At 62.5% G+C, this 93,196-nt stretch carries 105 protein-coding genes and 5 tRNA genes (1 of these 110 running past the window's edge); 50 read left to right on the top strand and 60 right to left on the bottom strand.

Annotation, left to right across the window (positions count from 1 at the left end; all coding sequences use genetic code 11):
- Positions 1-270: 270 nt before the first annotated feature.
- The 4 genes from AB0O87_RS06475 to galU form a co-directional block, all read right to left on the bottom strand.
- Positions 271-346: transfer RNA gene (locus AB0O87_RS06475), tRNA-Ala, on the bottom strand.
- Positions 347-398: 52 nt separating this feature from the next.
- A complete protein-coding gene (locus tag AB0O87_RS06470) occupies positions 399-1,253 on the bottom strand; it encodes a hypothetical protein (RefSeq protein ID WP_363512824.1) in 855 nt (284 codons plus the stop codon).
- A gap of 92 nt (positions 1,254-1,345) precedes the next feature.
- Complete coding sequence (locus AB0O87_RS06465) at positions 1,346-1,975, bottom strand: GNAT family protein (protein ID WP_363512821.1); 630 nt, start codon at positions 1,973-1,975, stop codon at positions 1,346-1,348.
- 24 nt (positions 1,976-1,999) lie between these two features.
- The gene (gene galU / locus AB0O87_RS06460; RefSeq protein WP_363512819.1) at positions 2,000-2,887 is read right to left on the bottom strand and encodes a UTP--glucose-1-phosphate uridylyltransferase GalU; all 888 of its coding nucleotides are present in this window, start codon (positions 2,885-2,887) and stop codon (positions 2,000-2,002) included.
- Positions 2,888-2,928: 41 nt separating this feature from the next.
- Here galU and AB0O87_RS06455 point away from each other — a divergent pair, with 41 nt between their 5' ends.
- The 3 genes from AB0O87_RS06455 to mscL are packed head-to-tail and all read left to right on the top strand — an operon-like array spanning position 2,929 to position 4,263.
- On the top strand, positions 2,929-3,516 hold the full coding sequence (locus AB0O87_RS06455) for a 5-formyltetrahydrofolate cyclo-ligase (RefSeq protein WP_363512816.1): 588 nt from the start codon (positions 2,929-2,931) through the stop codon (positions 3,514-3,516).
- Between the two features lie 24 nt (positions 3,517-3,540).
- A complete protein-coding gene (locus AB0O87_RS06450; protein WP_363512813.1) occupies positions 3,541-3,813 on the top strand; it encodes an FmdB family zinc ribbon protein in 273 nt (90 codons plus the stop codon).
- Between the two features lie 27 nt (positions 3,814-3,840).
- Positions 3,841-4,263 carry a large conductance mechanosensitive channel protein MscL gene (gene mscL / locus AB0O87_RS06445; RefSeq protein WP_363512810.1) on the top strand — a complete coding sequence of 141 codons (423 nt, stop codon included), beginning with the start codon at positions 3,841-3,843 and terminating at the stop codon, positions 4,261-4,263.
- Positions 4,264-4,537: 274 nt separating this feature from the next.
- On the opposite strand, the gene AB0O87_RS06440 is transcribed toward mscL, so the two are convergent.
- On the bottom strand, positions 4,538-8,164 hold the full coding sequence (locus AB0O87_RS06440; RefSeq protein ID WP_363512966.1) for an AAA family ATPase: 3,627 nt from the start codon (positions 8,162-8,164) through the stop codon (positions 4,538-4,540).
- Between the two features lie 273 nt (positions 8,165-8,437).
- Between AB0O87_RS06440 and AB0O87_RS06435 the strand changes: the two genes are divergently transcribed.
- The gene (locus tag AB0O87_RS06435) at positions 8,438-8,950 is read left to right on the top strand and encodes a methylated-DNA--[protein]-cysteine S-methyltransferase (RefSeq protein WP_363512807.1); all 513 of its coding nucleotides are present in this window, start codon (positions 8,438-8,440) and stop codon (positions 8,948-8,950) included.
- A gap of 68 nt (positions 8,951-9,018) precedes the next feature.
- On the opposite strand, the gene AB0O87_RS06430 is transcribed toward AB0O87_RS06435, so the two are convergent.
- Positions 9,019-10,656: a cation acetate symporter gene (locus AB0O87_RS06430; RefSeq protein ID WP_363512804.1), complete on the bottom strand. Its 1,638-nt coding sequence runs from the start codon at positions 10,654-10,656 to the stop codon at positions 9,019-9,021.
- Positions 10,653-11,000: a DUF485 domain-containing protein gene (locus tag AB0O87_RS06425; protein WP_363512801.1), complete on the bottom strand. Its 348-nt coding sequence runs from the start codon at positions 10,998-11,000 to the stop codon at positions 10,653-10,655. Before AB0O87_RS06425 ends, AB0O87_RS06430 begins: the two co-directional genes overlap by 4 nt.
- Positions 11,001-11,108: 108 nt before the next feature.
- Here AB0O87_RS06425 and AB0O87_RS06420 point away from each other — a divergent pair, with 108 nt between their 5' ends.
- Together AB0O87_RS06420 and AB0O87_RS06415 are read left to right on the top strand one after the other, a co-directional pair.
- Positions 11,109-11,966, top strand: a complete 858-nt coding sequence (locus AB0O87_RS06420; protein ID WP_363512798.1) for a LuxR C-terminal-related transcriptional regulator — start codon at positions 11,109-11,111, stop codon at positions 11,964-11,966.
- A 71-nt stretch (positions 11,967-12,037) separates the two neighbouring features.
- A complete protein-coding gene (locus tag AB0O87_RS06415) occupies positions 12,038-12,376 on the top strand; it encodes an Lsr2 family protein (RefSeq protein WP_363512795.1) in 339 nt (112 codons plus the stop codon).
- Between the two features lie 22 nt (positions 12,377-12,398).
- Here the strand turns inward: AB0O87_RS06415 and AB0O87_RS06410 are convergent, their stop codons facing one another.
- Complete coding sequence (locus AB0O87_RS06410; RefSeq protein WP_363512792.1) at positions 12,399-13,049, bottom strand: MarR family transcriptional regulator; 651 nt, start codon at positions 13,047-13,049, stop codon at positions 12,399-12,401.
- An 89-nt stretch (positions 13,050-13,138) separates the two neighbouring features.
- On the opposite strand from AB0O87_RS06410, the gene idi reads away from it, so the two are divergent.
- From idi to AB0O87_RS06365, 9 genes are all read left to right on the top strand, one after another.
- Positions 13,139-13,660 carry an isopentenyl-diphosphate Delta-isomerase gene (idi, locus tag AB0O87_RS06405; RefSeq protein ID WP_363512789.1) on the top strand — a complete coding sequence of 174 codons (522 nt, stop codon included), beginning with the start codon at positions 13,139-13,141 and terminating at the stop codon, positions 13,658-13,660.
- 3 nt (positions 13,661-13,663) lie between these two features.
- Positions 13,664-14,746: a polyprenyl synthetase family protein gene (locus AB0O87_RS06400; protein ID WP_363512786.1), complete on the top strand. Its 1,083-nt coding sequence runs from the start codon at positions 13,664-13,666 to the stop codon at positions 14,744-14,746.
- Positions 14,743-15,648: a squalene/phytoene synthase family protein gene (locus AB0O87_RS06395; RefSeq protein ID WP_363512783.1), complete on the top strand. Its 906-nt coding sequence runs from the start codon at positions 14,743-14,745 to the stop codon at positions 15,646-15,648. Before AB0O87_RS06400 ends, AB0O87_RS06395 begins: the two co-directional genes overlap by 4 nt.
- Positions 15,648-17,249: a phytoene desaturase family protein gene (gene crtI, locus AB0O87_RS06390; RefSeq protein ID WP_363512780.1), complete on the top strand. Its 1,602-nt coding sequence runs from the start codon at positions 15,648-15,650 to the stop codon at positions 17,247-17,249. The genes AB0O87_RS06395 and crtI overlap by 1 nt, the downstream gene beginning before the upstream one ends.
- Positions 17,249-17,596: a lycopene cyclase domain-containing protein gene (locus tag AB0O87_RS06385; protein WP_363512777.1), complete on the top strand. Its 348-nt coding sequence runs from the start codon at positions 17,249-17,251 to the stop codon at positions 17,594-17,596. The genes crtI and AB0O87_RS06385 overlap by 1 nt, the downstream gene beginning before the upstream one ends.
- The gene (locus AB0O87_RS06380; RefSeq protein ID WP_363512774.1) at positions 17,593-17,940 is read left to right on the top strand and encodes a lycopene cyclase domain-containing protein; all 348 of its coding nucleotides are present in this window, start codon (positions 17,593-17,595) and stop codon (positions 17,938-17,940) included. The genes AB0O87_RS06385 and AB0O87_RS06380 overlap by 4 nt, the downstream gene beginning before the upstream one ends.
- Positions 17,937-18,830, top strand: a complete 894-nt coding sequence (locus AB0O87_RS06375) for a prenyltransferase (RefSeq protein ID WP_363512772.1) — start codon at positions 17,937-17,939, stop codon at positions 18,828-18,830. Before AB0O87_RS06380 ends, AB0O87_RS06375 begins: the two co-directional genes overlap by 4 nt.
- A gap of 31 nt (positions 18,831-18,861) precedes the next feature.
- Positions 18,862-21,048: an MMPL family transporter gene (locus tag AB0O87_RS06370; protein ID WP_363512769.1), complete on the top strand. Its 2,187-nt coding sequence runs from the start codon at positions 18,862-18,864 to the stop codon at positions 21,046-21,048.
- 39 nt (positions 21,049-21,087) lie between these two features.
- Positions 21,088-21,160 (top strand) — tRNA-Arg (locus AB0O87_RS06365).
- Between the two features lie 55 nt (positions 21,161-21,215).
- Here the strand turns inward: AB0O87_RS06365 and AB0O87_RS06360 are convergent.
- The 3 genes from AB0O87_RS06360 to AB0O87_RS06350 form a co-directional block, all read right to left on the bottom strand.
- Positions 21,216-21,713, bottom strand: coding sequence for an HNH endonuclease (locus AB0O87_RS06360; protein ID WP_363512766.1), 498 nt, complete (start codon positions 21,711-21,713; stop codon positions 21,216-21,218).
- A gap of 308 nt (positions 21,714-22,021) precedes the next feature.
- Positions 22,022-22,861 carry a M23 family metallopeptidase gene (locus AB0O87_RS06355; RefSeq protein ID WP_363512763.1) on the bottom strand — a complete coding sequence of 280 codons (840 nt, stop codon included), beginning with the start codon at positions 22,859-22,861 and terminating at the stop codon, positions 22,022-22,024.
- A 284-nt stretch (positions 22,862-23,145) separates the two neighbouring features.
- The gene (locus AB0O87_RS06350) at positions 23,146-23,847 is read right to left on the bottom strand and encodes an iron dependent repressor, metal binding and dimerization domain protein (protein ID WP_363512760.1); all 702 of its coding nucleotides are present in this window, start codon (positions 23,845-23,847) and stop codon (positions 23,146-23,148) included.
- 104 nt (positions 23,848-23,951) lie between these two features.
- Here AB0O87_RS06350 and serC point away from each other — a divergent pair, with 104 nt between their 5' ends.
- Positions 23,952-25,064: a phosphoserine transaminase gene (serC, locus tag AB0O87_RS06345; protein WP_363512757.1), complete on the top strand. Its 1,113-nt coding sequence runs from the start codon at positions 23,952-23,954 to the stop codon at positions 25,062-25,064.
- Positions 25,065-25,074: 10 nt separating this feature from the next.
- Here the strand turns inward: serC and AB0O87_RS06340 are convergent, their stop codons facing one another.
- Together AB0O87_RS06340 and AB0O87_RS06335 are read right to left on the bottom strand one after the other, a co-directional pair.
- Complete coding sequence (locus AB0O87_RS06340; protein WP_363512754.1) at positions 25,075-25,671, bottom strand: DUF3027 domain-containing protein; 597 nt, start codon at positions 25,669-25,671, stop codon at positions 25,075-25,077.
- Positions 25,655-26,035 (bottom strand): cold shock domain-containing protein, encoded by a 381-nt coding sequence (locus tag AB0O87_RS06335; protein ID WP_363512751.1) that lies wholly within the window; start codon positions 26,033-26,035, stop codon positions 25,655-25,657. The genes AB0O87_RS06340 and AB0O87_RS06335 overlap by 17 nt, the downstream gene beginning before the upstream one ends.
- Before the next feature lie 117 nt (positions 26,036-26,152).
- Here AB0O87_RS06335 and AB0O87_RS06330 point away from each other — a divergent pair, with 117 nt between their 5' ends.
- The 6 genes from AB0O87_RS06330 to AB0O87_RS06305 all read left to right on the top strand — a co-directional run bounded on the left by AB0O87_RS06330 (position 26,153) and on the right by AB0O87_RS06305 (position 32,789).
- A complete protein-coding gene (locus tag AB0O87_RS06330) occupies positions 26,153-26,428 on the top strand; it encodes a multidrug ABC transporter ATPase (RefSeq protein WP_363512748.1) in 276 nt (91 codons plus the stop codon).
- Between the two features lie 10 nt (positions 26,429-26,438).
- Positions 26,439-28,148 carry a helicase-associated domain-containing protein gene (locus AB0O87_RS06325; protein ID WP_363512745.1) on the top strand — a complete coding sequence of 570 codons (1,710 nt, stop codon included), beginning with the start codon at positions 26,439-26,441 and terminating at the stop codon, positions 28,146-28,148.
- 36 nt (positions 28,149-28,184) lie between these two features.
- The gene (locus AB0O87_RS06320) at positions 28,185-29,825 is read left to right on the top strand and encodes a DNA repair helicase XPB (protein WP_363512743.1); all 1,641 of its coding nucleotides are present in this window, start codon (positions 28,185-28,187) and stop codon (positions 29,823-29,825) included.
- Between the two features lie 94 nt (positions 29,826-29,919).
- Positions 29,920-30,612, top strand: a complete 693-nt coding sequence (locus tag AB0O87_RS06315) for a response regulator transcription factor (protein ID WP_363512740.1) — start codon at positions 29,920-29,922, stop codon at positions 30,610-30,612.
- A 57-nt stretch (positions 30,613-30,669) separates the two neighbouring features.
- Positions 30,670-32,367 (top strand): HAMP domain-containing sensor histidine kinase, encoded by a 1,698-nt coding sequence (locus AB0O87_RS06310; RefSeq protein WP_363512737.1) that lies wholly within the window; start codon positions 30,670-30,672, stop codon positions 32,365-32,367.
- A 134-nt stretch (positions 32,368-32,501) separates the two neighbouring features.
- Entirely contained in the window at positions 32,502-32,789 is a 288-nt protein-coding gene (locus AB0O87_RS06305; protein ID WP_363512734.1) for a WXG100 family type VII secretion target, read from the top strand.
- A gap of 90 nt (positions 32,790-32,879) precedes the next feature.
- On the opposite strand, the gene groL is transcribed toward AB0O87_RS06305, so the two are convergent.
- The 4 genes from groL to AB0O87_RS06285 form a co-directional block, all read right to left on the bottom strand.
- The gene (gene groL, locus AB0O87_RS06300) at positions 32,880-34,499 is read right to left on the bottom strand and encodes a chaperonin GroEL (protein WP_363512731.1); all 1,620 of its coding nucleotides are present in this window, start codon (positions 34,497-34,499) and stop codon (positions 32,880-32,882) included.
- Between the two features lie 124 nt (positions 34,500-34,623).
- Positions 34,624-35,202, bottom strand: coding sequence for a LytR C-terminal domain-containing protein (locus AB0O87_RS06295; RefSeq protein WP_363512728.1), 579 nt, complete (start codon positions 35,200-35,202; stop codon positions 34,624-34,626).
- Positions 35,203-35,282: 80 nt separating this feature from the next.
- Positions 35,283-35,540, bottom strand: a complete 258-nt coding sequence (locus AB0O87_RS06290) for a DUF3263 domain-containing protein (RefSeq protein ID WP_363512725.1) — start codon at positions 35,538-35,540, stop codon at positions 35,283-35,285.
- A gap of 9 nt (positions 35,541-35,549) precedes the next feature.
- Positions 35,550-36,542, bottom strand: coding sequence for a DUF2332 domain-containing protein (locus AB0O87_RS06285; RefSeq protein WP_363512722.1), 993 nt, complete (start codon positions 36,540-36,542; stop codon positions 35,550-35,552).
- A gap of 71 nt (positions 36,543-36,613) precedes the next feature.
- Here AB0O87_RS06285 and msrB point away from each other — a divergent pair, with 71 nt between their 5' ends.
- On the top strand, positions 36,614-37,018 hold the full coding sequence (gene msrB, locus AB0O87_RS06280; protein ID WP_363512719.1) for a peptide-methionine (R)-S-oxide reductase MsrB: 405 nt from the start codon (positions 36,614-36,616) through the stop codon (positions 37,016-37,018).
- Positions 37,015-37,572, top strand: a complete 558-nt coding sequence (locus tag AB0O87_RS06275; RefSeq protein ID WP_363512716.1) for a nitroreductase family protein — start codon at positions 37,015-37,017, stop codon at positions 37,570-37,572. The genes msrB and AB0O87_RS06275 overlap by 4 nt, the downstream gene beginning before the upstream one ends.
- Before the next feature lie 3 nt (positions 37,573-37,575).
- On the opposite strand, the gene AB0O87_RS06270 is transcribed toward AB0O87_RS06275, so the two are convergent.
- Positions 37,576-38,484, bottom strand: coding sequence for a DMT family transporter (locus AB0O87_RS06270; RefSeq protein WP_363512963.1), 909 nt, complete (start codon positions 38,482-38,484; stop codon positions 37,576-37,578).
- Between the two features lie 100 nt (positions 38,485-38,584).
- Between AB0O87_RS06270 and AB0O87_RS06265 the strand changes: the two genes are divergently transcribed.
- The 3 genes from AB0O87_RS06265 (at position 38,585) to AB0O87_RS06255 (ending at position 41,042) form a co-directional block, all read left to right on the top strand.
- A complete protein-coding gene (locus AB0O87_RS06265; protein WP_363512713.1) occupies positions 38,585-39,211 on the top strand; it encodes an SOS response-associated peptidase family protein in 627 nt (208 codons plus the stop codon).
- 92 nt (positions 39,212-39,303) lie between these two features.
- Entirely contained in the window at positions 39,304-40,218 is a 915-nt protein-coding gene (locus tag AB0O87_RS06260; RefSeq protein WP_363512710.1) for an ABC transporter ATP-binding protein, read from the top strand.
- On the top strand, positions 40,215-41,042 hold the full coding sequence (locus tag AB0O87_RS06255; protein ID WP_363512707.1) for an ABC transporter permease: 828 nt from the start codon (positions 40,215-40,217) through the stop codon (positions 41,040-41,042). Before AB0O87_RS06260 ends, AB0O87_RS06255 begins: the two co-directional genes overlap by 4 nt.
- A gap of 102 nt (positions 41,043-41,144) precedes the next feature.
- Here AB0O87_RS06255 and AB0O87_RS06250 read toward each other — a convergent pair whose 3' ends face one another.
- Positions 41,145-42,098 (bottom strand): aldo/keto reductase, encoded by a 954-nt coding sequence (locus AB0O87_RS06250; RefSeq protein ID WP_363512705.1) that lies wholly within the window; start codon positions 42,096-42,098, stop codon positions 41,145-41,147.
- Between the two features lie 82 nt (positions 42,099-42,180).
- Between AB0O87_RS06250 and AB0O87_RS06245 the strand changes: the two genes are divergently transcribed.
- The 3 genes from AB0O87_RS06245 (at position 42,181) to AB0O87_RS06235 (ending at position 44,128) form a co-directional block, all read left to right on the top strand.
- Entirely contained in the window at positions 42,181-42,504 is a 324-nt protein-coding gene (locus tag AB0O87_RS06245; RefSeq protein ID WP_363512960.1) for a hypothetical protein, read from the top strand.
- A 330-nt stretch (positions 42,505-42,834) separates the two neighbouring features.
- Positions 42,835-43,137, top strand: coding sequence for a hypothetical protein (locus tag AB0O87_RS06240; protein ID WP_363512703.1), 303 nt, complete (start codon positions 42,835-42,837; stop codon positions 43,135-43,137).
- Positions 43,138-43,315: 178 nt separating this feature from the next.
- Positions 43,316-44,128, top strand: coding sequence for a M23 family metallopeptidase (locus AB0O87_RS06235; protein WP_363512701.1), 813 nt, complete (start codon positions 43,316-43,318; stop codon positions 44,126-44,128).
- A gap of 91 nt (positions 44,129-44,219) precedes the next feature.
- Here AB0O87_RS06235 and AB0O87_RS06230 read toward each other — a convergent pair whose 3' ends face one another.
- The 4 genes from AB0O87_RS06230 to AB0O87_RS06215 all read right to left on the bottom strand — a co-directional run bounded on the left by AB0O87_RS06230 (position 44,220) and on the right by AB0O87_RS06215 (position 45,540).
- A complete protein-coding gene (locus tag AB0O87_RS06230; protein ID WP_363512699.1) occupies positions 44,220-44,480 on the bottom strand; it encodes a hypothetical protein in 261 nt (86 codons plus the stop codon).
- A 174-nt stretch (positions 44,481-44,654) separates the two neighbouring features.
- Positions 44,655-44,888 (bottom strand): hypothetical protein, encoded by a 234-nt coding sequence (locus tag AB0O87_RS06225; RefSeq protein ID WP_363512697.1) that lies wholly within the window; start codon positions 44,886-44,888, stop codon positions 44,655-44,657.
- Positions 44,888-45,235, bottom strand: coding sequence for a hypothetical protein (locus AB0O87_RS06220; protein WP_363512972.1), 348 nt, complete (start codon positions 45,233-45,235; stop codon positions 44,888-44,890). The genes AB0O87_RS06225 and AB0O87_RS06220 overlap by 1 nt, the downstream gene beginning before the upstream one ends.
- Complete coding sequence (locus tag AB0O87_RS06215) at positions 45,169-45,540, bottom strand: HNH endonuclease signature motif containing protein (RefSeq protein WP_363512695.1); 372 nt, start codon at positions 45,538-45,540, stop codon at positions 45,169-45,171. Before AB0O87_RS06215 ends, AB0O87_RS06220 begins: the two co-directional genes overlap by 67 nt.
- On the opposite strand from AB0O87_RS06215, the gene AB0O87_RS06210 reads away from it, so the two are divergent.
- Complete coding sequence (locus AB0O87_RS06210; protein ID WP_363512969.1) at positions 45,461-45,763, top strand: hypothetical protein; 303 nt, start codon at positions 45,461-45,463, stop codon at positions 45,761-45,763. The two genes, AB0O87_RS06215 and AB0O87_RS06210, sit on opposite strands and share 80 nt — an antisense overlap.
- A 219-nt stretch (positions 45,764-45,982) precedes the next feature.
- On the opposite strand, the gene AB0O87_RS06205 is transcribed toward AB0O87_RS06210, so the two are convergent.
- From AB0O87_RS06205 to AB0O87_RS06160, 10 genes are all read right to left on the bottom strand, one after another.
- Entirely contained in the window at positions 45,983-46,282 is a 300-nt protein-coding gene (locus AB0O87_RS06205; protein WP_363512693.1) for a hypothetical protein, read from the bottom strand.
- 37 nt (positions 46,283-46,319) lie between these two features.
- The gene (locus tag AB0O87_RS06200; RefSeq protein ID WP_363512691.1) at positions 46,320-47,348 is read right to left on the bottom strand and encodes a RelA/SpoT domain-containing protein; all 1,029 of its coding nucleotides are present in this window, start codon (positions 47,346-47,348) and stop codon (positions 46,320-46,322) included.
- 121 nt (positions 47,349-47,469) lie between these two features.
- Complete coding sequence (locus AB0O87_RS06195) at positions 47,470-47,682, bottom strand: hypothetical protein (RefSeq protein WP_105675547.1); 213 nt, start codon at positions 47,680-47,682, stop codon at positions 47,470-47,472.
- Positions 47,679-48,620, bottom strand: coding sequence for a hypothetical protein (locus AB0O87_RS06190; protein ID WP_363512689.1), 942 nt, complete (start codon positions 48,618-48,620; stop codon positions 47,679-47,681). Before AB0O87_RS06190 ends, AB0O87_RS06195 begins: the two co-directional genes overlap by 4 nt.
- Entirely contained in the window at positions 48,613-48,903 is a 291-nt protein-coding gene (locus AB0O87_RS06185) for a hypothetical protein (protein ID WP_363512687.1), read from the bottom strand. Before AB0O87_RS06185 ends, AB0O87_RS06190 begins: the two co-directional genes overlap by 8 nt.
- Positions 48,900-49,073, bottom strand: coding sequence for a hypothetical protein (locus tag AB0O87_RS06180; RefSeq protein WP_363512685.1), 174 nt, complete (start codon positions 49,071-49,073; stop codon positions 48,900-48,902). The genes AB0O87_RS06185 and AB0O87_RS06180 overlap by 4 nt, the downstream gene beginning before the upstream one ends.
- Positions 49,060-49,584: a hypothetical protein gene (locus AB0O87_RS06175; RefSeq protein WP_363512683.1), complete on the bottom strand. Its 525-nt coding sequence runs from the start codon at positions 49,582-49,584 to the stop codon at positions 49,060-49,062. Before AB0O87_RS06175 ends, AB0O87_RS06180 begins: the two co-directional genes overlap by 14 nt.
- A complete protein-coding gene (locus tag AB0O87_RS06170; protein WP_363512682.1) occupies positions 49,548-50,009 on the bottom strand; it encodes a hypothetical protein in 462 nt (153 codons plus the stop codon). Before AB0O87_RS06170 ends, AB0O87_RS06175 begins: the two co-directional genes overlap by 37 nt.
- On the bottom strand, positions 50,006-50,416 hold the full coding sequence (locus AB0O87_RS06165) for a hypothetical protein (RefSeq protein ID WP_363512680.1): 411 nt from the start codon (positions 50,414-50,416) through the stop codon (positions 50,006-50,008). The genes AB0O87_RS06170 and AB0O87_RS06165 overlap by 4 nt, the downstream gene beginning before the upstream one ends.
- Positions 50,413-50,616, bottom strand: a complete 204-nt coding sequence (locus AB0O87_RS06160; RefSeq protein ID WP_363512678.1) for a hypothetical protein — start codon at positions 50,614-50,616, stop codon at positions 50,413-50,415. Before AB0O87_RS06160 ends, AB0O87_RS06165 begins: the two co-directional genes overlap by 4 nt.
- Positions 50,617-50,841: 225 nt before the next feature.
- On the opposite strand from AB0O87_RS06160, the gene AB0O87_RS06155 reads away from it, so the two are divergent.
- Together AB0O87_RS06155 and AB0O87_RS06150 are read left to right on the top strand one after the other, a co-directional pair.
- A complete protein-coding gene (locus AB0O87_RS06155) occupies positions 50,842-51,045 on the top strand; it encodes a hypothetical protein (protein WP_363512677.1) in 204 nt (67 codons plus the stop codon).
- A gap of 30 nt (positions 51,046-51,075) precedes the next feature.
- Entirely contained in the window at positions 51,076-51,531 is a 456-nt protein-coding gene (locus tag AB0O87_RS06150; protein WP_363512675.1) for a hypothetical protein, read from the top strand.
- A 236-nt stretch (positions 51,532-51,767) separates the two neighbouring features.
- Here the strand turns inward: AB0O87_RS06150 and AB0O87_RS06145 are convergent.
- Positions 51,768-51,840 (bottom strand) — tRNA-Thr (locus tag AB0O87_RS06145).
- A gap of 41 nt (positions 51,841-51,881) precedes the next feature.
- Entirely contained in the window at positions 51,882-52,826 is a 945-nt protein-coding gene (locus tag AB0O87_RS06140; protein ID WP_363512673.1) for a thioredoxin domain-containing protein, read from the bottom strand.
- Positions 52,827-53,056: 230 nt separating this feature from the next.
- Between AB0O87_RS06140 and ugpC the strand changes: the two genes are divergently transcribed.
- A complete protein-coding gene (ugpC, locus tag AB0O87_RS06135) occupies positions 53,057-54,160 on the top strand; it encodes a sn-glycerol-3-phosphate ABC transporter ATP-binding protein UgpC (protein WP_363512671.1) in 1,104 nt (367 codons plus the stop codon).
- A 95-nt stretch (positions 54,161-54,255) separates the two neighbouring features.
- Positions 54,256-55,557, top strand: a complete 1,302-nt coding sequence (locus tag AB0O87_RS06130; protein WP_363512670.1) for a DUF4032 domain-containing protein — start codon at positions 54,256-54,258, stop codon at positions 55,555-55,557.
- Between the two features lie 12 nt (positions 55,558-55,569).
- Here AB0O87_RS06130 and AB0O87_RS06125 read toward each other — a convergent pair whose 3' ends face one another.
- The 5 genes from AB0O87_RS06125 to AB0O87_RS06105 form a co-directional block, all read right to left on the bottom strand.
- Positions 55,570-56,211 (bottom strand): NAD(P)H-binding protein, encoded by a 642-nt coding sequence (locus AB0O87_RS06125; RefSeq protein ID WP_363512669.1) that lies wholly within the window; start codon positions 56,209-56,211, stop codon positions 55,570-55,572.
- 9 nt (positions 56,212-56,220) lie between these two features.
- Positions 56,221-57,228 carry a 23S rRNA (guanosine(2251)-2'-O)-methyltransferase RlmB gene (rlmB, locus tag AB0O87_RS06120; RefSeq protein WP_363512668.1) on the bottom strand — a complete coding sequence of 336 codons (1,008 nt, stop codon included), beginning with the start codon at positions 57,226-57,228 and terminating at the stop codon, positions 56,221-56,223.
- Positions 57,221-58,624, bottom strand: coding sequence for a cysteine--tRNA ligase (gene cysS / locus AB0O87_RS06115; RefSeq protein ID WP_363512666.1), 1,404 nt, complete (start codon positions 58,622-58,624; stop codon positions 57,221-57,223). Before cysS ends, rlmB begins: the two co-directional genes overlap by 8 nt.
- 45 nt (positions 58,625-58,669) lie before the next feature.
- Complete coding sequence (ispD, locus tag AB0O87_RS06110) at positions 58,670-59,884, bottom strand: 2-C-methyl-D-erythritol 4-phosphate cytidylyltransferase (protein ID WP_363512664.1); 1,215 nt, start codon at positions 59,882-59,884, stop codon at positions 58,670-58,672.
- A gap of 70 nt (positions 59,885-59,954) precedes the next feature.
- A complete protein-coding gene (locus tag AB0O87_RS06105; RefSeq protein WP_363512662.1) occupies positions 59,955-60,437 on the bottom strand; it encodes a CarD family transcriptional regulator in 483 nt (160 codons plus the stop codon).
- A 136-nt stretch (positions 60,438-60,573) separates the two neighbouring features.
- On the opposite strand from AB0O87_RS06105, the gene AB0O87_RS06100 reads away from it, so the two are divergent.
- A complete protein-coding gene (locus AB0O87_RS06100; RefSeq protein WP_363512660.1) occupies positions 60,574-61,050 on the top strand; it encodes a DNA modification methylase in 477 nt (158 codons plus the stop codon).
- Positions 61,051-61,118: 68 nt separating this feature from the next.
- Here the strand turns inward: AB0O87_RS06100 and AB0O87_RS06095 are convergent, their stop codons facing one another.
- A complete protein-coding gene (locus tag AB0O87_RS06095; RefSeq protein WP_363512658.1) occupies positions 61,119-61,802 on the bottom strand; it encodes a response regulator transcription factor in 684 nt (227 codons plus the stop codon).
- Positions 61,799-63,022, bottom strand: a complete 1,224-nt coding sequence (locus AB0O87_RS06090) for an ATP-binding protein (RefSeq protein ID WP_363512656.1) — start codon at positions 63,020-63,022, stop codon at positions 61,799-61,801. Before AB0O87_RS06090 ends, AB0O87_RS06095 begins: the two co-directional genes overlap by 4 nt.
- A gap of 219 nt (positions 63,023-63,241) precedes the next feature.
- On the opposite strand from AB0O87_RS06090, the gene phoU reads away from it, so the two are divergent.
- On the top strand, positions 63,242-64,012 hold the full coding sequence (phoU, locus tag AB0O87_RS06085; RefSeq protein WP_363512654.1) for a phosphate signaling complex protein PhoU: 771 nt from the start codon (positions 63,242-63,244) through the stop codon (positions 64,010-64,012).
- 75 nt (positions 64,013-64,087) lie between these two features.
- Here the strand turns inward: phoU and AB0O87_RS06080 are convergent, their stop codons facing one another.
- Positions 64,088-64,837, bottom strand: coding sequence for a phosphoglyceromutase (locus AB0O87_RS06080; RefSeq protein ID WP_363512652.1), 750 nt, complete (start codon positions 64,835-64,837; stop codon positions 64,088-64,090).
- Between the two features lie 58 nt (positions 64,838-64,895).
- On the opposite strand from AB0O87_RS06080, the gene AB0O87_RS06075 reads away from it, so the two are divergent.
- Positions 64,896-65,738, top strand: a complete 843-nt coding sequence (locus AB0O87_RS06075) for a class I SAM-dependent methyltransferase (protein ID WP_363512650.1) — start codon at positions 64,896-64,898, stop codon at positions 65,736-65,738.
- Here AB0O87_RS06075 and AB0O87_RS06070 read toward each other — a convergent pair.
- The 3 genes from AB0O87_RS06070 to AB0O87_RS06060 form a co-directional block, all read right to left on the bottom strand.
- Positions 65,725-66,855 (bottom strand): folate-binding protein, encoded by a 1,131-nt coding sequence (locus AB0O87_RS06070; RefSeq protein WP_363512648.1) that lies wholly within the window; start codon positions 66,853-66,855, stop codon positions 65,725-65,727. The two genes, AB0O87_RS06075 and AB0O87_RS06070, sit on opposite strands and share 14 nt — an antisense overlap.
- 1 nt (position 66,856) lies before the next feature.
- Complete coding sequence (locus tag AB0O87_RS06065) at positions 66,857-67,459, bottom strand: FABP family protein (protein ID WP_363512957.1); 603 nt, start codon at positions 67,457-67,459, stop codon at positions 66,857-66,859.
- Positions 67,460-67,609: 150 nt separating this feature from the next.
- Positions 67,610-67,900, bottom strand: a complete 291-nt coding sequence (locus tag AB0O87_RS06060) for a hypothetical protein (protein WP_363512647.1) — start codon at positions 67,898-67,900, stop codon at positions 67,610-67,612.
- Positions 67,901-67,972: 72 nt separating this feature from the next.
- Here AB0O87_RS06060 and AB0O87_RS06055 point away from each other — a divergent pair, with 72 nt between their 5' ends.
- From AB0O87_RS06055 to AB0O87_RS06020, 8 genes are all read left to right on the top strand, one after another.
- The gene (locus tag AB0O87_RS06055; RefSeq protein WP_363512645.1) at positions 67,973-68,656 is read left to right on the top strand and encodes a response regulator transcription factor; all 684 of its coding nucleotides are present in this window, start codon (positions 67,973-67,975) and stop codon (positions 68,654-68,656) included.
- Between the two features lie 51 nt (positions 68,657-68,707).
- The gene (locus AB0O87_RS06050) at positions 68,708-70,873 is read left to right on the top strand and encodes an RNA degradosome polyphosphate kinase (protein WP_363512643.1); all 2,166 of its coding nucleotides are present in this window, start codon (positions 68,708-68,710) and stop codon (positions 70,871-70,873) included.
- On the top strand, positions 70,870-71,859 hold the full coding sequence (locus AB0O87_RS06045) for an NUDIX domain-containing protein (protein WP_363512641.1): 990 nt from the start codon (positions 70,870-70,872) through the stop codon (positions 71,857-71,859). The genes AB0O87_RS06050 and AB0O87_RS06045 overlap by 4 nt, the downstream gene beginning before the upstream one ends.
- A gap of 223 nt (positions 71,860-72,082) precedes the next feature.
- On the top strand, positions 72,083-73,183 hold the full coding sequence (locus tag AB0O87_RS06040) for an extracellular solute-binding protein (RefSeq protein WP_363512640.1): 1,101 nt from the start codon (positions 72,083-72,085) through the stop codon (positions 73,181-73,183).
- Positions 73,184-73,287: 104 nt separating this feature from the next.
- The gene (gene pstC, locus AB0O87_RS06035; protein WP_363512638.1) at positions 73,288-74,265 is read left to right on the top strand and encodes a phosphate ABC transporter permease subunit PstC; all 978 of its coding nucleotides are present in this window, start codon (positions 73,288-73,290) and stop codon (positions 74,263-74,265) included.
- Position 74,266: 1 nt separating this feature from the next.
- Complete coding sequence (pstA, locus tag AB0O87_RS06030; RefSeq protein WP_363512637.1) at positions 74,267-75,358, top strand: phosphate ABC transporter permease PstA; 1,092 nt, start codon at positions 74,267-74,269, stop codon at positions 75,356-75,358.
- A 30-nt stretch (positions 75,359-75,388) separates the two neighbouring features.
- Complete coding sequence (gene pstB / locus AB0O87_RS06025) at positions 75,389-76,168, top strand: phosphate ABC transporter ATP-binding protein PstB (RefSeq protein WP_363512635.1); 780 nt, start codon at positions 75,389-75,391, stop codon at positions 76,166-76,168.
- Between the two features lie 211 nt (positions 76,169-76,379).
- Positions 76,380-77,231, top strand: a complete 852-nt coding sequence (locus AB0O87_RS06020) for a type IV toxin-antitoxin system AbiEi family antitoxin domain-containing protein (protein ID WP_363512633.1) — start codon at positions 76,380-76,382, stop codon at positions 77,229-77,231.
- Positions 77,232-77,356: 125 nt separating this feature from the next.
- Here the strand turns inward: AB0O87_RS06020 and AB0O87_RS06015 are convergent, their stop codons facing one another.
- The 4 genes from AB0O87_RS06015 to sigK form a co-directional block, all read right to left on the bottom strand.
- A complete protein-coding gene (locus tag AB0O87_RS06015; protein ID WP_363512631.1) occupies positions 77,357-78,241 on the bottom strand; it encodes an aminodeoxychorismate lyase in 885 nt (294 codons plus the stop codon).
- Between the two features lie 160 nt (positions 78,242-78,401).
- Positions 78,402-79,031 carry a DNA-directed RNA polymerase subunit beta gene (locus AB0O87_RS06010; protein ID WP_363512629.1) on the bottom strand — a complete coding sequence of 210 codons (630 nt, stop codon included), beginning with the start codon at positions 79,029-79,031 and terminating at the stop codon, positions 78,402-78,404.
- A 29-nt stretch (positions 79,032-79,060) separates the two neighbouring features.
- Entirely contained in the window at positions 79,061-79,819 is a 759-nt protein-coding gene (locus tag AB0O87_RS06005; protein ID WP_363512627.1) for an anti-sigma factor, read from the bottom strand.
- Positions 79,816-80,415 carry an ECF RNA polymerase sigma factor SigK gene (sigK, locus tag AB0O87_RS06000; RefSeq protein WP_363512954.1) on the bottom strand — a complete coding sequence of 200 codons (600 nt, stop codon included), beginning with the start codon at positions 80,413-80,415 and terminating at the stop codon, positions 79,816-79,818. Before sigK ends, AB0O87_RS06005 begins: the two co-directional genes overlap by 4 nt.
- A gap of 194 nt (positions 80,416-80,609) precedes the next feature.
- Between sigK and AB0O87_RS05995 the strand changes: the two genes are divergently transcribed.
- The 3 genes from AB0O87_RS05995 to AB0O87_RS05985 all read left to right on the top strand — a co-directional run bounded on the left by AB0O87_RS05995 (position 80,610) and on the right by AB0O87_RS05985 (position 82,015).
- A complete protein-coding gene (locus AB0O87_RS05995; RefSeq protein ID WP_363512626.1) occupies positions 80,610-81,263 on the top strand; it encodes a fasciclin domain-containing protein in 654 nt (217 codons plus the stop codon).
- A 136-nt stretch (positions 81,264-81,399) separates the two neighbouring features.
- Positions 81,400-81,475: transfer RNA gene (locus AB0O87_RS05990), tRNA-Lys, on the top strand.
- A 171-nt stretch (positions 81,476-81,646) separates the two neighbouring features.
- Complete coding sequence (locus AB0O87_RS05985) at positions 81,647-82,015, top strand: nuclear transport factor 2 family protein (protein ID WP_363512624.1); 369 nt, start codon at positions 81,647-81,649, stop codon at positions 82,013-82,015.
- Between the two features lie 153 nt (positions 82,016-82,168).
- On the opposite strand, the gene AB0O87_RS05980 is transcribed toward AB0O87_RS05985, so the two are convergent.
- Positions 82,169-82,633, bottom strand: coding sequence for a hypothetical protein (locus tag AB0O87_RS05980; protein ID WP_363512622.1), 465 nt, complete (start codon positions 82,631-82,633; stop codon positions 82,169-82,171).
- Between the two features lie 129 nt (positions 82,634-82,762).
- On the opposite strand from AB0O87_RS05980, the gene AB0O87_RS05975 reads away from it, so the two are divergent.
- Complete coding sequence (locus AB0O87_RS05975) at positions 82,763-83,308, top strand: type 1 glutamine amidotransferase domain-containing protein (protein ID WP_363512620.1); 546 nt, start codon at positions 82,763-82,765, stop codon at positions 83,306-83,308.
- A 59-nt stretch (positions 83,309-83,367) separates the two neighbouring features.
- Here AB0O87_RS05975 and AB0O87_RS05970 read toward each other — a convergent pair whose 3' ends face one another.
- The 9 genes from AB0O87_RS05970 to AB0O87_RS05930 form a co-directional block, all read right to left on the bottom strand.
- Positions 83,368-83,901 (bottom strand): DUF1697 domain-containing protein, encoded by a 534-nt coding sequence (locus AB0O87_RS05970; protein ID WP_363512618.1) that lies wholly within the window; start codon positions 83,899-83,901, stop codon positions 83,368-83,370.
- Positions 83,898-84,479: an isochorismatase family protein gene (locus AB0O87_RS05965; RefSeq protein ID WP_363512616.1), complete on the bottom strand. Its 582-nt coding sequence runs from the start codon at positions 84,477-84,479 to the stop codon at positions 83,898-83,900. Before AB0O87_RS05965 ends, AB0O87_RS05970 begins: the two co-directional genes overlap by 4 nt.
- A gap of 93 nt (positions 84,480-84,572) precedes the next feature.
- The gene (locus AB0O87_RS05960) at positions 84,573-86,369 is read right to left on the bottom strand and encodes an alkyl sulfatase dimerization domain-containing protein (RefSeq protein ID WP_363512614.1); all 1,797 of its coding nucleotides are present in this window, start codon (positions 86,367-86,369) and stop codon (positions 84,573-84,575) included.
- Positions 86,370-86,504: 135 nt separating this feature from the next.
- A tRNA-Thr gene (locus AB0O87_RS05955) sits at positions 86,505-86,580 on the bottom strand.
- 69 nt (positions 86,581-86,649) lie between these two features.
- Positions 86,650-88,191 (bottom strand): alpha/beta hydrolase, encoded by a 1,542-nt coding sequence (locus tag AB0O87_RS05950; RefSeq protein ID WP_363512951.1) that lies wholly within the window; start codon positions 88,189-88,191, stop codon positions 86,650-86,652.
- Positions 88,192-88,199: 8 nt separating this feature from the next.
- Positions 88,200-89,357, bottom strand: a complete 1,158-nt coding sequence (locus AB0O87_RS05945; RefSeq protein WP_363512612.1) for a DNA polymerase III subunit delta' — start codon at positions 89,355-89,357, stop codon at positions 88,200-88,202.
- 54 nt (positions 89,358-89,411) lie between these two features.
- Positions 89,412-90,041 carry a dTMP kinase gene (gene tmk / locus AB0O87_RS05940; protein ID WP_363512610.1) on the bottom strand — a complete coding sequence of 210 codons (630 nt, stop codon included), beginning with the start codon at positions 90,039-90,041 and terminating at the stop codon, positions 89,412-89,414.
- Positions 90,038-92,911 carry a type I DNA topoisomerase gene (gene topA / locus AB0O87_RS05935; RefSeq protein WP_363512608.1) on the bottom strand — a complete coding sequence of 958 codons (2,874 nt, stop codon included), beginning with the start codon at positions 92,909-92,911 and terminating at the stop codon, positions 90,038-90,040. Before topA ends, tmk begins: the two co-directional genes overlap by 4 nt.
- Positions 92,912-92,988: 77 nt before the next feature.
- Positions 92,989-93,196: the 3' portion of an Rv3654c family TadE-like protein gene (locus AB0O87_RS05930; RefSeq protein WP_363512606.1), read on the bottom strand. The gene runs 122 nt beyond the window's last position; 208 of the gene's 330 nt are visible here — the last part of the coding sequence; its start codon lies off the right edge, out of view; it ends in the stop codon at positions 92,989-92,991.

The following is a 93,196-nucleotide window of genomic DNA, read 5'->3' as shown; positions in this document are numbered from 1 at the left end:
GACAGCAACAGAAGAGGTGGAATCCCAACCCTAGACGCAAACGTCCGAACTCTCAAATGAGAGAAGATTGGGAGTGGTTCTCCGCTTGAGGGGGGGTGAAGCTCTCGGCTCCTCCGCTTCCCTGTGGGGCGAACAAGTAATAAGTTACGCGGATCCAGGGGTTCCGGCAAATCAGGGCGTACCGCCGGGCGTGTCGCCCTGCGGTGGGTTCTGATCCCACGAAAAAAGCCACCGGTAATCCGGTGGCTTTTTGAGGAGTTCAACTCCTGGTGGTGGACCTAAGGGGATTCGAACCCCTGACCTCCTCGATGCGAACGAGGCGCGCTACCAACTGCGCCATAGGCCCTTACGTTTTCTACGTTATCACGCTGGATGCGGGGCATTCTCGCGTGTGCGCCTCAACCCGCCGCACGCCTGGAAAGCAACTCACGCACGTGAGCCTCAATCTCATCGTCGTCCACGATCCCCATCCGCGCATAGGGCGAAACCGTCGCTGCCGGCGCAGGGATCGGGGTGGGCGCCGGTGGCGCCATCTGCTCCGCACGTTCACGCAGCGCTTCGATTCGTGCGGCCTTTCGGCGCTGCTCCTGTGCTTCCACCTGAGCCTGAGCAGCGTGAGCACGAGACCCATCCACTGTGACCAACGGCTCGGGGAGCCGGCGCGGGGTCCACGTGGCTGGCCCCTGGTCGTGGAGTTCCGCCGTAGCGCGCGGTGCGGCGTGCACACTCTGCACCTTGGCCTGCCTCCCTGCCCGCGCTGCCACGGTAGACATCCGCTGCAGAGTGATGCCGGCGGCGACCGCCATAACGCCACCGATCCACAGCAACACTGACGAGCCGGCGGCAAACAGCTGCCAAGCACCTAGCGCCGCAACCGTCAGACCAAGAAGGAGAGTCGACGTGGCAACGATGCGCACGCGCCGCCGTGCTCGCGCTCGACGGATGACGGGGTCTGCCCGCGTTGCCGCGAGCTCTTCGCGTAGCGCCTCCAACTCAGCGGCTGCGCGCTCAGACTGCACGCGCTTAGCGAGTTTCTGCTGGGCCAGCGCGGTGCGAGTGTTCAACTCGAACTGCACCTCTCCGGGCGTCTCACTCGTCTCAGCGAGAACGCGGAGCGCCTGACTGAGGCGAACGGCGTTGCGCTCGGCCGCATTGTATTGAAAGCGACCGCGCCAGGACGGGAGCAGATAGAGCATCCAGAGAGCGGCCGCGACAAGCACGATCACTCCCCCGCTCAGTACTGGTCCGTCCATAATCCCCACGCTACGGGTTCACTGAGGACTGCGATGCGCAGGAGGGCGCGTGTCGCACCGACTTTGTCGCAATTGCCAGCGCACGCGCACTTCTACTGCGCGATGCTGTCGGATGGCGGCACGGTTGCCGCATCCGGCGGCACCTGCCCATTTAGCCAGCGTGCAAGCACGCCTTGCGGAACATCCTCTTTGGTCAGCGCGAAGGCGTAGTGATCTCGCCAGTCACCATCGATATGGATGTAACGGCGTCGAAGGCCTTCGTAACGGAACCCCAGCTTTTGCACCACTCGAAGACTGGCGGCATTCTCCGGGCGGATGCAGATCTCCATCCGGTGGAGGCCGTACTCCGTAAAACACGCATCCGTCGCAAGTGCGACGGCCACCGGAGTGATCCCGCGTCCCGCGAACTTCTCACTCACCCAATAGCCGATGGTTGCCGAGCATAGTGAGCCGCGCGCGACTCCCCAGACATTCAGCTGGCCTGCGATCTCGCCGTCGTACTCCATAACGAAGGGATAGCCTGCACCTTCGCGATACTGCTGCAACAGACGCCGAATACTGAGGCGCATGTCGAACGACACCCCGCCGCGCGGCACTGTCGCCTCCCAGGGCTGAAGCCACGAGCGGTTCGCGAGAAGGTCATGTTGCAACCGTCGCGCGTCTTTGGTGCGGACAAGCCGCAGCTCAATGGGTCCGTGTCGCATTCCTGCAGCGAGATCCATGCCGCACCGACGCCAGCGGAGCGCCTAGAGGCGTTCCGCGAACTCCTTGAGCCACGGACGCAGCTCAGGGCCGAGGTCTTCTCTGTCAGAGGCGAGCTGCACAATTGCCTTGATGTAGTCCACACGGTCTCCCGTGTCATAGCGGCGGCCACCGAAGATCACTCCGACGACTCCTGGGCCGTCCGAAGCAGTGGCTAGCTCCTGAAGCGCATCAGTGAGCTGAATCTCGCCACCCTTACCTGGCTCGGTGCGCTCGAGAATGTCAAAGATAGACGCCGGCAAAACATACCGACCGATGATCGCGAGGTTGGAGGGAGCATCCTCGGTTGCGGGCTTTTCCACCAGCCCAGTGACCTGGACCGAATCGGAGCCTTCGATCTGCTCAACAGCGGCAGCGCCGTACATGTGGATGTTGGCCGGGTCGACCTCCATCAGCGCAATCACGGCAGCGCCAGAGCGCTCGTGCTCGGCGATCATGTCGGTGAGCAGCGGGTCACGCTCGTCGATGAGGTCGTCGCCAAGGAGCACGGCGAACGAACTGTCGCCGACATGCGTGCGAGCGCGCAACACGGCGTGGCCGAGGCCCTTCGGCTCACCCTGACGAACGAAGTGGATGTCTGCAATGTCGCTCGACTTCATCACGCGCTCGAGACGGCCGGTGTCGCCCTTCTCCATCAGCTTCACCTCGAGCTCTGGGACGGAGTCGAAGTGGTTGGAGATCGCGTTCTTGTTGCGGCCGATGATGACGAGGATGTCATCGATCCCTGCATCAGCTGCCTCTTCAACGACGTACTGAATTGCTGGCTTGTCGACAACAGGCAGCATCTCTTTGGGCATTGCCTTGGTCGCGGGAAGAAAGCGCGTTCCGAGTCCAGCGGCTGGAATGACAGCTTTGATCTTGTGGTGAGCCATTCTCCCAGCCTAGCGGTGCGCATCGTTCTAGACTCGAAGCCATGTCGAACGAAGTCGAACATGCAAAACGGGCGCTTCGTGCCGAGCTTCGTGAGCGACGTCAGCTTCTCTCCGATTCGCAGCGCGAATCGGCGTCCATCGCGATCGGAGAACGCCTCGACGCCCTGGTCGACGAACACGGTGCACGCTCGATTTCGTGCTTCCTTTCTACGACGACCGAGCCAGGCACCCGCGAGTTCGTCACGCGTGCAGTCCGCCGCGGTATCCGAGTGCTTCTGCCGATTACTCGCGCCGATGGATTGCTGGACTGGGCAGTCGCAACGGATGACGGCACCTTCACTGATGGTTTATATGGCCTGCCTGAACCCACAGGAGAGGTTCTCGGTCCGATCGCCGTGAACGATGTCGACCTGATGATCGTTCCAGCCGCCGCCGTTGATCGCTCCGGGATGCGGATGGGCTGGGGACGCGGATACTTCGACAAGACGATCGGTTCCATGCAGAAATGCCCGCCTGTGTATGCAGTCATCTATGATTCCGAAGTACTCGACGAACTTCCGCGAGAGGTGCACGATCAGCCGGTGAACGGCATCGTCACCCCTTCGCACACCCTCACCCTGTCGCCTTGACGACGCCGACCCGCAAGGACTCCGATGCCTACCTACGCCTATGCCTGCACATCATGCGAGCACAAGTTCGACGCTGTGCAGACCTTCGCCGACGACGCCCTGACGGTCTGCCCTGAATGTGGCGGTTCGCTGCGCAAGCAGTACGGCTCAATCGGTGTGACCTTCAACGGCTCTGGTTTCTACCGCACGGACTCGCGCGCTAAATCCGGCGGATCCACCGAGACTTCGACATCATCAAAGACAGAGTCGACGACGAGCGCCAAACCGGCCGCTGCATCCACTCCAGCCTCGAGCTGACACCGAGAAAAAGATTTGGGAGTTTCTATGCTCAAGGGGTTTAAAGACTTCATTCTGCGCGGCAACGTTATCGACCTGGCCGTCGCCGTGGTCATCGGCGCTGCTTTCACCGCGATCGTCAACGCCGTGGTGTCCAGCCTGATCACGCCGTTCATTTCACTCTTCTTCAAAGCAGACTCCGTCGGTGGCTTCGGTCCGGTGGTGACCAACATCTACGGCGATGAAGTGACGTTCCCGATCGGGGACTTGATCTCAGCAATCATCAGCTTCCTTGCGGTGGCCCTCGTCGTCTACTTCGTCTTCGTCTTGCCGACGAACACCTTCAAGGAGCGCGTCGAAGCACGCAAGGGCACCCCGGCCGAGGAGCCGGAAGAGGAGCCAGCAGCCGCAACCGAGGCCGAGCTTTTGGTCGAGATTCGCGACCTGTTGAAGAGTCAGCGCGACGCCTAACACCTCAGCTAAAAGAAACGCACGGTTCCTCCTCGGAGGGGCCGTGCGTTTCTTGTTGACTCAACATTTCATGTTGGCTCAGTAGTGCGGGGGCACGTCTTGAAAGAGCCTGTCGTCGTTCGGCCCCTTCTCCCCCTGCGGACGTGCAGCAGGCGGGGGTGTCACTGCACCGGTTTCCGGCTCAGGGTCACTCCCCGGCGCTGGCGTCAAAACCGCACGACGCGATCCAGGGACCCGCGTCACCTGTTGTCGCGGTTCCGCTGAGTCAGATCGATCAGTCATTCTGCGTGTCGATGATGTCGATCGGCTGTGTGTCGTTCTCGGCACGAGGCGCCGACTCGGAGATACCGAGAACCCCTGCAATCCGGGTGGCCGCCGTGACAGGGTCGCTGTAAAGGTCGAAGGCGTGTACGCGCACGTAATGCCACCCGAGACGACGCAGCACATGCGGTCGCAGACGCAGAGTCTCCCTGAGCGATTCCCCTCGCGCTTCGGGGTCGGACTCGATCACAACGGCCTTGCCACCATACTGGGCGACCAGCGGCAACAAGCCCCGGTAATCCACGTCGACCGATGCGCCTAGTCGTCGCAACTCTCGGGCTAGCGCCAGCGTGAGCGGGTCAGCCAGGTCTTCTAGACGTGCTTCCCTGCTCCGCGCTGCGAGACCACCAAGGATGGACATGAGCGTGGCGGCGCCGTGCTCAAGGCGCCCATCGTCAAAGGCGGACGGGCGGATCGAGGACACCAGGACCATCGAGCGGCGCGCTCGCGTCATTCCGACTGTGAGCAGACGCTCTCCGTCTGGTGTCGAAAGGTCACCGAAGTCGCTGAGGACACGACCGTGCTTAGTGAGGCCGAAACCCAGCGAGAAGATCACACGATCGCGGCTCTCCGCCACGGATTCTTCCAGGGTCAGCACGGCGAACGGCTCAACAGTGTCGCGGCCGACGAAGTCGGCGACGTCGGAACGCCCCGCGAACGCTGACGTGACGGCCGCGCGGACGCGCTCGGCATGACGCGCACTGGCTGTCACCACCATGAGCGATTCCGTAGGTCGATGGATTGCGTGTTCCACCACCAGCGTGACGACCCTTGCCACTTCGGCATCCGGACTTTCGACCGCGCCAGACACCGGGTCAGGAGTGCCAGTGCCGCCCTCCACATAGTCGATGGTGAGGCTACCGCGGCCAAGGTACGAACCGGCCCACGGAAGCGAAACAATCTCGCCGCCGTAGAACGCATCGTTGATCAGCTCGGCGAGGTCCTCGCCCCCTGCGCGATAGCTACGTGTCAGTGTCATCACGGGAAGAAGCTCAGACAAGCGCTCGAACGCCGAGACATCGTCAAAAGGAACCTCCGGCTCCCAAGAGTCTTCCGGGTCAACCGCGATGTCGAAAGGTGTCGGGCGCTGTGTCACAGGATCACCGAACGCCACGATCTGCCGCGCCCTTCGAATCGACGGCGCTGCCTCTGCCAGGTTGATCGCTGCGGCATCGACGAGCAACACCGTGTCGAACTCAACGGAATCCGGAATCTCGGGCACCAAGTAGGGGGACGAGATCCAGACGGGCGCGAGTACATCAACGAGAGTCGGTGCTGCGCTCACGACCTGCGCTGTAGATGTCGACGGCTGCGTCAGTGCCCGGCGGAGGTGCTGGGACTCCGTTGGTTCATCGACGATCGCAATCCGCCACTGGTTCGCGAGCTGCCACGCGAGCAATGGGCCAGCCATTGCGGCGTGGGCTTCGTCAACCAGGCGGAAATCTCGCTCCAGGCGGTCAACCACAGCAGTGTTTGCGCCGAGGAGCGCGCGGTTGTCTTGCAGCGCCCGTTCGAGGAGCGATTGCCACCACGCGAACTCGAGCTCTTCCCCCACCTGCGACTCGGAGACGTGTCGTACCGAAAGGTCAGCGAGCAACGGCTCAAGGCCCAGAAGAGCAAGCCGATCACGCAGTTGCGCTCGCTCAACCAGGTTCTCGAAGACGTCGGATTTCGCGGCGAGCCCTGCGAGCGTGCGCACGAGCCGCTCCACAGGAAGAGAAGAGAGCGGTTCGCGCCGCCCGAGAGCCGTATCAAGCTCAGCAAGCTCTGCTTCCGCGCGTAGCCAAGCCGCATGTACGTCGGCCAGTCCCAGAGGAATCTCCGGAGCAACACCCGTTTCCACAAAACGCTGCCACTGCGTGCGCTGCGTCTGGATGCGCAACAGGGACTCGTGCATCTCGGTGACGTGGACGCCTGGGCGCACATACTCTTTGGCGAGTCGCCGCAGTCGTCGCCTGTTTGCGCCGGAGAGTCCTGGGGCATCTCTGCGCGAGCCGTGTGCTTGGATGAGTTCCCCGAGAGGACGCTCGAACACCGTCGGGCTGAATCGATCGAGGGAGTCGCGAATACCTTGCAAGAGCTCGAGATACTCTCCAAGCTCATCAATGGTCGCGAATGGCCTCATATGGGTCTGCGAGATCAATTCGTAGCCGCGCTCAAGCAAGGCCGGAATGCTGTCTGTGTGCAGTCGTCCTGCCAGATCATGTGCAGACCGCGCCGCTTCGGTGCTCGCAAACGTCACGCCGTACCAGGGCGAGTCGTTGGGCCCGAAACGGAACTCACCCAGTCGAGCGGCATGCGCGAGAGCATCGGCCGCCTCCGAACGATCATTGGCCAGACGGCGCAATGCATCAGGACCGAGCCGCGCTGTGGTCGAGGGCGGCTGCGGAAGCGAGGCAAGCCTCGTGAGTTGACGTGTCGCGTCGAGTACCGACGCGTTCAGGCCAGCTACCGGCGCGCTCAGTGCTTGGCGATAGTCGCGAAGAACGGTGCGCAATCGCACGAGCGCATCGTCAACCTCGCTGACCTTCGGAGCGGTCGCCTTCTCGTTGCGTCCAATCGCCCTGACCAGATCGCGCCGCACGCTGGCTGGCGAAATCGCCAAACTGTCAAGCCCAATGCCGGAGAGCCGATGGCGCACTCCGTCCAAAGTTGAGCGCCGTGCCGAGACAACCAGCACTCGTTTTCCGCCCCGCACCAATTCGCCGAGCGCATTGATCACGGTTTGTGTGCCACCGGTGCCTGGCAACGTCGCCACGGTCAGGGAGTGTCCGGCGGCGATGCGAGCGAGCACCGCCTCTTGCTCATCGTCTGCGTCAAGGAGGAGATTGTCCGATGCCGGAGCACGGTCATCCGGCCCAATATGATGCGGCGTCGCTCGCGGCGCCGTCACTCGCTCCCGATCTCCGACGTGACCGCCAAGAGCATTCAGGAGCTGATGGTCGAAGCTCCCCCCATCGCGGGACATAATCCCCGAGACGTCAGCGAATGTCGAGATGACGAGCCGGGGCTCGACCGAAAATGTGTCGATGGACTGGGTCATCGTACGCAAGCTGTCGATCACCGGCTGCGGCTTGAAAATTCCACCATCGTAGGCGAGCGACGCAAGTGCTGTGGCGTCAAGCGAAAGCCCGAAATGGTCTCGCGCGATGCGGACCAACTCTGGATTGACTTCGAACGCTCCCTGCAGCTTTAGCTCGAAGTCGGAGTGGTGTCGGCGAATGGCCAATGGGCGCAACAAAACAGGGGCGGCGAAGCCGGCTCCCCCGATACGCCAGCGTGCAACCCCGACGGCCAGATGTACAGCCTCGATGCCACGCACCGTGCGCAGTTCAGTATTTTTGGCAGTAATGCGCTCCGCAGCAAGCCGCGCAGTGCGCAGTCCCACCTCGTCGCGATAGAGATTAGAGAGCAGAGTCGATTTGCCGGTGATGAACTGCGGCAAGCTCCCTGGGTGCGCTTTAGAGATATCGATCCCCGACTCGGCACTGTCACGGAAACTCACCAGAGGGGACGGTCCGCCGAGGTCGGCTGCTTCCGCCCTCCATCTTGTCCGTTCGGCTTCGGCCGCATGCGCAATCTCTACGCCGAGTGAAGCGTCGCGTCGGTCGCCGACCGCCGCAGCAGAATCTTCTGCTGCGCTACCCGCAGATTTGTCCTCACGTCGCCACACATTCACACACTAGGCGCGGGATTGCGGGAGATGAGGTATCCCAGGCGGGTTTCCGCTGAATTTGCCGCTGCCACGGCCGCGCACGCACTACTCCTGCCCGCTGGGCCCTGCCATCCTGTTATCCCCTGGCACGGCCAGCGAGAGCGGTGGGGGTGAGGATCGACGGTCAAGATAGTCACCATGACGTTCCGCTACGACTTCGCGCCGACCCCGTTCGGTGACGCGCTCGCGGTGTTCTCAGACGAGGGCATCGTGCAGTTCGACCTCACTGAGTCTGAGGACCCACTTGTTCCGTGGCTGTTGGAGGGTGTCTCCCGACAACTTCACTCAACTCCAGAACATTCACCAGGCTGCGCAGACGAGCTCGCCAACCTTCTCGCCGCTTACTTCGACGGCGACCAGGTGCGCTTCTCAGACCACCTGCGCTTCGACTGGCGGTTGGCGGAAGGCTTTGCGCTCAACGCCCTCCAGACGATCAGCACTATCGAGTGGGGCGAAACGATGAGCTATGGCGAAGTTGCCGTACTCGCCGGCCACCCCGGAGCCGCGCGTGCGGTGGGTACTGCCTGTCGCCTCACGCCATTTTCGATCATCGTGCCGGTGCATCGTGTCGTTCGTTCAGACGGCAGCGCAGGGCACTATGGCGCACACCCCGAGCGGAAACGATTCCTCCTCGACCTCGAAAGTCGTTGAATCGGGGCCTACGTGGACCCGGCGGGTAGGCCGTCGGGTCCACGCAAGAGGCAACAGGATATGGCGCCTCAGTGATCCACCGCCTTCTCCGCACCGAAACCGGTCAACGACCGTACTTCCATCTCGGCAGCGAGCTGAGGCGATTCCTTGCGACTGCTCGTAACGGTGCCAAGCCAGCCGAGCAAGAAGCCAAGCGGAATCGACACAATCCCTGGGTTGCTCAGCGGCCACACCGCGATGTCGATCCCGGGGATCATCGATGTCGGCGAACCGGAGAACACCGGAGAGAGAACGATGAGCAGCATCGCAGAACCGAGGCCGCCGTACATGCTCCACACGGCACCCCTGGTGCTGAACCTTCTCCAGAACAACGAGTAGAGGATTGTCGGGAGGTTCGCCGACGCAGCGACTGCAAAAGCGAGCGCAACCAGGAACGCGATGTTCTGTCCCTGTGCTCCGATGCCACCGAGAATCGCCAAGACACCGATCACGATGACCGTCCTTCTCGCGACACGAACTTCTGCGTCAGGGTCCGCCTTGATCGGCTGCCCATCGGCGTCCTTGCGTCCCTTTTGAATGACATTTGCGTAGATGTCGTGTGCAAACGATGCAGCAGCCGTGATCGTGAGCCCTGCAACGACGGCAAGGATCGTCGCGAACGCCACGGCGGAGATAAGCCCAAGAAGCACGGGACCGCCCAGCCGCAGTGCGAGAAGCGGTGCAGCAGAATTCACGCCGCCTGGGGCTGCTTCGATGACGTCTGCACCCACGAGAGCGCCAGCGCCGTAGCCAAGCACCAGCGTCAGCAGGTAGAAGCCGCCGATCAGCCAGATGGCCCACACGACAGACCGCCGGGCTTCTTTTGCTGTCGGCACCGTGTAGAAGCGCATCAGCACATGGGGCAGCCCTGCGGTGCCGAGGACGAGTGCCATGCCAAGGGAAAGGAAGTCCCAGGGGTTCGCGCCATACTTCAGTCCTGGCGCGAGAATAGCCTCTCCATACTCCGAGTTCGCGACAGCAGCTTCGAGCACCGTGTTGAAGCTGAATCCGTTGATCGCGAGCACCCAGATTGTCATGACGAGAACGCCACCGATCAACAGGAATGCCTTAACAATCTGCACCCAAGTGGTGCCCTTCATTCCGCCGATCAACACGTACATGATCATGAGGATGCCCACGACGGCGATCACGATTGACTGGCCAACTCGACCATCGATCCCGAGCAACAAAGACACCAGCCCTCCGGCACCGGCCATCTGCGCGAGAAGGTAGAAGAAGCAGACAGCGAGTGTCGTGATCGCGGCGGCCATACGCACCGGGCGCTGCTTGAGACGGAAGGACAAGACGTCTGCCATCGTAAATTTGCCGGTGTTGCGCATCAGCTCAGCGACAAGGAGCAACGCAACAAGCCACGCAACCAAGAAACCGATGGAGTAGAGGAAACCGTCGTACCCGTTAATCGCAATGGCTCCACAGATCCCCAAAAAGGAGGCCGCAGAGAGGTAGTCTCCTGCGATCGCGAAGCCGTTCTGCGGTCCAGTGAACGAACGTCCACCCGCGTAGTAGTCTGCGGCGGTCTTGTTGTTTCGACTGGCCCTGATCACGATGAACAACGTGACCGCGACGAACGCGAGAAAGATCGAGATATTGAAGACGGGATTGATTTCTAGCGCGGCTTGATCTGCCGCCATCGGAAGACTATTCATGATGCGGCCTGCGCCTTCTCCAGCTCTTCACGAATTTCGGTTGCCAGCGGGTCGAGCTTTCGATTCGCGAACGAGACGTAGGCCATCGTGATGGTGAAGGTTGTCACAAACTGCCCCAGGCCGAGAATCAAGCCAATGGTGATGTCGCCCCAGACCTTCTGCCCCATAAATTCCGGCGCGAAGGCCGCAAGGATCACGTACGCGAAATACCACAGTAGGAAGAACGCCGCGAGTGGGAACACGAACGATCTCTGCGTGCGTTTCAGCTGCAGAAATCTCGGCGAACGCTCGACGGCTATGTAGTCAATCTCGCCAGAAGATTCTGCGTGCGTCTGGTCGTTCATGGGGCCTCCTTGCCACATGTCATGTACCCGCACGACGAGACCGTGCGAATGGTAGGGTCGACGCTACGAAACGGGGCACGCAGTCGTCACCCCCGGAAGTAGGTAGTCGTGAACTCACCGGTCACCCGCGAGTCTGAGGCGGAGCTCGTCGCCAACGCGGTGCGCGAGCTTGCGCGTCGCACACGCTTCCCCGTCGCATTCGGCGGGCTCGTCGAAGAGGGCGTCGTTAGTGTCACCAGCATCGTCGGCGCCCGCACGAGAGCTCTGGACGGTCTCCGAGTGCGACCAGAGCGTGGACTCGGTGGGCGAGCGATGATGGAGCTGCGCCCTCGGATGACGAGCGACTACGGCTCATCGCAGCAGATCACACACGATTACGATGTCTTCGTTCTCGGTGAAGGACTCCGCACCCTCCTCGCTCTGCCGATCATCGTGCAAGGTCGCTCTCGCGGCGTGCTCTACGCCGGCGGTTGGGACGAAGAACAAGTGGGGGGCGTGACGACCGCCCCCGCAATGCAGGTGGCGCAGTCGGTTGCAGACGAATTGCGCATTCGAGACGAGGTCCAGCGTCGTCTGCAAACGGCATCCACCGAGGCAGCGATGATCCCCGGCCCCCAGCGTGAACAACTACGCGAGAGCTTCGCGGAGTTGCGGAGCATTGCAGCCTCCGTCGCAGACGCTCACGTACGTGCTCGTATCGCGCAGGTTGAGCAGCGACTGATGACACTCGCCGTCGACCCAGAGGCTGCTCACACTGGGCCGGTGTCGAAGATCCATTTATCCCCCCGTGAGACGGATGTTCTTGCGTGCGCCGCCCTCGGATCAACGAATGCAGAAATCGCTGCACAACTCGGTCTCCGCGAAGGAACAGTTAAGGCGTACCTCGGCACAGCGATGTCGAAACTCGATGCGTCGACACGGCATGCGGCCGTTGCCAGAGCTCGGCGCGCTCGTCTCCTGCCTTGACATTAATTCACGCCAATTTGTGAATATTCGAGACTTGTCGCATTTCGCTTATCAAGAGTAAAGTCAGCACCATGGCTAGACGAATTGTGCACCAGCTGGTTGATGACATTGATGGCAGCGTTTTGGAGGTTGGAGAAGGCGAGACACTCCATTTCTCGCTAAACAGCACGGCCTATGAGATTGATCTCAGTTCAGAGCACGCGGAACAACTGCGTAGCGCGCTGGAACCCTTTATTGCCGCAGGCCGCCGGTCCGGCACGGCCGCGCGAAGCTCAACCTCTAAGAAGCGAACAACGCGGAACCCCGAAGTTGCCGCTATTCGCGCATGGGCAAACGAGAACGGGCACCCTCTCTCGGAGCGGGGACGCATCCCGGCGACGGTGCTCGAGGCGTATCACGCTGCCCACTGATGACCACTCAATCGGCGCCGAACTATTTCGGCGCCGATTGTGCCCATGACTCGTCGCGCAACGTTATTTCCTCTGTCATGTCTTTGAGGAACCGGATGACGATTTCTCGTTCATCCGAAGAGAGTCGCGCCGCGGAATAAAAACGCTTCGCTTGCTGACGACCCACTGTCTCCATCGCAGCTTGCCTGGTTGCCGGGGTGATGCTGATGTGCAGCGCCCTGCGGTCTGTCGGGTGCGGCGAACGCAGAATGTGGCCGCCACGTTCGAGCCTGTCCAGCAACTTGGTGGTCGCCGCTGTCGAGACTCCGAGGTGGTGCGCTATACCCCCGGGGGTTGCTCCCAGCTCTCGGTTCGAGCACACGATCAGATAGTGCAACGCCCGCATATCCGTCTCGTTCAACTGCATGTAACGGCGTGATGCTTGCGAGAGCGTCTGTTCCGCTTCTCTGAGGTTCGCGAGTGACTCCATGAGCCGCGCGATTTGTTTGAGATCTTCGGGGGCAACGCCCGCACGGTCGATGAGCGCGCTACGCGGATCGGCCGCTTCCACGTCGTAGATGGCCCCGTGCGCGAGACCATCCGAAGGGCGCGCTGGCCCACCCTCGCCACCTACTCTGAGTGGGAGCGGTTCCTGCGACCCCGCGTGCGGGGTGGTGCCGGGCTCCGAGTGCATGCGATCATGTTACACACGTACAGTTTCATGCTAAGTTGATTACTCACCAGGTTAGAGACATTGGGAAGGTTAGAGGTCAAGAGGATGCCATGGACCACGTGACCCTCCTCGCCGATGACGGAAGCGCCGTCGGCACTATGCCGAAGAGTGAAGTCCACACCACAGACACACCCCTCCACCTGGCCTTTTCTTGCTACGTCTTCGACACTCAAGGTCGCCTCCTCGTTACACGACGTGCGCTGGCAAAGAAGACCTGGCCCGGCGTGTGGACCAATAGCTTCTGCGGCCACCCCCGCCCAGACGAAGTGATGAGCGACGCTGTCAAACGACACGGACTCAGCGAACTCGGCATGCGGCTTTCCGAAATCCGGCTCGCACTTCCCGAGTATCGATACAGGGCCGTTGACGCGAGCGGGATTGTTGAGAACGAGGTGTGCCCTGTGCATGTCGCCGTGCTCGATGGCGATCTAACAGCCAACCCTGACGAGGTATCCGAGTGGGCTTGGGTGGACGTTGAAGCGCTGAGCGCCTCCGTGGAGAACGCACCTTTCGCCTTCAGCCCCTGGTTGGTTGAGCAGTTACCCCTTCTCCGACAGGTCGGCGAGGTCTGAGAGATGAGCGCCACGGCGACCGAAGAAGCACTCGGAACGCAGATCGAGGATGCCCTGCGGCGCCGGTTTGCCGAGCGAAGTGCATCCGCCGAGCGCTATGGCACGGAGTTCGTCGAGCTCTGGCACACCGCGGCTGAGCAAGCTCTCGGCGGCAAGCTCATCCGGCCGCGCTTGCTCATGGACCTGGTGCACGCACTGGCCGCCGGGCCGCTCTCTGAAGACGAAACCATCGCAGCGATTGACGTCGCAGCCCACGTCGAGCTGCTCCACTACGCATTCTTGTTGCACGACGACGTCATCGATGGCGACCTCACCCGCAGGCTGCGACCCAACCTAATCGGTGCGCTGATCGCCGGGCGCCCGGAACACACAGCGGAGTCCACCGCCCATTGGGCGCGGTCCAGCGCGATATTGCTCGGCGACCTCTTGCTTTCATCGGCAGTGCTGGGTTTCGCGCGCGCTGATGTATCTTCCGTCGCGAGGGAGCGACTGCTGACGCTCCTGGACGAAACAATTTTCGAGACGGTGGCAGGAGAGCATGCGGACGTCGCATTGAGCGACGGCATTGTGGAACCTGACCTGCGCACGATCCTGTCGACCAGCGTGTATAAGACATCGACGTACTCTTTCGTGTTGCCCTTGCGAGCGGCAGCCGTGCTTACCGGCGCTTCGGCCGCCGTGGAAGAGAATCTCACCACCATCGGCACGCGCATCGGTCTCGCTTACCAACTCCAAGACGATCTTCTTTCCGTGTTCGGCGCGCCAGAGGAGCATGGCAAAGACGCATTCTCCGACCTGCGCGAAGGGAAAGAGACGGCGATTATTGCCTATGCTCGGATGACGAGCCAGTGGGAAAGCATCGAGCGTCATTTCGCTCGACCAGACATCACCCACGCTGAAGGCTCTTCTGCACGCGAAGCACTGCGCGCATGCGGCGCCGAAGGCTATGTCAGCAGCCTTGTGCGGGAACACCTCGACGCTGTGGCGAGCTCGCTCGTTGAAGCAGAGTCCAGCGACGCTCTTCCGGCCGCTGCAACTCAGGTAATCCGCGCATTGACCTCCCGCGTCGAAGGCCGCACCCGATGAGCACGAATGCAGACGGCTCCTCTGACAACGCTGCTTTGCGCCGGTTTAATGCCACAGCGGACATCGCAACGCGCCAGGTTATTCGCAACTACTCGACCTCTTTCGGTCTCGCTACCAGGCTCTTGGGCGAGCGGCATCGACAGCACGTGCGAAACATCTACGCGATGGTTCGCATCGCAGACGAGATCGTCGATGGCGTGGCCGCAGAGGCTGGCCTTGACTCAGCCGCTCAAGAGGCGGCCCTCGATGCCTACATTGCCGAGACGCATCAGTCCATGCGCCGCGGGTACAGCAGCGACCTGATCTTGCATGCATTCGCGCGCACCGCGCGGGAATGCGGAATCGGTGAAGATCTGACCCTTCCGTTCTTTGATTCGATGCGCGCTGACATCGCTGCTGATGCGACATTCGCCGCATATGACGCCGACGCGCACGCGGCCTATGTCTACGGCTCCGCCGAGGTTGTCGGTCTCATGTGCCTGCAGGTCTTCCTCAGAGGATCTGACCGCACGCCGTCTGACATCGAGACGCTGCGCCAGGGTGCCCGCCAGCTCGGCGCAGCATTCCAGAATGTGAACTTTCTTCGGGACCTTGCTGACGACACCGACCGCCTGCAGCGCGGCTACCTCGGTGGCTCCGCACGTCTGACGGATGCCGATCGAGACGCGTGGGTACAGACCATCCGCACGCAGCTCGCAGATGCCAATGCGGCGATTCCGCTGCTCCCTAAAGACGCCCGCGCCGCTGTGCGCAGCGCGCTGGCGCTCTTCGAAGCGCTCACCTTGCGAGTATCCAAGACGCCCGCAGCTGTGCTCTATCGCCGACGCGTTCGCGTCGCCGATCCCGTAAAAGCGGCGCTCGCAGCGCGAGCGGTCGTCGTCACCACAATGGAGCGAGACTGATGAGCCGAGTTGTAGTAATCGGTGCGGGCGTCGCTGGCCTTGCGACGGCAGGCTTGCTCGCTCGCGACGGCCACGAGGTCGTCGTGCTCGAGAAGAATGGCCGCGTTGGCGGGCGGGCGGGCACTATCGAACGCGATGGATTCCGTTTCGACTCCGGTCCTTCGTGGTACCTCATGCCGGAGGTATTCGACCACTTCTTCGAGATGATGGGCACCACCACCGCCGAACAGATCGAGCTCGTTCGGCTCGACCCCGGTTATCGAGTCTTCCGCTCCCCTGATTCACCCGATTCGGAGAACTCCGCGGTCACGGTTCCCGCCGGCCGGGACGCCGTCACCCGACTCTTTGAAGAGTTGGAGCCTGGATCAGCCAGCACTCTCGACGCCTACTTGGATTCTGCGCACGAGGCGAACACCATGGCGCAGAAGTACTTTCTCTATAACCCATTCACCAAGATGCGCACGCTTTTTGCGCCAGAGGTTGTTCGGGCACTCCCCCGGCTCTTCACGTTGCTGGGCACCCGACTGCAGTCCTTCGCCGCTAGCCGCTTCCGGAACCCTGTGATTCGTCAAATTCTCGGGTACCCCGCGGTCTTCTTGGGCACAGATCCGCGCAGTGCACCTGCGATGTACCACCTGATGAGCGCCCTCGATCTTGACCAGGGCGTCAGCTATCCGCAAGGCGGTTTCTGGCGCGTCATCGAGCGATTCGAGGCACTCGCCGTGAGCGCAGGCGCGCGCATCGTGACGGGTGCAGACGTTACCGGAATACAGACAGAGGACGCCGGAAGCGGCGCAGTGGTGACGGGCGTCGCATGGGTCGATGACTCGGGCGTCACTCATATCGAGAACGCCGACTTTGTCGTTTCCGGGGCTGACTTGCACCACACGGAGACGGCACTTCTTCCCCCGATGCTCCAGACATACCCGGAATCCTGGTGGAGTAAACGCACAAGCGGACCTGGCGGTGTGCTGGTGATGCTCGGAGTTCGAGGCAGCCTGCCGGAGCTCCCGCACCATTCGTTGTTCTTCACAGAGGACTGGGACGCGAACTTCGACGCGATCTTCGGCCCATCCCCGTCTGTTCCAGACCCGGCGTCTATCTACGTCTGTCGCCCAAGCGCGACGGATCCAGACGTGGCGCCAGCCGACCATGAGAATCTGTTTGTTCTCGTGCCTGTGCCCGCCGATGTCACCCTCGGACATGGTGGGGCAGACGGAGCAGGTGACGCGCTGGTCGAGCAAACCGCTGACGCAGCGATCGACCAAATTGCCACCTGGGCGGGCATCCCCGACCTTCGCGAGCGCATCGTCGTACGAGAGACAACGGGCCCTCGCGATTTCCACGATGACTACCGCTCCTGGATGGGAGGGATGCTCGGACCAGCGCACATTCTCTCGCAGAGCGCGATGTTCCGCGCGCAGAACGCCTCCAAGCGTGTGCGCGGGCTTTTCTACGCTGGCGGAACAACGGCCCCTGGTGTGGGTGTCCCCATGTGCCTGATCAGCGCGGAAATCGTCTTGAAGCGCATCCGTGGGGACCACTCCCCCGGACCGCTTGATATCCCTCAGTCGTCTGCATCACATGCGGAGAGCTCTTGATGGGCGCGTTGTACCTCGCGGTTCTGCTCATCTCGCTCGGGTGCATGCTTCTGTTGGATCGACGGTTCGAGCTCTTCTTCTGGCGTGATGCAGTCTCCGCATCGGTGGTCACTGTCGTAGGGCTCATCTTCTTCCTCGTGTGGGACATCGCGGGTATCGCCAATGGAATCTTCCTCAGGGGCGACGCCGCCATTGCCACCGGGGTAGTGCTTGCTCCTGAACTTCCTCTGGAAGAGCCCGTCTTCCTTCTTTTCCTCGTGGTGTGCACGATGATCATCTATACAGGTGCTGTGCGGCTGGTCGCCCAACTGCGGCAGCACCCACGTGCGCAGGAAGGACGATCGTGACCTACCTTCAGCTCGCCGTTGTCTTTCTCCTCATCGCTGCGGTCGGCGGAATCGTCCTGTCGCTCACCGCTCGACGAAGCGGACCATCGCCACTCGCCGTCGTCATCACAGTGGTCGTGCTATTCATCCTCACCGCGGTCTTTGACACAGCGATGATCGCCAGTGGCCTCTTCCACTACGCCGAAGACCCCCTGCTCGGTCTGCACATCGGACTAGCGCCGATCGAAGACTTCGCCTACCCGCTCGCCGGCGCGGTGCTGCTACCTGCACTGTGGACCGCCCTTCGGGCCAGACGGCAACGTCGAGACCTCCAGAGCGCCAACGATCGGGAGACCCACGGATGAACCAGAGCTCCCCACGCACATCATCTCTCGGCCGTGACATCGCGCAGATCATTCTCTCGTCGCGACCCATCAGCTGGATCAATACGGCATTCCCCTTCGCTGCCGCATATCTGCTCAGTACACGTGAGGTCGATCTGACCCTCGTGATTGGTGCGATCTACTTTTTGGTTCCCTACAACTTGGCGATGTACGGAATCAACGACGTCTTCGACTACGCCTCAGATTTGGCGAACCCGCGCAAGGGCGGCATCGAAGGCGCGCTTCTGGCACCTCGCATTCATCGCGCCACAATCTGGACAGCGGTTGCCCTCAACGTCCCGTTCCTCGTCTACCTGGTAATAGTGGGCAACCCGCTGTCATGGTTCTGGCTGGCAGTGAGCGTCTTCGCGGTGATTGCCTACTCTGCCCCCGTTCTTCGGTTCAAGGAGCGGCCGTTCCTTGACTCCATCACCTCCAGCACCCACTTCGTGAGTCCGGCGATAGTTGGCCTTGCGCTGGCTGGTGCTCCGATAACCGCGTCGACGATCGCTACGCTCACGGCGTTCTTCCTCTGGGGGATGGCAGCCCACGCCTTCGGTGCCGTTCAAGACATTGCGCCTGATCGCGAAGCCGGCATTTCCTCCATCGCTACGGTGATCGGTGCGCGAGCAACCGTGCGCCTTGCTCTGTGCCTCTGGCTCGTCGCCGGGGTCGCCATGCTGCTCACACCCTGGCCGGGCCCACTAGCCGCAGCACTGGTCGTCCCGTACCTCATCAATGCGGCTCCGTGGTGGAACGTCACTGACGAATCATCCCCATCAACAAACCGTGCGTGGCGTCGGTTCATCGCTCTGAACTACTTCGCCGGATTCCTCGCGACGATGATCCTCATCTTCGCCTGGATCTCTTAAATTTCCGTTGACCCCCTCCGAGAGGAACCCGATGTCTCGCTCCGCCCCCACTTCGACTCCCCCCATTAGGGAGCGTTCTCGACGCCGCTCCTGGGTGCGTGTCTTCATCCCGGTGGTGCTGATCTTGGCGTGGCTGGTGGGTGCCTCACTCGGCGGCCCGCTTTTCGGAAAAGTCGATGAGGTATCGTCCAACGACCAGACCACCTACCTTCCAGAGTCCGCGGATGCGACTCAAGTGCAAGAGTTGCTCGGAGAGTTCAACGACAGCGAAGCAATTCCTGCGATCGCTGTCTTCACCTCCGATGACGAACTCACGGAGGCGGAGCTGGAGTCCATCTCCGAGGCTGTCGCTGACGCTCCCTCTGTGGAAGGCGTCACAGATGAGGTCTCTCCTGCGATCCCGTCTGACGATGGCAAGGCCGTTCAGGCGTTCATCCCGATCAGCAGCGATGCGGAGCTTGCCGACGCCACGACCGCGCTCGGTGAAGAGCTGCGCGCGGCTGTACCAGACACCATCACGGTCTACATCACCGGCCCTGCGGGATTCACAGCGGATCTCGCTGCCGGGTTCGCCGGCATCGACGGCCTTCTCCTGGGCGTCGCGCTTCTCGCGGTCCTCGTGATCCTGGTGCTGGTGTACCGCTCGTTCCTGCTGCCCCTTGTCGTGCTCTCGACGAGCCTCTTTGCGCTGTGCGTGGCACTTCTCGTGGTGTGGTGGCTCGCGAAGTTCGAGATTCTGTTGCTCAGCGGGCAGACCCAGGGCATCCTGTTCATTCTCGTGATCGGCGCTGCCACCGACTACGCTCTGCTGTTCGTTGCGCGCTTCAGAGAAGAACTCCGTGTGTCCCAAGACAAGGGAACAGCGGTTCTCGCGGCGTGGAAGGGATCCGTCGAGCCGATCGCCGCTTCCGGCGGCACCGTTATCGCCGGGCTGCTGTGCCTGCTGCTCAGCGACCTCAAGTCCAACAGCACCCTCGGCCCTGTAGCCGCGATCGGCATCGTGTTCGCGATGTTGGCAGCTCTTACGCTACTGCCGTCTCTGCTGCTGCTCTTCGGTCGCGCAGTCTTCTGGCCGCGGCGCCCTCGCTTCGAGCCTGAGGTCGTGGCCGAAGAACACGGTATGCGCACCACTGGCCTCTGGGCGCGACTTGCTGGTCTCATCAAGCGTCGCCCCCGGGCGATCTGGATCGTGACGACCTTGGTGCTTCTGGTCGGTGCTGCGGGAATCACGCAGCTGAAGGCCGACGGCATCCCGCAGTCCGACCTGGTACTCGGGGCCTCTGAGGCACGCGATGGCCAGGTGGCTTTGGGCGAGCACTTCCCCGGTGGCTCCGGAAGCCCGGTCTATGTGGTCGTCGCGGAAGACGAGCTCCAGGACGCAGCCGACATCCTGCTTGCGAGCGATGGCATCGACGGCGTCTCGGTGACGGCATCCGATTCCCCGAGTGGATCTGCCCCCGTTACGGAAGACGGAATCACCGCTTTCGGCCCTCCAGGCACCCCTGCGCCTGAGCCCACGACCGTCGACGGCGAAGTACTCCTTCAAGGAACACTCACCGATGCGGCTGACTCGGAGGCTGCAGCCGGCACCGTGCGAGAGCTCCGCAGCGATCTCAGCGATGTGGATGCGCTCGTCGGTGGAGTCACTGCCACCTCGATCGATACCAACGATGCGTCAATTCACGACCGCAACCTGATCATTCCGGTGATTCTCGTCGTGATCCTGCTCATTCTGATGCTGTTGCTGCGCTCTGTTCTCGCGCCGGTGTTGCTGATTCTGACCACAGTGATCTCTTTCGGCACCGCACTGGGGGTTGCCGCCCTCGTTTTCAATGGAATCTTCGACTTCCCCGGAGCTGACCCCGCAGTTCCGCTGTATGGCTTCGTGTTCCTTGTGGCCTTGGGGATCGACTACAACATCTTCTTGATGACACGGGTTCGCGAAGAATCCAAGGCTCACGGCACCAGGGAAGGCATCTTGCGAGGCCTCTCCATCACCGGTGGCGTCATCACGTCTGCTGGCTTGGTACTGGCTGCCACATTCGCGGCACTGTCAGTGATCCCGATCCTGTTCCTGGTGCAGCTTGCGTTCATCGTCGCGTTCGGCGTCTTGCTTGACACCTTCGTCGTCCGCTCCCTGCTCGTCCCCGCGTTGACGTACGACATCGGCAAGGCGATCTGGTGGCCATCGAAGCTCTGGCGACGCGGGCAGGACTGATCACGAGGGCGTGCGCCCTGTCGCCTAGACTGGACGCACGCCCTCGTAGCTCAGGGGATAGAGCAGCCCTCTCCTAAAGGGCAGGTCGCAGGTTCGAATCCTGTCGAGGGCACGAATGCGAGAAGGGTCCACCCTCGGGTGGACCCTTCTCGCATTTGTTTTGCGTTCTAAGCGGCGAGTGCCAAGTACGGATCCCACAGAGGATCGCTGCGCTCGGTACCGCGCACCGTCCACACCGTGCCGTGTGGAGGGCGAGGGGTGAACCGCAGCTGCCAGCGCATCTCCTGGGGTGTGCGGTCACTCTTGACGTTGTTGCAACGGAGGCAGCACGCGACCAGGTTTTCCCAGGAGTTTGCGCCTCCGCGTGAGCGCGGCAGCACATGATCGATGGTGGCCGCAGACTTTCCGCAGTAGCCGCAACGGTGATTATCTCTGCGGAGCACGCCACGGCGGGTGACGGGAACGCGCCGGCTCATGGGTACCCGAACATATCGCGCGAGAACGATGACCGCGGGGCGATCATACGTACCGTGCGTCCCCCAGACGGGATCATCTTCTACTCGTTCGATCACGGTGGCCTTGTGATTCATCACAAGCACCAGCGCGCGTTTGAAAGAAACCACCGCGAGCGGCTCATACCCAGCGTTTAGGACCAGTGTGCGCATTCGTCATCCTCTCGATCCGCCGGGACGGCTTCCCGGCACTCTCGACTCACACGAAGTCGTACGAGGGAAGAGCGATCGCAGGGACGAAAAAAGGCGCTGTCTAAAGACAGCGCCTTTCGCGCACGGTAAGTGCGTGGACTCCTTGCGGGCTATGCAGAAGGACATGACGACCGAGGGCATCCATGGTTCGGATGGTCGGTATTCGTTCCATCAGCCTCTCCCACCAGTACGGCAACGGGATCAGGCTAACCCATCCGAGTGAAGGGATGGCGAAACTCTCGGTGAATGAAGAGAAGCGTGTCTGCGAATCAACCAGCGTTAGCGGAAAGCCAAGAGATCGGCTCTACGAGGCCACCGTTAACCCAAACCTCAAAATGCAGGTGGTTCGCGGTCGAACGACCGGTGCTTCCGACATACCCAAGCAGTTGGCCAGCAGATACAGTCTGTCCGACCGCCACCTGCCGCGAACCATAGAGCATGTGGGGGTAAGTGGTCTGGACTCGCTGGCCGCCGACGACGCTATCGAGCATGACAGCCACACCATACCCGCCGATGTTCTCGGTGGAAACGCGAACGATTCCGGCTGCGGCCGCGTAAATCGGGGTGCCAGCGGCAGCGATCATGTCTGCTCCGTTGTGTCCGCCACCGATCGTGCGACTCACTGTCCAGGAGCCGAGCGGAAGCGGATACCGCACCTCACCAGAGCCAGGCGAAGTAAGCGCGTATCCCGCGGAGTTATACGACGCTGAAGATGACGATGACGTGGATACCGCAGATGCGGCCGCGGCGGTCGCAGCGGCAGCAGCAGCTGCTGCCTCCTCCGCCTTCTTTTTTGCGATCTCTTCTGGCGTGGTGGCGCTGAAAGTACCGCGGCTCAATGGCGCTGCGGTGGCATCGGAAGCGACCACCAGAGACTGAGCATCCACAGCAGCAAGCTGTTGCAATGTCGTAGGCGCTGCCTCAGCAGGCTTCGGCGAAGCGAAAGCAGGAAGAGCGATACCGGCAACGAGCGCCCCCACGGCGCCGAAGATGGCGATGGAGCGAAGTGGCTTTACGATCTTTCGCGCGCCCACTGGCGCCCCTGTGCGGCGGGCCAGCTCTCGATTTTCAGATGTCTTCTTCGCGGGCGATTCGATGTCTGCGGCCAAAACTTGATCCTCCTGGGCCCTCGCGCTTTCGGGTAGCGCTGGCTCGTCGGCACTCTGCTCTCGTGGCACGAATGTAGCTCGGGTGGTTTGTGCATTCTTGCCGTGAAGACGACGAGCCTGGAAGGCAATCTTCGCGGGTTCATCCCCAGCGGGCTTCTTCGCTGGCGACTTGACCGAGGTTACCGGAAGATAACGATCATGTCACCCTGGGAAACTGGCAATCCGCGGGGAAGACAACGTCGACCTTCCTTCCGTGGCCACCACGCCCCCGGTTTCGCGCGGAATCAGGAAGGATCGCCGACCAGAAAGATGTGCGATGCGAGTTCTACCGGAAGCTCGAGTCCGTCTTCTTTGCCGTCCATCTGGATAAGGACGTAGCCCTCACTGAAGCGGAAGTCGCCGTGTGCGCCCGGCATAACGCCGGCGTCACGGAGCTGCTCAAGCAACTCCGGGTCGACCTGAGCCGGCTCGGCCAGGCGACGCACTGTTCCCTCGACGGGTCCGCCTGCGGCATTCAGTCGCTGAACGAGGCCGATGACTCCCTCGTGAAAAGTCCGGGCGGGAATATCACCGAGCTGGTCGAGACCTGGAATCGGGTTGCCGTACGGCGACTCAGTCGGGTGCCCGAGAAGCTCCACGAGACGACGCTCTACTTGTTCGCTCATGACGTGTTCCCAGCGACAGGCCTCTTCATGCACGAACGCCCAGTCGAGCCCGATCACGTCGGAGAGCAGACGCTCAGCAAGACGGTGCTTGCGCATCACATCGACAGCCTTGCGGCGACCGGCGTCTGTGAGCTCCAGCGTGCGGTCTTCTGAGACGACAACGAGGCCATCGCGTTCCATGCGGCCCACCGTCTGCGAGACGGTTGGTCCTGAATGCCCGAGTCGCTCGGAGATGCGCGCGCGCAGTGGCACGATGTTCTCTTCCTCGAGCTCGAGGATGGTGCGGAGGTACATCTCCGTGGTGTCGATCAGATCGGTCATGTGCAGGCCCTCCGCGTCTTCTTAGGTAAGCCTACATTCCCGGAGGGGCATCGTCCCGGCACCTGAGACAAACGAGCCGTCTCGCACCCCCTTAGAATCGACCCATGGCGATCGAGATTCCCCGTGACCTCCTGCCCGCTGACGGCCGCTTCGGATGTGGCCCCTCGAAAGTGCGCCCTGCGCAGGTCGAAGCTCTGGTCGCGTCCGGCGCGACGCTCTTGGGTACCTCGCACCGCCAAGCGCCCGTAAAGAATCTGGTCGGGAGCGTCCGCGAACAGCTCGCTGCGCTCTTCCGCCTCCCAGAGGGCTACGAAATCATCCTCAGTAACGGCGGCTCTACCGCTTTCTGGGACTCCGCTTCTTTCGGTCTCATCGAGCGTCGTAGCCAGAACCTCGTCTTCGGCGAGTTCGGAGGCAAGTTCGCAGCCTCCGCCGGTGCTCCATGGCTGGAGGCACCAGATGTGCGCAAGGCCGAACCAGGCTCTCTGACCACCGCTGAAGCTCTGCCGGGTATCGATGTCTATGCCTGGCCGCACAACGAAACGTCCACCGGAGTCGCCGCCCCCGTCCAGCGTGTCACCGCTGATGGGGCACTGACGGTCATCGACGCCACCAGCGCAGCGGGCGGAATCGACTTCTCAGCGGAGCAAGCAGACGTGTACTACTTCGCTCCGCAGAAGAACCTCGGCTCTGATGGCGGCTTGTGGTTCGCAGCCGTCTCGCCAGCTGCCATCGAACGCATCGAGCGCATCGCGGCGTCCGGGCGCTACATCCCCGAATTCTTGAGCCTGAAGAACGCGGTGGACAACTCGCGACTCAACCAAACGCTGAACACTCCTGCGCTCACGACACTGCACCTTCTCGATAGCCAGCTGCGCTGGATCCTCGACAATGGCGGACTCTCGTGGGCCGCGCAGCGCACAGCGGAATCGTCGTCTGTGCTCTACAACTGGGCCGAAGCTTCAGCGGTCGCGACGCCTTTCGTCACCAACGCGGCGCATCGCTCCCCTGTGGTCGTCACGATCGACTTCGACGACAGCATCGACGCGGCGGCAATCGCCAAGACGCTTCGCACCAATGGCATCGTCGACACTGAGCCGTACCGCAAGCTCGGCCGCAACCAGCTCCGAGTAGCGACGTTCGTGTCCATCGAGCCAGACGACGTGCGCCAGCTGACCCGTTCGATCGACTTCGTGCTGGAGAACCAGGGCGCATAAGCGCCCAGGGTCACTCTTCTTCTTCGGCCTCGTCGGCGTCTGTATCTGAGGCGTCGGCGTCGTCTGAGGCGTCGTCGTCTGAGGCGTCGTCGTCTGAGGCGTCGTCTAGCTCGTCGATGTCGACGCCGTCGAGATCCCCGGCATGCAAGATGTCTGCGTCGCCGTCGTCCAGATCGTCGTCATCGTCGTCGTCGTCGTCTGCATCATCGTCTGCGTCATCATCGTCCGCATCGACGTCGTCATCTGCGTCGTCGTCGGAGTTTGCCGCAGCCGCCTCGGCGAGCTCGACTTGATGTGCGCGGTACTCGGCGAGTCGCTCCGCCCACGGAACCCACTCTGGCGCGAGAAGAGCACCATCGCCTGGGATGAGTTCGACCTCAAGCACCGTGGGCTCTTCACCGTCAACACGTGCAACGGTAACTGTCCAGTACCACCCGGGGTACCCCGCGAGCCGATTTTCGAAACGCAGCGATACGGAGCCGTCTTCTTCTGCAAGGTACCCGGCAGCCGGACCGACGGTTGAGGCGGGCGTGATCTCACTCAACGCCACGAGAGCAAGCTCGTGCGCTTCGATGAGACGAGCGTCAGCTTCAGGCTTCGAGGTCATCAGCTACCTTGCGCAGTACGGCAGCAATCTTGCGGCCGTGTCCGGATGACGGGTAGCGCCCTCGACGCAGGTCGCCGCCAATTCCGTCCAAAAGCTTCACGAGGTCTTCGACAATGATCGCCATGTCGTCTGCCGGCTTGCGCTTTGCTTTTGAGAGGCTGGGCGGTGCCTCAAGCACTCGCACAGACAGCGCCTGCAGGCCGCGCTTACCGTCGGCGACGCCGAACTCCACGCGTGCACCGGCCTTAACTGCGGCCCCAGCGGGCAGAGCAGAGGCGTGCAGGAAGACGTCTTGGCCGTCATCGCTGGCGATGAAGCCGAAACCCTTGTCTTCGTCGTAGAACCTGACCTTGCCGGTGGGCATGGGAGAACCTCGCTGAGATCGATGTACAAAAAAGTTACGCGCTTGTGCGCGTGAGTTCAGCCTACCGGTCACGGGGCAGGCCAGACCGTAGCTCAGGGTGCGAGTAAGCTGAGCCGGATGAGCATGCAGAGTTCTGGGGCAGACGTTCCCATCCGCCGGGTGGATCGGATTTTGGCGTTCACTGCGTTAGGAATTGCTGCCGCTTCCGTTGTCTGCTTCTTCGCGATCATCATCGGCACCGCCACAGGCATGGATCAAGCTGCCTTCGGAGAGGGCGCTTGGCCGATAGTCGCCGCTATCCCGTACTGGGGATTGCCTCTCGCGTTTGTCATGATCATCGTGTTGCTCACGATGAGCTTCATCCGAAAGGGTCGCGCGTCTTCGCGTTCCTGAGGGATCTGCCATGAGTACTCACGCGCGACCGCTCGCTGATTGGCTGGCCGTCGCGAGCGATGATGACCTCCTGCAATTGTTTGTGATGCGAGGCGTGCGAGCGGACGCACCCTGGCAAGACTTCTTCGATGCTGCGGAAGCGCTGCTCGAGCCAGCATCGTTGACCAAGATCCTTCCAACGCTCACCGCTGCGGAGGCAACAGCGCTGCTGGCGGCAGTATCCGGAGACGGCGCAGGAGAGTTACAAGAGCACCTCGCGGGGCTTGCCCTCCTGCGACCAGACGGATCGCCGCACCCTCCTGTGGAGGCCGCGATCGCTGGTCGCTCCGCGTTGCCTCTCCCTCCGGCGGCGCCAGCGCAGCCGGCATCAGAGAGTGCAGCAGCGCATGCCGCAGAGCGAGCGTTCACGACCGTTGCCGTCCTTGCTGACCTTCTCCTCATCGCCAGAGAAAATCCGTTCTCCTTGCTCACAGGCGGCGGGATGAGCGCAGGCGAGAAACGACAGCTCGCCGACGCAGGCCTTCCCATTGAGATCGTCGACACCGTCGCAGACATTGCGATTCTCTCCGGACTCGCCGTTGCTGCCGATCGACGTCTGCGTGCCACCCTGCGCGCTGAGGACTGGCTCCGTGCGTCTGCCGCGAACCGCTGGGCAGCCCTTGCAACGGCCTTTCGCGATGCCCTGCCGCGCGGTATCCGTTCGAAAGACAGCGGATGGATCTCCCCTGAGGTGTGGGACGACGCGCATCCGTGGGATCCTTCGTGGCCGGAGCGCGCGCGGACGCTCCGCGGAACTGCACACCTGCTCGGTTTGATCGCGGAGGACGGATCGGAACCCGGTTGGACGACCGCACTGCGGCGTGGCGGCACGGCAGAAGTCGATGCCCTCGTCGCGATGCTCCCCGCCGAAGTCGATCGCATCTTTCTGCAGAACGACCTCACCGCGATCGCCCCCGGCCCACTTGAGCCAGCGCTGGACGTACGCTTGCGCACGATCGCCGCGCGCGAGTCCGCTGCACAGGCATCGTCCTACCGCTTCACGGCAGAGTCGCTCGCCCATGCATTCGCTACAGGCGAGACGGAGCAATCCATCCTCGACTTTTTGACCTCCGTTACGCTCACGGGCATCCCCCAACCACTGAGTTACCTGATCAAACAAACCGGTCAGCGGCACGGTCTCGTCCGCGTCTTCGCAGATGAGGAGACCGGTCGCACGCGGATCGAAAGCTCCGATACGCACCTCATCGAGGCGATGGCGATTGATCAGTCATTGCGCCCACTGGCATTGACAGCTGCCGACGATGCTCTGACCAGCCGCGTAGGTCGCGACACCGCGTATTGGGCGCTGACCGACGCACGCTACCCCGCGACCCTCGTCGGGCCAGACGGTGCCCCGCTGGTCAGCGCGCGACATCCGGCGCCGCCACAGCCGGCTTCCAAAGACAATGCGGCTGACTTGCTCCCGCTTATCTCTCGACTCCGCTCGCACCAGGGAGTGGACGCAGATGCCGCATGGCTCGATCGTGAACTCGAGGCTGCTGTTCGAACAAAAGCGGTCCTCAGGGTCACCGTCGGGATGCCAGATGGGTCGACCAAAGAGCTTCTTCTCGAAGCGACAGGGATAGGCGGAGGCAGGCTCCGTGGACGCGATCGCGCGGCCGATGTAGAGCGCACTCTTCCGGTGTCGAGTATCCGGGCGGCGGCGGTTGTCACGTCATAGGCCCCTGGCATCATCCGACCGGTAAACTGGTGAGTTATGTCTGATGGCCCCCTGATCGTACAAAGCGATCGCACCGTGCTGCTGGAAGTCGCTCACTCCGACGCGGAGAGCGCCAGGCACGAACTCGCGATCTTCGCCGAGCTGGAGCGAGCACCAGAGCACATCCATACGTACCGGATCACTCGACTCGGTCTGTGGAACGCGCGCGCCGCGGGACACAGCGCTGAAGACATGCTCGAAACACTCGACCGTTGGTCGCGGTTCCCCGTGCCTCCGTCGGTGTCAGTCGACCTGCGCGAGACAGTGAACAGGTACGGACGGCTGGTGATCGAGCGCGACGACGAAGGAACACTGATCCTGCGATCGTCCGATCCTGCGGTGCTTACCCAGGTCGCTCACAACAAGCGTATCCAGCCGCTACTGATCGGCCACCCGACACCTGAGACGTTTGTTGTCGACGCGTGGGCTCGGGGCCAGATCAAGCAAGAGCTTCTGAAGATCGGTTGGCCGGCCGAAGACCTCGCCGGATACACCCCCGGCACACCGCATGACATTGGTCTCGCCGAGGATGGCTGGCATATCCGGCCCTACCAACAAGACGCCGTTGACGCCTTCTCTAAGGATGGCTCTGGTGTTGTGGTGCTTCCCTGTGGCGCAGGCAAGACGATTGTCGGCGCCGGTGCGATGGCTGCCACCAAGACGACGACGTTGATCCTCGTCACAAACACAGTGTCGGCACGTCAGTGGCGAGATGAACTACTCAAGCGGACGAGCCTGACTCCGGAAGAGATCGGCGAGTACTCCGGCCAGGCCAAAGAGGTCAAGCCGGTAACCATTGCGACGTATCAAATCCTCACCGCCAAGCGGAAAGGTGAGTATGCGCATCTGGCGCTGCTCGACGCTTTGGACTGGGGACTCATCGTCTACGACGAAGTTCACCTGTTGCCTGCGCCCGTGTTCAAGCTCACCGCAGATCTGCAAGCTCGGCGACGGATCGGTCTGACAGCCACCCTGGTGCGCGAGGACGGGCGAGAGGGCGACGTCTTCAGCCTGATCGGCCCCAAGCGGTTCGATGCTCCGTGGAAGCAGATTGAAGCGCAGGGGTTCATTTCTCCCGCCGCTTGCTACGAGGTGCGCGTTGATCTTCCTCCGAGCGACCGACTTGAGTACGCCGCCGCGACGGACGACGAACGCTACCGGCTCGCAGCTTCCGCCCCCGCGAAAGTTCAGGCCGTCCGCGATCTCATTGCCAAGCACGAGGGCGAGCGGATCCTTGTAATCGGCCAGTATCTCGACCAGCTCGAGTCGCTTTCCGATGCGTTGAACGCGCCTCAGATCACCGGCGCGACCCCGATCGACGAACGCGAAGAGCTCTACCGTGCATTCCGCGAAGGCGAGATCTCGCTTCTTGTGGTGTCCAAGGTGGCGAACTTCTCGATTGATCTCCCAGAGGCGTCTGTCGCTATCCAGGTATCTGGCTCTTTCGGCTCACGCCAAGAAGAAGCTCAGCGCCTCGGCCGGCTACTGCGTCCGAAGGAGTCTGGTCACACAGCCAGCTTCTACACGCTCGTCGCCCGCGACACGATTGATCAGGACTACGCGCAGAACCGTCAGAGGTTCTTGGCCGAGCAGGGGTATAGCTACACAATTATGGATTCTGACGCGATATCCGCGTAAGACCAACCTTTATTGCCCGCCAAGAAGGGCTCGAGTCTGCGCCGTTCCGCACAATAGTCAGCATCCACATGGCCGGAGTCACCATAATGGGGACATGACTGCTCCGCGCATCCTGGTCGTCGACGACGAACCCAACATCCGCGACCTGCTATCGACGGGTCTCAGCTTCGCCGGATTTCAGGTGAAGACGGTCGCCAACGGCGCCGCCACAATCTCGGCCGTGCTTGAGGAAGAGCCGGACTTGATCATCCTCGACGTCATGCTTCCCGACATGAACGGGTTCAGTGTGACGAAGCGCCTTCGCGGCGCGGGGTTCACTGCCCCCATCCTTTTCCTCACCGCAAAGGATGGCACCGACGACAAGATCGAAGGCCTGAACGCTGGCGGCGATGACTATGTCACGAAGCCCTTCAGCCTCGACGAGATCGTCGCCAGGGCGCAGGCGATCCTCCGCCGCACGATGCAAGCCGACGAAGAGTCGATCATTCGTGCTGGTGAGCTCTCCATGGACCAAGACACTCACGACGTCAACGTGGGCAAAGAACCCATCGAGCTCAGCCCCACGGAGTTCAAGCTCCTGCGTTATCTGATGCTCAATCCGAACCGCGTGCTGTCGAAGGCACAGATTCTCGACCACGTGTGGGAGTACGACTTCAACGGCGATGCAGGCATCGTCGAGAGCTACATCTCGTACTTGCGCCGCAAGATCGACCCGCACACCGAAGAATCGCTGATTCAGACCAAGCGTGGCTTCGGTTACATGCTCAAGGTCGGCAAGACGGCCTGACACCCCTGACCGTCACCAGCTCCGTCGTCTGTCGGAGGCACCCCAGAGGAGGACCGGATGGCGCATAAGCCCGATGCGGTCACAAGCTGGTGGCGGCGGATTAGCCTTCGAGCGAAGGTCACCGGCGTCACCGTCGCCGTTCTGGCCCTGGGGCTCCTTGTCGCCGGTATCGGCACCGTGCCGGTACTGCGCACAGCTCTGGTTGCGAACATCGATACGCAGTTGCCTGCATTGGTGTCGAGCGATCTGGTCGATCGCTATTTCGAGACCAACACAGTAGACGGAGTTACTACCTACATTCCGCGCGACGAGCAGCCGCGGGACTTCTCCTTCGCGATCTACGACGCCTCCGGAGCCTTGATGGCGACCGCGAAGGGTACCTCTGGTGAGGCGCCTATATTCCCCGCCGAGTACTCGCTCGGGAAGGCCACAGTCAACGCCGATCGCATTCCCTTAGAAATGGAGGGACCCGACGGGGAGGTGTTCCACGGAGCTGTCGCCGTTGTGGCCTCAGAGGGCGGCGTCCTACGCATCCAACTTGTCGCGCTACCGCTTTCCCCAGCCGACCGGATCATCGGACAGTACTTCGGCATCTACATCACGATCGCGCTGATCACGATCTTGATTGCAGCACTACTCACTCGCGGCTTGGTCACGCTCACGTTCCGCAGACTCGGTCAGGTTGAATCCACCGCGATGTCTATCGCTGCCGGTGACTTCCGACAGCGTCTGACCGATCTCGAACCGACCACCGAGGTGGGGCGGCTGAACACTGCCATCAACACCATGCTCGACCGTGTGGACGGCTCGCTCGCGCAGCGCGATCGCACCGTGCAGCACATGCGACGCTTTATCGGTGACGCAAGCCACGAGTTGCGCACACCGCTGGTGAGCGTCCGCGGATATGCGGAGCTCTATCGCATGGGCGCGATCAAGGGCGAAGAAGACACCGCACGCGCGATGGAGCGCATTGAGAAGGAAGCCATCAGGATGGGTGTCCTGGTAGAGGACCTCCTCGCCCTCGCTCGGTTGGATGAAGAACGCGAGCCAGAGATCGTGTCGCTCGATCTGCGTCCCATCGCCCGGGATGCGGCACTTGATCTGCGTGCCGCGGCCCCCAACCGGACGGTGACGGTGATCGACCGCACAGCGGAGAGCATATCGACGCCGCCACTTCATGAACCCTCGCGGCCGGAACCCGTCGCGACCCCTCCAGCACCGCGCGGACTCTCTCGCAATGCGCTCGCAAGGCTCCGCCGACGCCCCCGGCAACCAGAGCAAGCAGCTGCCATCGATTTCACCGAGGTTTCCGACCTCCCAGTGCGCACGCCACCCATCGTGTTGGGAGAAGAGAATAAGGTGCGCCAAGTCGTGACGAACCTGCTGGGCAATGCTCGCCGTTTCTCGCCAGAAGATGGCCCCCTTGAGATCGTTGTCGATTCCGATCGCGTTCGCGGCACGGGGAGCATCTCGATCGTCGATCACGGCGAGGGCATCCCGCCGCAGATTCGCGACCAAATCTTCGAACGCTTCTGGCGAGCAGACACTTCGCGAGCACGCGAGACCGGCGGATCAGGATTAGGGCTCGCGATCGTCGCTTCGATCGTGAAGGCACTGCACGGGGGCGTTGACGTGTCGGAGACGCCCGGCGGTGGAGCGACCTTCACCGTCACCTTCCCGTTGGCACCTGCGCGTGCCACTCCTGAGCACCTGCTCGAAGACACCCAGCCACTGGATCGCGTCGACCTGCCTTAGACAGCGCACACGCTTTCCTGCACGGGTCCCGCATGATCCCCGTTGTGCACAGGGCTCGTCACAGCACAGTGTCGCGGGAAACCCGTCTACGACTTCCGGCATAGCGTCAGAACTCCCCGAAAGAAGGAGTTTCAATGTCTGTTTTCACCGTCGACACGGAAGCCGTCAGCGCGGCACACGGAGCAACCCGCGCAACTATCGAACGCTTGCAAAGCGAGTCGGCCACACTGATGTCTCAGCTCCGCCAGCTGCAATCATCATGGGTCGGCACAGCGTCTAACGCTTTCCAAGGGTGCGCAGAGCAGTGGCAGGGGGCACAGCTTCATGTCGAACAGGTGCTCGAGTCCATCGGAACATCGCTCGGCTCCGTCGCCTCGCAATATGCAGATGCCGACCAGTACTCCGCCAGCCTGTTCCGCTGAGTCGTCGCCCGCTGAACACTCGAGCGCCTTGCTCCGCACAATAAAGAACGCCCCCGGCCGAGGCCAGGGGCGTTCTTTATGCGAGTTGGATCAGAAGTCCATGCCGCCAGATGGGTCACCCATCGGAGCAGGGTTCTTCTCCGGCTTGTCAGCAACGACAACCTCGGTGGTGAGGAACAGTGCCGCGATCGATGCCGCGTTCTGCAGCGCAGAGCGCGTTACCTTAGCCGGGTCAATGATGCCTGCACCGAACATGTCGACGTACTCACCCGTTGCAGCGTTGAGGCCTTCACCTGCGGGGAGGTCGGCGACCTTGTTCGCGACAACACCAGGCTCGAGACCGGCGTTCAGCGCGATCTGCTTGAGCGGAGCCTCGATCGCAACGCGAACGATGTTCGCACCCGTGGCCTCGTCACCCGTGAGGGTGAGCGTGTTGAGTGCCTTCGTGCCGGACTGGATCAACGCAACGCCACCGCCGGGGACGATGCCCTCTTCGACTGCTGCCTTCGCGTTACGAACGGCATCCTCGATGCGGTGCTTGCGCTCCTTGAGCTCGACCTCAGTCGCTGCGCCTGCCTTGATGACGGCAACGCCGCCGGCGAGCTTCGCGAGGCGCTCCTGGAGCTTCTCGCGGTCGTAGTCGCTGTCGGTGTTCTCGATCTCGCGACGGATCTGCGTGACGCGGCCTTCGATCTGGTCGGCCTCGCCAGCACCCTCGACGATCGTGGTCTCGTCCTTGGTGACGATGACCTTGCGCGCACGGCCCAGCAGGTCAAGCGTGGCGTTTTCCAGCTTGAGTCCGACCTCTTCGGTGATGACCTGACCACCGGTGAGGATCGCGATGTCCTGCAGCTGCGCCTTGCGACGGTCACCGAAGCCCGGAGCCTTGACGGCAACGGACTTGAAGATGCCCTTGAGCTTGTTGAGCACGAGAGTGGCGAGAGCTTCGCCCTCGACGTCCTCGGCGATGATGACGAGCTCCTTGCCGTCCTGGATCACCTTGTCGACGATGGGCAGGAGGTCCTTGATGTTGGAGACCTTCTGGTTCGCGATAAGGATGTACGGGTCTTCGAAGACCGCTTCCTGGCGCTCGGGGTCCGTCACGAAGTACGGGTTCAGGTAGCCCTTGTCGAAGCGCATGCCCTCGGTGAGCTCAAGCTCGGTGCCGAACGTCTGCGACTCCTCGACGGTGACGACGCCTTCCTTGCCGACCTTGTCGATCGCCTCGGCGATGAGCTCGCCGATAGCAGGGTCTGCTGCAGAGATCGATGCCGTCGCGGCGATCTGCTCCTTGGAGTCGATCTCCTTCGCGTTGGAAAGAAGCTCCTCGGTGATTGCAGCAACGGCCTTTTCGATGCCGCGCTTCAGCGAGATCGGGTCAGCGCCGGCTGCGACGTTGCGCAGTCCTTCGCGGACGAGTGCCTGTGCGAGAACCGTAGCGGTGGTGGTTCCGTCACCTGCGACGTCGTCGGTCTTCTTGGCGACCTCCTTGACGAGCTCCGCGCCGATCTTCTCGTACGGGTCGTCCAGCTCGATCTCCTTGGCGATGGAGACACCGTCGTTCGTGATCGTGGGGGCGCCCCACTTCTTCTCGAGGACGACGTTACGGCCGCGCGGGCCGAGGGTCACCTTGACAGCGTCGGCGAGGATGTTGAGGCCGCGCTCGAGGCCGCGGCGGGCCTCCTCATCGAAAGCAATGATCTTTGCCATGAGTTTTTTCGTCCCTCCTGGACGTAGACGTTGGGTTTAGCACTCAGAGTATGAGAGTGCTAATGCCATTCTGGCACTCGACACCTTCGAGTGCAAGCCGCCAGACCCGCCGCATATCGCAGCGTTAGGAGGCCGGAGCCTCGCTCGGCGTCTCGGATGCCGAGGCAGATCGGTCGAGCCCGATCACTACCGTGAATTGGGTCTGTCCGTCTTCGGTCTGACCGGAGTAATAATCGCTCTGCTGCACCGCAGCACCACCGAGAACGTTCGCCAGACCGATGGCCGCGAGCTCGTCTTCCTCATTCAGGTAAAAAACAGTCGTCGCAGCGAAATCTTGGCTGGAGCTGTCACCGGCGAAGACGTTGTCCGCCGCCCACCCGTCGTTGATTAGCAGGTCCCGCATCTGGGTGTCGAGACCTTCGTCAGGCGTGCCGTTCAAGATCAGTACGGAGATCGTGGTGTCCACCACTCCCGTCTCGACCGGGGTGGGTACAGCACTCGGCGCAGACTCCGGGAAAAGGGAGACGCGCCCCATAACGACAAGGGAGCCGAAAATTCCGGCGATGATGAGCGCAAGCGCGGCGACGAACGACCACAGCAGAACGACCCATCCGTTCATACCGGGTGCTTCGGCGCGATGCGCGCCCACACGACCGGACGAGCGGGGAACGTCATCGAAGCGATCTCGGGAGGGCTTAGACACCCCTCGATGCTAGCGGCACGTTCTGGCAAAGAGCGCCGCACCGCCCAGGCACACTCGCTAAGGGAGTGTGCCACTGCAATTCAGCTCACAAACCCAGGACTGCGCTTCGACCGCCAGCGCGCGCGCGATTCGCGAAGCCGACGCAGTCTTCGAACAAGCATTGGGTCGTATTCCAGCGCCGCTTCCGACTCAATCAAGCGTCCGAGGAGTTGGTAGTACCGTGCCGCGCTCATGCCCAACTGTGCGCGGATGAATTCTTCTTTCGCCCCGCTATGGCGGGGCCAGTCAGCCTCGAGCGCAAGGATCGCGCGGTCGCGCTCCGTCAGATCTCCCAGCATGACTCCAGGCTAGGCCGCGCTTGCCTTCGAAGCCGCTCGCCACTCCCACCAGCGCCCGAGCGGGTCTGCAGCAGCGCGCACATATCCGTCGATCGCAACGACAAATCCAGGCCAATCAGCTTCGACAACACGCGGTTTCCAGACATCGAGAATGCCCGGCGGATCGATGGTGACCCATCGGGCAGGCAGCCGCGAAATCGTCGACACCAAAGCCTCTCTCGCAGTCCTCGGTATGTGCACCAACACCCCTGGCGTGGTGATCACCAACGTCGCATCCTGAGGTGCCAACGCTGCAACCTCGGTAATGCGCTCTAACGCATCCCCGGCGAACAGCTGCGGCGGATCACTCGCCGCGATGTCTAGAGCAGCGGCGATCCGCCCTTCTCGCCCTGACTCCCCCGGCCAGACAAGCCCCTGGAGCCACTGCCTATCCCGTTCATCCGCCGCGTCGAGGGGCGCGAGGTCGATTCCCGCACGCCAGACGACCTCCGGTATGCGTAGATCCGGCATCTGACCAGACACTCGACTCTCTAACAACACGGCAGAGGGCCCCTTCGCCGGGTCAAGTGTGGCGCGAACCGCACCATCTTCTCCCACAAAGCGGTATGAGTAGCGGTCTGGATAAAGACAGAGCCCTGCGGCCGCACCGATTTCTAAGAGTGCGATCGGTCCCTCAATCTCAGAAAACACAGGAAGAAGTGCTGCGAGACGCAAGGGCTCATTCGTCTGCAGCGTTCGTTGCGTGCACTCTGCCACGATCTCTTCGGCGTTACACAACACGAACTCGCGCCACTGTGGGAACGCAGCGAGGGGTGCCCCCAACATTCTTGTTACGGCGAAGACCAGAGGTGGCTGCCTGCGTGTCGCAGGAATCCGCTGCAGAATCTCTCGCAGTGCCTCATCTGCCGCGACGCCCAACGCCCACTCCCCGTAGAGCGCACTTCGGCCAGGAGCTTCATCACGAGCGAACCGCGCGTAGCGTTCCTGAACCTCATCCTTCATGCGTCCATTCTGTCGCCTTGCGCCCGATACATAGCCGTTAGGGAGAGAATGGAGACAACTGAGGAGGACACATGTCGTACAGCGTGGACAAGACCGAAGACGAGTGGCGCAAAGAGCTCGGCGATGAGCAGTATGCCGTACTACGTCAGGCCGCGACCGAGCGTGCGTGGACGGGCGAGCATCTCGACGAGGAGCGCGCAGGTCTCTACACCTGCGGAGCGTGCAACGTAGAGCTCTTTAAGAGCGGAACGAAGTTTGACTCCGGGTGCGGATGGCCGAGCTTCTACGAATCGATCCGCCCCGACGCGGTCGAACTCATCGAAGACAACAGCCTCGGAATGACGCGCACTGAGGTGCGCTGTGCCAACTGCGGCTCACACCTCGGCCACGTTTTTCCCGACGGATTCGGCACACCAACGGGCGACCGCTACTGCATGAACTCGATCGCGCTGAACTTCACGCCTGACGCGCCGTGAGCGCACTCGACGCGATCCGCGCTCGGCAGTCCTGGTCAAAGGTTGCAGACACCGCTCCGACCCACGACGAACTGCTGACTTTTGTGGAAGCGGCTGGCCGCGTCGCGGACCACTCCTCACTTCGCCCCTGGCGGCTGATCGAGTTGCGCGGCGCAGATCGAGAGACGCTTGGCGTGGCAATCGCCAAGGCACAGAGCGACTCCTCACCGTCGACCAAACCGCTGCGGGCTTCGTTGCTCATCGCGGTGGTGGCCAGCTATCAGAAGAGCGACAAGGTTCCTCACTGGGAGCAGGAGGCGGTCGCTTCCGGAGTCGCGCACATGCTCAGCCTGCTCCTTGACGAGGCAGGGTGGGGCGTCATCTGGCGCACCGGGCACTACACGCGTTCCAAGGCCGTGGCGAAAGCCCACGGCCTCGGCAAGAACGAAGAACTCCTCGGCTGGTTGTACGTCGGCGGAAAACCGGAAGGCAAGAAGCCGGGCAAACGCAAAGCAATCGACGCCAGCGCGCTCGTGACTCGCATGCCGATACCGGGCAAGAAGACGAAGAAGTAGCTTTCAGCGCCGACGCCACGGCACGGCGACAACGACCGAGCCCACAGCGACGATCACCATAGTGATCAGTTGCCAGGGTGCTGGTCCAGACTCTGTCGGCCATACGAAGTCGATGACGACCGAAGCAACTAACTGGCCAAGCACAGAACCGAGCCCCATCAACAGCACTCCTGTCTGCGCCACGATGAAGGTGCCAAGCAAAATGTACGCGGCACCCAGGAGGCCTCCGAGATACAGCCACGGCTCGTGCGGCAACGTCTGGGGAACCCCGCGCACTGCAACGCTGACACTCGCGGCCAGCGCGAGAATCAAGGTCCCCGCAATAAAGCTCATCAACGTGGCAGCCAGCGGTGAACGCGCTCGTTGAGCCAGACGCCCGTTGGTGGCCGCCTGCCAGGCAATTCCGATGCCCGCGGCGAAGGGCAACAGCAACATCCAGAGCGGCGCTGATGCGAGCACATCTCCGGAGAGGGAGATCGCGACGGCGGCGAGCGCGAGCGCCCCGCCCATTACGCGCCCAGGAGTCACAGCGACGACCCCAGCCGGACCGAATCCGATGCGGTCGAGCACGAGTCCGTGCAGGCTTTGCCCTGCCACGACTCCGACAGTGAACAAAGAAACACCGAGCACGCCAGCGGTGAGCCCCTGAGTAGACACGGTGAGCGCTCCGCAGGCTCCACCAAGAAGCATCCACACCGGAATCGTGCGCTCTTTGACGCCTAGCCACAGCCGTGCGACGCCCCTGCGGGCTGAGGGAAGGCACAAAATGACGAGGGCGAGCGCGCCAAGACCCACGGCGAAGGAGACGAGGCCTGCGACGATACCGTCGTCGAGGCGCACACCCAGCACTCCATTGATCCTGGCCTGAATAGCGGTCATGGCGCCGATCGCGATCGCGCCGCCGAGTGCCACTGCAGCGGGAAGTCGGCGAGAATCTGACACCAGTAGACCTTATCCGAGCAGCTAACTCTCCTCAGTCGCCGGTGTCGGCGGTGGGAGCTACGCTGGCGGCATGTGCGCGAGTTACGGCCTCGATCCCCGGTTCACAGATGCAGACCTTCTTGCAGCTGCCGATGACGCGGTGCTAGACGGTCTGAGGGCGTGGGCGACGGAGAATGCGGGTGAAACTCTTCGTCCGACCGGAAAGCACCGCCGAAACCTCAATCCGCTTGTCGTTCAGCCAGATGCCGCCCCGCTGCTGGAGCCTGCCTGGTGGGGGTTTCTGGTAGATGGCGAGCCTGCGAAGTTCCCCTCCATCAATACCCGTTCCGAGAGGCTACGTGAACGGCCTGGCGCCGCGCGCAACCGCGCGATCGTGCCGGCGACGAGCTGGTACGAGATGCAGAAGCCGTCCAGACAGTGGAACGAATTCGTGGTCGACGACGGAGCACTGTTCGGTATGGCTGCGGTCACCCAGCAGGGTCGCACTGCGGATGGCAACTGGTTTACGTGCTTTTCGATTGTGATGCGTCCGGCTCCCGCACATCTCGTTGAGCTTCACGATCGTATGCCGCTCCTCGTCCCCGCATCGTTCAGCCGAGACTGGTTGACCGCGCCGGCGGGGAGAGAGATTGTCGACGAGGCCATCCACGTCTCTGAGCAGATGGCGACACGAGTCAGCGCCGCTCCCCGGAAGTGAACATCAACATCCATCGCAAGACGGATATCTCCCCCTGAGATGTGTACTTGGGGAGGACGCGCTTCTTGCCAGCGATCCGTAGCGTTGGTCGCATGATCACAGCAGAAGGCCTCACCAAGAGGTTCGGAGACAAGACAGCGGTTGATGACGTGTCATTCACCGTCGAGCCGGGGACCGTTACGGGCTTCCTCGGACCGAACGGCGCCGGTAAATCCACCACGATGCGGATGATCGTTGGGCTTGACCGCCCGACTTCCGGTCGGGCTACGGTCGCTGGGCGCGAGTACAAGAAGCTCCGCGCACCACTCACCGAAGTCGGGGTGCTGCTTGAGGCAAGGGCTGTGCACACCGGTCGAACGGCCCGCAACCACCTTCGCGCAATGGCGGCAACCCATGGCATCCCCAACTCCCGCGTCGATGAGGTGATCGACCTCGCTGGTATCACCTCCGTAGCTCGCAAGCGCGCCGGTAAGTTCTCACTAGGCATGGGACAGCGTCTCGGCATCGCGTCTGCGCTGCTCGGCAATCCGCACACGCTCATTCTCGACGAGCCGGTAAACGGACTCGACCCGGAAGGCGTGCGCTGGGTGCGTGAATTTGTGCGGTACGCCGCCTCGGAGGGGCGCACCGTTCTGCTCTCCAGCCACCTGATGAGCGAGATGTCTCAGACCGCCGACCACGTTATCGTGATGGGCCGCGGCAAGGTTCTGGCAGACGCTGCGCTCCCCGATCTTGTGCGCGCTTGGACGCGGAACACCGTACGGGTCCGCACGCCTCGAGCCGCCGACCTCGCAGCCGCCGTTGCTGGGCCTGGAGTCGAGGTAGAAAGCTCCGCTCCTGAACTGCTCGACATCGCGGGGATTTCTGCCGACCGCATCAGCGACATCGCGGCCGAGCGCGGCATTCCGTTGCGCGAACTCACCCCGACGACCGGATCACTGGAAGACGCCTACCTCGCACTCACCGGCGACTCTGTTGAGTACCGCAGCACCAAGGAGCACTCATGACGACGACTCAGACCACTGCCCCCGCGCAGCCGCGTGCTGATAGCGGCCAACGACTGACCTTCGTGCGCGCTCTGCGCGGCGAGTGGATCAAGCTCACCACCGTTCGATCCACGTGGTGGTCAATCGGAATCGCTGCGTTCTTGACGGTCGGCATGGCGGCACTCTTCGCGCTCGCGGTCCGCGATCTCGGAGGGGCAGAGGCGGGCTTCGGCCCCATCGAGGCCGTCGTCTCCCCCGTTCAGTTCACGATGTTGCTCGCTGGCATCATCGGCGCGATCTCCGTCACCGGCGAGTACTCCACCGGGATGATCCGTTCGACCCTCGCAGCGAACCCTGTGCGCGGATCGGTACTCGCCGCGAAGGCGGTCGTGCTTGCGGTGTTCTTGTTCCTCGCATCGCTGGTGATCTTCGCGCTCGCTGCCGGAGTTGTGACGCTGATGGTAGCGCCGGATCTGAGCATCGACTGGGCCGATCCGGAAGCATCCATCCTTCCGATCCTGGTGACGTGCCTGTCAATGTCAGTGTTCGCGCTCCTGGGCGTGGCCTTCGGGTTCATTCTGCGCTCCGGTGCCGGAGCGATCGCCGCGACCGTAGGTATCTTGTTTGTTCTGCCGACGGTGTCTGGCTTCCTCACATTCGCTGGTGAGAGCTGGGCCTGGCTGGTCGACCTCTTCAACTACCTGCCGGCCTCCGCTGCATCTAACGCAATCTCGCCGGGTGAGTGGGCAACCCTTGAGCCTTCGGTCGCCTATCTGACCTTGGCATGCTGGGTCGCCGCAGGCCTCCTCGCTGCCTGGGGCGTGCTGCGTACGCGCGACGCGTAGAAGCAGAGCAGCTGGCATCACACTGAAGCCGCAGTGACTCGATCCGAACGGACGAGTCACTGCGGCTTCTGCGTGCACCCGCGAGGGGCAGCTCGAGTCCGACTAGCCCGCAGCCGGGGCCCACTCCGATACGCGATTGAGCAGCGCCACCTCTTCCAACGACAGCTCTAGGCGCGCGCCTTCCAAAAGGTCGGGCACTTGCGCGACAGTGCGTGCGCTCGCGATTGGTGCGACGACGGTTGCTTGCGCCCGCAACCACGCGAGTGCGGTCGAGGCGATCGATGCCCCGTGAGCAGCCCCCACGTCTTCCAGCGCGTCGATGATCTGCAACCCGGCCTCGGTTGCATACTTGGCCGCGCCTGTTGCTCGTGGCGAGTCGTGGTTTTCAGCGCTCGTCGAACGGTACTTCCCCGTCAGGAAGCCGCTTGCCAAGGAGTAGTACGGGATAAGTCCGAGCTCGAATTCGTCGGCGACCGGAATGATGGTGTCTTCGACTTCTTGACGGTGCACGAGGTTGTAGTGGGGCTGCACTGCCACCGGTCGAGGTACACCGAGCCGATCAGCGGCTTCGATCCATTCACGGATGCGAGCCGCCGAGTAGTTAGAGACTGCGACGTGTCGTACGAGTCCGTCTGCGACCAGTTGTCCGAACGCAGCGACGGTCTCCTCCAATGGGACGCTCTCGTCATCGAAATGCGCGTAGTAGAGATCGAGTTCATCGACGCCCAGGCGTTCGAGTGAGGCTTCAGCGGCCTTTCGTACATTCGCCGCTCCGAGGCCGGAGAAATCAGGATGCTGGCTCACCTTGGTCGCGACAACGACGCCAGAGGGCTTACGCGAGGCCAACCACTGGCCGATGATTGTCTCGCTTTCGCCGCCGTTGTTTCCCGGCGCCCAGGCACTGTAGACATCGGCGGTGTCGATGAAATCACCGCCGCCCTCCAAGAAAGCGTCAAGCACTGCAAAAGAAGTTTCACGGTCGGCTGTCCAGCCGAACACATTGCCGCCCAGCGAGAGCGGAAGAACGTCAAGATCACTGGTACCAATACGAGTCATGACGATGACAACAATCAGCGAAGCCCCGCGCATTCCTGAACGCGATCAGCGAGACCATCGCGTCGACGGCTATTGTTCTGGGATGGGAACGATCCAGTACGGCAATGGCGACGAGATCCACATCGAAGACCGCGCACTCGCGCACCTGAAAGTCGTCATCGCGACGAAGCTTCGTCGGAACGAGAGCTTCACCCTCTCCTGGCAGCATCCGGAAGGCGATAGCGACGGGCGCTCAACTATCTGGTTACACCCCTCGATCCCGCTGCGCTTTACGTTCGACGATCCCGAAGCTCCGCAGATCAACGCGCAATGGATTCAGAGCCTCATGCACTCCGCCAGCTCGACGGGCGGGATCAGCCTCGTAGACGAAGTTCTCGACGTACCGGAGCAGACGGGTCAGCCCTGACGCACGCCGCGGATGTTGAGAGTAAACAAAGAAATGCCCCGGAGCGTCTCCCGCCTCGGGACATTTCTGTTGCGAATCTAAGACTTCTTGTGCCGACTACAGGACTCGAACCTGCAACCCCCGTTTGAAAGATGCCCTGTTCATGGGTGTACTTACGTGCACCGTCCGCAGGTTCTCGCGGAATCGGTACAACCACGTACACGCATGTACAGATCCAAAACCACGACTAAACCATGGATCTTCCGCCTTTCCGACGTCGAAGGTCGCGACGTAGAATTGACCCTTCTCGGCCGGAGGGAGGACTCGCCGGCTATGGGTAACCCTGGGTCGATGCTCTCCGAGTTCCGGGACAAGCAGTCACGCGAACGATCGATCCTGGAAGCCGCGAAGCACGGCCACCTGCAGTCGCTCACCGACCGTGAGATGGGCGTGCGCGAGCAGCCGATGACGATCTACCCGCGGCCTAGGCACGTCCGCGCGTGGGTGAGGTTCGGACCTGAGGCGGTGCGCGTTGACGCGAAGCTCGTACGATCAACGCGCCTCGCCGCTGGGATCGAGTTCCGTGCCGGAGACCAGACGTTTCGGTGTTGGGTCTGGGGAAACGCCGTGGCCCTCGCCGACGACGTCTCCTAGGTTGGGCAGGCGGCCCCGCTGTCCGCCGACCTGGTTCTTCCGGTGAAGGCGGGGCCGCTCCTGTCCAGCAAGACCGATCTCGCACAAAGGAGTCGCTCGCATATCACAAGCCTCCTGCCGAGCCTGTAGGCCGAAAAGGGGACAGCGGCCGATGGCGGCCAGTCAATACGGTGTAGGTATGACCCCACCCATACTCCGAGAACCTCCCGGCGAACCACCGGCCGAGAGAGGCATTTCGCGCCGAGGCTTCATGCTCGGCGCGACCGTCGCCCTATCAGCATCTGCCATCGGAGCTGAACTGCTTCAGCCCGCGAGCGCCTCCGCCGCAGTGATCTGGGGCTACCCGTTCGCCCAGCGTTCCGCGCGCTCCCGCGGATTCACCGGCCAGTACCCGAACGGTCACGCTGGCATCGACTACGTTCCGGGCCACGGAACGCCGATCCACGCAGTGGCCTCAGGCACCGTCATCATCAGCGACGTAAGTGGCACTAACGGCGCATACGGCGAAAGCGTCTGGATTCAGCATGCAGACGGCTATCGCAGCATCTACGCGCACATGATCCCGGGAACCCGTGCTCCTCTTGGCAACGTGTCGCGAGGCGACGTCATAGGACAAGTTGGCAACACCGGCAACTCCTACGGCTCTCACCTACACATCGAGATCCACCGCAACGGTGTTGCGCTGGATCCAGACCCATTCATCAACGGCGCACCCCTCGCCGGGACGAACACACCTCCAGAAGCCCCCGCACCAAAGGACATCCTCATGCGCACCATCTACAACATCAACGGCGTCGACAGCGACGAGCCGCACCTGCGTCGGCGCGCTCTCGTCGGCGAGTTCACGTTCCAGCCGCTTAGCTTGGGGGCAGCCCAGCGCGAGTTCAAGTTGTGGGGGGCTCCCGAGAACGTGACGCAGGCAGAGTGGGACGGCTTCCGCGCGCTAGTCAACACGCGGCGCACCACCACCGGGCTGCCGCCCCTGACCTGACCGCGGAGTAGCGAAACCAACTAAAAATGCCCCCGCCCGTCTGCTTGAGACGGGTGGGGGCACCTTCATGCGTGCGAGAGAACAGGAGCCGTCACGCCCGCCGACCGGGATCGGTATCGTAGGTCGGTTGCATAGGGAGGCCGAGGAGCCAGCCGAGTTTCGGCGACACGTAGAGCTCGAACACTCGGGCTAGGAAGTACCAGAGCAGTGACGCCCCGCCCATGAGAGCGAGCGTGACCTGCACTTCGACCTCGGGATCCAGGGGGATGCCGAGGCTGACCAGCCAGCCAATGACGACACCAGCGAGCCAGGGTACGTAGGTTCGGACAAGGGAATCGAACAGGGCTTTCATGAGTTCTCCTTCTTCTGTTTGATCGCGTCGGTCAGTCGACCGATGTCCTTCCGAAGTCCACGCACATCGGCGCGAACTTCGCCGGTCTCGAGTCGCCCGGCTTGGACGTCCTCGTGTGACTGCCGGAGAAGTGGCCTCGGTCGTCAGTCTGTAGAGATTGAGACGCCCCTACCCCTATGCAGGAGCAAAGGTCATCGTTACTCGATCTGTCACGAGTGGCGGCATGTACGCGCTCCACATGCGCGCGAAGTCGTCAGCGAACGGGTCAGCCTGCACAGTGAAGCTCAGATCTCCCTCACGCAGCATCCCGATGTCTGCCCACACCTCGTACGTCACGCCCTCGTGCTTCGCGATGTGAGGGCAGTCGGTGATGGTCGGCACGCCGATGTGATCCCGTGCGTCGATCATCACTCGGCCTTCGACGCGGGCTGCTCGACGGGAGCGACGACCGAGGTGGGCGCCGGCGGCTTCGCTGCGGCCTTGCGTGCAGGCTTGCGCGGGGCCTTCGGTGCGGCTGTCTCCGTGCTCGTGGCAGCCTGCCTGCGGTGCCAGGACGCGCCGTCCTTCGTCACCTCGTAGCGACCGTTCCCGGCGTGCGTGGTGAACGTGGGCTCGTTGACGTTCACCTCGACGGTCTTGCCCTTCAGCGGGCCGTCGGTGATCGCGATCTTGCGCATGTTGTCCATGGTCAGAAGTCCTCGCTGGTCTCGCCCATCGTTGGCTTCGCTTCGCCGGCCTGCTTTGACCGGTTGCATCGCGTGTGCGATGGCTGACAGTTCGTCGGATCGAGGAGCAACTCAGGCTTCCCCATGGCGAGGCACCGCTTCCGGCTGATCTTGTGATCGAGCTCGAAGCTGTTCGATGTGTTGCGTGGACCGTCGCACTCGATGTCCGCCTGACCGCACAGCGCGCACGGGGTGTTGCGCGCCCGCCACTCGGCCTTGAGCGTCGACCGCAGCTCCTTGTACGCACGAGAGTGGATGACGTCTGACACGGTGCCCCTGGTGGAGTCTGTGCCCCGCCGCGCATCACGGCAAGTCGCCCGGTATCGTTCCGGCATGGAGATCGTTCTCACTTGCCTCTACGTCCTCGGAGCTTTGCTCACACTGTTCGGTGCCGCCAGTGTGCTCCGGATCGTGATGAGGTCCGGGACTGGATACGACGCCTTGGACGCGTTCGCGACCCACGGGCTCGGGCGTGGACCCGTGCTCCGAGGGTTCCTCATCGCTGGCGCTGGGATCGTGCTGTCCACCGTCGCGAGCGTGTGGTCCCTCTGGCTCTAGGACTCCAACCTCGACCTCTCGTGCCGGACCGCGCCCTGCCTATAGACAAGCGGAGACCACTCAGAAACGACGAAAGCCCCGCCGGATCGGCAGGACTTTGGTCATAGTTCAGGTGCAAGCACAGCTTAACACACCATGTGGACACGTTTGACATGTTTTGCCGTCAGGTGCGGCACGGCGGCGACGGGGCCGCTGCCGGACCCGCCTCCGCCAGACCTGCTAGCCCGTGTACAGGTCGTTGTAGCGCTGTTCGAGTTCGACGGTGTCCATACTCTGGAAGGTGAACACGCCGCCTCCGGCAGGGGTAGCTACAACCCACTGATCGACATGAACGACGAGCGTGAACCAGATTGGCTCGTCGCCGTTGCCGATCATGTCGGGCTCTCCGCCGTTCGGGAAGAACTGCGGTGCGGTGATGCCGCGGTCCTGAATGAACTGGAGGACCTCAACATCGTTGGAGCCTGTGCGCTGGATAGCGGTTGAGATGGGCGGGTTTGGGATCAGAGAGCGAGTCGTCATGTTGTCAGAGTAGCGGCGGCAACTGACGTCGCAGCGCTCAAACAGCGGCTATCTCTTCCAGCACGAATACGACAAACGCATCGGTGTTGGCGAAGTAGTTCGGATAGGCCGATTGGATCTGCCCCACCCTACTGACCGAGATCAGAACAGCGTCAACGTTGTCATCGTTCACGGCCTCGATCAGAGCAAGATGCCCTTCGGCCTCCGCCTGGGTCTCGAACACAGATACACCGATCTGCCGAATGTTCCGCCAGAGCTTGAGCACCATCGTCTTACGCCGGTCAGACTTGGGGAGAGCGGTGAGGTGAGTGACGACAGCACTGTACCCACCGAGGAGGTGCGTGACGCCGTGTCGGCGTTCCAGCTCGATCAGTTCGGCTCGCAGCTCGGCGACGCTGCCTTCCGCACCGACAACCGGGGGCGTGTCCTCCCGAGCCGCCATGAGTGAGCCGACGACCGCGAAGTAGCGCAGCAAGGCAGGCTCGGCCTCGTTGTACTTCAGGCGGCTCCCGGAGAACAAGTCCATCGTTTCGACGGCAGTTGCCCAAGCATGCTGTAGCTCTGACCGCACCTGAACTTCGATCTTCAGCCCGCGATACGCCATTTTGATCGCGCCGTACTCATAGACCAGGTGCACACCGCGATAACCGGTCTGCTGCGGCTCCGCGATGTAGTCCTTGCTACGTATGATCTTCGTTCGAGGCCTTGCCGACTGGAGCGCTTCGACGATCGCATATACCTCGCCGACGCCCGCGACAATGACTCTGCATCCGCCGAGATCCTGCATCGTCGTGACGTTCATATGCGGTTGACGGGTGAGCTTGTCGAGGATCGTTGGAAGTCGCTTCAGCCGGCGCGCAACCACCGCATCAGGCGCGATCGCAATCGCCTTGTCCCGAACATGCATGGCTACGGACAGCAGCGGATAACCGTGCGCGCTACGATAGTTGCTGAGCTTCGCCCGCGCCTCTTCGATTTCCGCAGCGTCGCTCTCCCCTCGACCGATAACCCCGCCAGCGCGCCTAACCTGCGTGCGAGAATGCTCGGGCACCGCCCAGTTCGTCATGCTTATGAGGGTACAGCCGTCGGCACGTCCTACCCGCCCTGCTCCATTGGCGAGAGTTGCACTCCGAGCCACCAGCATTCGTCGGTCGGGCTAGTTCCCTCTGAGTGAAAATGGCCATTGGTTAATTCCCAATCTGTGCATGCTTGCGTGGGCGGCCGCGACGCGACCGCATCTTTTTCTCGGTGGCGAGGACGTCCGCGGCACGGAATCGGCCGGCGAGCGGCTTCAGGTCACCGGACTCCACCCACCGGCGGATGCGGCGCTCAGCAGATGCGAGCGCCGCATCGCCCTGGATGCGTTTCGCGGCCTCCGTGAGAGTCAGCCAGGTACTCATGCCGCCTCTCCCCTCTTCTGTGCTGCGACGGCGAGAGCTTCGTCTTGCCAGTACCTGCCCATCTGCGGGGTGAGGAGGTTCTGCGTCACCCAGTTGCGTACCGTTCCTGTGGTGCGCTCGACGAGGCGTGCAGCATCCGCGAGGGTCAGCCACCGCGGGTCATGCGGTCGAACCTCGACCGGGACCGGCTCAGCGAACACGGACGCCCACAGACCGCCGTCATCGAGCGAGTTCGCTTCCCATCCGCAGCCGAGCGTCGAGCAGCGATAGCGACTCGGGCGGCGGTTGCGACCAGGCTGGATGTGCACCGCCATGAGGTTGCAGTCCGGGCACGGCGCGTTCGCCCAGCGTGGCTGATCGTCGAGCGAGTAGCGCGAAGCGGCATCCGCGATGCTCCACCGCTCCGGCTCTCCGCGGTGCACGTCGAGCACTCCCTCGCAGAGCGACCCGATCTGATGAGAGTCCTTCGCGAGATGGTCGAGGTCGAGGAGGATCACCTCGGCACACCCGTTGACGTCATCCCAGGCGGATGCTGCGTCGATGCCTGCCTGGAGCCCTTCAGCACGCCACGGGTGCCCCTCGCCGAACTGGACATACAGCGCCCACGCTCGCATCGTGCGGACGATGTCGTCGGAGGCGTCGATCAGATCGGCGGCCACCGGCGCGGGCATCTCAGGGCGGGACGAGTCGACGCGGATGCGGTCGTACGGCGTCGCCTTCGTCGGGTCCGCGATCGAGCGAAGATGGCCGACGAGATCCGCGGCATCCTCGAGGTGACGTCGCAGCGCCCGGTAGCACCGCTCGCAGAGCAGCATCCCATCGCGCGCTTCGATCTGCACGCACCCTCGGCACGATCCATCCTCGCGGCCGAAGTCCGGGCAGGCCGCCCAATGCTCACCCTTCACCGCGCATCCGCAGACGCAGTAGCGCTCAGCCATGTCGAACTCCCTCTGCAGTCCGCCTGGCCGTCGTCATCCCCGAGCGGCGGCCTCCGACGAGCGTGATCGGCTCGCCCGAGAGCGCACGCACCGCGACATCGCGCTGCCACGGCATCAGCTCGATACCGACGCTCTTGGCGAAGGCATCCACGAGGTCGGCGTCCGTCTCTTCCGGCTGGTCGGTGCAGACGCAGTCGACCTCCTCATCCGGGTCACGGGACACTATGAGTGACAGCTTCCCGTGGCACCACTTGCATGTGTCGTGGCCCTCAGAACGGTTCATGATGCTGTCCTCCTTTGAGCTGCGGTCATTGATTCGCGGCGGATCCTGTATGCGGTCTCTCGTGGTGTCTCGTCGGCCTCCGCGAGCAACCGGAGCCGGAAGCTGCGGTCTCTCGTGAACTGGGCCGTGGTCAGGTCGATGAAGTCGAGGAGCGCGTCAGAAGGGCTCATCGCTCCATCCCTCTCCCTGTCTCATGTCCCAGCGGCGGATGTCCAGGAAGTGCTTGTTGCGGAGCCGTGCGTTCTGGCAGGCGATGCAGGGTTCCAGCACTCCCCCGGAATGGTCTGCGCAGAACGGGTTCGGTGGGAGCACTTCTCGCGACATGCGGGCCGACGGAGTCTCGCCCTCGCCCGCACGCTCGCCCTCCCACGCACCCTCGCTCTCGCTCTCCCGCTCGCTCCCTCTCTCCCCCGCCAGGAGTGACTCGCGAGGCTCTCGCGAGCGCCTCGCGAATGGCGGAGGCTCCGGAAGCTCGGACTTCGTCGGCCGGTCGATGCGACCCCAGTGCGTGAACACGTACAGGGAGGCACCACGGTCCTCGTAGAGCGTGAGCACTTCCGCTTCGGCCAGCTCGAGCAGGTGATCCAGCAGTACGGACTCGGTCACGTCGGACTGCTCCGGATACACGTCGGCGAGGATCTGCCTCAACTCGACCACGGCCGCGGCCGTGGTCGTCGGCATGCATCCGAAGCCCCTCGGCGGTCGCTCTCAGCGCCGGCGGGAACCGTCGGATCTGCCGGAACGCCTCGACCGTCAACGTTCGTGGTCTGCTCAGCGTCATGGCGGATCGTGCCCCTCAGAATTGCGTCTACTGCTGCCGGGAGTTCGTTGAGCGGAACTCGGTAGCACTCGGTGTACCCACGGCCGCGGCGCAGGATGATCTCGGATTCGTCGGCGGTGGCGAAGGCGCGCGGCCAGGTCTTCGCGAGCTCGCGGAGCGCATACGGCTCCCACCCGGCAGGGCTGTCGCGCATAATCATCAGCACCTCGCCGCCAGGGTCGACCATCTGACAGATGCGAGAGTCGCGCCACATGATGCCGACCTTCAGCACCTGCTTGGCAAGCCAGTACACGGCGTAGACCGTGCCGATCGTCGGACGCTTCATGCGACACCCGCGATCGCGCGAAGCCGCCATTGCATCCACTGGTCGCCGTAGACCGAGCAGCCCATCTCCATCGCCACGGCGGGAGAGATGCGGATCCGGTTCAGGCCCTCAAGGCGATACCAGGCGAAATCGTGCGGAAAGTAGACAGGCACCCGCTCAGGGCACGTCACCCAGCGGCGGACCTTCCACCTGTTCGCGAGCGCCTTCATCTGCAGCTCCGCCTCGCACGCGCCGTTGCAGATTATGCAGAGGCTGAGGCCGTCGACAGTCGTCGGGATGTTCTTCGAACCGCCTGCGCCCACCGCACGGCGGTGCTGGAAGGTCAGCTCGAGCGCACCGCACATCACACAGCGGTAACCGTCACGGGTGTAGACGCCCCGGCGGGTCTCTTCTGTCGGCTTGGTCATGCGATCACATCCCCGTGCCAGAGGAAGTCACCGAGCGGACGATTCGACCACACGACTTCGATCACGTCGCGATCCAGAGCGTTGTCTGAGCGTGCGCTGATCTGGACCTGGTGCCAATCGCCGAAGAGCGCTTCGTAGAGCGAAGACGAATACCCCGAGAGCATCACTGCAGCCGAGCACTCGCGGAGTGATGCGGCCATGTCCCGATGGTCGGATTCGGTCATCTCGTGGGCGTACCGGGCCCCGCGTCGGGTTGAGTGCACGTAGGGCGAGTCCACGTAGAGCATAGCCCGCGGCGACTAGGCCGCTCGACGATCCACCTGCGCCGCAGAAAAGATCTGTGACGGTAAGTCCGTTCCACGGCACCTCGGGATGTGCATATCCGGGCGTGGCGCTCATCGGTTCTCCCCCATTAGAGTGCGTGGATGGCACACAAGAACCTCGAAGAAGCGATCCATGCAGTACAGGCGGAGTTGCGCTCGTTGAGCGACTACTCCCGTCTCACTAAGGCTGACGAATACACCCAGGAACTCTTCGGAGTTGTGGACCAGCTGGCGAACATCGTCGAGGCACTGATTCGCGATGTCGACTACCCAATGAAGGATGGTCAGTCTCTTCGCGCTGAGTAGCATCGACCAACGCCCCGGTAGAGTGCGGGCATGGATTCCGGATGGGCAGTTGTACTCGGAGCTGTGATCGCGCTCGCTGGATCCGCTGTGATTCCGTGGATTCGCGAAGCTCGAGCGGCTCAACGCCGTCAGGAGCAACTTTCCGCCGATCGGCTTCGCGACGCGATCGTGGAACTCCTCGCCGTCAACGCTGGTATGGCAATGGCTGTGATCAGCATCAACACCGAAGTTCTTCGGAGCACGTACGCGGAGCGGCAGCGAGCTGCGACGCGTCTTCTGCTGGAAGTACCGCCTCACGAGCGCCAGCACATCAGCGGGCTGCTCTCCGAAGCTCTTCCTACGCCCACCGCAACGGGTGGCGGTGAGCCCGGCACATTGCATATGACCCATGCCCTGCAGGAGGTGCTTGTCCTTTGGGCATCTGGTCAGCTCGATGCCGCACACACCGAAGACAAGCTGCGCAGCCTGCTCCCGCAGTCGTCCTGACGCCCGGTGGCGACCGTGCTGCGCGATGAGCTCGGCGTCGAGGCGGCGAAGAATCAGCTCGGTCACGAGTCGGAGCGCAAGACATTGAAGCACTACGCCGACGAGGTGCACCGCGGGCCTGCTGCGGACTTGTTCTGTCGAAGTTGTTCGTCTGAAAACCATGAGTAAACAAAGAACCGCCCCGATTCCGAAACGGAACCGGGGCGGTTTTCTTACGTCTGAACTGGGATTTCTTGTGCCGACTACAGGACTCGAACCTGCAACCCCCGTATTACAAGTACGGTGCGCTACCAATTGCGCCAAGTCGGCTGACATCACCAGCTTACCGATGACATCGACCCCTTTTTGACCTAAGGGGTGGGTGTAGACGACGCACTCGGCGTCGGAGTCGCTGTTTCACGGGACGCATCGCTTGCGACGCTCAATACAAATTGTGAAAACTCGGCCGGATCATCGAGAGCGCCGACGTATGCTTCACCATTCGCGACCACCATGGGGGTCGACGTCAACACGAGGTCGTCAGAGCCCGCAAGCGGACCCTCCAGCGCACGAGTCGTTGCTTCCTTTGCCCAACCGACAAAGTCGCCTTCTTCGATGCAGGATCGGACCACCTCGGTGTTCTCCGCCCCTACAGCGCCAGCAAGATCGGCCAGCTCCTCGTCGGAGAACCCATCGCTACCGACCTCTGGCTGATCGTTGAGGAGATCATGGTTGAACGCGTAGAACTTGTCAGGCGCGTGAGTGGCAACGCACGCCGCAGCTGCCGCAGACCGTTGCGAGTACTTCGTGCCGTTTGAACTCGCGGTAAGCAGCGCCACGGGGTGGTAGCTCACCGTCACAGCGCCTTCATTAATCCAGCCAGCGAACTGGCGGGCGTTCGCACGCTCGAACGTGCCTGCATCGGGCGAGAGGTAATCCACATACACGTGGATCTCGACCTTGTTAGAGTCCGTTGGCTCCGGCGTAGGAGTTTCGGTCTCGCCCGCCTCCGCTGATTCGTCTTCCTCAGCTGCTGGCGTCTCCTCGGAGGAGGCGACCGTGGAGATCTCGGTGACGACAACGCCGTCTGACTCCATTCCCGTCGGAGTCAGCCGCGGCTTGGATACCTGGGCCGATACCGCGACGGTTACAGCGACACCAATCGCACCGACGGCAGCCACCGCAACGGCTCCGATAATGATGCGTCGCATCAGTCGCGCCCTGGACTGCTGGGCGTGCACTTGCTGTGCTTTCTCCCGCACGGCCTCACGTGAATTGCGAGGGGTGGGGACGTTCGGCGTTTCGTCGCTCGACATCGTTCCTCTTGAAAGTCTCCGGGGGTCCGGGTTGGCCCCGACCGCCGCTCACCGACGATCGCCGCTGTGCGCGGCCGAGTTCGATGCTAACGAGTGAGGCTGAGAAATACCCAGGTGCCGCCTTCCATGTCATACTGATTCCGACCCGATGGCGGGTCACGGTGACTCATACCACCGCTTCATCACGAAGGACCGTCCGGCACGTACCTGCCGGTGAAGGAGAAATGACCATGGCATCTGTAACTTTCGACGAGGCCACTCGCCTGTATCCAGGTGGAACCCGCGCGGCTGTTGACAAGCTCAACCTCGAGGTCGGTGACGGAGAGTTCCTCGTTCTCGTCGGTCCTTCCGGTTGCGGAAAGTCGACGTCCCTCCGCATGCTCGCTGGCCTTGAAGAGGTCAACGCAGGGCGCATCCTTATCGGTGACCGCGACGTCACCGATGTTCCACCGAAAGACCGCGACATCGCGATGGTCTTCCAGAACTACGCGCTTTACCCGCACATGACCGTCGCCGAGAACATGGGCTTCGCTCTCAAGATCGCCGGCGTCGGCAAGGAAGACCGCGCATCGCGTGTTCTCGAAGCCGCCAAGCTCCTCGACCTTGAGGACTACCTGACTCGCAAGCCGAAGGCTCTCTCCGGTGGTCAGCGTCAGCGTGTCGCCATGGGCCGCGCGATCGTTCGTCAGCCGCAGGTCTTCCTCATGGACGAGCCGCTGTCGAACCTCGACGCAAAGCTCCGCGTGCAGACGCGTACCCAGATCGCTGGTCTGCAGCGCCGCCTCGGCGTTACGACCGTCTACGTCACACACGACCAGACCGAAGCTCTCACCATGGGTGACCGCATCGCCGTCCTCAAGGACGGACTGCTGCAGCAGGTTGGTTCGCCACGCGACCTGTACGAGAAGCCGAACAACCTGTTCGTCGCCGGCTTCATCGGCTCGCCCGCTATGAACCTCTTCCCCGCCGACCTCGCAGAGGGTGGCATCCGCTTCGGCACCGAGGTTGTTCCGCTGGACCGCGACACGGTCGGCCGTGCCCACGGCTCGCAGGTCACCGTCGGTGTACGCCCTGAAGACATCGTCGTGGGTCCTGCAGACGGCAAGGGCATCTCGGTTACTGTCGACCTCGTCGAGGAACTCGGTGCTGACGGCTACCTGTACGGTCACGCAGACATCAACGGCAAGCGCGCCGAGCTCGTCGCTCGCGTCGATGGCCGCAACCACCCGAACGCCGGCGAGACCGTCACCCTGGCGGCAACGGCTGGCCACGTGCACGCCTTTGACATCGAGTCTGGCGACCGTCTGAACGACAAGCCGATCGTCTCCGCCTGATCGGATTCATAGACGCGGCGCAGGCTGACTTCGGTCGCCTGCGCCGCGTCTCTTTTCTGTCCACCACTTGATAGGCCACCGGATAAGGGAGCGCCATGCAAGACTCGCTGCGGATCACCGCGAGCAAGATTGACCCGGGGCTGCTTGCCCTTCCGTGGTCGACGACGCTTGCCAAGTGGCCCTCTGAGCACATCGTTTCGCTTCCCAAGGGACTTTCTCGTCACCTCGTGCGCTTTGCCGATCTCTCAGGCCGCGTCGTTGCCGTCAAAGAGACCACGGCGGAGATGGCCCAGCGCGAGTACGACATGCTCGGAAACCTGGCACGCCTCGACGTCCCCTGCGTTGACCGTGTCGCCGTTATCGCCGGTCGAACGGACAGCCACGGCGAGGCGCTTCCCGCGGCGCTGGTCACGTCGCACCTACGCTTCTCGATGCCCTATCGCGCACTCTTCACGCGGGTCCTGCGACCGGACACGGCCAACCGACTTGTCGATGCCCTCGCCCTTCTGCTGGTGCGTCTGCACAACGTCGGGTTTTATTGGGGCGACGTCTCGCTGTCCAACACACTTTTCCGACGTGATGCAGGTGCCTTTGCTGCCTATCTCGTCGATGCTGAAACCGGCGAACTTCACGAAGAAGGACTGACGCCTGGCCAGCGTGCCTACGACCTCGATCTTGCCCGCACGAATATCGCCGGTGAGATTATGGATCTCGCCGCAGGCGGACGTCTGGAGCACGGCGTCGATGCGGTTACCATTGCTGATGGGATCGTGTCGTCGTATCACTCGCTGTGGGCGGAGCTGACCGCACAGGAATCGTTCTCCGCTGCCGAAACCTGGCGCATCACCGAGCGCGTGGAGCGCCTCAATGCCCTCGGGTTCGATATCGACGAGATGTCGATGTCGACAACTTCTGATGGAACCGTCGTAGAGATCCAGCCGAAGGTGGTCGACGCGGGACACCACCAGCGTCGACTGATTCGCCTCACCGGCCTGGACGTAGAAGAGAACCAGGCACGGCGCCTCCTCAATGACCTCGATGAGTTCAGGGCGCGCTCAACCAAACAATGGGCTGATGAAGAGATGTATGCGCACGAGTGGCTCACCCGAGTATTTGAGCCTGTGGTGCGTGCGATCCCCTACGAACTGCGCACCAAGCTCGAGCCGGCAGAGGTGTTCCACCAGGTGCTGGAACACCGCTGGTACCTTTCGCAGGCGCAGAACCGGTCGATTCCGCTCGCAGAGGTGCTCACCAGCTATATCAACGAGGTTCTGCGGCATCGACGCGACGAAGCCACCATCATGGGGCCGCCCACCGAGACCATGAGCCTTCCCGTGGTCACCGGAGCAACGCCAGTCTCCGAAGACGACGAGATCGATTGGCGCGACCTCGTCTGAGTTGTTGAAAGCTCAGTAGCCGACGGCGAAGCGTTCGCGCCGATGGTTTCCCTGTTCGATCTCATCGATCACGGCAACAGCGAAGTCTGCGCCAGAGATCGAGGACTTGCCCTCTGCGTCCCTGACGATCACTGCGCCACCGTCGCGATAGTGTCCGGTTCGTGCACCTTCAGCCCAAGGGCCAAAGACCTCTGGTGGGTGCACCAGGAACCAGTCGAGATCCGCGCTCTTCGTCTCCAGGAGCGCGAGCGAGTCGATGCCCACCTGCGCCTCGTGTTTGTACTCCTCGGGGAAGCCATCGTCAAACAGACGAGGCCCGCCAGGGGCCACCAGGCTTCCGCCTGCGCCACCGATAACGCCCAGACGGGTTTCGGTACCCGTCAAGCGGTTGGCGAGACTGTCGAGAGCTTCCACAACACTGTTCTGCATGTCCCCACGGGGCGACAACGCTGAAACAACGGCATCGGCACCTTCGAGGGCCGGGGCGATGGAGTCAAGATCGAGGGCGGAACCCTGCAGGTAGGCAGCGCCTGCAACAGGGTTCTTAGGCTCCGAACGCGATAGCGCGATCATCGCGTGACCGCGAGAAACCCCCTCAGCCACAATGTGTCGCCCTGCGTACCCTGTGCCCCCAAGAACAACGATTTTCGCCATGCGTATGCCCTACTTCTTCGCCGCGCGAATCGAGGCGACTTGGTAGAGCGCAACAGAAGTCGCGATACCGGCGTTCAGCGACTCAGTGGCGGCCGAGATCGGAATCGAAACGATCTGGTCGCAGGTTTCAGACACCAAACGGGAGAGACCCTTGCCCTCTGAGCCGACGACAATTACGACAGGGCGGTCAGCCAGCTTCAGCTCCGGAAGGGCGATGTCACCATCGCCGTCCAGGCCGAGTACGAAAACACCCTGCTTCTTGAACTCTTTCAACTGTGTGGTCAGGTTGGTCGCCAACGCCACTGGCGTCCGTGCCACGGCCCCTGCACTGGTCTTCCAAGCGGCGGAGTTGACGCCAGCAGAGCGACGCTGAGGCAGGATCAGTCCGTGACCACCAAAAGCAGCGGTCGAGCGAACGATGGCCCCCAAGTTGCGCGGGTCTGTGATGCCGTCCAGTGCGACGAAAAGTGGCACTTCACCGCGGGCAATGACGCTCTCCAACAGGTCCTGCGGGTGAGCGTATTCGTAGGGAGGTACCTTGATCGCGACGCCCTGGTGCACGCCGTCGAAGCCCGCCATCCGGTCAAGCTCCGGACGGGTGACCTCCATCACCGGAATGCCCCGGTTGGTGGCAATCGAGAGCATTTCCTTGACGCGATCGTCCATTTCTACACGCTGTGCGATGTAGAAAGCCGTCGCAGGGATCTTCGCCCGTAGCGCCTCAAGCACCGAGTTACGGCCGGTCACATTCTCGGTGTCGTCTCCAGCCTTCGCCTTTGACGAGCGGTTCGCACCGCCACCAGAGTTGGGTCGGCCGCCGCTTGGGCGCCCCTTGCCGCCAGACGCGGCGTAGCGCTCGGCCGCTGCCTTGCGCTTTCCCGCCGGGTGCCAGGCGCGGTCCTCCGCCTTGGGTGTGGGCCCGCGACCTTCGAGTGCTTTACGCCCGAGGCCCCCTGTGCCCTTTGTGGGTCCCTTTTTGTTTCCCTTGTTTGCGCCGGGGCGCTGTGGCTTAGCCATCGATACTCCAATGAGTTCCGGCCGGAGTGTCCTCCAGCGTGATTCCTGCGGCAGCAATCGCATCTCGGATGCGATCGGCAGCCGCCCAGTCTTTATCAGCGCGCGCCTGAGCGCGCTGAGTAATCAGCGTCTGGACGAGAGTGTCCAGAGAGTGGTGCGCAGCGAGATCTCCCCCACTCGACATCAGCTCATCGAAGCCGAGCACCCGGACCATCGCGTCTACGCCGGCGAAGGCCGCCAGAGCCTCCGCATCTTCGCCGTTGTCGATAGCGGTATTGCCCCGACGCACCGTTTCATGCAGCACGGCGAGGGCCTGCGGCACACCGAGATCATCGTCCATTGCGGCAGCGAACGCCTCAGGAAGTGCTGCGGCCTGTGTCTGATCGGCGGCGCCAGCGAGTGATCGCTGCACGCGCTCGATGAAGGTACTAATGCGCCCCAGCGCCGCTTCTGCCTCTGCCCACGAAGACTCAGTGAGGTCGAGACTTGAGCGGTAGTGTGCGGCGGCGAGCGCATAGCGCACCACCATCGGCTCGTACGCACGGAGAACATCGGTTGCGAGCGTGAAATTGCCCAGAGACTTCGACATCTTTTGACCGCTTACGGTCACCAGGCCGTTGTGCACCCAGTACGCCGCGAAACCATGGCCTGCGGCGGCCGATTGTGCGAGCTCATTCTCATGATGGGGGAAGCGCAGGTCGAGCCCACCGCCATGAATATCGAACTCCGTGCCCAAGTAGCGCTTCGACATTGCAGAGCACTCGATGTGCCATCCAGGACGACCTGGACCCCAGGGCGACTCCCAGGTCGCATCCGCTGGCTCTTCTGGCTTCAGACCTTTCCAGAGGGCAAAATCTTGCGGGTTGCGCTTGCCTCGCGGATCGGCGTCTTCCGCTGCTTCCATCGCATCGAGTGACTGATGGCTGAGCGCGCCGTATTCAGCCCACGAGCGCACGTCGAAATAGACATCGCCTGATCCGTCCGGCGCGACGTACGCGTGACCGCGTTCGATGAGCTCAGCAATCAGCTCTTGCATCTGCGGAATCGACGCCGTGGCTCTCGGTTCGTAAGTCGGAGGGAGGATTCCGATTCCCGCGTATGCCGCGTTGAACTCGCGTTCCATCCGGTAAGCAAGCGCCCACCATGGCTCGGTTGCCGATGCGTTGGCCAATACCTTGTCGTCAATGTCTGTGACGTTGCGCACGAACGTGACATGTCCGTAGCGGTGCTCAAGCCAGCGACCCAGAAGATCGAAGCTGAGCGCTGCCCTGAGATGGCCGATATGAGGGCCGGACTGCACGGTGGGTCCACAGACATACATCGTGATGTTCTCGGGATCGAGAGGCACGAAGTCGCGCAGTGTTGCGGCGCGGGTGTCATAAAGGCGGACTGTCACCGCTCAAGCCTACTCGGGGAGTGCTGAGCGTCTGCCCTCGACAGATTATTCTCGCGGCACGTGCGAGTTCATATCGTTGTCCCGCGGAAGTATCGAGGCGATCGCTGTCACCGCAATACCCTCGCCACGGCCAGAGAAACCAAGTCCATCTGTGGTCGTTGCCGACACTGAGACGCGCGCGCCGAGCACGGCAGACAGCACTCGTTCTGCCTCTGCGCGCCTGCGGCTGAAGCGTGGCCGATTTCCTTGCAACTGCACAGCAACGTTGCCGATCTCGAAGCCAGCCTCGGCAAGCATCTCCCGCGTTCGAGAAAGAAAGACCTCAGCATGGGCGCCCGCGTACTCGGGGTGCGCGGTCCCGAAGTGCTCTCCGATGTCGCCGAGACCCGCCGCCCCCAGGAGGGCATCCACGATCGCGTGCGCGACAGCGTCGCCGTCTGAGTGTCCGGACAACGGTTGCTCCCCCGGCCACTCCAGGCCAGCAAGCCACAGATTGCCTTCGCCGCCGAACGCATGCACATCGGTACCAATGCCGACCAACGGAATGCCCACGGCTCTGACAGGAGGTGCCAGCAGCTGTCGTGCACGCTCCAGGTCGGCAGGTGTGGTGATCTTGAAAGCTCGCGCCGAGCCTTCAATGTGCCGCACAACATGGCCGGCAGCGGCGAACAGCGCGGCGTCGTCGGTGTACTCCGCGTCAGCATGAAGCGCTTCGGCGTAGGCGGCTTCCAGTAGCGCACGCGGAAAACCCTGTGGCGTCTGCGCTGCGGCGAGCTCGGAGCGATCGACCGCGGCGACGACCGTACCGCCCGCGACCTTCTTGAGTGTGTCGATGACCGGCAGAGACGGTATGACGCCCGTATCCGCCGTGACCGCCTGAGCGACGGCATCGATCTGAGAGGACGGAGTGAGCGCTCGAGCAGCGTCGTGCACGAGAACCGTGTCGACATCGGCCCACAGGGCTGCGAGGCCTGCTGCCACTGACAGTTGCCTGGTCGCGCCACCTGTGACGACGCGTCCCAGATCGGCACGGTCACCAGCTGCTGCGCGCAGCTCGGTCGCGGCTTCACCCTCTAGTCCCGCCGGTGCAACAACGATCACCTGGGCGGGCATCGCGGCGAACACACCATCAAGGGCGTGGCGGAGCACAGAGTGGGCGTCGATGCCGACGAAAGCCTTCGGTGCGCCAGCGGCAAGTCGTGTACCTGAGCCAGCAGCGACCACGATGATCGCTGTGTGCGGGACGGGGAGGATAGTCACACGATCACGTTACCGGCGAAAACAACGAAAGGCGGATGCCGAAGCATCCGCCTTTCGTATGTTAAAGCTCTTAGGAAGCGAGGACCTCGTCGAGCATTGCGCCCGCCTTATCCTCGTCAGTCTTCTCCGCGAGTGCGAGCTCGGAGATGAGGATCTGACGAGCCTTCGCCAGCATCCGCTTCTCTCCTGCGGAAAGACCGCGGTCCTGATCGCGGCGCCACAGGTCGCGAACGACCTCGCTCACCTTGATGACATCGCCGGAAGCGAGCTTCTCAAGGTTTGCCTTGTAACGGCGTGACCAGTTCGTGGGTTCTTCGGTGAATGGTGCGCGCAGCACCTCAAAGACGTGATCCAGACCCTCTTGCCCGATAACGTCACGAACGCCGACGAGGTCGACATTCTCGGCAGGAACCTCAATAATGAGATCGCCCTGGGTGACGTTGAGCTTCAGATATTTCTTCGCCTCACCCTTGATGATGCGCTCTTTGACCTCGATGATGGTCGCAGCGCCATGGTGGGGATAGACGACAGTCTCGCCAACCTCAAAAAGCATAAAAACGTGTCCTTTCGGCAACCTCAAGGATACCACAGGGATTATGCGCTAAGGTACGCGCCCCTCGTGTCCGTGTGGCCGCTCCGACTTACCCATAGAATGGATGCGGATATCCCGCCGGACCTCAGGAGGACCCGTGAAATCGCGCCTTGTTGCGTCTGCAGCCCTCAGCGCCCTCGTTTTAATCGGCGCGACAGGGTGCACGTTCATCACCCCCCAGTCGACGAAGGTCGAGTACGCGGCATCCGACGGAGTGAATATCTCTGACGCCGACGGCCCGATCGACGTGCGCAACGCTCTTGTCATCGCCACCGAAGACGGCTCGACAGGCAACCTCGTGGCGGCCATCGTGAATCCTACGGACCAGCGCGCCACACTCACCGTGTCGTTGGAGGGCGTCGAGCCGCTCACCATTTCCGTCCCCGCGGGTGACACCATGAGCTTGGGGGCTGACGCGGAGCCGCTTCTTCTCGAAGGCCTCGACGCGAAGCCGGGCGCGACCGTCGAAATGCACTTTCAGTCTGGCGACTCTGCCGGCGTAAAGGCAGAAGTGCCCGTCCTCGACGGCACCCTCCCCTACTACGAAGACCTGGCACCGTCGGACGAGAACTGACCACTCACTGACCACGAGAAGAGGCCGGCACCCTGTGGGGTGCCGGCCTCTTCTCGTTCGTCTTCTCGTCACCCCTCGAAGCGATACCCCAGACCTCGGACGGTCACGAGCATCACGGGATCACTGGGATTCTCTTCGATACGCGAACGGATGCGCTTGATGTGCACGTCGAGCGTCTTCGTATCGCCAAAGTAGTCGCTCCCCCATACCCGGTCGATGAGCTGACCACGAGTGAGCACGCGCCCCGAGTTGCGCATCAACACCTCCAGCAGTTCAAACTCTTTGAGAGGCATGTTGATCTGATCGCCAGCGACGGAAACTGTGTGCCGGTCGATGTCGAGCGACACACGCCCGCCATCGAGCACTCGTTCGTCGAGTTCGCTATCTGCCTGCACGATCCGGCGAAGCACCGCACGCATGCGCGCGAGCAACTCTCGTGAGGAATAGGGCTTTGTAATGTAGTCGTCTGCCCCGAGCTCAAGACCCACGACGATATCGACTTCGGAGTCTTTTGCCGTGAGCATGATGATCGGCACGGCAGAGGTGGAACGAACCTGTCGGCACACCTCAGTGCCCGGCATGCCTGGCAGCATCAGGTCGAGCAAGATGATGTCGGCCCCGCGCTCCCGGAAGGCGGTGAGAGCGCCTGGACCGTCCTCCGCGATTTCGACCTCGTAGCCTTCACGGCGCAGCAGGTAGGCAAGCGGATCTGCAAGGTCTGGCTCATCTTCGACCAGGAGGATACGGGTCATACTTTTTCTCCGTTTCGGGCGTTCGCAGTCGCAGCGGCTTTGGCTGCTTTGCGCTCGCGCTTCTTCTTGCTCTTCTTGCCACCACTGGACTTTTCCGGCGCATCGATCAGCGGGAGCCGGATAGTAAAGGTCGAGCCGCGGCCAGGCCGCGACCACAGCCGCACCTCACCGCTATGGCGCTGGATGGCGTGCTTGACGATAGAGAGACCGAGTCCTGTGCCTCCAGTACGCCTGGACCTCGCCTCGTCGGCGCGGTAGAACCGTTCGAAGATGCGCTCACGATCAGCTTCGGCAATACCGATGCCCTGATCGGAAACAGCGATCTCGACGACCCCGTCTTCTGCACGCACACCCACGCCCACCCTGGAGCCGCGAGGCGAGTACACGATGGCGTTGGCGATGAGGTTCCCCACCGCTTCAATCAAGATCTGAGGATCACCCCGCACCCACACGCCGCGGTCGCCGCCCCTGGCGAGGTCAACCTCTGCGGAGTCTGCCTGCACGACGTGCGCCTCGATGGAAGAGGCGATTACCTCATCGATCGAAACGGGGCCGACAGATGTCAGACCGTCTTCTGCCTGCAAGCGAGAGAGGCTCATGATGCGGCCGGTGAGCTGGCCAAGCCTGTTTGCCTCCGCCGAGATCCTGGCCGCAAATATCCGCACCTGTGCGGGGTCATCTGCGGCGGACTCGATGGCTTCGGCGAGCAAGCTCACTGCCCCCACCGGCGTCTTGAGTTCGTGACTGGTGTTGGCCACAAAATCTCGACGCATCTGATCGAGCCGCTCCTGCTCTGTGACGTCACGAATGATGAGAAGCACCATTCGCGTGCCGATCACGCTCGCACGAGCGGAGACGAGCCGAGGGTCCAGGCTCAAGCCTCCCCTGGTGATGCGCATCGACTCCGTCACCGAGTCGCCAGCGGAGCGCACTCGGCGCACCAGCTGCTTCAGCTCCGGGTTATCCACCGTCGAGCCGACTTCGATGCCGAAACGTGTGGCAGCATCCGATGCGGCGAGCACCAGACCGGAGGCGTCAACGACACCTGCGGCGTCGTCCATGCTACTCAGCACATCGGTGATGCCTGCGGGAATCGCGAGCGACGTCTCCTCCTGCACCCGTGCTCTGGCGCGATACGCCCAGACGACGAGGAGGGAAAGTCCCACACCGATCACCAGCCCAATGGCGAGTGAAGACAGCGCGAGCTGCGGCAAGGTCATGCCCTAAGCGTAGAGTGCGTTCACCATCCACTCGGCGGGTTTACGCGGCGTAGCGGCAAGACGAGAAGTACTATTCACATGCCGGGCACCGTTCGTTAACCTTCAAGGCACACAATCGCTTCGGGCCTGTGCGGGAGCACAGACCTACTCTCGTGCGGACGACCCGCCGTCTTGCGCTGACGCCACAGCCGAGCACCGAATGAAAGGTTGCGCCCCATCATGCGCGAAGTCTTCCACCAGTCCCTTGAGGACCTACAGTCCCGTCTTGTGGAGATCGCTGACCTCGTCACGGTTTCTATCGACAAGGCGACACGGGCATTCGCTACCAGCGATGTTGCCCTCGCCGAGGAGGTCATTGCCGACGACGCGAAAATCGACGAGTTGGCCGTCGCATTGGACGAGCAAGCCATTGAGATCCTCGCCCGCCAGCAGCCTGTCGCTCGCGACCTGCGCATCGTCGTGACCGCGCTCCGGGTGAGCGCATCGCTTGAGCGCATGGGCGACATGTCTGAGCACATTGCGCAGCTCGCACGCCTCCGTTTCCCCGAGCGTGCCATTCCGAAGGGCCTGAAGGGCACCTTCGTAAAGATGGGTGAGCTGGATGTAGAAGTTGCCCGCACGCTTTCTGAGCTGCTCCGCACGCAGGATCTCCGCTTTGCCGACGCGATCCGCAACGCGGACGACGATGTCGATGAGCTGCACGCGACGGTGTTCGAAAAGGTACTCAGCGACAACTGGAAGGGCGAGGCGACGGCCACTGTCGATGCAACGCTAGCCAGCCGGTATCACGAACGTTTCGCCGACCACGCTGTGGCCGTCGCGAAGAAGGTCGTCTACCTCGCTACCGGCGACTGGGCTGTCGAAGAAGACGACATCCCCTTCGCCGTTGAGCAGCAGGGACTTGAGCTACAGGGACTCGACCAGCAGAAGCTCGAACAGCAGAAGTTTGACCAGCAGAAGCTCGATTCTCAGGGCTTGGGTCTCGCCTAAATAGCGTATAGCTCACACGACGAAGCCCCCGGTGCCATGTGCACCGGGGGCTTCGTCGTGTAATCAGCGGGGCTGCTACTTCTTGCCCTGGGAGGCGACTGCTGCCGCGCCGGCCGCAGCGGCCTCTGGGTCAAGGTATCGGCCAGGACCGGTCGGTACGTTGTTCTCGTCCAGCTCGTAGACGAGCGGGATGCCTGTGGGGATATTGAGCTCAGCGATGTCGTCGTCGCTGATCCCCTCGAGGTGCTTCACGAGACCACGCAGTGAGTTGCCGTGGGCGGTGACGAGCACAGTCTTGCCTGCCTCGAGGTCAGGAACAATCGCTTCTTCCCAGTACGGAAGCATGCGGTCGATGACGAGCTTGAGCGACTCGGTGCGCGGCACCTCGCCGTCGATGCCCTGGTAGCGCACGTCGTTGACCTGGCTGAACTCGCTGGCATCGTCGAGCAGGGGCGGTGGCACATCGAACGAGCGACGCCACAGCTGGAACTGCTCCGGACCGAACTCTTCGAGAGTCTGCGCCTTGTCTTTGCCCTGGAGAGCACCGTAGTGACGCTCGTTGAGTCGCCAGGTTCGGGTCACCGGGATCCACAGGCGGTCGGCTGCATCGAGGGCGATATTCGCCGTCTGGATAGCGCGACTCAGCATGGAGGTGTGCAGAACGTCGGGGAGGATACCGGACTCGGCGAGGAGCTCCCCGCCGCGGCGTGCCTCCTTTTCGCCCTGTGCGTTGAGGCGGACGTCCACCCAGCCGGTGAACAGGTTGAGTTCGTTCCACTCGCTTCGGCCGTGGCGGAGCAGGATGAGGGTACGCGTCGCTGTCATATCGCCAGTTTATCCATCGGGAGGCGGGACCCTGGTCGGATCCTGAAAGGATGGAGAAATGGCGCATGCTCCCCTCGGTCGACCGACCCGCGGTACGACAGGGACGAATCGTCTGAGGCGCAACGATCGCTGGATCGCCGCGTCCGATGCTCTACGCCGATCATCTGACCCTCTGGTCATCGACCTCGGCTTCGGCGCCAGCGGTGTGACCGCATTCGAACTCGCCGCACGCCTCGTCCGCGTGCGCAACGACGTGGAAGTACGCGGCCTAGAGATAGACCCCGCCCGTGTGGCCTCAGCCGATGCGCAGCTTCTCGAGGTGCGTGCAGGTCACTCGCCTTTCCCGGTGGACTTGCCCGTGTCTTTCGCACGCGGCGGCTTTGAAGTGCCGCTCCCCGGTGGGCGACGACCGGCGGTGATTCGCGCCATGAATGTGCTGCGCCAGTACGACGAGGGCGACGTGGCTGATGTGTGGAGCCGCATGACGTCGCGCCTTCACCGCGATGGCCTGCTGTTCGAGGGGACATGTGACGAGATTGGGCGCGTGGCGAGCTGGATCGATGTGGGCTCCGCTGCTGTGCCGTTACGCTTTACGATTTCGCTGCGCCTCGCGGAACTGGAGCGCCCGAGCATCGTCGCTGAGCGCCTACCCAAGGCACTGATCCACCGCAACGTGCCAGGAGAGCGAATCCACGCCCTGCTCGGCGACCTGGATCGGGAATGGGAGCATGCGGCTGCCCTCTCCACTTTCGGAGCGACGCAGCGCTTCCTGGCCGCTGTCGCCGCGTTGCGCGATCAGGGCTGGCCAGTGCTTGGCGGACGCAACCGCTGGCGGCTCGGCGAACTCACCTTGCCGTGGGCTGCAGTGGCGCCACTCGCTGACGAAGTCAGGCTTCGTTGAGAGGTGCGCGCGGGTCAGGCGCTGAAGGACGCCGCGACAACCGTGTCAGCCGCGGGATGTCGGCGGTAGCGCCAGCGTCGGCTGGAACGATCACCTGCTGAGACGCGGCAATGTCGATGCCGTCTGTACGCACGACCAGGTCGCCAATGGGCGCGCGACGCGCCAGGATGGCGAGCGCAATGGGGCCGTCTTCATGATGACGCGCGACGGAGGTGAGGTGTCCGACCTCGTCTTCGCCTGCGAACACAGGAGCACCGGCCTCAGGGAGCACTGCATCGCTACCGTCGAGGTGGAGCGCGGCGAGACGACGCGGAGGATGCCCCAGATTATGCACTTTGGCAACGGTCTCTTGACCGCGATAGCAACCCTTGCTGAGGTGCACCGCGCTGCGAATCCAGTCGGTCTCGTGTGGCAACGAGCGCTCATCAACCTCGGTTGCCCAGCGCGGACGCCATGCCGCGACGCGGAGTGCCTCTGCCGCGAGGAGACCAGCGAGAGCGTCACGATCGATCGAAGCGACGAGCGCTTCTGCGGCGTCTTCCGTCAGGATGGCGATGCGCCAGGCGAAGTCTGTTGCCGGGTGTTCGACAATTTCGGCGTATTGGTGCCCGCCCACGCTGATGCGCTGCCACGGATCTGCCCACACGAGGGGCACATCGTTCGGTGCGAAGGCCACCGCTCCCACCGTCGATGCAATCGAGCCGCGATCGAGGTACCCCACCAGGACGAGGTCGGCGCGAACGTCAACCGAAGCCTGGGTGCGGAACTTCATACGCGTGAGCCAGCCTGCAAGAGCTTCGGCATCACCAGCGTCAGCGATGAGCCACGTCGATGCGCCGTCATCCACAACGCCCGCCGCATGCTGGACCCGCCCCTGGGGATCAAGCACCAGGAGCTCTGTGCCCGCCCCTGGCGCCAAATGCCCGACGGATTGAGACGTAACCGAATCGAGCCAGCTCAACCGCTCAGGCCCCGCCACCTCGATCACCGTGCGATCACCGAGTGGCACGAGGGCGTTGCCATCTGCGAGACGCCGTTGCTCGCGGAAGGCGTCTCCAAAGTGCGCGATCAGGTCACCGTCAGAAACAGCACCATCAATATCGGCAAAGTTGCTCACATCACACCTTGGCCAAGCGCGCCGAAGCGTGCGAGCGCAGCGGTGTGCCGAGAGCGGCGATGTCCCACGCCCACAGCAGATGAGCGTCAACGAGTCCGTACATGCGTGACGATGCCGTGTGCGCCTTGGCGCCGGCGCTTCGCACGATGGCATCAGAGCCAATGTCGACGCGCGGACCGTTGATCTCACCGAGGTAGAGCTCGAGTGCCCCATCGGCGTGAGCGATCGACACCTCGATGGGGAATCCGCCGCTGGATGCGCGTAGCAGCTCAACGTCGTCGACTGTGCGCGTAGGAGAAGCCTCTGTCGGGGGCAACAGCGCCGGACCAGCGTCTGCCGCCGTTGCGGGCCGCGCGAGGCGCCAGAATCCTGTTTCGGCAAGCAGAGCGCCTGCGGGCTTCTCGTCTTCGGTGAGGAGAGTTGCCGTGCTGGAGTAATTCAGAAAGGGACCGCCGTCGTGGCTGAAACTGACCCGCTGGGTGAACTCACCCTGCAGTCGCTCATCGCCGACGGGATAGTCGATAACGCCGGTGCCTTCCCAGACACCAATGAGCCACGTAAAAGGAACGAGGTCAGCGGGAAGGTCGGTAGGGAGGTCGAGCACCATCGCGTTAGCGCTGGCCGCGGAAGAGGTTACGCAACACGACTGCCGAGACGAAGACGATAGCGAGGCTCGCGAGTCCCAGCAGGCCGATGAAGAAGATTTCGAGCGCCAAGAGGTCCATGTGCTCCACCTTACCGCGCGCAGCGGATATCAGGAGGGGATCAGCGCCGCGAGACCGAAGCCAATCGATACGAGCCCCATAAGCAGCAAAGCACCGGTGACGCTACTGGCCACTCGAAAAATAAAGCCCTGGGTACGCCCGTACCAAAGCTGCACCGCGAATGACAGCAGTACTGCACCGCCAAAGCCCACGAGCAACCAAGGGACTCGCCACTCCTCCGGAACAAAGATGCCGATGGCAACTGTCGCGAGGAATGCCGCCGCCCACACGACGATCACGCCGACGAACGCGTTGCGAGGTGCGAGTGCTGGATCCGTCATGTCACCATTGTTGCGCATCAGGTGCCGGTATCATGGCGTCACGACGTCGATCCGCGTCGATAAGGAGTGCGCGTGGCCCAGGTGCTGGTTCTGACCAACGCTCCCCTCACGGAGCAGGTACTGCCCGCCTTGGAGCTGTTGAGCCACCGGGCGCGCCAAATTCCGGCCGAGCCGGCGCAACTTGTCAATGCGCCAGAGCACGAAGTCGTGATCGTCGATGGACGGCACGATCTCGTCGCCGCGAAGTCGCTGTGCCGTTTGCTGGGGGCTACCGGTCAAGATGCTCCCCTTCTGCTCGTCGTCACAGAAGGCGGCATGAGCGCCCTCTCCGGCGACTGGGGTATCGACGATGTGCTCCTCGCTACCGCAGGACCTGCCGAAATCGACGCCAGACTTCGACTCGCACTCGCCAGACACGACGAGGTTGCTGAGCCCGCGAGCGTGCAAGCCTCCGGTGTCACGATCGATGAGCAGTCATATTCGGCGAAGCTTCGGGGCCGCCCCTTGGACCTCACCTACAAAGAGTTCCAGTTGCTACATTTCTTGGCCACACATCCCTCCAGGGTTTTCACACGAGAGCAGTTGCTCAGCGAAGTGTGGGGCTATGACTACTTCGGGGGCACCCGCACAGTCGACGTGCATGTGCGCCGGCTCAGGGCGAAACTTGGAGACCAGGAACAGATCATCGGAACGGTGCGCAACGTCGGCTACCGATTCAACGTCAACGACGACGAAAGCCTCGCCAGCACGGCGTAACGATCGGCTCTGTTCACACGCGCGTCACCTCTCGGTGCTTAGATATACGACATGATCGATCCCGCACTCGCCGATGCAGGCCTCGGTGACGCCGAAGACGATGACTTCGACGCCATCGAGTCACCAGACGCCCTGCTTCCTGACCACCGTTACCTGGATCGTGAGCTGAGCTGGCTCGCGTTCAACCAACGAGTGCTTGAGCTGGCGGAAGACCCTTCGCTCCCAGAACTAGAGCGAGCGAACTTTCTGGCGATTTTCGCAAGCAACCTCGATGAGTTCTTCATGGTGCGTGTTGCTGGACTGAAACGGCGCATCATGACGGGACTCGCCGTGCCGACCAACATTGGCCGCTCCCCCGTAGACGCCCTTGCCGATATCTCTCGCGACGCGCATGCCCTGCAGCTCCGGCACGCCGATGCGTGGATCTCTCTCGTGCGCCCGGCACTTGCAGAATCCGGCGTCGAAATCACGGACTGGTCAGAGCTCACAGACGGCGAGCGCGCTGCGCTTTCCGAGTACTTCCAAGCCCAAGTTTTTCCGGTGCTGATGCCGCTCGCTGTCGACCCGGCGCACCCGTTCCCCTACATTTCGGGCCTGTCGCTGAATCTCGCCATTCGCATCCGTAATGCCAGGACCGGACGCCAAGAGTTTGCGCGCCTGAAGGTGCCTTCCATGCTGCCGCGGTTCGTTGAGGTTCCTCGTACCAGCGAGATCACGCGCTACCTCAGCCTGGAGGAGCTGATCGCGAATCACCTCGGCGATCTCTTCCCCGGAATGGAAGTTCTCGACCACCACGCCTTCCGGCTGACACGCAATGAAGACGTCGCTATCGAAGAAGACGAAAGCGAAAACCTCATCCAGGCACTCGAGGCTGAGTTGCTGCGCAGAAGGTTCGGCCCGCCGATCCGTCTCGAGATCACAGACGACATGGATGAAGTGACGCTGGAGCTACTTGTGAAAGAGCTCGACATCACCGACCAAGAGGTGTACCGCCTCCCCGGGCTGCTGGACATGCGCGGCCTCTTTGCCCTGTCGCGGATCGACCGCCCAGATCTGCGCTACCCCCCTCACCTTCCGACCACCGCTGTTGCCTTCCAGCCGGGAGACAGCAACACCCGTGCCGACATGTTCAAGGCCATTCGTAAGGCAGACGTGCTCGTACACCACCCATACGAATCGTTCACCACGAGTGTGCAGGCGTTTTTGGAGCAGGCGGCCAGGGACCCGCATGTACTTGCCATCAAGCAGACGCTCTATCGCACCTCCGGTGACAGCCCCATCGTGCAGGCGTTGATCGATGCTGCGGAGGCAGGCAAGCAGGTCTTGGCGCTCGTCGAGGTGAAGGCACGCTTCGATGAAGCGAACAACATCGTCTGGGCTCGCAAGCTCGAAAAGGCTGGCGTGCACGTGGTCTACGGGCTCGTGGGGCTCAAAACCCACTGCAAACTCGCGCTCGTGATCCGTGAAGAAGACGGAAAGCTGCAGCACTACTCCCATGTCGGCACCGGAAACTACAACCCGAAAACCAGCCGCATCTACGAAGACTTCGGGCTGTTCACCGCCGATGCGCAGGTGGGTAAAGACCTCACACGCCTCTTCAACGAGCTCAGTGGCTACGCGATTGAGAAGAAGTTCAAGCGCCTCCTCGTTGCTCCCCTGCACTTGCGCAAGGGCCTGATCCGTCAGATCGATACCGAGCGCAAGAACGCGGAGGCAGGCAAACCAGCCCACATTCGCATCAAGGTGAACTCGATGGTGGACGAAGAGATCATCGATGCGCTGTACCGGGCGAGTGTCGCTGGGGTGAAGGTAGAGGTATGGGTGCGTGGCATCTGCAGCCTGCGCACTGACCTTGAGGGAATTAGCGACAACATCACCGTTCGCAGCATCCTCGGACGATACCTAGAGCACTCTCGCATCTTTGCGTTTGAGAACGACGGTGATCCGCAGGTATTCATCGGTAGCGCCGACATGATGCACCGAAATCTCGATCGCCGTGTAGAAGCGTTGGTGCGAGTGACTGACCCCGCGCATTTGAAGGAACTTCTTGCCTTCTTCGACCTCGCGATGGACGAAGGAACGACCTCCTGGCACCTCGGTGCCGAAGGAGTGTGGGAGCGCCACGCCGTGGACGCGGACGGAAAGCCACTGATTGACCTGCAGGATAAGACCATGGGGTTGATCCAGCGGCGACGCCGCGCACGGGCGGTTCGATGACTTCGCGGCAGCTACAGCTTCCCGCCGACTCGATTACCGACTCGAAGTGGACAGATAAAGCCGTCTACGCAGCCGGAGCAGTGGTGTGGCGCCTCATCGACGGCAAACTGCGAGTTCTGCTGATCCACCGCACGAAGTACCGCGACATCACGCTCCCCAAGGGCAAGGTGGATCCGGGAGAGATGCTCGCTGAAACTGCGGTGCGCGAAGTGCACGAAGAGACCGGTGTCCGCGTCTCACTCGGTGTTCCTGTGGGGGTGAGCCGCTACCACCTTGCTTCGCAAAAGCAGAAAGTCGTGCACTACTGGGCAGCGGAAGCGACCGAAGACGCGATCAGAGAATCGACCTTCGTGCCCAACAAAGAGGTCGCGGCAATCGAATGGGTGAGCCTGAAGAAGGCGCGCTCGCGGTTGAGCTACCCCGTTGATATCGAGATCCTCGACATTTTCTCCAACCTGGTCGACGACGGAGTGCTTCGCACGTTCCCCGTGATCGCGTTGCGGCACGCCAAAGCCACCCCCCGTTCTGAGTGGGACGGCTCGGATGCAAGCCGTCCTCTGACGAGCCGCGGGCAAAAGCAGGCGAAGTCCATCGTTGGGCCGTTGAGCGCTTTCGGAGTGCGGAAGATTGTGACCAGCGACGCCACCCGCTGCGTCGAGACGATCACGCCACTGGCGAAGAGCCTCAAGCGCAAAGTCGTCGAGACAGCGAAGATCAGCCAGGACGCCTGGGAAGACGGAGAATCCGACCTTCGCTCCGTTGTCGGCCGCCGAGTGCGCGCGGGTAAGCCTGCGGTTCTGTGTAGCCACGGCCCTGTGCTTCCAGGGCTGCTCACCGAGATCGCCCTCGCTACCGGCACCGTGCAAGGTTCCTACGTCGGCAGCGCATCAGACCTCGAGCCCGCCGCATTCTCGGTCGTACACCTGTCTGCCACCAATCCCGGATCCGGGATCATCGCGATCGAGACGCACATTCCCAAGGTCTGACGCTTCGACAGGCTCAGCGACCAAGGGTTGACGCTTCGACAGGCTCAGCGACCCAGTGGCGGGCGCTTCTACAGGCTCAGCGACCAGGGGTGCGGAAGACAGAGCGTCGATAGTCGTTCACCTTGCGTTTACCTGCACGGGAGAGTCTCGTTAACCGTCGCCCATAGCGTCACTGTGTGCCCTGCACCGGGCCCCACCTCCATCCAAGATCGAAGGATCCACAGTGAAGATCTCCCGAATCGCACGAATCGGCGCCATTGGCGCCGTTGCCGCTCTCGCACTCGCCGGCTGCGCCGCGAACGAAGGTGGCTCCGATTCCACCGGCGAGTCCACCGACTCCACCCTGTCCGGCACCATCGACGCAACAGGCGCATCGTCGCAGGCTGCAGCGCAGGAAGCCTGGGTCGCAGCGTTCCAGACTTCAAACCCTGACGTGACCGTCAACTACGAGCCCACCGGCTCCGGCACCGGCCGCGAGAACTTCCTCGAGGGCGGCAGCAACTTCATCGGTTCCGACCGCGCATACAACGACGAAGAGGTCGCCGCTGGCGGCTTCGGCGCCTGCATGTCAGACGCCATCGTCGAGGTTCCCCTCTACATCTCCCCCGTCGCTGTGGCCTTCAACCTCGAAGGCGTCGACACCCTCAACCTGGACGCGGCAGCAATCGCAGGTATCTTCGCTGGCACCATCTCGAACTGGAACGCCCCGGAGATCGCCGAGCTGAACGACGGCGTCGAGCTTCCTGACCTGGCTATCTCGCCGGTGCACCGCTCCGACCCCTCCGGCACGCAGGAGACCTTCACCAAGTACCTCAACTCGACGGCCGGAGATGTCTGGACCTACGAGCCCGCCGACGTCTGGCCGATCCAGGGCGGCGAAGCTGCACAGGGCACCTCCGGTGTGAAGCAGGCCATCTCGGCCGGTAACGGCGCGATCGGCTTCCTCGACGCATCGCAGGCAGAGGGCCTCGGCCAGGTTGCCGTGGGTGTCGATGGTGAGTTCGTTGCATACTCGTCTGAGGCTGCTTCGAAGCTCGTCGAGAACTCGCCCCTCGTTGAGGGACGCGGCGACGGAGACCTGGTCTTCGACGTTGACCCAGCCACCGCTTCGGACGGCGCTTACCCGATCGCCCTGGTCAGCTACCTGATCGGTTGCGAAGAGTACGAAGACGCCGCCGTTGCAGAGCTCGTGAAGGAGTACTTCTCCTACATCGCGAGCGCTGAAGGCCAGGACGCTGCCGCGGACAACGCCGGCAGCGCCCCGATCTCGGATGGCCTGCGCGAGCAGGTTCAGGCCGCGATCGACACGATCAAGGTCGGCTGATCCAGCCGATCGGCTAACGACGGTGCCCTCGCGTCCTACGGGGCGCGAGGGCACCTCCTGGTCAGCATCAGATCCATCTCGACCCGGCTCGAAATAGGGAGACCATGAGTACGACCGCGCAGGCACCGAAACCGGTGCCCAACGAGGCGCCGTACGCCCCCATCAAGGCCAAGCAGCGACTCGGCGACCGGGTCTTCTCCGGCACCGCGCTCGGGGCGGGGATCATCATCCTCATCGTCCTGGTGCTCGTCGCGGCCTTCCTGTTTATTCAGAGCATCCCGGCGTTCCAACTCGACACCAGCGACAACCACATCCTCCAGGGCGAGTCCTTCTGGGTGTACGTCGGACCGCTTGTCTTCGGAACGCTCTGGGCCTCGTTCATCGCCCTGATGATCGCCGCTCCGATCGCTATCGGTATCGCGCTGTTCATCTCGCACTACGCCCACCGGCGGTTGGCAGCGCTCCTCGGCTACATCATCGACCTGCTGGCCGCTGTTCCCTCCGTGGTCTTCGGACTCTGGGGTGGCCTGGTGTTGGCACCTCTCCTCCAGCCGATCTACGCCTGGTTGAACACAAACGCCTCCTGGGTGCCTTTCTTCGGCGGCCAGGTTTCTTCCACTGGCAAGACGATCCTCACCGCAGCACTTGTCCTTTCGGTGATGTGCATCCCGATCATGACGGCCATCTGCCGGGAGATCTTCTTGCAGACGCCGAAGCTGCACGAAGAGGCAGCGCTTGCTCTCGGCTCCACCCGCTGGGAGATGGTGCGGATGGCCGTTCTCCCCTTCGCACGCGGCGGCATGGTGTCTGCTGCGATGTTGGCGCTCGGCCGTGCACTGGGAGAGACGATGGCCGTGACGATGGTCCTTTCCCCGTCGGCTGTTGTCAGCTTCTTGGTGCTCACCGCCACGAACCCCACTCCGATCCCTGCGAACATCGCGCTCGCCTTCCCTGAAGCACACGGGACCGGCGTGAACACGCTTATCGCGACCGGCCTCATCCTCTTCATCGTGACCTTTGCGGTCAACGCGCTGGCGCGATGGATAGTCGCCCGCCGCGCCGAGTTCTCGGGAGCGAACTGATATGACGACCATGACTGCCGCTCCCGTCGCGGCCAACCACGCGTCTCTCACCTCAGGCAAGCTGCCGAAGTGGGCACCCTGGGCCCTGCTCGCCGCATCGTTCGCGATCTCCGCTGCCGTGTTCGCAGTGGCCGCTGCCGGTACCAGCCTCGCCAACTTCAACATTGCCGGAGCAGCGATCGTCGGCATTTTGCTTTACATGGTGATCATCACCGTGATCTCGTCCATCGTGGAGAGTCGCCGCAAAGCCATCGACCGTTTGATGACGGCGCTGGTCGCAACCGCCTTCCTGATCGCCCTCCTTCCGCTCGTTTCCCTGCTGTGGACCGTTGTCACCAACGGCCTCGAGCGGTTCGATGCCGAGTTCTTCAGCCACTCGATGCGCAACGTCGTCGGCGAGGGCGGCGGAATCGTTCACGCCATCTGGGGCACGGTGCTGGTGACGCTCACCGCCACCGTCATCTCGGTACCGATCGGCTTGATGACCTCGATCTACCTGGTCGAGTACGGTCGCGGAAAGTTGGCGAAGGGCATCACCTTCTTCGTCGACGTGATGACCGGTATCCCTTCGATCGTCGCCGGTTTGTTCATCTACGCCGTCTTCGCGCTGATCTTCCGCCCCGGCGTCTCGATGGGATTCATGGGCGCACTCGCTTTGGCTGTCTTGATGACGCCCGTGGTGGTGCGCGGTAGCGAGGAGCTGCTCCGCATCGTTCCGAATGAGCTCCGGGAAGCGGCTTATGCGCTGGGTGTCCCGAAGTGGCTCACCATCCTGAAGGTGGTGCTGCCGACCTCCATCGCCGGCATCATGACCTCCGTGATGCTCGCCATCTCCCGCGTCATCGGCGAGACAGCCCCGTTGCTGCTCACCGCCGGCTTTACGCAGAGCATGAACCTGAACATCTTCAACGGACAGATGATGACCCTGCCGGTGTTCGCCTACAACCAGTACATGAACCAAGGAACAAGCCCTGATGCCGCTGTGGCGCGTGCCTGGGCCGCCGCACTCACCTTGATTCTCATTGTTATGGTGCTGAACTTGCTCGCGCGTCTCATCGCGAAAATGTTCGCCCCCAAAGTCTCCGGCCGCTGAGCGCCCGACCACTCAGAACAGGAATTTCACGTGTCTAAGAGCATCGAAGTCAACGACCTCAACGTCTACTACAGCAGCTTCCTCGCCGTCGAAGGTGTCTCCCTCGACATCCAGCCCCGCAGCGTTACTGCCTTTATCGGCCCGTCCGGCTGTGGCAAGTCCACGTTCCTGCGCACGCTGAACCGCATGCACGAGGTCATCCCCGGCGCCCGCGTCGAGGGCGAAGTGTTGCTTGACGGCAACGACCTCTACGGCCCCGGCGTTGACCCCGTACTCGTGCGCCGCCAGGTGGGCATGGTCTTCCAGCGCCCCAACCCGTTCCCCACAATGTCGATCAAAGAGAACGTGCTCGCCGGCGTGAAGCTCAACAACAGCCGCATGTCGAAGAGCGACCAAGACGCCCTTGTCGAGAAGTCGCTTACCGGTGCCAACCTCTGGAACGAGGTGAAGGACCGCCTTGACCGCCCAGGTTCTGGCCTGTCTGGCGGACAGCAGCAGCGTCTCTGCATCGCTCGCGCGATCGCTGTGTCACCGGAGGTTCTGCTGATGGATGAGCCGTGCTCTGCCCTCGACCCCATCTCGACCTACGCGATCGAAGAGCTGATCGGCGAGCTCAAGAATGAGTTCACCATCGTGATCGTGACGCACAACATGCAGCAGGCCAGCCGCGTGTCAGACAAGACAGCGTTCTTCAACATCGCTGGCACCGGCAAGCCGGGCAAGCTCATCGAATACGACGACACCAAGTCGATCTTCACCTCCCCGACCGTCCAGGCCACCGAAGACTACGTCTCCGGCCGCTTCGGATAACCTCCGCGGTCGCTGCCACCCAAAACCCAGACCATCCGCGCTTCGCGCGGTGTGTTGCTCACCAACACACCGCGCTCACGCGCGAAGGTCTGGGTTTTGTTGATTTCGGCCGGAGCTCAGTTTTGCTGCACTGATTGCGGGCAGGGAGACGGGGTGCACATTCTTCGGATCAGCGGTTTGTGCTGAGGTCGAAGACGCGCAGTATCGGGCGATGTCTATCGTGCGAGCACCTGTTGTATTGCGTTCGTTGGGCCGGATGGCACGCACCTCCGAGCTGCACGCACGAGGGGTGCGCCACGCGGAACTTGCGCGCGCAGTGCACACCGGAGAGGTACTGCGTCCGCGACAGGGTGTCTATGCGCTCGCGGACACGTCCGAATCTTGGCTCCATGCCGCCTCTCACGGCGGAACCGTCGGATGCGGTGCAGCGGCGGCGGCGCACGGGCTTTGGGTGCTCAATGTGCCAACAGACCACCACGTCTGGATGGGAACGGCAGGGACTCCACGATCGGAATGTCGCGATTGCGTGCTGCACTGGGATGAAGGGCACGTGCGGGTCGGAGAACCAGCACCCGTCGCGAACGCGCTCCTGCAACTGGCGCTGTGTTGCGGGATTGAGTGCTTCTTCGCCGCGCTCGAATCCGCGCTCCGGAAGAGCATCCTCTCCCCCGGCGCCTTCTGGTGGCTGCGCCGACACGTTCCGCTCTCGATGCGGTGGCTCCTCGCTTTCGCACGCGCCGACGCCGACAGCGGGCTGGAATCGATCCTGCGGCTTCGGCTGCACCTGCTCGGGATCATCGTCAGAACCCAGGTGTCGATTCGCCAAGTGGGTGAGGTTGATTTCGTCATCGGCGATCGCCTGATCATCGAAGCAGACGGTCGCCAAAACCACGAGCGCGAGAAAGAGCGCGACAAAGATCTACGACGTGATGCTGCGGCCGCAGCCGCCGGATACACCACGCTCCGCTTCAGCTACGCCCTCATCGTGAATGATTGGGCCTTGGTGATAGCCGCAATTCGTGGAGCGATCGCCCGCGATGCCCATCTCGCACCCGCATCTTGATTCCCCATCGCTCACAAAACAGAGACGCAGCGTGCCGCGCGCGGCGCGGCGACGCACGACACACGCAACCACGCACAGGTGGTCTCCGTTTTGTGGGGGGGTGGGGGTGGGGGGGGGGGTGGGGGCTAGGTGCGGGGGGAGAGGAGGTAGGTGTTTAGTTCGGTGGTCAGGGGGGAGTTGAGGGGGATTTCTGTGCCGTCGATTGCGGTGATGGGAGCGGCGAGGCGCACGCTGGAGACGAGCCACGCTCCGTCTGCAGCGGTCAGGTGTGAAGCGGGGATGCGGTCGTAGCCGACCTCAAAACCGCGAGCCTCCAGGTGCTCGTACACGCTGAGTTGGGTCGTGCCATGCAGAATCCCGCCGTTCGGCGCGGGGGTGATAAACGAGTCACCGAACCGCAAAATGAGCGAGGCCGTGGGCGCTTCCAGCACGAAACCATCGTTCGACAGAAAAATGGCGTCGTCTGCTCCCCTGCGTCGAGCCTCGCGTAGCGCCGCCATGTTGACGGCGTACGAGAGCGTTTTGGCCCCCAAAAGCAACCATGGTGCGCGCTCCGCCGCGTCGAGGTCATACCCGCGGTCGAGGGTAACCACGCGCACGCCGTTCTTGCGCACCTCAGCGAAATCCGTTGCGGGGGCCGCCGTCACCCACGCAGTAGGCGTGGGTCCGTGTTCGACACCGCGGCTGAGAATGAGCTTGATAACGGACTCTCCCCCACCCACTTGGCTGGCCGCGCGCTCGATCGCTTCTCGCCACTGCGGAAGGTTCGGCGCAGGAAGATCGCACAGACGAGCAGAATGCGCGAGCCGCTCCAAGTGCGGAACAACCTCTTGCGCGTGCCCATCGACGACGCCAATCGACTCGAAAACGCCGTCCCCGCGCTGTGTACTCAGCTCTCCGACGCTGAGCGCCGGTGCCGCCGCATCCACCTGCTTGAACGTGTCAGCGAAGTCGGAGCGGTGCTCGTCCGCAGCGACCGGATCGATCATAAGTGCAAAGCGCCCTGTCATGATCTGAGCCTAAAGGTCGGGAATACCTCCCCGCTGATGCCGTTACAATTTAATGGCCGGGCCGCATAACCCCGGGCTCCATTTATTGCCGCTTCGAGCGGCCTTCCGCCGAGAGGCGTTCTTGCGGCCCGGTCTTTTTATGTCTAGCCGTCGCGCCGCGTCAGGCAAGAGCGCCGGTACGCCACAGCGCCGCGGCCGCCGTGAGGTCTTGCGCGTAGCTACTCAACCGAGACGCCCGAGTGGTCAGATCGCTCGCCCGTCCAGGCTCGGTGGGCTCGTAGTCGTCGGCTGCGTGGGTTGCACCGGAGGCTTGCACGCGACAAAACGCGCCGGCCCTCTCCAAGGCGACGGAGAAGTCGCCGCGAAACGCTCCCCGCAGAATGGTGTCAATCAATACCACCAACTCATCTGGGCTCGCGGGCACAGGTGCTCCTGCGATCGCGGCATCTGCGGAAGGCAACTCGATGCGCCCTCGGTCATACAACAGTGCTGCAGTGTGCGGATCGCCATGGATCGCGAGCTGCAGTACATACAGCTGCCACAGCGCTCCAGGCAGTGTGCGTGCGGGGGCTTTCGACCACAGTTCGGCTATCTCATCGATGCCGTGCTCTGCGGTGAAGGCCACCAGACGCTCCGCACTGACGCCGCTCTCGTCGGCACGGACGCGGGTGAGCAAAGCCGATGCCGTGGCATGAGCGACGCGGGACTCTTCGGCCGGGTCGTGCGCGCTGACCATGTTGTCGAAGGCACTTGCGGGGCGTCGTACGGGACGGTGATACTGCTCGGGCATCGTTCCAGGGTACGCGCGATGCGCGGCGCTCAGGCCGTGGGGATGACGATCACAGGGTCAGAGGTGGGCTTTCCTGTGGGAGAGCCTCCTGCCTCTTCGATCGTGACGGCGATCGCGTCACCTGCCTGCATTTCACCGGTGAGAAGTGCGGTTGCTTCGCCGTCGTTCACATCGAACACACCGGCCGAAACTGGCGTTTCGCCGCGCACGAACCAGAGTTCGTACGACTCTTCATCGCTGACCGCGGGGATACCGTCGGTGACGAGCACAGCCTTGCCCACGGAAGCCGACCAGTGGGCGGTGGCGGTGCCGCCATTATCGAGATCGACAGAGGCCTGCTCCGAATCTCCCGATGCTTCGATCTCTTGCAGCGCCACCACGCTTGCCGGACGATTCAACTGATCGTTCAGAGCGACAGCCCCCACTCCCACACCGACCAAAACAGCCAGGCAAGCGGCGAGGGCAAAAACGGTGCGCGCCCAGCGGCGCGGTTTGCGAGGCAACACAGGCGTCGCATCGTGCGGCACCGCACTCGATGCGTCTGCCTGATCGCCCGAATCTTGCGGAGTATTCGCGATCTGGGCCAGCAAAGAAGACCGGATGTGTGCCGGCGGAGCGACAGGCTTCACTCGATCAGCGAGTAGCGCCGCTGCTGCCACGTCTGTTTCCGCAGCCTCGTTTCGCTCCGGATGCGCAGAGAGGGCCTCGCGGAAAAGGCGCTCATCTTCAGCGCTCAGCGAGTTCAGCGCGGCACCTGCCGCGAGTTCGTCAAAGTCTTTCTCGTTCATGCCGTCACCCCCATCGCCGTGCGTAGACGGGTTAGTCCATCTCGCATCCGTGTTTTTACTGTCCCCAGTGGTGCGCCCACCAGAGCCGCTATCTCGTTTTGACTGTAACCGCCGTAGTACGCGAGAACGAGTGCTTCGCGTTGCGCTTCGGGTAGTCCCGAAAGTGCACCAACGACTTTCTCTCCCTCGATTCCGAGTTCAACCTGTTCCGCGACGCTGTCATGCGCGACGCCTACTTCTTTGAACCCTGCTCGCATATCCCGGTCGGCACTCGACTGCGACGCTCGCACCCGATCGACGGCCCGGCGATGAGCGATTGTCATCACCCATGCTCGCCCTTGACCTCTGTTCGGAGCGAAGCGCGAAGCGGATTGCCAGATCTCAAGAAAGACCTCTTGCAACACCTCTTCGCTCTGCGAACGGTTAACCAGAACACGAAGGATCAGACCGAACACACGAGAGGAGAGCGTGTCATAGAGAGTCGCGAAGGCAACCTGATCACCGGAGGCGACGCGGACGAGGAGGTCGGCGACAGCATCCTGCGTCGCTCCGTCCTCTGGAACGTCAAACCCGTCGATAACCATCTCTATAAGCATGCCGTATATCGGTGCTGATCCGGCGTAGGCGGCGCACGAGTCGAGAGGATTGTTCCCCATGTTTTCGCCGGTTTCTGGGGCGTCTCCGAACTTTTCTGAAAATTTCTCAGATTTCTTCCATCCAATCTCGGAAGGGCTCCGAACAGCTGTCAATGCCACGGAGAGGCCGTGGCTTAGTCCTGAAGGAGCTCGACATGTTCAGCACCAAGAAGAAGGTCACCGCAGCGATCACCCTCGGCCTGGCGGGCGCATTCATGCTTTCCGCTTGTTCCACGGGTGCCACCACGGAAGAGTCGGCAGAGCCAGCGGCCCCCGAGACGTCGGAGTCGACGCCCATGGAGATGGACCCGGCCGCCAACCTCGTCGGCGCTGGTTGCGCTGCATACGCAGATGCCGTTCCGGATGGAGACGGTTCCATCGATGGCATGGCCCAGGATCCGGTAGCAGTGGCGGCATCGAACAACCCGCTGCTCACCACCCTGACCGCCGCAGTGAGCGGACAGCTCAACCCGGACGTCGATCTCGTTGACACGCTGAACGGCGACGAGTTCACCGTCTTCGCACCGGTGGATGACGCTTTCGCCAAGATCGACCCTGCCACCATTGAGGCACTCAAGACCGACAGCGACACCCTCAGCTCGATCCTGACCTACCACGTGGTGCCTGGCCAGATCGCGCCGGAAGACATCGCTGGCATGCACACCACCGTTCAGGGCGCTGACCTTGAGGTCACCGGTAGCGGTGACGACTGGATGGTCAACGACGCAACCGTCGTTTGCGGTGGGGTTCAGACCGCTAACGCGACCGTTTACCTCATCGACACGGTGCTGATGCCCCCGGCTTCCTAAGCTCGGGATGGCCGGGAGGAGGACCCGGCACGCGCCCTTCTCGGGGGCAGGGGGGAGGGCTCCGAGAAGGAATGAGGGGCCGTCGGCGGCTGATGTCGCCGACGGCCCCTCGTCGTGCGCGTTAGACTTATCTCAGGGGCCTCTAGCTCAGTTGGCAGAGCATCGGACTTTTAATCCGCGGGTCATGGGTTCGAGCCCCATGGGGCCCACCAAATACACAAGGCTCGACCCCTTGCCAGAAGAATCTTTGGCGGCGGTTCGGGCCTTGTGTGCGTCTCGGCCCAGGTGGGAGCGTTGGCGTCGTCCTCCTCGACATAGCGACCCTCATGCGGCCCCGCTTCGCATGTAGGCTAGCGGCTCCAGGGACCGAAGGAATCAGCATCATGCTCGACGAACTGCTCGACCTCGAACTCCAGGGATGGAGATCACTCTGCGACAGCACCGGGGCGGACTTCTACGGGCGGATCATGACCCGCGACGGCGTCATGGTCCTCGCACACGGTCAGATCTTTGACCGCCAGACGGTCATCGACTCTCTCAACGAAGCACCGCCGTGGCGGACCTTCGATATCGCCGACGCACGACTCATCGAGTTGAGCGACAATCACGCCATCCTCGTCTACACCGGCCGCGCGTATCGCGAGGAGCACGAACCCGCCTTCACCGCGCTCATGTCCAGTGTCTACACCCGCCACGAAGGTGACTGGCGACTCGCCCTCTACCAGCAAACCCCGATTCCCACGCCGCGCTAGGACACGGCGCCGGCCTCCACGCGCATTGCCGTCGAGCGCGCCCTTCGAGAAGTCGAACCGCACCTTCGACCAAATTCGACGTGCTGACCCGAGTGCGTCGACTTGACGAGGGTTATGTTATCCCCCTGGTAGAGGGATACAGTTTGTCCACCTTCAGGAGTCCTCCCCTGGCGCACCAGCGAGCAACTCGTTGCGAATGTCAGCGACGCCTCCGGGCAACGACTCCCCCTCGAGTTCGAAGACGGGCGCAGCCGGGGTTCCTCCGATTCCGCACACGGCGACGCTGTCCTGCCCGTCGAGTGTCTTCGGGATGACGACGAACCACAGCGATGGCTGATCCAGCCACTCGGTGGTTGCCATGTCAGCGAAATAGGTCGCCCCATTCGCCAGGCTTTTGGTCTGTTCCGTGCAGAGGTTGATCAGCGTGGTCACCGTGAATTCTGCGTTTTGCTCCGGCGTCGGCGCCGAGGTCGGTGTGGCGGTCGGCATCGGCGACGCAGACGGCGTTTCGGATGCCGCGGGCGAGGAAGAGGGCGAGGGCGTCGCCTCAGGTGTCGGAGCACAGCTGGAGAGCAACACCACCATCGGCACGAGCAAGAGAAAACGTCGAAGTCGCATACGGCGATGCTACTGGCGTTGGCGTATCACCCACATGCCCAGGTGGCCACCCCCTTCATTCTCTTGACGTCTTGCGGGAGGTTGGAGAAGTCCGCGAAGGGCGGATGACTCCCCACGAAAGGATGAACAATGGCTCTCACCGGCAACCGAGTGGCATTCCTGGCGACGGACGGATTCGAAGACAGCGAGCTCACCAGCCCGTGGGATGCGGTCACGGCGCAGGGCGCAAGCGCGACAATGATCGCTCCGGATGGTGCCGCAATCACGGGTAAGAACGGCCACGAGCAGGCCGTCGACATGCATTCCGCTAACGCATCGGCCGAGCAGTTCGATGCACTGATGCTTCCCGGCGGCGTCGTCAACGCCGACCACCTGCGGCTCGACAAAGCCTCTGTTGACCTGGCTCGGGCGTTCTTCGAGCAGCACAAGCCGGTCGGCGTGATCTGCCACGGCGCGTGGATTCTGGTTGAAGCAGAGGTAGTGAACGGCCGAACACTCACCAGCTACCCGAGCCTTGCAACCGATCTCCGCAACGCGGGTGCGACGTGGGTCGACGAAGAGGTTGTGGTCGACGAAGGTCTCGTCTCCAGCCGCACGCCAGATGACCTGCCTGCGTTCAACGCGAAGCTCGTCGAAGAGATCGGCGAAGGCAAGCACTCAGGGCAGACGGCCTAGCCCGCACTTCTGACACGGCCGCTGGGTAGCCCAGGCCCCACGCTGCACGAACAGAGGACCTACGCGGTGAGCTCGATGAGCTTCCGCGTCGTCCTGAGGTTACGAGCAGTGCCTGCGACACCCAGCGCCCGGTCCAGTACGGCTTTTGTGAGCTTGGTGGAGTGCACACCGCCCTCGCCGTAGGAGATCCACAGGTCGTTGCCTACGATCGCAAGCTGCTCAGTAGGAAGAAGCCGTTGCTGCAAGATCTCGAGTGCGCCGTCGGCGGGCGGCGCCTCCAAGAACATTGCGTGCACGAGCTTCTCTTCACCCTCGCGAAAAGGGTGAGCGGCCTCAGACGACACCAGTTGCTTATGAGTGCGATGGATCACGGGAGTGTCCACACCGAATTCTGCCTGGATCGCGGCGCGCGTCGCGCCACACGCAGCGTCTGGATCTTGTGGTGTCGCGCAGATCACATTGCCGCTGGCGATGTAGGTCGAGACGTCAACCAAATCTGTCTGTGCGCTCAAGACATCGCGAAGTTGCGCCATCGGGACACTATTGCGCCCGCTCACGTTGACTGCACGGAGCAGTAAAACGCTGCGCGTCACACCTCGCTGCTTTGCGCTAGCTGGGCCCCCGCGTGCGCAAGCTCAACGAGCGCCGCGTCTGATGACTCTGGGGCAACCCCGGCAACCAGGTCGGTCAGGACCCGAACATGCACACCGTGGGCAACCGCGTCTAGCGCAGACGCACGCACGCAGTGATCCGTAGCAATACCCACCACATCGGCGCTCAGTACGCCAGCGGCCGTCAAAACCGCCCCGACAGTCTCGCCAGCATCTGTTTCACCTTCGAACAGTGAATATGCGGGCTTCCCCTGACCCTTGCGAACATGATGGGTCACCGCATCCGTCACCAGCAGTGGGTCGTATGCTGCGCCTTCTGTATCGGCAACGCAGTGCACCGGCCATGTGTCGACGTAGTCGGGGGTTTCGGCGAAGTGTCCACCGTTGTCGTTCGTCGCGTCATGCCAGTCTCTCGAGGCAACGATGACGTCGTAATCCGCCGCGTGCGCTGCGAGGAAAGTCGTGATGGCCGTTGCCACCGCGTCGCCACCCGCGACAGCGAGCGCACCGCCCTCCGTGAAATCGTTCTGTACATCGACGATCAGCAGTGCGCGGCTCATGCTTCGAGGGTACGCCGTTGGAAAGAGATTTGCCCCGTGAAGCACACACCATCACGGGGCAAATCTCGATCTCTCTTTAATTCAAAGTCGCTGTCAGGGCAGAACAATCTCGAACGCCGAGTTGCCAGGGCTCAGCACACTCAGCAGTTGTTTCAGCACACCGACGTCTCCACGGACGTCGACACCGTCAGAGTCCAGATCACCGCCGGCCAGCGCAATCAAGCGAGGTTTCGTCAGCCTAAAACTTCGGTTCTGGTCACTGACCGTGATGTCAAAGGCGAGATCGAGATCCCATGCCCGCGGGCCGTCGACAGTAATCGCGATCGCATCGAAAAGCTGCTCTGGGGTGAGCTGCGCTTGAATAGCCGGAGCATTTGTCGTGGTCGGGGTGCCGAAGTTCCCTTCGCGAAGTTCCGTCGCGCCCGACAGGAAGAAATTGCGCCAGGGGCCATTCTCGGAGCCGTACCCCATCTGTTCCAACGTGTCAGCGTAAAGCGATTTCACGGCGACGTTGCGGGGGTCAGCGAAAACCGCGTGGTCGAGAAGCGTCGCTGCCCAACGGAAATCACCGGAGTCAAACGCCGCCTGGGCAAGCTCGACAACTCGGTCTACCCCGCCGATGGCATCGACGTAACGGTCCGCCTGCTCCTTGGGCGGGTGGGGCCAAAGTCGCGCAGGGTTTCCGTCAAACCAACCCATGTAGCGCTGGTAGATCGCTTTGACGTTGTGGCTCACAGACCCGTAGTATCCCCGCGCGTGCCAAGCGTTTTCCAGCGCGGGTGGCAGCTGCATCTGCTCTGCAATCTCGGCGCCCTGGAATCCTTGATTAATCATCCGGAGCGTCTGATCGTGAAGATAACCGTAGAGATCGCGTTGCAAACCAAGGAACTCAATGACCTCTGCTGTCCCCCAGGTGGGCCAGTGATGAGAGGCGAACATGACGTCGGTTTCTTGCCCGAAATCTTCGATCGCCTCCGTCAAGTACCTAGACCACACGTTCGCGTCTCTGACGACTGCTCCGCGCAACGTGAGTATGTTGTGCAACGTGTGCGTCGCGTTTTCGGACATACAAAGCGCCCTGTACCGCGAGAAGTAGAAGTGCATTTCGCTGGGCGCCTCCGTGCCTGGCGCCATCTGGAACCTGATCTCTACGCCATCCACCGTGTGCGTTTGGCCAGTGGTGGTGATCTCCAGAGTCGGCGCAAGCAGGGTGGGTTCACCCGTCGACGCGGTCTGCCCGAGCCCCGCCCCCACCGCGCCCTTCGGCCCCCTCGGCAATGCGGCGCCAAACATATACCCGGCACGGCGAGCCATTGCAGTTCCGGCGTAAACGTTCTCCGCGACTGCATGCTCGACCAACCCTTCAGGGGCGATGATCTCTACGCCAGCGTCTACCTGATCTTGAGTGACGATCCCCTGCACACCACCGAAGTGATCGATGTGCGAGTGGGTATACAACACCGCAGCAATCTCCCGGTCCCCCCGGTGACGACGGTAAAGCGCCATCGCTGCGGCGGCCGTCTCTTTAGAAATCAGTGGATCAATCACCACGACGCCGGAGTCACCCTCAACAAACGACATGACGGAAAGATCGAGACCACGCACCTGATACAGGCCAGGTACCACTTCGAACAGACCGTGTTTCGAAACGAGCTTGCTCTGCCTCCAGAGACTGGGATTGACGGTGTCAGGAGCGTCGCCAACAACGAAGTCGTACGAAGAAGCGTCCCACACCACCTTCCCGTCCTCATCGCAGATTTTAGGATCATCCAGTGTTCCCAAGAATCCGCGATCCGCTGCCGTGAAATCACGCTCATCGTCGAATGGGAGGCGAGCGCGAACGTCTCCCTGTTGCTGCGTGATCGAGTTCGAGGCTTCGTTCTGAGTCATGCTGTCCCTCCGGTTAACGCGTGCACCTGCACAGCGCTGAGTCTGTCCCATCACTGGAGCGAGGGCTAGAGGACCAAAGTGGACTCCGGGAGACAAAAAGAAAGACCCCGGGACAAACCCGGGGTCTTTCTTTCTTGGAGCCGCTTGTCAGAATCGAACTGACGACCTTTTCATTACGAGTGAAATGCTCTGCCGACTGAGCTAAAGCGGCGTGCGACGCACGAGCGGCGCGATCACCGATATTACCCTGTCTTGTGCTCGCAGGCGAATCGGGCGGGCGTCACTCGCAGCGGAGGCCGTCTTCTGGCACCACGTCGTCGAGGAGGAACGACTCTACTGCGCCATCGACACAGAGATTGCCCTTGTTGTAGCCGGTGTGCCCCTCCCCTACTCGGGTAATGAGGACACCGTTCTGCAGCTGATCGGCAAGCGACTCCGACCACTCGTAGGGAGTTGCTGGGTCGTTTGTCGTGCCGATGACCAGGATGGGCCCTGCGCCTTCTGCAGCAATTTCACCCCGCGTCCCCGTGGGTGGATACGGCCACACCGAACAAGAATCCGGACCCGTCCAGTATGGAGCGATGGTGGGGGCACCCTCGGCGATCTTGGCTTCGGTTGCTGCCTCGGCAGCCGGATCGTCTTCGACGGGGTAATCCATGCAGTTATACGCACGGAAAGCTTCGGCTGAGTTGTCGGTATAGACACCGTTCTCGCGACCGTTGTAGAAGTCCGCGAGGAAGAACGCCGTTGTGGGATCCCCCTGAAGCGCCTCATCGAGCGCCTGAGTGAGGTAGGTCCAGCTGTCTTGCGAGTAGAGCGCCGCGATGATTCCCGTCATCAAAGAATCCGCTCCCAGCAAACGTCCGTCGCCGTTTCGGAGCGGTGTGCTGTCAACGCTTGCCAGCAGCGCCCCCAAATCGGCCATCGCTTCATCAACGGTTCCGTTGAACGGACACTCGCCAGAAGCCAAACAGTCCTGCATGTACGCACGGAGCGCGGACTCAAATCCGAGCGCTTGAGTCGCGCCGACATCGAGACCAGGCACAGCAGGGTCGATAGCGCCGTCGAGCACGAGTCGGCCGGCCTTTTCTGGGTAGAGCTTGGCGTATGTCGCTCCGAGGAAGGTGCCGTAAGAGTAGCCGAGATAGTTCAGTTGCTTGTCGCCGAGGACCGCACGAATCAGGTCCATATCGCGCGCCGAGTTGACCGTCGTGATGTACGGCAGAATGCCCGTGCTGTTCGCGTCGCACGCCTGCGCAAAGGCCTCGTGCGAATCGAGCACCTCCGCTTCCCATTCGGTCGTTCCACGGGCGGCATCCGGGATGCCGTAAAGGTAGTCGTCCATCTCTGGAGCGTCGTAGCAGGTGACCGCGGTGGACTCCCCGACTCCTCGCGGGTCGAATCCAATCACGTCATAGTTTTCGATCACGTCTGCGCCCACCGCATAATCCAGGCTGCCCGCGATGAGGTCGACGCCGCTGGAGCCTGGTCCGCCTGGGTTTGTCAGCAGAGAGCCGACGGGCTCACCCGCTGCCCGATGTCGAACGACGGAGAGTGTGATCTCCCCCTCTGCCGGATTCTCCCAATCAAGCGGCGCAGTGACATCAGTGCAATCGAACCCCACTCCGCACTCACTCCAGGCCAACTCCTGCGAGTAAAACGGCAGCAGGTCTGCGGCCACCCCCTCGGTGTCTGGAGTGACATCGCTCAACGGGCGTGAGGACTCCTCGGGGATCATCGCGTAGAAGCACCCAGAAAGTGCGACGGAGACGGCTGCCAGGCCTGCAATAACGGCGGCGCTACGCCCCACGCGGGACGTCATTCGAGTGCTCACGGTTTCCTCCCGCTCGAGATGGTCACGAGCAAGCTTTCTAGCGCGAGCAGAGGGGCAACATTGCGCTCCAATGACTGACGCGTTTCGGCAAGGTGGTCAAGTATCACCAGCGTACGGGTCTCCGACCACGCCGCGGCGAGGTCGGTCAGCTCTGGCCGTAGCTCACTATTGATGAGGTCTTCGCCTGGAGTGAGTTGCAGCATGACAACATCGCGAAACAACGACTGCAGATCGGTAAGAACACGATCAATGCCGTCGCGGAGGCTGCGCGTTGAGCGCTTCTTTTGATCGTCTTCGAGCGCTGACAGTTGCGTGCGCAACGCGGGAGGCACAGCTTGACCCTCAGCGATGCCGATCGTGCGCAGCAATGAGGCTCGCTCCTGCGCATCGCGCTCGGCCGTGAGCGACTTGGCGTCTTCTGTCGCCGCTTGAATGATGCGCCCTGCCGCCTCGACGGCATCTCCCACGCCACGAACACCGAGCACGGAGCGCAGCGTTTCGTCGCGTCGTCGTCGTGCGGCTTCGTCAGTCGCGAGGCGCTGCGCCATCCCGATATGACGTTGAGCATGTCGTGCAGCCTGCTCGGCGACCACCTGATCTACGCCGGTCCGCAAGCTGATGAGCCGAGCGACATCGGCGACGTCTGGTTCACGCAACCGCAACGAGCGCACGCGAGAGCGAATGGTCGGCAGTAGGTCGGCCTCACTGGGGGCGCAAAGAATCCACACCGTTTGTTCCGGGGGTTCCTCGAGCGCTTTCAGCAACACGTTCGAGGTGCGCTCGACCATCCGATCCGCGTCTTCGACGACGATGACCCGGTAGCGACCGGCAGATGGCGCAAAGTACGAGCGCTCCACCAGGGCGCGTGCCTCAGCAATCGTAATGATGACCTTGTCGGTACGAAGAGCGGTGACGTCGGGATGCGTGCCTGCCAACACCTGGCGCATCGCTGCCTCGTCGTCAGGCCGGTCAGCGATCAGCGCGGCCGCGAACGCATAAGCAAGGGTAGATCGTCCCGATCCGGGCGGACCGGTGATCAGCCACGCGTGGGAGAGCGCTGAAGGATCGGATGCCGCGTCACGAAGCGTCGCGACGGCGGCATCTTGGCCCCACACATCCGCCCACGGAAAGGGAGCGGCAGCTGTTTGGGGCATGCATTCAGCCTAGCCGCGACCGACGACGTCCATGCGCTGACGAAGCCTCGCGCGTCAGTGGATCAGCTCTTCCACGCGAGCTCGGATGCGATCCGCGATCGCCTCGGGAGACGCCGCGGCGTCGAGCACGAGGAATCGGTCAGGCTCGGCCTCGGCGAGAGCGAGGTAGGCATCGCGCACTCGCCCGTGGAAGTCAGCTTTCTCTGCCTCCAACCTGTCAAACGGCTTGTCGGCGGAGTCAAGTCGCGAGCGCGCGGCTGCGGGATCGAGATCGAGCAGCACCGTCAGGTCAGGAAGCGCACCTTCGGCAGCCCACAGCGACAGATCACGAACCTCAGAAGCATCGAGCACCCGTCCGGCTCCCTGATAGGCGACGGAAGAGTCGAGGTAGCGATCTTGCAGAACGATGTCGCCTCGATCTAGCGCTGGCCGGACGACGGTGGCGACATGATGCGCACGATCTGCCGCGTACAGCAACGCCTCTGCACGCGGTGCAATGTCGCCCCTGTGGTGCAGCACAATGTTGCGGATCAGCTGCCCGACCTCCGACCCGCCGGGCTCGCGCGTGTGAACCACCGTGCGCCCCGACGCTTCGAGCCGTGCGGAAAGCAGGTTCGACTGCGTGGTCTTGCCCGAACCGTCGCCGCCTTCCAGGGTGATCCACACTCCGCGACTTGAGGTCACGACCCTGCCGTCTCTGCTGCGGTCGCTGCGGCGGCCTTGGCTGCGGCGTTGGCCGCCCTCGTTGCCGCCGCCTTCTTCGCCGCCGCAGACCGCGCGGCAGATGTCGCTGCTGTGGTCTTCTTAGGCGCTGCCTTCTTCGCCGTCGTCTTCTTCGCAGCAGGCTTTTTCGCGGCAGGCTTCTTGGCTGGTGCCTTCTTTGCTGGTGCCTTCTTCGCACCACGCTTGGGAGCCGGACCCTTCGCCCGCTTGTCTGCAAGCATCTGCACCGCGATCTCGAACGTGATGTCGTCGACGGTCTGGCCGCGCGGGATCGTCACATTCGTTTCACTGTCGGTGACATAGGCACCAAAGCGGCCATCGCGGATGCGGATCGGCTTTCCGCTCACCGGGTCGGCCTCGAATTCGGCGAGCGCGCTCGAAGCACGGCGGCCAGCGCCGTACTTGGGCTGCGCGTAGATCTCCAGCGCCTGTTCTAGCGTGACGTCGAAGATCTGCGACTCCGAATCAAGCGACCGCGAGTCGGTGCCCTTCTTCAGATACGGGCCGAAACGTCCGTTTTGAGCGGTGATCTCGTCGCCGGACTCCGGGTCAACTCCGACAACACGCGGAAGGCTGAGCAACTGCAACGCGGTGTCGAGTTCGATGGTCTCCACCGACATTGAACGGAAGAGAGACGCCGTGCGTGGTTTGGGCGCGGCTGCTTTCTTCGCTCCACGTTTGGGCTTCGGGGCATCGACGACCTCGCCGGTCGTCTCATCGACCACGTCATCTTCGGAGACAGGATCGTTTTCTTGGACGTACGGCCCGAAGCGACCATCTTTGACGACAACGATCTTGCCGTTCTCGGGGTTCTCGCCGAGCACTCGATCGCCTGCGACGGGAGCGTCGATGAGCTCCTGCGCCTTCTCAGCCGTGAGCTCGTCTGGCGCCAGGTCTTCCGGCACGTTCACGATGCGCGGCTTGGCGTCGGGGTTCTCCGGGTCAGCGACCTCGATGTAGGGACCGTACTTACCGAAACGCAGTGTTGCCGTGTCGGTGATGGGTGTCGAGTTCAACGCGCGAGCATCGATCTCGCCCAGGTTGTCGACCACCTGGCGGAGCCCGACGTGAGAGTCAGAGCCAAAGTAGAACGACTTGAGCCACTCCACGCGGTTCTGCTCTCCGCGGGCGATCGTATCGAGATCATCTTCGAGCGCTGCAGTGAAGTCGTAGTCGACAAGTTCCGCGAAATGCTCTTCCAGTAGCCGGACCACGCTGAACGCGAGCCACGTGGGTACGAGCGCCTGCCCGCGCTTGACGGCATAGCCCCGATCGAGGATCGTCTCGGGAATCGTCGCGAAGGTCGATGGGCGACCGATGCCTTTTTCTTCCAGCACCTTCACCAGTGATGCTTCGGTGTAGCGCGGCTTGGGAGTGGTCTTGTGCCCCTTGGCTTCGGCGTCGGCCATCGCCAGCTCGTCACCGACTGCTACGGCAGGCAGAGACTGGTTCTCGGCCGCCTCTGCGTCGCCACGCTTCTCATCGCGGCCCTCTTCGTACGCCTCAAGGAACCCCTTGAAGGTATAGACGGTGCCCGAGGCAGTGAACTCGGCGTTCTGGCCATCTGCCGAGACGGCGATGGTGACCGTGGTGGTCTCGTACTTCGCATCGGCCATCTGACTTGCGACAGTGCGCTTCCAGATGAGGTCGTAGAGACGCATCTCATCTTTATCGAGCTCAGCAGAGATCGACGAGGGCGTACGGAACGTCTCGCCCGAAGGACGAATAGCTTCGTGCGCCTCTTGAGCGTTCTTGCTCTTGGACTTGTAGACGCGAGGCTTCAGCGGCACTGCACTGTCACCGTAAAGTGCAACGGCCTGGCTGCGGGCCGCCTGCACGGCCTGTGCACTCAAGGCCGTCGAGTCGGTACGCATATAGGTGATGTAACCCTTTTCGTACAGACGCTGGGCAACACCCATTGCCTGCTTCGCTCCCATGGAGAGCTTGCGGCCAGCCTCCTGCTGCATTGTGGAGGTCGTGAACGGGGCGTTGGGGCTGCGTGTGCCTGGCTTTGCTTCAACCTTGGTGACCGTGCCAGCACCGGCGGAATCAACGGCGTGGGCCAGCGCTGTCGCTTTGGCTTCGTCGAGGATTACAACGGCCTTTTTCAGCTTGCCTTCGTCATCGAAGTCACTGCCGCGAGCGAGTTGCCCGCCGTCGACACGCACAAGACGCACTCGAAAAGAGGTGCCGGCTGCGGCGGCTGCCGCGTTGACGTCCCAATACTCGGCAGACACGAACGCCATGCGCTCCCGCTCCCGGTCGACAATCAAGCGAGTGGCCGCCGATTGCACGCGGCCTGCCGAGATGCCTGTCTTGACCTTGTACCAAAGCACGGGCGAGACATCCCACCCATACAGGCGGTCAAGAATGCGTCGGGTCTCCTGCGCATCGACCAACGCGTTGTCGAGTTCACGCGTGTTGCCGACTGCTGCCTGAATCGCGTCCTTCGTGATCTCGTGGAAGACCATGCGCTTGACCGGGACCTTGGGCTTGAGCGTCTCCAGCAGGTGCCAGGCGATCGCCTCACCCTCGCGGTCCTCATCAGTGGCGAGCAAAAGCTCGTCCGCGTTCTTCAACGCACGCTTGAGTTCAGCGACCGTCTTGGTCTTTCGATCAGACACCACGTAGTACGGGTCGAACCCGTTCTCAATGTCGATCGAGTACTTTCCGTAGGCCTCTTTATCGGCCGCCGGAATGTCTTTTTTGCCAGCGAGGTCGCGAATGTGGCCGACGGAGCTGAGCACCTCATAGCCATCGCCGAGGTATCCCTGAATAGATCGCATCTTCGTCGGGGACTCGACGATGACGAGCTTCTTGCCTTCAGCCAAGGGTGCGTCCTTTCTTCGAAGCACACCATACACACCACTGTGTAGAGATGTTCACAGTGAGCGAGGTCGCGCGGCCATCATTGTCCCTCGGGTGGCCCAGCACGGGCGTGGGCGACGGCTGCGAGTCCAGCGTACGCCGCTTGAACCTTCACCGTTGCCACGAACCCGTCAAGAACGCATCCGGTGAGCCTCGCTCCGGCGGCTTCGGCCACCCGCGCAGCGAGCTCACACGGGCCGTCCGCGCTTTGCACGGCACCGCTTGCCGCATCGGCCGCGGCGAGCGCT

It is taken from the genome of Microbacterium sp. NPDC076768, assembly GCF_040687205.1.
In the GTDB taxonomy this organism is placed as follows: Bacteria; Actinomycetota; Actinomycetes; order Actinomycetales; family Microbacteriaceae; genus Microbacterium.
The sequence above is the reverse complement of the archived record's forward strand: the minus strand, read 5'-3'. Positions and strand labels throughout refer to the sequence as shown.

Excerpts from the sequence above, each read along its gene's own strand:
- AB0O87_RS06160 (WP_363512678.1), bottom strand. The coding sequence starts at position 50,616 with ATGGCCGCATCACTCCGCGAGTGCTCGGCTGCAGTGATGCTCTCGGGG.
- AB0O87_RS06230 (WP_363512699.1), bottom strand. The coding sequence starts at position 44,480 with ATGAAAGCCCTGTTCGATTCCCTTGTCCGAACCTACGTACCCTGGCTC.
- galU (WP_363512819.1), bottom strand. The coding sequence starts at position 2,887 with ATGGCTCACCACAAGATCAAAGCTGTCATTCCAGCCGCTGGACTCGGA.
- crtI (WP_363512780.1), top strand. The coding sequence starts at position 15,648 with ATGAGCCGAGTTGTAGTAATCGGTGCGGGCGTCGCTGGCCTTGCGACG.
- AB0O87_RS06225 (WP_363512697.1), bottom strand. The coding sequence starts at position 44,888 with ATGATCGACGCACGGGATCACATCGGCGTGCCGACCATCACCGACTGC.
- AB0O87_RS06385 (WP_363512777.1), top strand. The coding sequence starts at position 17,249 with ATGGGCGCGTTGTACCTCGCGGTTCTGCTCATCTCGCTCGGGTGCATG.
- AB0O87_RS05950 (WP_363512951.1), bottom strand. The coding sequence starts at position 88,191 with ATGACGTCCCGCGTGGGGCGTAGCGCCGCCGTTATTGCAGGCCTGGCA.
- AB0O87_RS06210 (WP_363512969.1), top strand. The coding sequence starts at position 45,461 with ATGACGTCTGACACGGTGCCCCTGGTGGAGTCTGTGCCCCGCCGCGCA.
- AB0O87_RS06335 (WP_363512751.1), bottom strand. The coding sequence starts at position 26,035 with ATGCCCACCGGCAAGGTCAGGTTCTACGACGAAGACAAGGGTTTCGGC.
- AB0O87_RS06180 (WP_363512685.1), bottom strand. The coding sequence starts at position 49,073 with ATGAGCCCTTCTGACGCGCTCCTCGACTTCATCGACCTGACCACGGCC.
- AB0O87_RS06165 (WP_363512680.1), bottom strand. The coding sequence starts at position 50,416 with ATGACCAAGCCGACAGAAGAGACCCGCCGGGGCGTCTACACCCGTGAC.
- AB0O87_RS06175 (WP_363512683.1), bottom strand. The coding sequence starts at position 49,584 with ATGCCGACGACCACGGCCGCGGCCGTGGTCGAGTTGAGGCAGATCCTC.
- AB0O87_RS06130 (WP_363512670.1), top strand. The coding sequence starts at position 54,256 with ATGCAAGACTCGCTGCGGATCACCGCGAGCAAGATTGACCCGGGGCTG.
- groL (WP_363512731.1), bottom strand. The coding sequence starts at position 34,499 with ATGGCAAAGATCATTGCTTTCGATGAGGAGGCCCGCCGCGGCCTCGAG.
- AB0O87_RS06220 (WP_363512972.1), bottom strand. The coding sequence starts at position 45,235 with ATGCAACCGGTCAAAGCAGGCCGGCGAAGCGAAGCCAACGATGGGCGA.
- AB0O87_RS05965 (WP_363512616.1), bottom strand. The coding sequence starts at position 84,479 with ATGAGCCGCGCACTGCTGATCGTCGATGTACAGAACGATTTCACGGAG.
- AB0O87_RS06470 (WP_363512824.1), bottom strand. The coding sequence starts at position 1,253 with ATGGACGGACCAGTACTGAGCGGGGGAGTGATCGTGCTTGTCGCGGCC.
- AB0O87_RS06340 (WP_363512754.1), bottom strand. The coding sequence starts at position 25,671 with ATGACCTCGAAGCCTGAAGCTGACGCTCGTCTCATCGAAGCGCACGAG.
- AB0O87_RS05980 (WP_363512622.1), bottom strand. The coding sequence starts at position 82,633 with ATGCGACTTCGACGTTTTCTCTTGCTCGTGCCGATGGTGGTGTTGCTC.
- AB0O87_RS06235 (WP_363512701.1), top strand. The coding sequence starts at position 43,316 with ATGACCCCACCCATACTCCGAGAACCTCCCGGCGAACCACCGGCCGAG.
- ugpC (WP_363512671.1), top strand. The coding sequence starts at position 53,057 with ATGGCATCTGTAACTTTCGACGAGGCCACTCGCCTGTATCCAGGTGGA.
- AB0O87_RS06285 (WP_363512722.1), bottom strand. The coding sequence starts at position 36,542 with ATGAAGGATGAGGTTCAGGAACGCTACGCGCGGTTCGCTCGTGATGAA.
- AB0O87_RS06350 (WP_363512760.1), bottom strand. The coding sequence starts at position 23,847 with ATGACCGATCTGATCGACACCACGGAGATGTACCTCCGCACCATCCTC.
- AB0O87_RS06455 (WP_363512816.1), top strand. The coding sequence starts at position 2,929 with ATGTCGAACGAAGTCGAACATGCAAAACGGGCGCTTCGTGCCGAGCTT.
- AB0O87_RS06170 (WP_363512682.1), bottom strand. The coding sequence starts at position 50,009 with ATGAAGCGTCCGACGATCGGCACGGTCTACGCCGTGTACTGGCTTGCC.
- AB0O87_RS06015 (WP_363512631.1), bottom strand. The coding sequence starts at position 78,241 with ATGACAGGGCGCTTTGCACTTATGATCGATCCGGTCGCTGCGGACGAG.
- AB0O87_RS06155 (WP_363512677.1), top strand. The coding sequence starts at position 50,842 with ATGGCACACAAGAACCTCGAAGAAGCGATCCATGCAGTACAGGCGGAG.
- AB0O87_RS06370 (WP_363512769.1), top strand. The coding sequence starts at position 18,862 with ATGTCTCGCTCCGCCCCCACTTCGACTCCCCCCATTAGGGAGCGTTCT.
- AB0O87_RS06260 (WP_363512710.1), top strand. The coding sequence starts at position 39,304 with ATGATCACAGCAGAAGGCCTCACCAAGAGGTTCGGAGACAAGACAGCG.
- AB0O87_RS06410 (WP_363512792.1), bottom strand. The coding sequence starts at position 13,049 with ATGCACTCGGAGCCCGGCACCACCCCGCACGCGGGGTCGCAGGAACCG.
- AB0O87_RS06045 (WP_363512641.1), top strand. The coding sequence starts at position 70,870 with ATGACTTCGCGGCAGCTACAGCTTCCCGCCGACTCGATTACCGACTCG.
- pstC (WP_363512638.1), top strand. The coding sequence starts at position 73,288 with ATGAGTACGACCGCGCAGGCACCGAAACCGGTGCCCAACGAGGCGCCG.
- msrB (WP_363512719.1), top strand. The coding sequence starts at position 36,614 with ATGTCGTACAGCGTGGACAAGACCGAAGACGAGTGGCGCAAAGAGCTC.
- pstA (WP_363512637.1), top strand. The coding sequence starts at position 74,267 with ATGACGACCATGACTGCCGCTCCCGTCGCGGCCAACCACGCGTCTCTC.
- AB0O87_RS06310 (WP_363512737.1), top strand. The coding sequence starts at position 30,670 with ATGGCGCATAAGCCCGATGCGGTCACAAGCTGGTGGCGGCGGATTAGC.
- AB0O87_RS06060 (WP_363512647.1), bottom strand. The coding sequence starts at position 67,900 with ATGACGGATCCAGCACTCGCACCTCGCAACGCGTTCGTCGGCGTGATC.
- AB0O87_RS06255 (WP_363512707.1), top strand. The coding sequence starts at position 40,215 with ATGACGACGACTCAGACCACTGCCCCCGCGCAGCCGCGTGCTGATAGC.
- AB0O87_RS06205 (WP_363512693.1), bottom strand. The coding sequence starts at position 46,282 with ATGACGACTCGCTCTCTGATCCCAAACCCGCCCATCTCAACCGCTATC.
- AB0O87_RS06150 (WP_363512675.1), top strand. The coding sequence starts at position 51,076 with ATGGATTCCGGATGGGCAGTTGTACTCGGAGCTGTGATCGCGCTCGCT.
- AB0O87_RS06090 (WP_363512656.1), bottom strand. The coding sequence starts at position 63,022 with ATGACCTTGCCGCAGCTCGCGCTGTCTTCACTCGCCATTGGGCTGGTG.
- AB0O87_RS06415 (WP_363512795.1), top strand. The coding sequence starts at position 12,038 with ATGGCTAGACGAATTGTGCACCAGCTGGTTGATGACATTGATGGCAGC.
- AB0O87_RS06195 (WP_105675547.1), bottom strand. The coding sequence starts at position 47,682 with ATGAGTACCTGGCTGACTCTCACGGAGGCCGCGAAACGCATCCAGGGC.
- AB0O87_RS06320 (WP_363512743.1), top strand. The coding sequence starts at position 28,185 with ATGTCTGATGGCCCCCTGATCGTACAAAGCGATCGCACCGTGCTGCTG.
- AB0O87_RS06095 (WP_363512658.1), bottom strand. The coding sequence starts at position 61,802 with ATGACCCGTATCCTCCTGGTCGAAGATGAGCCAGACCTTGCAGATCCG.
- AB0O87_RS06375 (WP_363512772.1), top strand. The coding sequence starts at position 17,937 with ATGAACCAGAGCTCCCCACGCACATCATCTCTCGGCCGTGACATCGCG.
- rlmB (WP_363512668.1), bottom strand. The coding sequence starts at position 57,228 with ATGGCTAAGCCACAGCGCCCCGGCGCAAACAAGGGAAACAAAAAGGGA.
- AB0O87_RS06465 (WP_363512821.1), bottom strand. The coding sequence starts at position 1,975 with ATGGATCTCGCTGCAGGAATGCGACACGGACCCATTGAGCTGCGGCTT.
- AB0O87_RS06330 (WP_363512748.1), top strand. The coding sequence starts at position 26,153 with ATGAGCATGCAGAGTTCTGGGGCAGACGTTCCCATCCGCCGGGTGGAT.
- AB0O87_RS06080 (WP_363512652.1), bottom strand. The coding sequence starts at position 64,837 with ATGACAGCGACGCGTACCCTCATCCTGCTCCGCCACGGCCGAAGCGAG.
- AB0O87_RS06190 (WP_363512689.1), bottom strand. The coding sequence starts at position 48,620 with ATGGCTGAGCGCTACTGCGTCTGCGGATGCGCGGTGAAGGGTGAGCAT.
- AB0O87_RS06360 (WP_363512766.1), bottom strand. The coding sequence starts at position 21,713 with ATGCGCACACTGGTCCTAAACGCTGGGTATGAGCCGCTCGCGGTGGTT.
- AB0O87_RS06430 (WP_363512804.1), bottom strand. The coding sequence starts at position 10,656 with ATGAATAGTCTTCCGATGGCGGCAGATCAAGCCGCGCTAGAAATCAAT.
- AB0O87_RS06140 (WP_363512673.1), bottom strand. The coding sequence starts at position 52,826 with ATGTCGAGCGACGAAACGCCGAACGTCCCCACCCCTCGCAATTCACGT.
- AB0O87_RS06395 (WP_363512783.1), top strand. The coding sequence starts at position 14,743 with ATGAGCACGAATGCAGACGGCTCCTCTGACAACGCTGCTTTGCGCCGG.
- AB0O87_RS06265 (WP_363512713.1), top strand. The coding sequence starts at position 38,585 with ATGTGCGCGAGTTACGGCCTCGATCCCCGGTTCACAGATGCAGACCTT.
- idi (WP_363512789.1), top strand. The coding sequence starts at position 13,139 with ATGGACCACGTGACCCTCCTCGCCGATGACGGAAGCGCCGTCGGCACT.
- AB0O87_RS05945 (WP_363512612.1), bottom strand. The coding sequence starts at position 89,357 with ATGCCCCAAACAGCTGCCGCTCCCTTTCCGTGGGCGGATGTGTGGGGC.
- AB0O87_RS06200 (WP_363512691.1), bottom strand. The coding sequence starts at position 47,348 with ATGACGAACTGGGCGGTGCCCGAGCATTCTCGCACGCAGGTTAGGCGC.
- sigK (WP_363512954.1), bottom strand. The coding sequence starts at position 80,415 with ATGCTTATAGAGATGGTTATCGACGGGTTTGACGTTCCAGAGGACGGA.
- AB0O87_RS06050 (WP_363512643.1), top strand. The coding sequence starts at position 68,708 with ATGATCGATCCCGCACTCGCCGATGCAGGCCTCGGTGACGCCGAAGAC.
- AB0O87_RS06075 (WP_363512650.1), top strand. The coding sequence starts at position 64,896 with ATGGCGCATGCTCCCCTCGGTCGACCGACCCGCGGTACGACAGGGACG.
- AB0O87_RS05995 (WP_363512626.1), top strand. The coding sequence starts at position 80,610 with ATGTTCAGCACCAAGAAGAAGGTCACCGCAGCGATCACCCTCGGCCTG.
- serC (WP_363512757.1), top strand. The coding sequence starts at position 23,952 with ATGGCGATCGAGATTCCCCGTGACCTCCTGCCCGCTGACGGCCGCTTC.
- AB0O87_RS06305 (WP_363512734.1), top strand. The coding sequence starts at position 32,502 with ATGTCTGTTTTCACCGTCGACACGGAAGCCGTCAGCGCGGCACACGGA.
- AB0O87_RS06290 (WP_363512725.1), bottom strand. The coding sequence starts at position 35,540 with ATGCTGGGAGATCTGACGGAGCGCGACCGCGCGATCCTTGCGCTCGAG.
- AB0O87_RS06105 (WP_363512662.1), bottom strand. The coding sequence starts at position 60,437 with ATGCTTTTTGAGGTTGGCGAGACTGTCGTCTATCCCCACCATGGCGCT.
- AB0O87_RS06435 (WP_363512807.1), top strand. The coding sequence starts at position 8,438 with ATGACGTTCCGCTACGACTTCGCGCCGACCCCGTTCGGTGACGCGCTC.
- AB0O87_RS05985 (WP_363512624.1), top strand. The coding sequence starts at position 81,647 with ATGCTCGACGAACTGCTCGACCTCGAACTCCAGGGATGGAGATCACTC.
- AB0O87_RS06400 (WP_363512786.1), top strand. The coding sequence starts at position 13,664 with ATGAGCGCCACGGCGACCGAAGAAGCACTCGGAACGCAGATCGAGGAT.
- AB0O87_RS06020 (WP_363512633.1), top strand. The coding sequence starts at position 76,380 with ATGTCTATCGTGCGAGCACCTGTTGTATTGCGTTCGTTGGGCCGGATG.
- AB0O87_RS06185 (WP_363512687.1), bottom strand. The coding sequence starts at position 48,903 with ATGAACCGTTCTGAGGGCCACGACACATGCAAGTGGTGCCACGGGAAG.
- mscL (WP_363512810.1), top strand. The coding sequence starts at position 3,841 with ATGCTCAAGGGGTTTAAAGACTTCATTCTGCGCGGCAACGTTATCGAC.
- AB0O87_RS06215 (WP_363512695.1), bottom strand. The coding sequence starts at position 45,540 with ATGCCGGAACGATACCGGGCGACTTGCCGTGATGCGCGGCGGGGCACA.
- AB0O87_RS05975 (WP_363512620.1), top strand. The coding sequence starts at position 82,763 with ATGGCTCTCACCGGCAACCGAGTGGCATTCCTGGCGACGGACGGATTC.
- AB0O87_RS06240 (WP_363512703.1), top strand. The coding sequence starts at position 42,835 with ATGCTCTCCGAGTTCCGGGACAAGCAGTCACGCGAACGATCGATCCTG.
- AB0O87_RS06315 (WP_363512740.1), top strand. The coding sequence starts at position 29,920 with ATGACTGCTCCGCGCATCCTGGTCGTCGACGACGAACCCAACATCCGC.
- AB0O87_RS06250 (WP_363512705.1), bottom strand. The coding sequence starts at position 42,098 with ATGACTCGTATTGGTACCAGTGATCTTGACGTTCTTCCGCTCTCGCTG.
- AB0O87_RS06125 (WP_363512669.1), bottom strand. The coding sequence starts at position 56,211 with ATGGCGAAAATCGTTGTTCTTGGGGGCACAGGGTACGCAGGGCGACAC.
- AB0O87_RS06450 (WP_363512813.1), top strand. The coding sequence starts at position 3,541 with ATGCCTACCTACGCCTATGCCTGCACATCATGCGAGCACAAGTTCGAC.
- AB0O87_RS06245 (WP_363512960.1), top strand. The coding sequence starts at position 42,181 with ATGGGAACGATCCAGTACGGCAATGGCGACGAGATCCACATCGAAGAC.
- AB0O87_RS06325 (WP_363512745.1), top strand. The coding sequence starts at position 26,439 with ATGAGTACTCACGCGCGACCGCTCGCTGATTGGCTGGCCGTCGCGAGC.
- AB0O87_RS06010 (WP_363512629.1), bottom strand. The coding sequence starts at position 79,031 with ATGCCCGAGCAGTATCACCGTCCCGTACGACGCCCCGCAAGTGCCTTC.
- phoU (WP_363512654.1), top strand. The coding sequence starts at position 63,242 with ATGCGCGAAGTCTTCCACCAGTCCCTTGAGGACCTACAGTCCCGTCTT.
- AB0O87_RS06005 (WP_363512627.1), bottom strand. The coding sequence starts at position 79,819 with ATGAACGAGAAAGACTTTGACGAACTCGCGGCAGGTGCCGCGCTGAAC.
- AB0O87_RS06425 (WP_363512801.1), bottom strand. The coding sequence starts at position 11,000 with ATGAACGACCAGACGCACGCAGAATCTTCTGGCGAGATTGACTACATA.
- AB0O87_RS05960 (WP_363512614.1), bottom strand. The coding sequence starts at position 86,369 with ATGACTCAGAACGAAGCCTCGAACTCGATCACGCAGCAACAGGGAGAC.